The sequence below is a fragment of the Mycolicibacterium duvalii genome, from assembly GCF_010726645.1.
GTDB classification, from domain to species: Bacteria; Actinomycetota; Actinomycetes; order Mycobacteriales; family Mycobacteriaceae; genus Mycobacterium; species Mycobacterium duvalii.
This window is the reverse complement of sequence record NZ_AP022563.1, coordinates 4774161-4887580: the sequence shown is the minus strand read 5'-3', so window position 1 is coordinate 4887580 and position 113420 is coordinate 4774161. Positions and strand designations below refer to the sequence as shown.

Here is a 113420-nt window from a genome sequence, read left to right as displayed (position 1 = left end):
CACTCCGTAACCGATCTCGTCGGGCTCGGCGATGCGGCCCGAGGCGTTGGTCTGACCGATCATGTCGATGTCGAAGCCCTGGCGCTGAGCGTCGGCTTCCAGGCCGGGAGTGCGGATGGCACCGCACGCAATGCAGTTGACGCGTACGCCTTTTCGGGTCCACGCCGCCGCCATCGAACCGGTCAGGTTGTTCAGTGCCGCCTTGGCCGCTCCGTAGACCGCAGCCTGCGGCATGGCCAGCAGGCTGGCCCCCGACGAAATGTTGACGATAGCGCCCTTGCCCTGCGCGATCATCGGCTTGGCCGCGGCCCGCGACAGGTACCACGCGCTGGACAGGTTGAGCTCGAGCACCTGGTGGAACTCCTCGTCGGTCCATTTCATCAGCGACTTGGTCTCGCCGCCGCCGGCGTTGTTGAGCAGGACGTCGAGGTGTCCGAACTCGCCGAGGGCGGCGTCGACCAGCGCCTGACACTCGTCGGCCTCGGTCACGTCGGTCGGTGCCACCAGGGCGCGACGGCCGAGGGCTTCGATGTCGGCAGCAGTCGCCTTCAACGGCTCCTCCCGCCGGCCGGCCAGCACGATGTCCGCGCCGCGCTCAGCGAGCACCAGCGCCGACGCGCGCCCGATGCCGGTGCCGCCGCCGGTGATGACCGCGACCCGCCCTTCCATCGAAAACCTGTCGCTCACAGCGCCACTCCCGTCATCGCTACCCGTGTGCAGTACGACTGTACAGCATCGTGGGCCCTCGACAACCCCGCGTGGGTCGAGTACACCAATGGGCATGCCCCATCCGACCAACGACGTCTGGGAAGTGCTGTCCACGGCGCGCTCGATCCGGCGGTTCACCGACGAGCCGGTCGACGCCGAAACGCTCGACCGCTGCCTGCAGGCGGCCACCTGGGCTCCCAACGGCGCCAACGCGCAATTGTGGCGGTTCATCGTGCTCGACGGTGCACAACAGCGCGCCGCGGTGGCGCAGGCCGCCAAGATCGCACTGGAGTCCATCGAATCCATCTACGGCATGACACGCCCGGACCCCACCGACGACAGCCGGGCGGCCCGCAACAACCGCGCCACCTACGAACTGCACGATCGGGCCGGTGAGTTCACGTCGGTGTTGTTCGCGGCGTACAAGAACGAGTTCTCGTCGGAGTTCCTGCAGGGCGGCTCCATCTACCCGGCGCTGCAGAACTTCTACCTCGCCGCACGCGCCCAAGGCCTGGGGGCCTGCATCACGAGTTGGGCGTCCTACGGCGGCGAGCAGGCGCTGCGCGATGCGGTGGGCATTCCCGACGAATGGTTCCTGGCCGGGCACGTGGTGGTGGGCTGGCCGCGCGGACGGCACGGCCCGGTGCGCCGCCGGCCGCTGTCGGATGTGGTGTTCCGCAACCGCTGGGATCCGGAACGCGCGGACATCACCTATGGCCGCGGCGCACGGCCGCGCGGCGGGGGTTAGCGCGTCAGAGCACTCAACAGGGTGCGCGTTCGCTGCAGCGAGGCCGACCGCTGCGTCCGGTCCTGCCCCACCGCGACGGGCTGGGCCCACACATCGGTCGCGCCGGCGTCGATCAGCTCGGTGAGCTGCCGGGCCACCGCCGCCTCGTCGCCGACGATGGCGACGTCGGCGGCACGCTGCCCGCCACCGGCGCGAATGATGTTCGCGTAGTTGCTCATCCGCTCGTACCCGGATGCGGTCGCGGCGATCGCGGCCCGGGCATCCGCCGCGTCGTCGTGCACCGCCACCGGCAGGCCCGCGACGATGCGCGGCGCCGGTCTGCCGTGCCGCGCGCACGCGTCGCGCAGCGTCGGTCCGATGCGCCCGGCGATGACGGTCGCCGACGCCATCCACAGCACCACCCCGTCGGCGAATTCGCCGGCAGCCTCGAGCATCCGCGGAGACAACGCGGAGACCAGGACGGGCACCCGGTACTCGAGGGACACCATCCGGCCTCCGCTGTGGGCACTCCAGTACGTCCCGTCGACGTCCACGTCGGCGCCCGCCAGCAGCGCCGTGACGATCTGCAGGTACTCGCGGGTGCTGGCCGCCGGGTGGGCGTAGGACAGCCCCAGCACGTCGCTCACGATCGGTTCGTGCGAGGGACCCAGGCCGAGCGTCAGGCCGGGGCGTCCCATCGCGTTCGCCGCCGCGGCGACGCGGTTGGCCTGCAGCAGCGGATGACACGGGTAGGTCTGCAGCACTGCGGTGCCGAGCTCGATCGAAGTCGTGGCCCGACCGGCGATCGCCATCGCCACCAGCGGATCTCCCGCTACGCCACTGGCGTACCACAGCGAGGTGAACCCGTCGGCTTCGGCGCGTTGGGCCTGGGTGACGATCTTGTCGACGGTGGCGCCACCGCCGGTCAGTCCGATCCGCATGCGCTCATCGCATCACATGGGACTGCTGCGCGACCGGGTGGACGCCGAAAAGGTCACGGTACGAGGGCGGTTGGCGGTCCCCGTCGTCCTTGATGCCGTACCTGGCCGCCAGCTCGGCGCCGATCAGCGCCTGCCCGCTGAGTGCCATCACCTCCGGGTCGCAGAACAGCTCCCAGATCACGTGTCCGGTCAACTCCGGGGTTTCGGCGGTCTCGAGGATGTAGCCGAGCTTGTCCGGATTACTCGCGACGATCGCCCGGACCCGGTCGGTCAGCAGCGAACCCATCCAAATCGAGACCGCGGCGACACCGACATCGCGGAAGTCGTAGGCCATGTCGGCGGCCATCTTGTCGGCGCCGGCCTTCGGAACGCCGTAGGCGGGACCGAACGCGTAGTGCACCGCGCCGGAGGACGACGTGAACACCACCAGGCCCTTGCGGTGCGGCACCATCAGCGGCGCGGCGTAGACGGTGGCGACATAGCTGCTGCGCAGGCCGACATCCAGGGTGTCGATGACGTTGAGCGGCTCTTCCCAGAACTTGGTACGGCCCATCATCTCGTCGCGGATGATCGCGGCGTTGTTGACCAGGATGTCGAGGTGGCCGTGCTCCTCGCCGACCCGCTCGAAGAACGCGGCCACCTGCTCGTCGTCACCGTGGTCGACGCGCGCCGCGATCCCGTGGCCGCCGGCAGCGGTGACCGCAGCGGCGGTCTGATGAATCGTGCCGCCGTCGCCGTCCACGGTGCGGCCGGTCACGTAGACGGTGCATCCGTGCGCCCCGAGTGCATGCGCGATACCGGCGCCGGCGCCTCGACTGGCTCCGGTGACGACGGCAACGGCTCCGGTCATGCGGCCTCCTCGCTTCTGTCCCGGTGCATCGGGATTCACAGCACCGCACCTCCGTTCACCCCGATGACCTGGCCCGTCACGTATCCAGCGGCGTCCGAACACAGGAACGAGCACACCGCGGCCACATCGGAGGGGGCGCCGACGCGGCCCGCCGGGATGGCCTGCGTCAGATACTCGTCCGGCGGCAGCTTGCCCTCGGCCTGCTGTCTGCGCAGCATCGGGGTCTCGATCGCGAAGGGAGGCACGGAGTTCGCGGTGATGCCGTGGCGTGCGTAGTCGCGCGCCACGGTCTTCGTCATCGCGATCACGCCGCCCTTGGTTGCCGAGTAGTGCCCCTGACGCGGTGCGCCCTGCTGGCCTGCTGCCGACGAGATCGTCACAACGCGGCCCCATCCCGCGGCGACCATGTCCGACAGCGCTGCGCGGATGCTCAGGAACGTCCCCGACAGATTCACTGCGAGGTAGCGGTTCCACTCGTCGAGGGTGATCTTGTCGAAGCGGGTGAAGCCGCCGATCGCCGCGCTGGTGACCAGGATCTCGACGGGACCCAATTCCGTTCTTACGGCATCGAAGGCGCGCGCGACGGCGTCCTCGTCGGACACGTCGACCGCGAAGCCGACGGCGATGGCCCCGCGACTGCGCAGATCAGCCGCAACCCTGTCCGCCGCGTCCGCGTCGAGATCGAGGACGGCCACCCGGTGTCCGTCGCCGGTCAGGCCCGCGCAGATCGCCTCGCCCAGCCCCGACGCTCCGCCGGTCACCACCGCTACACGACTCACCACATCTCCTCACACGCTGTACGGATGTATAGCACAGCCTATATGCTCGCACGAACCAGCCGGCAAGGAGAGCACGTTGAGCGATCTGTACTACGACCCGTGGCACGTCGACATCGACATCGACCCCTATCCGACCTACCGCCGGTTGCGCGACGAGGCGCCCGTGTACCGCAACGACGAGCACGGCTTCTGGGGCTTGAGCCGGTACGCCGATGTGGATGCGGCGCTGAAGGATACGACGCGACTCAGTTCCGCCAAGGGTGACATCCTCGAGGTCGTCATGACGGATCCGGTGATGCCTCCCGGCATCTTCATCAACGAGGATCCCCCGCTGCACACCATCCACCGCGCGATCGTCGCCAGGGCATTCACGCCGAAGAAGATGCGGGCGATCGAGGACAAGATCCGCGCGTTCTGTGTCGCGTGTCTCGATCCGCTCGTCGGTGGCGACCGGTTCGACTTCGTCGAAGACCTGGGCGCCGAACTGCCCATGCGCACGATCGGCATGCTCGCCGGCATCCCCAACTCCGAACAGCCGGCGGTGCGCGAGCATGCCAACGAAGTGCTCCGCAATGAGGCCGGAAAGCCGATGGCGATCGCTAAGGACCGCTACTTCACCGGCGAGATGTTCGGCGAGTACATCGAATGGCGGGAGAACAACCCGTCCGACGACCTGATCACCGAGCTGTTGAACGTCGAGTTCGAGGACGAGACCGGCACGGTCCGCAAGCTGACCAAGCAGGAGCTCACCGTGTTCCTCGCGGTCGTCGCCGGAGCGGGCGTCGAGACCACCGGCCGCCTGTTCGGATGGATGGGCAAGGTGCTGGCAGAACACCCGGACCAGCGCAAGGAGCTGACCAGCACCCCTACGTTGATCCCGTCCGCGATCGAGGAGCTGCTGCGCTACGAACCGCCGGGTCCGCATGTCGCGCGCTACGTCGCCACCGGCGACGTCACGTTCCACGGGGTCGTCGTACCGGAGGGAAGCCCGCTGCTGTTGATGCTCGCCTCCGCCAACCGCGATGAACGGCAGTTCCAGAACGCCGACCGATTCGACATCCACCGCAAGCCGGGGGGTCACCTCACCTTCGGTCGCGGGGCCCACTTCTGCGTCGGCGCCCCATTGGCCCGGCTCGAGGGCCGCGTCGCGCTTGAGGAGGTGCTCAAGCGCTGGCCGGAGTGGGACATCGACATGAGCTGCGCCCGCCGATCGCGGACCTCGACCGTGCGCGGTTGGGACAGCATGCCCGCGGTGATCCGATGAAAGCATCCCGCGTCGCGGTGATCACCGGTGCCGCGCGGGAGCAGGGCCCAAGCTACGGAGCGCGCCACATCGCCGTGATGTCGCCGCCTCAGCGGCCGTGCAGGATGAAATCCGCTGCCCGCCAGGCCATCGCCATCACGGGACCGTTGAGGTTGCCGGCTACGATCGTCGGCATCACCGAGCAGTCCACCACCCGCAGACCCTCGACGCCCCGGACGCGCAGCTGGTTGTCGACCACATCGTGGTCGCTGGGCCCCATCGCGCACGTCCCGACGGCGTGGTAGCCGCAGTAGCCACCGTCCAACGCGGCGTCGACGAGTTCGTCGTCGCTGCGCACTCGCGGTCCGGGATAGGTCTCGCCGCTGATCCGCTCGGCAATCGGCGACTGCTCGAAGATCGACCGCATCCTGCGCAGCAGCTTGGCTGTGGTGTCGCGGTCGTAATCGGTGTTCAGATAGTTCGGATTGATACGCAGCGCGGCAGCAGGATCGGCCGAGGTGATCTCCAGGTAACCCTCCGACGTCGGGCGCAGGACCATGCCCAGGCAGGACAGCCCCGCCTCGCGCTGGATCGCCACGGGTTCGCCGACGTTGTAGGGCGGTAGCGTGTAGGGGCCCATCATCACCTGACTGTCGGGCCGCTCGGCGTCGGGCCGGGCCTTGACGAAGCCGACCACGTCGAACGACGGTGCGGCCAGCGGGCCCCTGCGGTTGGCCAGATACTTCATCCCGGTGGCTGCCTGGCCCACGGCGGTGGCCAGGTACCGGTTGTAGCCGAGGTCCTCCCTGAGACCGAACCGCAATGTCGCACAACGATGTTCGCGGAGGCCGCGGCCCACCCGGTCGTGCTCCACCCGCACCGCGACGCCGGCTGCCGAGAGCACCTCCCGTGGACCGATACCCGAGAGCTGCAACAGTTTCGGCGAATTCAGGCTGCCCATCGACACGATCACCTCACGCGCGTGCAGCTGTTCGACGCCACTGGGTGTGGTGACTTCGACACCCACGGCGCGCTGCCCCTCGAACAGCACAGTGCGCACGATCGCGCCGGTGCGCACCGTCAGGTTCGGCCGGCGCAGTGCGGGCTTGAGGAACGCCGTGGCGGCGCTGACGCGCCGGCCCTTCCGGATCGTCGAGGTCGCGTAACCGATGCGCTCACCGTCGGATTCGTTGATGTCCGCGACCCGCCACATACCGGTGCGGGTCGCTGCGTCGATCATCTCCTCGCACAGCGGGTCGGGGTCGCGGGGCACCGAGATGTGCAGAGGGCCGCCGGTGCCGCGCGTCGGGGACGGCCCGAACTCGTTGTTCTCGAAACTCTTGAAGATGGGCAGAATGTCGTCCCAGCCCCAGCCCTTGTTGCCGAGGCGTTCCAGCCCGTCGTAGTCGGCGCGGTTGCCGCGGTTGTAGATCAGACCGTTGATGGAGCTGGACCCGCCGAGGACCTTGCCCCGCATCCACTGCTCGACGTGCGGCGTCGGCCCGAACGGCGTGGTCTCGTAGTGCCACATGTACTTTTCGGTCTCGAAGACCTTGCCGGCGCCTTTGGGGATGTGGAACCACGGGCTGCGATCGGCGCCGCCGGCCTCGAGCAGCAAGACGCGGACGGCGGGGTCGGCCGACAGCCGGTTGGCCAGCACACAGCCGGCCGAGCCGGCCCCGGCGATGATGTAGTCGTAGCGCATCTTCCACCTCTCGCTCACGCTGTACAGACGTATAGTATGCGTGATGTCCGGCAGCCACCGGCATATGACCGTCACTTGTAGTCTGACCCGATGAAGTCGGGATGGATCGCGGTCGTCGCAATCGCCGTGTTGACGGTGGCCGGATGCGGACAGAATGCACAGCAGAACTCGCCGACTTCGGCGGCGCCGCCCCCTTCGACCGCGGCGACCACGAGTGCGTCGCCGCCCCCGGCCGCGCCGTCGGCGACCGGCTTCGCAGACCTCGTCGAACGGGTGGGTCCCAGCGTCGTCACCATCCAGCTCGACGGCGGCGTGGGCAGCGGAGTGGTCCTGCGTCCCGACATCATCGTCACCAACGCCCATGTCGTGGGACGCGCCCGCGAGGTCACGATCGGCTTCGCCGACGGCGTCAGCGCGACCGGACGAGTGCTCGCCACCGACGATGTGACGGATCTGGCGGTCGTGCGCTCCGAACGCGGTGACCTCCCGGTGCCCGAGTACCGCAGTGATCTGCCCCGCCCGGGCGAGATCGCGATCGCCATCGGCAGCCCTCTCGGGTTCGAGAACACCGCGACGGCCGGCATCATCTCCGGGCTCAACCGCAACATCCCGGATTCGGCAGTGGAAGGCTCGTCGCTGGTCGACCTCATCCAAACCGATGCCTCCATCTCGCCGGGGAACTCCGGTGGAGCGCTGCTCGATTCCGAAGGACGGGTGGTCGGCATCAACGAGGCCTACATCCCGCCGACCGCCGGCGCCGTGTCGCTGGGATTCGCGATTCCGACCTCGACCGTGCTGGACGTCACCGAGCAGTTGCTCACCGACGGGCGCGCCACGCACTCCTTCCTCGGCGTCTCGACCAGCCGCCTCACTCCGGCCATCCGGCAGGAGCTGCGGGTCCCGGTGGAGAACGGCGCGCTGGTTCGCGGGGTGGAGCGTGGCAGTCCCGCGGCAGCCGCCGGTGTGCGGCCCGGAGACGTCATCGTCGAGTTGGGCGGCGAGCGAGTGGAATCGGTGGAGGACCTACTCGGCGCGCTGCGCCGCACCGCGCCCGATTCACGGCAGCCGCTGGTGGTGATGCGCGGCGGCCAGCGGGTCACCCTGGACGTGACGATCGGGTCGCGCGGCGGATGAGGCTGCCCGTCGTGCCGCCGGTGGCGCCGATGCTGGCCAAACCGGTGGCCGAGGTGCCCGGCGACCCCGCCGAGTATCTCTACGAGCCCAAGTGGGACGGATTCCGGTCGATCCTGTTTCGCGACGGCGACGAGATCGAGTTGGGCAGCCGCAAGGAGCGGCCGATGACGCGGTACTTCCCGGAGTTGGTGGAGGCCGCCCGCGCCGAGTTGCCCGCGCGGTGCGTGATCGACGGCGAGATCGTGATCGCCACCGGTGACCGCTTGGACTTCGAGGCACTGCAGCTGCGGCTGCACCCGGCCGCGTCGCGGGTGCGCATGCTGGCCGCACAGACACCCGCGGCGTTCATCGCGTTCGACCTCCTCGCGCTCGGCGACACCGATTACACCGGCGCCCCGTTCGCCGAGCGTCGCGAGGCGTTGGTCCACGCCCTCGCCGGCGCGGGCACCACGATCCACGTCACCCCGGCCACGACCGACCCCGTCGTGGCCCACCGCTGGTTCACCGACTTCGAGGGCGCCGGACTCGACGGGGTCATCGCCAAGCGCAGGGATCTGACCTACCAGCCGGACAAGCGGGTGATGTTCAAGCTCAAGCACCAGCGCACCGCGGATTGCGTGGTCGCCGGTTACCGCCCGCACAAGTCGGGGCCGGACGCCGTGGGCTCGCTGCTGCTCGGCCTCTACGACGACGACGGGACGCTGGCGTCGGTCGGTGTCATCGGCGCGTTCCCGATGGCCCGCCGGCGCGAACTGGTCACCGAGCTGGCGCCATTGGTGACGACGTTCGATCAGCATCCGTGGGACTGGGCCGCACAGGCCGCCGCTGATCCCGAGTTGGCCCGCCGTTACGGCGGCGGGTCGCGGTGGAATGCGGGTAAGGACCTGTCGTTCGTGCCGCTGCGCCCCGAACGCGTGGTGGAGGTTCGCTATGACCACATGGAAGGACAGCGGTTCCGGCACACCGCGCAGTTCAACCGGTGGCGCCCGGACCGGGACCCGCGCTCGTGCACCTACGACCAGCTCGAGCGTCCGGTCACCTTTCGGCTCGACGACATCGTCGACGGCCTGAGTCGGCACTGATCACCGACTCTCGATATTGGGCGGGTCGGGGTCGCCGCGCAACAACTCGTCGGGATGGTGCACGCGGTTGATCCGCGGTGGTGACAGGCCGTCGGTCCACGCCAGACGTCCGCTGCGGACTGTCGCGGACATCCGCCCCAGAGTGAGCAACTTGTGGTCGGGCCCGCAGCCGAAGAACAGGGCATCGGCGTCGGTGCGACCGCCCTTGCCCCATTCGTCGTCGTGGTGGACCTCGCAGTGGTAGCCGGGCGCCGTACAGTTCGGTCGGGTGCAGCCGCCGTCGCGGGCGTAGCAGATCATCCGCTGATCCGTTGTGGCGATGCGCGTTTGCCTCCCGAGATACAGCGGACGTTCGGTGTGGCCGTCGAAGACGGCGAGATAGTGGATGGCGTCGCTGGCCATCCGGATGACGTCGCGCATCGGCAGCGCGGTGTCACCCCCGGTGCGGGCCGGCGACGGCATCGAGACGTTCGGGTCGTTGACTGCGTGCGCCGCCTGGTTCAGGTCGGCCAGCGTGGTGCGCACGATCACCGTCACGGGATGACCGCGATGGGAACCCATTTCGCCGGATGCGATGCCGAGTTTGAGACCGAGCTTGATTCCGTCGTGGCAGCGCTGCGCCACGCTGCGGAGGTCGGGCAACTCCGCGACGGATCCGTCGGGCAGATACCGCCCAGGGCGCACCGCCGCGGCGCACGCCTCGATGTAGCACCTGGTCTCCGGGTCGACGACTCCACTGATCCGCGACAGCCCGTCGCTGCGCTGGGGTCCCAATCGGACGCCCCGCTGCTGCGCGCGGTCGGCTTCGTCGAGGTGGCCGTCGGGGTTGAAGAGATCGTCGATGCGCTGACCGACCACCGTGACGATGTCGGCGTCGCTACGCTCGGCTTCCCGCACCAGGCTGGTCTCGACATCCGTACGATCGTCGGCCGACGTGGCCGACGGCAGCTTCTTCAGAACCTTCGTGATCGCCGTGACATGGTCGTCCCCGATGCGCCCCGACCGCACGGCGTCGGCCACCGCCGGCAGAAGCGGAGACAGCGGCGGACCCGAAAGCTGACGACGGCCACAGATATTGCCGGCCAACTTCATTCGCCGTTTGACTTCCCGGGGTGGGATGCGCAACCGCATGCTCAACCGGACCGGCAGCTCGGGCAGCATTCCGCTTTCGTCGGGAGGGTCGGCGACCTCGCCGAAAACCCGGTACATCAGGCCGCGATTGAGTCGCTCCTGTGTCTCGAGGCGTTCGGCCATCTCGACCCGAAAGCGATTCCCGACGCCGTCGGAGGACAACAGCTGCATCTCCTGATACGCAGCGTCAACCTGGTCCAGCAGGACGCCGAACCGTTCTTGTGCGCTTGCGGGAATCACCCCTCCAGAATATCGATCATTTGTTCGAACATTGCGCACCGAATTCCGAAGCTGTGGATGAATCGGAGCCTGGGGATGAACCCTCCTTGACCTCAACCATGCTTGAGGTTGCAGTCTGGGATCATGCGTAAGATATTCGACGATTTATGGGAGACGCGGGTCGACTCCCCGTTCCCCGGCTTGACCACTCACGCGTACCTGTGGACCACGCGCCGCGTGCTGTTCTACTCGCCGGCCACCGCGGCCGACTTCGACGAGCTGGACTCCCTCGGCGGCGTGGCTCACCAGTACCTGTCTCATCGGGACGAAGCCGGCCCGGTGCTCGGCCAGATCAAGAAACGTTTCGGGGCGCTACTTCATGCTCCTGCAGGCGATCTCGCGGACATCGCGAAGCACACCCCGGTCGACATCGGCGTCGACGGACGTCACACCGACGACAACGGCGTCGAGATCGTGCCGACACCCGGCCACTCCCCCGGCGCGGTCTGCTATCTGGTGTCCGGCGCCGAAGGCCGCTACCTGTTCACCGGGGACACCTTGTTCCGCGGCGCGGACGGGCGCTGGCACGCCGGCTACATCGACGGATTACACCGGCCCGCCGACGCCGAGACGATCGCCGACAGCCTCGACGTGCTGGCCCGCCTGGTCCCGGACTTCGTGATATCCAGTGCGTTCGGCGGGGATTCGGCCGTGCATCGAATCGAGGCGTGGCACGACATCCTCGCCGAGGCGAAGCAGGGTCTGCCTACTCGTAGCGCATCCAGCCGCGGTCACTGAGGTAGCGTCGCGCCAACGCCGCGGTGCCCGTGGCGAATCCGGTGCCGAACGTGAGCGCGGCGTCGGAGTCGGCGTGCGAGGCCACCCATGCGGTCAACATCAACCGCCGCCACATCACGAACGTCGGGATCATCGCCAGGTGTGCGGGGGGTATCGCCCGAACCTCCCGATAGCCGTGCAGCCAATCGGAGATCATCCGCTGTGCGTCCGGGGTGTCTTCGATGAAGGACACCACCGCGCCGAGATCAGCCAGGTACCAGGACCATCCGCTGTCGTCGAAGTCGATGACCGTCAGTCCCGACGGTCCGGTGGCGGCGACCATCAGGTTGGCCATCCGCAGATCGGCATGGATCAGCCCGAAGCGGTCCGGTGTCTGTCCGAACTCCGTCAGCGTCGCCGCCACCCGGCCGGCCGCCCGCTCGACCTCGACGGCGGCGTCGTCACCCGGACCGAAAGCAGCGCGCCAGTTTCCCCACCGCGCAGCGGGTCCCAGCGTCGCGTCCAGATCCCACCGGAACCGGGTGAAGAACGCCGGCGGTGACCACCGCTCGGCGTGGTCGTGCATCTGCGCGGTCAGCTGCCCGAGTTCGTCGTAGCCCACCGCGTCCGGCCGTTCCTCGGCGGTGCAGCCGTCGACGAACGTCATCGCATCGACTGCCAAGGTGCGGTCCCCGACGACGGCGGCCACCACATCGCTTCCGTCGGCCGCCGGAATCAGCGCCGGGGTGACGACGTCGGTGTCCTGCCGCAGCGCGGTCATCCACGCCAGCTCCGATCGGATCGCCGCGAGCCCGTGGTAGCCGGGCCGGTGCACCCGCAGCACCATCGGATCGCCGTCCTCGACCAGATAGGTCGCGTTCTCCGACAGACTGAGCAGCCGCACCGGCGTGTCCGGAGCGCGGTCGTAGGCGGCCAGCGCGGCGCGGGCATAGCTGTGGTGATCGGGCGGCATACCGGACATCCCCGTAAGTCTGACGCACCCGGCCGACGGTTAACCTGGCAGGCGTGACGAGCCCCGCCGGTGCGGGCCGGTTCGCACCGAGCCCGTCGGCCGACCTGCACATCGGCAATCTGCGCACCGCGGTGCTGGCATGGCTGTTCGCCCGCTCCACCGGACGGCGCTTCCTGATGCGGGTCGAAGACCTCGACGACCGCACCGACACCGACGTCGCCGATCGGCAGCTCGCCGACCTGGCCGCCCTGGGCGTCACCTGGGACGGCGAGGTAGAACGCCAGAGCGCGCAACGGCAACGCTACGACGACGTCGTCGATCAGCTGGCAGCGGATCACCAGTTGTTCGAATGTTATTGCAGCAGAAAGGACATCGCGTCGGCGCCGCGAGCACCGCACGCACCGGAGGGGGCCTACCCGGGCACGTGTCGCGACCTGACCGCCGCACAACGCGCGGCGCGGCGCGACGCGACGCGACGTCCGCCCGCGCTGCGGCTGCGCACCGCGGTCACCTCGTACACGGTGCACGACATCGTGCACGGCGACTACACCGGCGTGGTGGACGACTTCGTGGTGCGGCGCGGTGACGGGGTCCCCGCCTACAACCTCGCGGTGGTCGTCGATGATGCGGCATCCGGCATCGACCAGGTGGTGCGCGGCGACGACCTGCTCGCATCGTCGCCGCGGCAGGCTTATCTGGCGCACCTGCTCGGATACCCGCAGCCGGTGTACGCCCATGTGCCGCTGGTGCTCAACGCCGACGGTGCCCGGCTGGCCAAACGCGACGGCGCGGTAACGCTCGCCGAGATCGGCGTGACCGAGACGCTGGCGATGATCGCCGACTCGCTGGGCTACACCGCCCGCACCCTGCCCGAGATGCTCGGCGAGTTCGATCCGCTCACATTGCCGCGCTCGCCATGGATCTACCGCCCCGGGTGAGCAGAACCGTCCAGACCTGATCCGGTGACCACCGGTAATCCCTCCCTGGCCCAGTACTCGAAACCGCCGATGAGTTCGCGCACCCGTTCATATCCCATGTCGCTCAGCGTGAATGCGGCTTTGGTCGCGCCGTTACACCCCGGCCCCCAGCAGTACACGACGATGTCAGCGCTGCGATCGGGGAGCTCGCGGCGAGCGCGCTGCGCGAGTTCCCTCCCGGGGATGTGCAGGGCACCGGGCAGGTGGCCTTGGTTCCATGCGGCCCTCGACCGGGTGTCGACCACGACCGGCGAGACGTCAGCGCCCCGGATCTGGGCAAGGTCGGCGGGGTCGATCTCGTGGGCGAGCTTGGCGGCGAAGTACTGCCGGGCATCGACTGCGGTCATGTCTTCATCTCACCGCGACTCCGGCACACACGGAATGGGCGATCCACGGAGAATCAGCGGTGCGGCCGCAATTTCAGCGAAATATCGCCGTCAATGCCGGACTTTGAACGGCCGCGGGCGGTGTTCGGTGCGATCATCGACAGCATGAGCGACGACAACCGGCTGCCGCTGGATCGGACCGATGAGGCGATCCTGCAGGCAATCCAGGAAGACGGCCGGATCAGCACCGCCGATTTGGCCCGCACTGTGTCGCTGTCACCGAGCTCGACGGCCGATCGGGTGCGGCGCCTCGTCGATGCGGGCGTCATCACCGGTTACACCGCGACGGTCTCACCCGCCGCGCTCGGCTATTCGATCATGGCCTTCGTCCGATTGGCCTATCCGTCGGGAAACTACAAACCCCTGCACGATCTGCTGGACGTGACGCCCGAGGTTGTCGAAGCCCACCACGTGACGGGGGACGACTGTTTCATCATCAAGGTGCTGGCCCGCTCGATGTCGGACCTGGAGCGACTCACCGGCCGGCTCGCCACCCTGGGTCCCGTCACGACGAATGTCGTCTACTCCAGCCCGCTGACCAGACGCAGGCTCGAACCTGCTTGATCAACCCGAGGTGGCCCGCTGTGGGACAGTGTCAGCCATGGCATCGAGGTCGGCCGACGTCATCGTCGTCGGCGCCGGCATCTCCGGGTTGGTCGCGGCGCGCACCGTGCTACAGGCGGGCCTGACGCCGCTGGTGCTGGAGGCCGACACTCGGGTGGGCGGACGCATTCTGACCGAGGAAGTACTGCCCGGGCTGTCCGTGGAGCTGGGCGCGCAGTGGATCGGTGACACCCACCACCGGATGTTCGCGCTGGCTGCCGAATTGGGTGTGGACACCTACCCGCAGTACGACGACGGGGAAACCTCCTACGAGCTGGCCGGCGCCGGTGTGCTGCGCGAGAAGGCTTTTCATACGCGGTTCGCCGCCGAGCTCGCCGACCTGCAGCGAGTGCTGCGGCGCCTCGACGCGCTGGCCGCCGAGGTTCCGCCCGATGCCCCGTGGTCGGCGCCGCACGCCGCCGAGTGGGATGCCGTCACCGCGGGCGCCTGGTACGACGCACAAGGCTTGGCACCGGTGGCCAGGGAGCTGTTGGAGATCTGCACCGTCGGCATTCTGGCTGTGCCCACCGTCGAGGTGTCGTTGCTGCACCTGCTGTTCACGATCCAGACCTGCGGTGTCACTGCGGAGTTGTTCGCCGAATCCGAGGGCGGAGCGCAGACCACGCGGTTCACCGGCGGCACCGGGGAGATCCCGAACCGGTTGGCGGCCCAGCTTTCCGACCATCTCGTCCTCGACGCGCCGGTGCAGCTGATCGAGCACAGCGCCGAACACGTCACGGTGACGTGCCGGGGCGGGCTGGTGGCGCAGGGGCGCCGGGTGATCGTCGCGATCTCCCCGGCGCTGGCCGGGCGCATCATGTACGACCCGCCGCTGTCCGGTGACCGCGATCAGCTGACCCAGCGGGCGCCCAACGCGTCGGCGATGAAGGCGTTCTTCGTCTACGACGAACCGTTCTGGCGCGCAGAGGGTCTCAACGGCCAACTGATCTCCAGCGACGGGCCGGCACGGATGTCCAATGACACCTGCCTGCCCGGCGACGATCGCGGCGTGGTGCTGCTGTTCCTCGAGGGTGACCAGGCCCGCACCTACGGCCGGTGGCCGCGCGCCGACCGGCAGGCGGCGCTGACCGCCGAATTGGTCCGGCATTTCGGTCCGCGGGCAGGCAGGCCGGAGGCCTACGTCGACGGCGAGTGGACCGACCGGCAGTGGACCCGCGGCTGCTACAACGCCAACTTCGGCCCGCTGGTATGGACCACCTACGGCCACACACTGGCCGCACCCGTCGGCGCGATCCACTGGGCGTCCACCGACACCGCCATCCGCTGGAGCGCCTACATGGAAGGCGCGGTGGAAGCCGGCGAGCGGGCGGCACTGGCCGTCATCGACGAGGTGCTGAACTAGCCCGTCTCACAACGAGACCGTCAGCTCCGACATCCCGCGCAGAGTGACATTCGGTTTGTAGCCGGGTTCACCGGCCAGCATCGCGCCGGGGAAACGCCGCGTCAGCGCCGTCAGCGCCACCGTCGCCTCCAGCCGGGCCAACGGGGCGCCGAGGCAGAAGTGCGGGCCCTTGCCGAAGCCGAGGTGGCGGATCGACGGGCGGTCGGGATCGAACTCGTCGGGGCGCCCGAAGACCGCCGGGTCGCGGTGCGCCGCAGCCAGCAACAACAGCATGTTGTCGCCCGTGGGCACGTCGGCGCCACCGATCGTCATGTCCTCGGCGGCCACCCGGCCGATCAGCTGCACCGGCGGGTCGTAGCGCAGCGTCTCCTCGATCACCACCGCGGCGCGGCCGCTGTCGGTGGCCAGCGCCCGCCACTGGGCGGGGTCACGCAGCAGCGCCAAGGTGGCGTTGGCGATCAGGTTCACGGTGGTCTCGTGGCCGGCGACGAGCAGCAGGTTGCACGTCGCGACGATCTCGTCCTCGGTGAGTTGGTCACCGGCCTCTTCGACCGCGATCAGCGCCGACATCAGGTCCTCGCCGGGATGGCGCCGACGCTCGGCGATCAGCGTCCGCAGGTAGTCACGCAGCCACAGCCCGGCGGCGAGCCGCGCCTCGTGGCCGTCCCCGGCCGCGCCGGTGACCGTCAGGAAAGGATCCAGCGATTGCGCGAGAAGCCCCGAGGCCTCGCTGAACCGGGGCTCGTCCTCGAGCGGGACACCGAGCAGGCGGCAGATCACCGCGACCGGCAGCGGATAGGCCAGGCCGGAGATCACGTCGAAGGTGCCGTCGGCTCGCGCGAGCAGATCGTCGACCAGCGCGACGATGTCGGGCTCGAGGTTCTTCACGACCTTCGGGACGAATGCCTTGCTGACCAGGCCCCGCAGCCGGGTGTGGTCGGGCGGATCGAGGAAGAGGAACCCCGGGGTTCCGACCGGGCGGGCTTCATTGCCCTCGGCGATCAACCGCTGGGTGACCGTGGACTTGAGCCGATCGCTGGCCGACGCAGGATGGCGCAGCACCTGGTCACAGTCGGCGTAGGACGTGAAGACCGCGAGATTCAGTTCGGGCAGCCGCAGCGGACCGAACTCGCGGATCTGCCGGAAGATCGGGTACGGATCAGCGCGGTGGGCCGGGTCGAGCAGCGTCACCAACAACGACTGCGGATCCGCGGCGGTGGTCATGCAGTCATTGTGCACGCGGCGTCGCGTAGTACCGGCCGAGGACGTGCTCCCGCAGGTCATCGAACCGGCCGTCGGGGATGGCCGCCCGGATCCGGTCCACCAGCCGGATGACGAACCGCTCGTTGTGGATCGTGCACAACGTCGCGGACAGGATCTCCTTGGCCTTGAACAGGTGGTGCAGGTAAGCCCGGGTGTAGTGCGCACAGGTGTAGCAATCGCAGTCGGCGTCGATCGGGGTGAAGTCCCGGCGGTAGCGCGAGCCCGTGATGTTGAAGCGGCCGTCCGCGGAGTACACCGCCGCATTGCGCGCCACCCGCGACGGCGACACGCAGTCGAAGGTGTCCGCGCCGGCTTCGATGGCCGCGAACAGATCGTCGGGTTCGCTGATGCCCAGCAGGTGGCGCGGCTTGTCGACCGGCAACTCGTCGATGACCCAGCCGACGATCGTCGCGAGGTTCTGCTTCTCCAGCGCGCCTCCGATGCCGAAGCCGTCGAAGTCCAGCTCGGCCAGTCCGCGGGCGGCGTTGCGACGTAGATCCTCGTACTGGGCGCCCTGCACCACCCCGAACAGCGCCTGCGGCGGCCTGTCGGGTCGGAGCTCGCGCAGCCGTCGGTGTTCGGCCACGCAGCGCACCGCCCACCGGTGCGTGCGTTCGACCGACTGCTCCTGGTAGGCGCGGGTGTTGACCAGCGTGGTCAGTTCGTCGAACGCGAAGATGATGTCGGCGCCGAGTCGGTGCTGAATGCCGATCGACACCTCCGGGGTGAATCGGTGCGTCGAGCCGTTCAGGTGCGATCGGAACGTCACGCCGTCGTCGTCGACATGGGCGAGGCGTTGCTTGCCCTCGGCGATGATGTCGTCGGCCTGGACCCGCTCGGCGTCCATGGCGAGCACCTTCTTGAACCCGACACCCAGCGACATCACCTGGAACCCACCGCTGTCGGTGAATGTCGGTCCCGGCCAGTTCATGAACGCGCCGAGCCCGCCCGCCTCGTCGACGATGTCCGGCCCCGGCTGCAGATACAGGTGGTAGGCGTTGGCCAGCACGGCCTGGGCGCCGAGTTGTTTCATCGTCTCGGGCAGCACGGCCTTCACGGTGGCCTGGGTACCGACGGCGATGAAGGCCGGTGTGTGGATGTCTCCGTGCGGGGTGTGGATGATCCCGGTCCGGCCGTGCCGGCCCGGCAGTTCAGCCTCCACACGAAAGAATGGATCGCTGATATCCGGGGCCGTCACGTCGTAGATTCTGCACTGTGATCACCCGAGGGGTCCTGGCCGCATCAGCTGCCGTGGCCATGCTGGCCACCGCCGGCTGCTCGTCGTCGCCGCCTCCGGAGTACCAGCCCCCGCCCGGGGCGCTGGTGGCCGGCACCGCCCAGATCACGGTCAACGGCCGCGATGCCGGCACCACCGAGACGGTCGAGTGCACGCCGGCCGGCTCGCTGATGGACATGACCACCGGCACCGAGTCATCGGGGGTGTCGGTGCTGATCGACAACCAGGACGAGCTCACCGTGCGCGATGTCGGCATTCGTGATCTGGGCGGATTCACCGGCAGCTACAACCAGGGGCTCGGCGGCGAGGCGTCGGTGACGATGATCGACCGCACCTACGAGGTCACCGGCACCGCGTATGGCTTCGACACCGACAACCCCAGTTTCCGGACCACGGGAACATTCGAAATCAAGATCGCTTGTTGATCACGAATCCCGACGATTCACCACGTCCACGGCGAAAACGCGCAGCATACTGCTCTGGATGGCTCGTCGCCCCCGGCGAGTCACGCAACCAAAGGAGAACCGTGGTGAAGCGTTCCGTCCTCGTCGCCGTCGGCGGCGCAGCGATCTTCGTCGCCGGCCTGTCGGGTTGTTCCTCCGACAACAAGTCCGAAACAACCGGGGAGACCTCGGCGGTCGCCTCGGCCGAGGGCAAGAGCACCGTGACCATCGACGGTCAGGAACAGGAAGTGGCCGGTACCGTCACGTGCGCGACCATGGGCGGCAACATCAACATCGCGATGGGCGACCCCAGCGGTGGGATGGGCGCCGTACTCAGCGAGGGTGACCCGCCGTCGGTCGTCTCGGTCGCGCTGGGCAACGTCGACGGCATGAACCTCGGCTACGCGGCCAACGCCGGACAGGGCGAGGCCTCCGTCGAGAAGGACGGCAACACCTACAAGATCACCGGGACGGCCACCGGCATGGACATGGCCAACCCGATGCAGCCGGTGAACAAGCCGTTCGAGATCGAGGTGACCTGCCCCTGAGAAGGGTCTAGGAAGGAACGTAGCCGGCGGCCGACTTCCGCAACTGCCAGATCTGCGCGGGGCACAGCTCGTTGACGGCCTGATTGATCAGGTACGCGCCCTGGTAGTAATCGCTGGTGCGGAAGTCGGCCTTCACCTGGTCGACCAGTTCGGCGTAGGGCAGCTGGGCGGCCACCCGGTCGCAGATGCTGCGGCCGTAACCCAGTGCGGCGTCTGCGTTGGGGAAGTTGTAGCCGGGCCGGACGTGCACGTTGACCAGATAGGCGACCTCATCGGCGTGTACCGGCGGGGCGGCAACCAGTGCAGCCGACGACAGCAAACCCACCGAAAGCATTCCTACCAGCGACTTCATGAGATGTGACCCTACGCCGTGCGGCGCGACTTAGGCTACGACTCATGAAGTTGATCGCTGTGGCAGCACTGGTCGGTGGGCTGGTTGCTGCACCGCTGGCCGCGCTCGGCTCCGGGACCGCGTCGGCGTCGCCGGCCACGCCGTCGACATGTGACGGCGTGGGCTGCGTGCCCTACGTCAAACGCGGGGTGCAGGCCGGTGAACGCTGCAACCAGTCGATGCGCTTCAATTTCGGCCTGGATGCCTCGGGCGCGACGATGGTCTGCAACTCCAAGAGCATGTGGATCTCCTGGTCGCCGCTGATCGGTGTACGCACACTGCGCTCGGCCTGCACCGAACCGTCCACCGCCGCGCAGACGCCGGACGGTTACATGCTGTCGTGCATCAACGGGGTGTGGACCGCCGACAACTCCGCGACGTTCTACCGCTGAGGGTGCCCAACCGCGTTCAGACGCTACTCGGGGTGCGCTACCCGGTGGTGCAGGCGCCGATGACCTACATCGCCCGGGCGGAGCTGGCCGCGGCGGTGTCCGAGGGCGGCGGGCTCGGGATGGTCGAGACCCTCACCCCGCAGGGACGCGAGGACCTGCTTCGGGTCCGCGAGCTGACCGACCGACCAGTGGCAGCCAACCTGATGATCCAGGGCTGGAAGCGCGACCCGTCCATTGTCGACGTGCTCGCCTCGGCCGGCGTCCGGCATGTGTTCACCTCCGCGGGAGACCCGGCGCTGTTCACCGCACGCCTGCACGACGCCGGGATGACGGTCGTGCACGTGGTGGGCTCGTTGAAGGCGGCGCGCAAGGCCGCCGACGCCGGCGTCGACGCGCTGGTGGTCGAGGGGGTCGAGGGCGGCGGGTTCAAGTCGCCGCTCGGCGCGTCGACGATGGTGTTGCTGCCGCTGGTCGCCGAGCACGTGGACCTGCCGATCATCTGCGCCGGCGGGATGTGTGACGCCCGCACGTGTGCCGCGGCGGTCGTGCTGGGTGCCGAGGGCGTGCAGATGGGCACGCGCATGCTGGCCAGCGTGGAAGCCGCCGTGCACGCGAACTTCAAGGATGCGATCGTCGCCGCCGACGATGCGGGCACGGTGATGTTGAGCGTGCCGGGCAATCCGACGATGCGCGTGCTGCACACCGGTTTGGCGGCGACGCTTCGCGACCAGGGAGAGCAGGCACAGCTGCTGGGCCGCATCACCGACCTGTACTTCGGCGGCGACCTGGACGCCAGCGTCGCCAACACCGGGCAGGTGTCGGCGCGCATCACCGGTCTGGAGCCGGTGGCCGAGATCGTGCGGCGCACCTGGACCGGCGTCGAGGCAGCACTGGACGCGGCGCGCGGCCGGATCAACGGACCGGATCAAGCGCGCCTTCCGCTCACGGACCCGAAACTCCAGGCGCGTTGACACACGCCCGGTACGCCTCGTTACACATCTGGACGGCTTCGACCGGCACGTACCTCTCGCCGTAGATGCCCTGTTGTGCCGCATCCGAGAGGCACTGCTTGCGTCGATCTTCACAACTCGACGCCGGGGCCGGCTCCTGCAGGGGCAGATCGAGGAGCGAGTCCGGTCCCATCATCAGGGTCAATGGGTCGACAGCGCGCCCGTCGCCGGCACACGGCGTCGGCGACGGCTGGGCTGCGACAGGGCCGATCGAGATCAGTGCGATCGGACACAGCAGGACGGCGGCCAGCGCCAGTCGAGCGGCGGAACGAGTAGTCATGGCAGTGCCCCTTGCGGCGAGATCCACATCAGGTGTTCCGCCATTGCACTGGAACAGACCCCCGTGCGGTAGGGCATGAGGTCCCTAGTGTCAGACGCGGATGACGACCGGGCCGAGTGCCTCGTAGCGGCGCGCCTGCTCGGCAGCCAGCTCCGTTCCGGTCACGATCGCCTCGAAATCCGACACCGTCGCGAACCTGCAGAAGCTGCTCTCACCGAACTTCGACTGAGCTGCCACCAGGATCGGCCGGCGCGCCACCCGCACCGCGGTGCCCTTCACCGCCGCGACCGCGGGATCGGGTGTGGTGCACCCGTGCTCGGGGGTGATTCCGTTGGTGCCGAGGTAAGCCACGTCGATGACCAGACTGCCGAGCATGTCGAGAGCCCAATGGTCGACGGTGGCCAGGGTCCTGCCGCGCATGCGGCCGCCGAGCAGCAGCACCGTCACCGTGCGGCTGTGGGCGAGCGCCTCGGCCGCCAGCAGCGACGACGTCACCACCGTCAGGTCCTGCTCGGCGAGCCGCTCGGCGATCAGCCGCGGCGTGAAACCCTCGTCCAGATAGACGGTTTCGGCGCCGTGCAACAGGCCGGCCGCAGCTGCGGCGATGCGGTGCTTCTGGGCGAGGTCGACCTGGCTGCGGTATTCGACGCCGGACTCGAACGCGGCGGTCTCCAGCGGGACCGCCCCGCCGTGCACCCTTTTGAGCAGACGCCGACCCGCCAGCACCTTCAGGTCGCGGCGGATCGTCTCACTCGCGACGTCGAGTTCGGCCGCGAGTGAGGCGACGTCGACTCGCCCACGGGTACGGGCGAATTCGACGATCCGGCTCTGACGGGTGTCGGAGTCCACCGGGACCACGCTACTTGTCGCCCACCGTCAGGACGCCATCAGGATGGCCTTGATCTCCTCAGCTGTGGTGGCCTGCCGCAGCCGGGCCACCTCGTCGGGCTTGAGGAACACCTGCGCGATCCTGGTGAGCAGCGCCATGTGATCCTTGCCCGCCCCGGCGATGCCGACGACGAATTCGGCAGGCTTGCCGTTCCAGTCGATCGGCTCGGCGTAGCGCACGAAGGACAGGCCGGTGCGCCGGATGCAGTCCTTGGCCTCGTTGGTGCCGTGCGGAATGGCCAACCCGTTGCCCATGTAGGTCGACACCGACGATTCCCGCTCGTGCATCGCGTCGACGTAGGCCTGCTCCACCGCGCCGGCCGCGACCAGCAATGCCCCGGCCTCGTCGATCGCGTCGGCGGCGGTGCGCGCGGTGCCGCCGAGCACGACCGACGACGGTGGCAACACGTCGTCGGTCGTGGGCTCGGCGACCTCTTCGGCCGGCGCAATAGCAGGGGCGGCGTCGTCTGTGCCGTTGGTCCGCTTGAGCTGCTCGACGATCTCGTCGTAGCGCGGGCTGCCCATGAAGTCGTCGACCGAGACGTGGACCGCGGAACCGGTGCGCTGCCGGGCCCGCGCGGTCAGGTCGCGGTGCGAGACCACCAGGTCGTAGTTGTCGGTGAGGTTCGAGATCGCCGAGTTGGTGACCTTGACATCGCCGAAGCCGGCCTGCTGAATCTTTCTGCGCAGCACCGAAGCTCCCATCGCCGACGAGCCCATGCCGGCGTCGCAGGCGAACACGATGCTTTTGATCGGTCCGGCCGACTCGGCGACCAGGGTGCCGGCGACGCTGGATTTGCGGCCTTTCATGGCCTCCATCTCCGCGGTGGCCGCGGCCAGATCCGGCTCGTCACTGGCGCGGTCGGTCTTGAGCAACAGCGAGGCGACCGCGAAGGAGACCCCTGCTGCCCCGAGCACCGACAGCGTGACGCCGAGGAAGCTACCGCCGGCGGTCTGCGCGTAGACGGCGATGATCGAGCCCGGAGCGGCGGGGGCACGCAGGCCGGAGCCGAACAGCACGTTGATGAACACTCCCGTCATCCCGCCGAGGATGGTGGCGATGATCAGCTTCGGCTTCATCAGCACGTACGGGAAGTAGATCTCGTGGATGCCGCCGAAGAACTGGATGATGGCAGCGCCCGGCGCCGAGGCCCGCGCGACACCGCGGCCGAACACCATGTAGGCCAACAGAAGTCCCAGCCCGGGGCCGGGATTGGCTTCCAGCAGGAACAGGATCGACTTGCCGGTCTCCAGCGCCTGGGTGGTGCCCAGAGGAGTCAGCACGCCGTGGTTGATCGCATTGTTGAGGAACAGCACCTTGGCCGGTTCGATCAGGATCGACGTCAGCGGCAGCATGTTGTTCTCGACGAGGAAGTCCACCGCGTTGCCCGCGGCGCGGGTGAACGCGGACACGATCGGTCCGATGCCGAAGAAGCCGAAGATTGCCAGGATCATCCCGAGGATGCCGGCGGAGAAGTTGTCGACCAGCATCTCGAAGCCGGGACGGATCTTGCCCTCCCACAAGGCGTCCAGCTTCTTCATGCACCAGCCGCCGAGCGGACCCATGATCATCGCTCCGAGGAACATCGGCACGTCGGCACCGGTCACCACACCGACCGTCGCGATCGCGCCGACCACCGCGCCGCGGTTGCCGTGGATCATCCGGCCGCCGGTGTAGCCGATCAGGATCGGCAACAGGAACGTGATCATCGGGCCGACGATGCCGGCGCCGTCGTAGGCGCCCCATCCGCCGATCTTGGCCACCCAGCCGTCCGGGTCCTTCAGTTGCGAGAAGATCCCCTGCAGCCAGCCCTGCTCGATGAAGAGGGCGGTGATCAGCCCCCACGCGATGAACGCCGCGATGTTCGGCATCACCATGTTCGACAGCGCGGTGCCCAGCTTCTGGACGTGGACCCGCACTCCGGTCCGCGGGGCTGCGTCCTCGATCGTTGCGTGTGACATGGGGTCCTCCGATTCGCTGGGCGGGCCGGGAGGTGATGCCGGTCACAACCCGGGATACAGCAAGTACACCTCATAAACGGGCACCAAAGCAACCATTCGGTCAAAATCGGTCAGATTTTTTGGTGGTTTTATGCCCGGATGACCGCTACAGTGCTGAAGAGCACACTTGTCGAGAGGACTGCACGATGAAGGCTTTGCGCTTCTACGCCCCCGAAGACGTCCGGCTCGAGGACGTCGACGAACCGGTATGCGCCCCCGACGAGGTGAAGCTGCGCGTGCGTAACTGCTCCACCTGCGGCACCGACGTCAAGATCTTCCACAATGGCCACCAGAACCTGACTCCGCCGCGGACCATCGGTCACGAGATCGCCGGCGAGATCGTCGAGGTGGGCGCTGATGTGAACAGCACCTACGGCAGCAACTGGCAGGTCGGCGACCGGGTCCAGGTGATCGCCGCAGTGCCGTGCGGCGAGTGTCACGAGTGCCGCAAGGGCTGGATGGCAGTGTGCCAGAACCAGACCTCGATGGGTTACCAGTACGACGGCGGGTTCGCCGAGTACATGATCGTGCCGCGACAGGTGCTCAAAGTCGATGGGCTGAACCGGATCCCGGACAACGTGGGCTTCGACGAAGCGTCGGCGGCCGAGCCGTTCGCATGCGCGATCAACGCGCAGGAACTGCTCGGCATCGAGGAGGGTGACACCGTGGTGGTGTTCGGCGCCGGCCCGATCGGCTGCATGCACATCCGCATCGCCCGCGGGGTGCACAAGTGCGGGCCGGTGTATCTGGTCGACGTCAACGCCGCCCGGCTGCAGATGTCGGCCGACGCCGTCGCGCCCGACGAGATCATCAACGGCGCCGACGTCGACGTCGTCGAGAAGGTGATGGAGCTGACCGGCGGTCGCGGCGCCGACGTGGTGATCACCGCGACCGCCGCCAACGTGGCCCAGGAGCAGGCCATCGCGATGGCCGCCCGCAACGGCCGCATCTCGTTCTTCGGCGGACTGCCCAAGACCGACCCGACGATCACATGCGACTCGAACGTCGTGCACTACCGGCAGCTGCACATCCACGGCGCCAACGGATCCGCACCCGAGCACAACAAGCGGGCGCTGCAGTACATCTCGACCGGGCAGGTCCCGGTCAAGGACCTCATCACCCGCCACATCCCGCTCGACGACGTCCTCGACGCGTTCCGGATCGTCAAGAACGGCGAGGCGATCAAAGTGACGGTGGAACCGGCGCCGGCCGAGGTGGCGGCCTCGGTCTAGGAGGCGAACGCTCAGCTGTGACACCCGTATCTATTGACTATCGATAGATTTCTGGCGATAGTCGGTACATGATTGCTGTCCGCCGCGTGCTGCCGCTGCTGAAGCTGACCCTCGTCGCGCTGTTCGGCGTGCTGGTTCTGCTGCAGACCATGTCGCTGCCGGGCCAATTCGCGCACATGGCTGCAGAGTCACCCGAGCAGGCCCATCTGCGGTGGCCCCTGACCGCGGTGTCGGTATTCCTGGTGCTGTGCGTCGAGGTCGTGGTGGTGTGTACGTGGAAATTGCTCACGCTGGTGCGCAGTGACCGCATCTTCCGGCCGGTGTCTTTGGTGTGGGTGGACGTGATCATCGGTGCGATCGCCACCGGATGGACCGTCTTCCTCGCGCTCTTCCTCTACGTCGGATTCCGGGCGACCGATCCCGGCCTGCCTCTGCTGATGTTCCTGGCGCTCACCGGTGGTGCGGTGCTCGGGCTGGTGATGGTGGTGATGCGGGCACTGCTCCAGCAGGCCACCGCGCTGCGCACCGACTTGGACGCGGTCATCTAGGTGGCCATCGTCGTCCGTATCGACGTGCAGCTGGCCCGCCGGAAGATGAGCGTGGGCGAGTTCGCCGAGCGGGTCGGTCTCACGCCGGCCAACGTGGCAGTGCTCAAGAACGGGCGGGCCAAGGCGGTGCGCTTCGCCACGCTGGAAGCGATGTGCCGAGTGCTCGAATGCCAGCCCGGCGACCTGCTCGAGTACGTACCCGACTGAGTGGTCTAGCCTTTCGCGTCCTCGGCTGCGGCCAGCAGCTCATCACGGAACAACGGGTGCGCAATCGACGCCAGCGCGCGGCCCCGCTGCCGTACCGTCCTGCCCTCCAGCTCCGCGGCGCCGTACTCGGTGACGATGACGTCGACGTGGTGGCGCGGGGTGGTGATGATCGCGCCCGCCCCGAACCGCGGCACGATGCGGGACTGCAGGCGGCCGTCCTTCTCGAAGGTCGAAGGCAGGCAGATCAATGACCGGTCGGTCAGCTCCAGGCCGGCGCCCGCGACGAAGTCCTCGGCGCCGCCGATGCCGCTGAACTGGTCCCCGCCGATCGAGTCGGCCACCACCTGGCCGTTGATGTCGACCGCCAGTGCGCCGTTGATCGAGATCATCTTGTGGTTGGCGCCGATCACCTCCGGGGAGTTGACGATCTCAACGGGCAGGAACGCGACGTCGCGGTTGCCGTTCAACCACGCGTAGAGCTCGTCGGATCCCAGGGCGAACGTCGTGACGCTGACGCCATCGAAGCGTCCCTTGGCAGCGTTGGTGACCTTGCCCGCACGGTGCAGCTGCATGCAGCCGTCGGTGAACATCTCGCTGTGCAGCCCGTAGTCGCCGCCGTCGCCGTCGGCCAGCAGTGCGGCGATCTGACTCGGAATGGAGCCGATGCCCGTCTGCAGTGTCGCCCCGTGCGGGATGAAGCCGAGGGCGTGACGCGCGATCGCGGTGTCGGTGTCGGTGGGCGGCGGGGTGGGCAGGGCCAGCGGCGGATCGGTGGAGCGCACCAGGATGTCGATCTCGTCGACGTGCAGGGCGTGCCGATGCTCCCCGTGGCCGAAGGTGACCGGAAACGCCTCGGACGCCTCGACGATGAGGAGACGGTCGGGGTCGGCGCCGGCGCGGCGCAACTCGGTGACGGTGCCGCCGGCGTGCAGCGACAGCGAGCACCAGCCGTCGGCGTCGGGCGGCGTCGCGACCGTCGTCAGCACGCGCGGGGCTTGCTGTTCCATCAGCGGTCCGAACCGGCGAAAGTCGGCCGGGACGAAGTCGATCCCGGCGCCGGTCTCGCGCAGCGCGCGTTCCAGCGGACCGTAGAAACCCGACAGGTAGTGCACGCCGGGACGGCCGAACAGCTCGGTGCCCACCGCCAGCAGCGCGCCGTACACCCTCAGGTCGGTCCAGTCGGTGCGCTCCCCGAGCGCACGCAGGAAGGCCGGCGGCTGGCCCGGGCCCAGCGGCATCCCGAGGCTGTCGGAAGTGTCCAGCCGTGCCGCGGCCGCGTCGGCGCTCAGTTCCTCGGGCATGTCCTCACCCTGCCATGCCCATAGCAAAACCGCCCTTACCTGCGTAGACAGGAGGGCGGTGTTGGCGGTGGCGGAGGGATTTGAACCCTATTCAGCTACTTACCAGTACGGCCTAACTATGCCGACCTGGTAGTTCACATCGTCGCAGATCACTTGAGTTATCTGTAACTCACCGCAAAATGTGGGCACGCAGCACACGGCGTCGAAGGGGCTGCATGAACGACACTTCGCGGCAGGGCTCACCCGACCGGGACCGCCGGGTAGCGGATCGGCCAGCAACGCCGTAGGCGCGTATTCCCAAAGAATGCGGCCCCCGCTGACCGTTCCCGCTGTGCGCCCGACGCTGCCGCTCCCTCGCCAGTCCTACTTGCTTGGCCTTCTGCCAGCCATATTCGCGTAAGGACACTGTTTGCCCCGGTCAACGGCGCGCCTTCGCTTAAATTTGGGCAGAAGCTGCCACCATTCGGCCATGTCAGACCCCAGCCGCGCTCATCAGCGAGGTCGGTTCAGTGATGTTCAGATCGCCATCGGCTTATTCCTCCATTCCTATCCCAGCCCGATACTCATCGTCTTCGGGGTCCTCGCGCCCGCCCTTGGGGCGTTTTTCATGACACTGGGTCAGGACCGCGCAGATCGTGGTGACTGGGCCTACTTGTTGTCAGGGTTCGCGGCTATCGTCGTGGGCGGCCTCGTCTTGTGGGCTAAACAGCGCGCGTCCGAGGAGGTGGCAAATCTGGATATGAAGGTTGCTGACCGCTTCCGAATCACAATCAAAGACGCGCTGCAACCAGTCGCTGAGTTGATCGCAGACATGCCAGCGCAAACTCGCACGGTTCGCCGTGAATCGATCAAAACTGTGTCGACACAGGCTGTATCGGCTTTGAGACTACTGCTGAAGGACGTCTCACGGCTGAGGGCTACGGTTTACCAGATAAACGCGGACGGGGATATGGAGTGTGTTTGCTATCACGGCAGAGGCAATAGCGTTCAGCCGCAGCCATTCATTAGAACGACCCTGCGTGGCGAACGGGCACTTGAGTTCGTTCGCCGTGGAGGTGAGCCGCTGTTCATCCGCGATATCGACAAGGTGAACGAGGGAGACGTCGACTACCGGGGAACTCGCTCCGGTTACAAGACGTTCATTTCAGCCAGCATCCACAACGATGCCGACGGTTACGGGATGGTGACGATTGACGCGCCCAGGGCCGGAAGCTTGGTGGATACAGACAAGCAGCTAGTGGCGTTGGTCGCGGACCTCCTGGCTATCGCGTTCGCGATTGCCGAACACTAATGAGCAAGGTCTGATGCATAATCGTTATCTAGCGAAGGATTAGCAACATGAGTCACATACGTCACACCGGTACCATAGGTTTTGACCGTAGCAGGAGGGGTGCCCGCTGATGCCAGCTATTCGCATGGAGAAACAGCGGCACCGCGGCGCGCGTGACGTCTCGTCCCAGGCCGCAATTGACGCCATTTGGTCCGACGCCGAGGAAACCGTCCGCGAGGAAGTCCCCGCGCTGCGGCGGCGCTGGATCGAAAGCTGGTTGGAGTCCCGCGAGGCTCGCGGGAGCGACGCCTAAGTGATTGCCAACTGAACACGTTTAATGGCCTGCGTGGCGTGGCACTATCTCACCAGTGGGTCATGGAAGGACCTCGGGGGGATTTGTGACACAGCCTGAGCTGCGAAAACCGCAGGTAAAGAAGCGGTTGTCGGCAGCGCCTGCGAGCGGGAGTGTCGAAAATCAGGAGCCTGCGCGCGAGCGCAAGGTCGTCATCCTGGCTTTGCTGCAGCACGGTCCGCAGACCTCGATCAATCGCCAGACCGTGGAGCTGATTCGCAAAGCGCTGCAGCCCCTCGATCCTGCCACGAAAGACAGCACCACCTTAGACGTCTGGTTGGAGTCGCCGGGTGGCGACGGAGACTGCGCATACAAGATCGGGTTAATGTTGCGGAGTGTGGCTAGCCACATCCGGATTGTCGTCCCCGACTACGCGAAGTCTGCGGCCACACTGCTCAGCTTGGTTGGTGACGAGATTTACATGGCACCGGGCGCTGAGCTTGGGCCATTGGATGCGCAGATCGGGTACGAGCAAGAGGGCATCACCATCTCGGCGTTGGATCGAACGAGAAGTATCGATGACCTGGTGACAACCGCCATGGACATTGCGATAGGCGGTGGGGCCACGGTCCTTCAGGCTACTCAGCTAAGCCGATCTGAGTCGCTAACGGCGATGCTTGACTTCGCCGCCAAGTTTCTGCAGCCGGTGGTAGCGAAGCTCGATCCGACAATGCTGCATTGGTCGAACACCCTTCTCCGTGTGGCAGTTGAGTACGGCAGGCGATTGATGCTCACGCGGAATGACTGCCCGCCAGAGCTAGCGCGTACGGTTCCACGACAGTTGATGGAGGACTATCCGACGCACGGGTACGTCATCTCTATCGACCAAGCGAAAGAACTCGGGCTACCGGTAAAGCCGCTCGCGGAGTACGAGTTCGCTGAGCACGCTGAAAAACTTTATGTGAGTACATATTCCAAGGGGTTGAATCTCACAGATGTGATTCAACTTCCTCCGGACTCGGGTAGTAGCGTAAACGCCACAGGGGAAGACGAGGCTACCGATGAAATACAAGACAGTGATCCGACTGAACCACGCAACGACGGTGCATGAGCCCGAAGCGGACGAGTGCGAATCGTCACGTCAGCGCGCGTGGTCGGACGAGGATCTCCGGATTCGGTTTCGCCGACGATTGTTGCGCAACAGCTCAGTAGCCCCGTTTGGTACCGATGAAGAACGCGACGAGGAGATCCGCCGCATCTGGCGAGCCGCCAGCCGTTCAGGCCGCTAGTCTCCGTTTCGGGCCTACGGGAGCGAGACGGGGATCGCCTTGCGCTGATTCGCACGGGGTACACACCCCACCCCATAGTCGTTGCTAGAACGACGGTTTCGGTCGCAGTGTGTCGATACTGAAAATGTTTGGGCACACCTCGGCCAAGGTCACGCTGGACACCTACGCCGACCTGTTCGACACCGATCTCGACGCCGTCGGCATCACGCTAGATCAGTCGTATTCGCTGACAAGCGTGAGCAAAAAGGGGGTAAATCGTGGGCAGCTGATCGCACAGCAAATATAAAAATGCCCCCTAGCTGCGTAAACAACCAGGGGGCTATGGCGGTGGCGGAGGGATTTGAACCCTCGGACGGGGGTTACCCGTCACACGCTTTCGAGGCGTGCTCCTTAGGCCGCTCGGACACGCCACCGTGTGGCAGCTTACCGACCGACCCGCCGCGATCCCAAACCCGCGTGGTCCGCGAGCGTGAACCCACGACGGAAGACCCTCAGCGCTGCCGGGCGAAGAACTCCTCCAGCGGGCGGGCGCACTCGTCGGCCAGCACCCCGCCGCGCACCTGGGGCCGGTGGGTCAGCCGCCGGTCGCGTACCACGTCCCACAACGAGCCGACCGCGCCGGTCTTGGGCTCCCAGGCGCCGAACACCAAACGCCCGATGCGGGCCATCACCAGCGCGCCCGCGCACATCGTGCACGGCTCGACGGTCACCGCCAGAGTCGCGCCCTCCAAACGCCAGCCGTCGCCGAGCGCCACCGCCGCCGCGCGCAGCGCCAGGATCTCGGCATGGGCCGTCGGGTCCCCCGATGCCTCCCGGGCGTTGGCCGCCCTGGCCAGCTCGGTGCCGTCGGCGGCCACGACGACCGCTCCGATCGGCACGTCGCGCGGACCGGCCGAAGATGCCGCCTCCAGGGCGGCGCGGATCAGCGCCTCGTCGGCAGAACTCACCGGCCCAATCGGTCCAGGACCGCCGACAGCTCGTCGGCGAACCCCATCTCCCGCGCGATCCGACCCACCTGCTCGTCGGCGTAGAGGTCGGTTTCGGACAGGATGATCGACAGCACTGGTTCGGGCAGCCCGATGTCGGAGAGCACGCCGAGGTCGCCTTCTTCGAACGGGTCGGCGTCATCGAGGTCTTCGTCGTCGATGTCGGCGTCGAGGCGCTCGAGCACCTCGGCGGCGATGTCGTAGTCCAGCGCGGCCGTCGCGTCCGACAGCAGCAGCCGGGTGCCGCGCGGCGCGGGCCGGACGATCACGAAGAATTCGTCATCGACGTCGAGCAGACCGAAAACCGCGCCCGCGCTGCGCAACTCGCACAGCTCGGTCTCGGCAGCCTTGAGGCTGGTCAGCGCCGCCGGCCGCAACGGGCTGCACCGCCACTTGCCGTCCTCGCGGACGACCGCCACACCGAAGCCGTCAGGAGCATCCACCACCTGCTCCTGCGTCTGTGCACGCTGCGCTCCCATGGCAGCTAACCGTAGTCCTGGTTCAACGCGTTGACCAGCGCGTCCGTCCCTCCTGGCGGTCAGTCGGCCGGGCCGGTGTGTCAACCTGGAACCGTGGCGAAGACACCGGTATGCGTGCTCGGGCTGGGCCTGATCGGCGGCTCGCTGATGCGTGCCGCCCACCAGGCCGGCCGGCAGGTGTTCGGATACAACCGGTCGATCGAGGGCGTCGCGGCCGCCCGCGCCGATGGGTTCGACGCCACCGCCGGCCTCGATGACGCCCTGCGCCGTGCCGCCCAGACCGACGCACTGATCGTGCTGGCGGTGCCGGTTCCGGCTCTGCCGCAGATGTTGCGCCACGTCAGTGCCGTGGCCCCGCACTGTCCGCTGACCGACGTCACCAGCGTCAAGGGCGCGGTGCTCGACGAGGTCGCCGAGGCCGGGTTGCTCGAGCGGTTCGTCGGCGGCCATCCGATGGCCGGGACCGCGCACTCGGGCTGGGCCGCCGGCGAGGCCGGGCTGTTTCACCACGCGGCGTGGGTGGTCAGCGTCGACGACCACGTCGATCCGGCGGTCTGGACCGAGGTGATGGCGCTGGCCCTGGACTGCGGGGCGGTCGTGGTGCCGGCCCGCTCGGACGAACATGACGCCGCCGCAGCCACCATCTCGCACCTGCCGCACCTGCTCGCCGAAGCGCTGGCCGCCACCGCCGGTGAGGTGCCGCTCGCGTTCGCGCTGGCTGCCGGGTCCTTCCGGGACGGCACTCGGGTGGCGGCGACGGCGCCGGATCTCGTCCGCGCGATGTGTGAGGCCAACGCCGCACAGCTGCTGCCGGTACTCGATCACGCCCTTGGGTTGCTGACCGAGGCGCGCACGCACTTGACGGAGCACCAGTCGGTGGCCGACCTGGTCGAGGCGGGGCACGCCGCGCGGATCCGCTACGAGCGCTTCGCCCGGCCCGAGATCGTCACCGTGGTGATCGGCGAGGAGGGATGGCGCGACGAACTGGCCGCGGCGGGGCGCGCCGGCGGGGTGATCAGATCCGCGCTGCCAACCCGGGATAGTCGAGGATGAATCCGTCGGCGTCCACCGACAGCGTGGTCTCGGCGACCGGTGAGTGCAGTTTGATCCCGTCGGCGCCCGGCGTGTAGCTCATGTTGGCTACGTCCACTGACAGCTCGGGCAGTACCCGCACGTAGACGACCGGCAGGGTGACCGGCCCGCCGTCGAGGTGCAGGCCCAGCCGACGGATCGGCAACGAGTTGAAGAACGGGCTGAGCAGCACGTCGACGTCGAGTGCGCCGTCGAACGCCGACCGCCGGGTCTGGCCGGCATGCTCCTGCACCAGCCACATGTTCTCCTCGTCGCGGGCGATGGAGAGCTGCCGCTCGCGCTCGGCCAGCGTCACGGTCAGCGACAGGCGCTTGGTCGCGCCGTGCTCGTCGGTGACCAGGTCGTAGGACATGCTGAAGGCCGGGTGCGTCGAGGTCGCCGCGTTGACGATGCGACCGTAGGCCTTGATGCGGTTACCGGACAGCTGCACGCGAGCCGATTCCATTCGCGGCTCGTCATGGGCCCGCCAGGTCAGCACGGCTCGTTGCACCTCGCGTTCGCCAGAGCGATCGGCTTCACTCACCCCTATACCGTAGGCGACGCCGTCGGAGGCGTGCGGGGGGATACGCTGCTTGCCGAAGACCGGGCCTCCAGCTTCACCTCGTCACCGAGAAGCGGCTGCGGCATGCGGCGCAATCGATCCCATCGGCCGCTGCCCGGCACCGACAGCCAGACCGCGAAGGCCAGCACCGCGTCGAGGACCAGTGCCAGCACGGTGACCATCAGCGCCCCCACCAAGGCCAGATAGAACTCCCGGACTTTGATGCCGTCGATCAGATAGCGGCCCAGACCGCCGAGGCTGGCATACGCGGCCACCGTCGCGGTGGCGACGATCTGCAGGGTCGCGGTGCGCAGTCCGCCCAGGATGAGCGGCATCGCGTTGGGGGTCTCGACCCGCAGCAGAATGCGGCGTTCGGTCATGCCCATCGACCGCGCCGCGTCGACGACCGTCCGGTCGACGTTGGCGATGCCGGAATAGGTACCGGCCAGCAGCGGCGGGATGCCCAGCAGCATCAGCGCCACCGTGGGCGGGACCAGGCCCAGCCCCCACAGCAGTACACCGAGCAGCAGCACGCCGAGCGTCGGCAGCGCACGCAACGCGTTCACGCCGGTGACGACGAGGAAGGTGCCGCGACCGGTGTGCCCGATGACCATGCCCAGTGGCACGGCGATCAGCGCCGAGAAGAACACCGCGATGCCGGTGTACTGCAGATGCTCGACGGTGCGCGCCGCCAGGCCGGCCGGGCCGCCCCAGTTCGATGCGGTGAAGAGGTACGCCAGTGCCTCGTGCAGGAAGTTCACGCCGGTGCTCCCGCCTTGGCCGCGGCGGGCCGCTGGCCGCGGGTCCACGGCGTCAGCAGTTTGCCGACAGCCATGATCAGCGTGTCGATGACGATCGCCAGCACGAAGATCGCGATGATGCCGGCGACGATCTGGTCGCTCTTGTTGGCCTGGTAGCCCTCCGTGAACCAGGTGCCCAAGCCGCCGATACCGATGACCGACCCGACCGCGACCATCGAGATGTTGGTCACGGCGACCACCCGCAGACTGGCGACCAGCACCGGAAGCGCCAGTGGCAGTTCTACTTTCAGCATCCGCGTCAGGGGCCGGTAGCCGACGGCGGTGGCCGCGTCGAGCACGGCGGGCGACACCGCGTCCAGCGCTTCGGGTACCGCACGCACCAGCAGCGCGACCGTGTAGAGCGTGAGCGCCACGATCACGTTGGCCTCGTCGAGGATCCGGGTGGGGATGATCAACGGCAGCACCACGAACAGGGCCAGCGACGGGATCGTGAACACGATGCTGGCGGTCACCGTGGTCAGGCGGCGCAACGCGGTGGTGCGCTGCACGAGTGCCCCGAGTGGCACCGCGATCAACAGGCCCAGCACGATCGGGATCAGCGACAGCCGCAGGTGGATCAGCGTCAGCTCCCAGAGCGTGTCGAGGTGGGTGACCAGATACCGCATCGGCGCTACCTCTGGCCCGCCGCGCGCTGTTCGTCCAGCGCGGCGAGCACGTCGTCGGCTTTCACCCCGCCGAGCACCTGCCCGGCGGCGTCGACGGCCACGCCCAGCCCCGACGGCGAAGACAACGCCGCATCCAGCGCCAGCCGCAGCGTGCCGTCGGGCCGGAACAGTGAGCCCCCCGCGATCGTGCTGTCGTAGAGCGATCCGCCGTTGCGGTGCAACTCGACTCCGTCGGCGTCGATCCATGCGTACGGCGCGCCGTCGGGACGGGTCACCAGCACCCAGTCCCCCGCTCCGAGTGCCAGCGCATCGATCTCGGGCTCCCCGACATGCCGGATGTCGTGCAGCGGCAGACCTGTCGCGTGGTAGAACTGCAGCCCGCGGTAGCCGCGGTCGGCCCCGACGAACGCGGCGACGGCGTCGTTGGCCGGATTGGACAGCAGCCGGGCGGGTGCGTCGTACTGCTGCAGCACTCCGCCGCGGCCGAACACCGCCACCTTCTCCCCGAGCTTGAGAGCTTCGTCGATGTCGTGGGTGACGAAAACGATCGTCTTGTGCAACTCGTTCTGCAGACGCAGGATCTCGGTCTGCAGATCCTCCCGCACGACCGGGTCGACGGCACTGAACGGCTCGTCCATCAACAGGATGGGCGGGTCCGCGGCGAGCGCGCGGGCCACCCCGACGCGCTGCTGCTGACCGCCGGAGAGCTGAGCCGGATAGCGGTCGGCCAACTTCGGATCCAGCCCGACCCGCTCCATCACCGCGATCGCAGATCTTCGTGCGCTGCGCCGGGATTCACCGCGTAGCACCGGGACCGTGGCGACGTTGTCGACGACACGCAGATGCGGCATCAGCCCGGCGCTCTGGATCACGTAGCCGATGCCCAGACGCAGCTTCACAGCGTCGACCTTCGTGACGTCCTTCCCGTCGACCGTCAGCGTGCCCGAGGTCGGGTCGATCATCCGGTTGATCATCCGCATCGACGTGGTCTTACCGCAGCCCGACGGCCCCACGAACACCGTCAGCGTGCCCTGCGGGACCTCCAGCGACAGGTCGTCGACCGCCACGGTGCCGTCGGGGTATTTCTTGGTGACGTGCTCGAAATTGATCACGACTCACTTCCCCATCGGCTGGTCGAAACCGTTCTCGGCGATCCACGTCGCCGCGGCTTCGTCGGGATCCACACCCTGATTCCCCTCCACGGAGGTGTTCAGTTCGATCAGCGCTTCGGTGGTCAACTTGGCACTGACGGCATCCAGGACGGTCTTAAGTTCGTCGGACATCTTCTGCGACGCGACCAGCGGCACCACGTTCGCGGCCAGGAACACGTTCTCGGGGTCCTCCAGAACCACCAGCCGGCTCTGCTCGATGGCCGGAGAGGTACTGAAGATGTTGGCCGCGGTGACGGTTCCATTGGTCAGCGCCTTGACCGTCGCGGGGCCGCCACCGTCGCTGATCGCGATGAAGTTCGCCGGCGCGATGTCGAGGCCGTACTTCTCCTTCAGACCGACCAGACCGGTCTGTCGGGTCTGGAACTCCGACGGCGCACCGACTTTCACCTCCGGTGAATAGGCGGCGAGGTCCCCGATCGTCCGGAGGTTCCAGCGCTGCGCGGTCTCCTCCGACACGGCGAGGGTGTCCTTGTCTTCCGCGGGCGAGGGATAGAGGATCGACAGACTGCCCGGCAGGACCCGCAAAAGGTCCAGCAGCACCTCGTCGGGCGTGGTCGCGGTGCTGTCGGCGTCGAAGTACTGCAGCAGATTGCCGGTGTACTCCGGGATCAGGTCGATCGAATGATCCTGTACCGCAGGGATGTAGGTCTCCCGGCTGCCGATACCGAAGTTGCGCGAGATGGTGAAGCCGTTGACCTCCAAGGCCTGGGCGTAGATCTCGGCGAGAATCTTCGACTCGGTGAAGTCGGCGGAACCGATCCGGATCGATTTCAGGTCTCCGGAGATCTCCCCGCCACCGAGCGGGTTGGAGCTGCCGCAGGCGGCGAGCAGCATGGCGATGACCGCGAGGACGGTCGTGACAACGGCAGGCCGGGTGTGCCGGGACCGGTTCATCCGCCTGACCTTACGACACCAGCCCGGGTGGTTTCATTCAATGCGTTTTCGGGCAATGATTGAGTAATGACCAGCGATCCGTCCGCGTCGTCGCCGGAACCGACCTCCTTCGACGCCCCCGCCACTCCCCCGACGGGAAGTGCGCCCAAGCGCGAGTCGGCGGTACACCGGACCAGAGCCGCGGCGCTGTGGGCGTCGTTGACGCTGGGCTTCCTGATCCTGATCGTGCTGCTGATCTTCATCGCACAGAACACCGAGTCCGCGGAGTTCGCGTTCCTGGGCTGGCGCTGGAGCCTGCCACTGGGCGTCGCCATTCTGTTCGCGGCCGTCGCCGGTGGCCTGATCACCGTGGCCGTCGGCGCGGTGCGGATGTTCCAGCTGCGCCGGGCCGCCAAGAAGAATCTCCTGGCGCACTAGGAGCGCGGTGCGCCTGACCCGGACCCTGCTGGGCGCGGGACCGGTCGCCGGTGCACTGTTGGTGTTCGTTTCGCTGGTTTCCGCGTTAACCCGGCCCGGCTTCCAGCCGGCACGCCACGCCAATTCTCAGCTGGCGCTGGGCGATTGGGGCTGGCTTCAGACCACCAACTTCATCGTCAGCGGACTGCTGATCGTTGCCTACGCGGTCGGGGTGTGGCGCGCCCTCGGCTTTCGTCGCGCCGGCCGGGTGAGCGCGGTGGGCCTCGGCCTGTACGGGGTGCTGGCGGGAGTGGTGGCGGGACTCAGTCCTACCGACCCGATGGCCGGTTTCCCGCCGGGTGCCTCGATGCCCGCCGCACCAAGCACGTCGGCGCAGGTGCACAGCGCGGCGAGTGCGCTCGGGTTCGTCGCCGTGGCGTGCGCTTGCCTGGCGTTTGCCCGGCACTTCGCGACCGTGGGTCGGCCCGGGTGGCGGTGGTCGTCGCTCGCCGCCGCCGCAGTCGTCTTCGCCGTCTCGGCGTATTTGGGCGTCAGTGCCGCGGTCACCGCGGACTCGGTGAACTACCTGCCGGTGTGGTTCGGCGGCGGGGCGTTGTGGGTCTACCTCAGCGCGGTGGCGTGGCGGTTGCGGCGCGACCTGTCATGACAGCTGTTCCAGTCCTGCCGCGATCAGCGGGCCGATGGCCTCGCCGACCTTGTCCGAGTCGTCGGTGACTCCGGCCTCGCGGGCCCGGTAGGCGATCCCGGCGCCGATGATGGCCAGTTTGAAGTACGCCAGCGCCATGTAGAAGTCCCAGTGGTCGAGCGGTTGGCCGGCGGCCTTCGAGTACTTCTCGGCCAGTTGGTCGGCCGGCGGGATCAGCGGCGACGCCCAGGCCGCGTCGACGTGGACGAGGTTGAACGTCGGATGCCGGTACACGCACATCAGCGCGGCGTCGCTGAGCGGGTCGCCCAGCGTCGACATCTCCCAGTCCAGCACCGCGATGACCTTGGTCGGGTCGTCGTTGTCGAGGATGGTGTTGTCGATGCGGTAGTCGCCGTGCACGATCGACGTCCGGCTCTGCGGCGGCAGCGCGTCGCCGAGCAGCCTGTGCAGCTTCGTGACGTCGGCGTCGCACGGGTCGTCGGGACGCTTGACCAGCTCCCACTGTGAACCCCAGCGCCGGACCTGGCGTTCCAGGTAACCGCTCGGCTTACCGAAGTCGCTCAGGCCGACCTCGTCGGGGTCCACTGCGTGCAGGTCGGCGAGCACCGTGATCAGCGCGTCGACGCAGGCGTGGATCGTGGATTCGTCGCCGAGCGCCTGCAGCTGGTCGGTGTGCCGCACCACCCGGCCCTCGACGTACTCGACCATCTGGAACGGCGCGCCGAGCACCGAGTCGTCGTTGCGCATCGTCACCGCACGGGCGACCGGCACCGCGGTGTCGGTCAGCGCGGCCACCACCCGGTACTCCCGCGCCATGTCGTGCGCCGACGGGGTGAGACCGTGCAGAGGCGGCCGCCGCAGCACCCATTTCGACGCGTCGTCGGCCACCAGGAAGGTCAGGTTGGACCGGCCGCCGGCGATCAGCTCGGCACGCAGATCCCCGCTGCGCGGCACTCCGACCTCCCGCAGATGGCGGTCCAGCGCGGTCAGATCGAGCCCGTCGAGGTCAGTCACGGGTGACTTTCTACCACCGCTTGTTTCTGGGCAATAAGTCCCACACGTGTTCGACGGCGTTGACCCCTGCCACCGACAACCCGAACTGCCGCGAGTGCAGCAGCCGCGTCACCGACGCGTAGTCCACGTTGAACGACAGCAGCCGTTCGGTGCGCAGGATCTGGTGCAACAGCACGTTGATCACCCCGCCATGGCTGAACAGCGCGACGGTGTCGTCGTGGTCGGCGGCGCCGACCAGATCGTCGACCGCGGCGCGGACGCGGCCCAGAAACTCGGCTTCGTCGACGCCGCTGGGCAGGTGGCCGTCGATCAGCCGCTGCAGTTCGTCCGGCCGCTCGGCCGCGATCTGCTCGATCGGGATGTAGTGCGTCAGGTCGCGGTCGTACTCGGCGAGCCGATCGTCGACCTCGACCGCGAGACCGAGCGCGTCGGCGAGCGGCTGCGCCGTCTCCACGGCACGTATCTGCGGGCTGCTGACCAGGCGGGTGATCGGGAAGCGGGCCAGCGCGTCGGGCAGGCGCTTGGCCTGCTCGACGCCCTCGGCGGACAGGCTGGGATCGGACCCCTGCCCGGGCTCGCTGCGCAGCGGCAGCGCATGTCGGACCAGAAGCAATTGCACCGTGTCACCATAGGGCGCGTGGGTGGATATGCCGATTCGCTGTTCGATCTGACCGGACGGGTGGTGCTGGTCACCGGCGGTAGCCGCGGGCTGGGCCGGGAGATGGCGTTCGCGGCGGCGCGCTGCGGCGCCGACGTGGTGATCGCCAGCCGCAAGTACGACGCGTGCGTGGCCACCGCCGAGGAGATCACCGCCGAGACCGGGCGTGCCGCGCTGGCCCACCAGGTGCACGTCGGGCGGTGGGACGAACTCGACGGCCTGGTCGACGCCGCCTACGACCGGTTCGGCAAGGTCGACGTGCTGGTGAACAACGCCGGCATGTCGCCGCTGTACGACTCGCTGAGCTCGGTCACCGAGAAGCTGTTCGACTCGGTGCTGAACCTCAACCTCAAGGGGCCGTTCCGGTTGTCGGTGCTGGTCGGCGAACGCATGGTCGCCGACGGCGGCGGGGCGATCGTCAACGTCAGCACCCACGGGTCGCTGCGTCCCGATCCGTCGTTCATCCCGTACGCGGCGGCCAAGGCCGGCCTCAACGCCATGACCGAAGCGCTCGCGCTGGCCTACGGGCCGACCGTGCGGGTCAACACGCTGATGCCCGGGCCGTTTCTGACCGACATCAGCAAGGCGTGGACCTTCGACACCGACAAGGCCTTCGGCGGCAGCGCGTTGCAGCGCGCCGGGCAGCCGCGCGAGATCGTCGGCGCGGCACTGTTCCTGATGTCGGACGCGTCGAGCTTCACGTCCGGATCGATCGTGCGCGCCGACGGCGGCATCCCCTAGCCCGATACGTCCGCGGGGGTGTCAGGGGGTGACGATCGCGAAGTTGGGATCCGGCTTGTCCAGCACCGACACCAGCGCCGCCAGCACCCCGGCATCGCCGGTGATCTCCACGCCCGGAGAGCTGGTGTCACCGGCGGCCAGGGTCAGCAGGCGCAGCTTGTTCTCCAGCCGGACGGTCGCCTGCGCGGTCGCCTCGTCGGCAGGGGTGTTGCGATAGACCAGCACACCGTTGCGCAGCGTCAGCCGATAGTTCGCCGACGTATCCGAGAAGGTGATGTCGAACGCCAGGTCCAGGTCCCACGCGCGAGGCCCGTTGACGCTGATCGCCAGCACGTCGAACATCTGCTCCGGGCTCAGTTGGCCGACCATCGACGTCGAGTTGGCCTGCACCGGCGTGCCGAAGTTCCCGTCGCGCAGCTCGGTCGCGCCGCCGAGGAAGAAGTTGCGCCACGTCGCGGTCTCGGCACCGTAGGCCAGTTGCTCGAGGGTGTCGGCGTACAGCTGCCGCGCTCCGGCGTGGTTCTCGTCGGTGAAGATCGCATGGTCGAGTAGCGTTGCTGCCCAACGGAAGTCGCCGTCATCGAAGGCGTGCTGGGCGAGTTCGACCACCCGGTCGAGGCCGCCCATCGCCTCCACGTAGCGAGGGCCGATGGCCTCGGGCGGGTGCGGCCACAGCCGGGCCGGGTTGCCGTCGAACCAGCCCATGTAGCGCTGGTAGACCGCCTTGACGTTGTGGCTGACCGACCCGTAGTAGCCGCGGGCATGCCAGGCCTGCTCCAGCGCAGGCGGCATCGCGAAGTCCTCGGCGATCTCGATGCCGGTGTAGCCCTGGTTGAGTTGACGCAGCGTCTGGTCGTGCAGGTAGGCGTACAGGTCGCGTTGCAGGGACAGGAATTCCACGATGCGCTCGCGGCCCCAGGTCGGCCAGTGGTGGGACGCGAACACCACGTCGGCGCGGTCGGCGAAGGTGTCGATGGCCTCGGTCAGGTACCCGGCCCAACCGTGCGGATCGCGCACCAGCGCACCGCGCAACGTCAGCAGGTTGTGCAGGTTGTGGGTGGCATTCTCGGCCATGCACAACGCGCGGAAACGCGGGAAGTAGAAATGCATTTCGGCGGGGGCCTCGGTGCCGGGCGCCATCTGGAACGCGATCTCGATCCCGTCGATGGTGTGTTTCTCGCCGGTGGTGCGGATGTCGACGGTCGGGACGATGATCGCCACCTCCCCGGTCGACGGGGTCTGGCCGAGACCGCAGCCGACCTGGCCCTGGGGGCCGCGTTCGAGGACGGTGCCGTACATGTATGCGGCGCGTCGGGTCATCGCCGTGCCGGCGTAGACGTTCTCCTGCACCGCATGGGCGGTGAACCCCTCGGGGGCCAGCACCGCGACGCGGCCCGCGTCGACGTCGGCCTGCGTGGTGACGCCCAGCACACCGCCGAAATGGTCGACGTGGCTGTGGGTGTAGATCACCGCGCGCACCTCGCGGTCACCCCGGTGTTCGCGATAGAGCGCCAGCGCAGCAGCGGCCACCTCGGTGGACACCAGCGGATCGATCACGATGACGCCGGTGTCGCCCTCGACGAACGTGATGTTGGACAGGTCGAAGCCGCGGACCTGGTAGATCCCGGGGACCACCTCGTAGAGCCCCTGCTTGGCCACCAGCATCGACTGCCGCCACAGGCTGGGGTGCACCGTGGCCGGCGCGTCACCGGTCAGGAACGCATAGACGTCGTTGTCCCACACGACGCGGCCGTCTGCGGCGGTGATGACGCAGGGTTGCCGGGCCGCGATGAATCCGCGGTCGGCGTCGGCGAAGTCACGGGTGTCGTCGAACGGGAGCCTCGCGTGTTGCTCCCGGTGTGCGGCTTCGATCGTCGGTGTGGGCGGCTTGCTGTTCATATGTGCAGATTGCCACGCGAGCCGTCCGACCGGTGTTTGACTGACGCAATGGACATCCGCCGAGTAGTGACCGGGCACGACGCGTCCGGGAAATCCGTGTTTGCCAGCGACGAGAAGGTCAGTCCCCGAAAGCCCGCGCTGCTCAGCGGATACGAGTTCACGATGCTGTGGGGAGGCGACGAAGCGCCTCGCTTCCCCGATGACGGGTCGATGCCGAACTGGCACACCTACTTTCCGCCCGTCGGCGGCTTTCGTTTCTCGATGTTCACCATTCCGCCCCGAGGCTCGGAACCCCCGGATCTCGCGCAGCTCGACGCCGAGGAGACAGTGGCCGACGCCGAGGACAAGTTGCCCGGGCTGCTGTCCTACATGGAGCTCGAGGACCCGGGCATGCACACCACGGACACCATCGACTTCGAGGTGGTCCTGGAAGGCACGGTGGTCCTCGAACTCGACGACGGCGCCACGGTGACCCTGCATCCGGGGGACACCGTGGTGCAGAACGGCACCCGGCACCGGTGGCACAACGGCGGGGACACTCCGGCCCGGCTGGCACTGTTCGTGTGCGGCGCCCACCACGCCAACGTCGAGCGCGGCTAACCCCGCTCGGCGAGCCACCTCTCGGCGCGCCGCTTCGACGCGCGGGACAGCCACGCGTCCTGGATCAGTTCCTGCAGTTCGCTGACGTCGACCTCACCGAGGCGGCCGCCGCGCACCAACACCGACAGGTGACCGTCGAAATGCGGGGTCGTGAAGAACGGCGAGGCGGGATCCTGGGTCAGCGCCAGCTTGTCGGCCTCGGACTCGACCCAGATGACGATGACGTCGGTGTAGCGCTCCCCGGTGTCGGGATCGAACGCATCCGGGCGCGGTGTACGGAAGAACACGAACGACTTGCCCCCGACCTGATAGATCGGGTTGGCCGCCTTCGATCCCTCGACCCGGGTCACGTGCGGCAGGGACGACGCGATCCGGTGCACGTCCTCGACGGTCGCCGGCCGGTCAGCCACGGCGCTCGAGCCGGTGCAGCACGACGTCACGCAGCACCCCGGAATGCACTGTCGCGGTCATGTACGTGCAGTGCGGCTGGCGGCGCCGGTCGGTGGGGGACCCGGGGTTGAGCAGCCGGAGCCCCGTCCGCGCGGTGGTGTCCCACGGGATGTGACTGTGACCGAACACGAGCACATCGGTGTTGGGGTACTGGCGGGCCATTCGCGCCTCGCGGCCGGTCGCGGCGCCGGTCTCGTGGGTGACGGTGAACCGCACGCCGTCGAGGACGACGTCGGCGCGTTCGGGCAGCCGCCGGCGCAACTCGGCCCCGTCGTTGTTGCCCCAGCACGCCACCAAACGGTTGGCTCTGGTCTGCAACTGGTCGAGCAGCCCGGGATCCATCCAGTCCCCCGCGTGGAACACCACATCGGCGGCGTCGACCTCCGACCACACCCGGGCAGGCAGGTCTTTGGCGCGGTGGGGAACGTGCGTGTCGGCGATCAGCAGAAGGCGCACGGGTTCAGGATAGGGCGGCGGGCGAGCGCGGGCCTGCCCGGAGCAGCCCGTTGACCAGATCGAGAGTCGACGTGGTCGTTTGCACCAGCGCCCGGTGTTGCTCCGGCCCGAGGGAGCCGCATATCCAATCCCAGTGGGCGGCCACCATGTCACCCGGTGCGGGACGCGGTGCCAGCGCGGTACCGTCGACGCCCCGCCATCGCACCGTTTCCGGCGTCGGGGCACCGAGCAGCAGCTGACCCGCCTCGAAGCCCAGGGGCTGCGAAGTCAAGACGGCATGCTCGTCGCCGACCGCGTCGACGACGCCCCACCGGATCCGGCATTGCTGCAAAATCTTCAGCGCCGGACCGGCACCGGCAGGACGCCGGGCCAGGATCGGCACCCACGGATAGACCACGAACACCTGGAAGCTGTGATGGGCGAGCAGACGGTCGTCGGGCACGGCATCCAACAGGCCGGTGGGCTGGCCCTGCAACGCGCAACGCAAGCGTTGCGCCAGCCGGGCGCCGTCGACCCCGGACTGCAGCTCACCTCCCAGCCAGTACGCCTGCACCACGTCACTGCGCAGCGGTTCGGCCCCGCCGGCGGCCGCGGCGAGTTCCACCAGATACGGCCACGCGCCGTCGAACGCCCGCGCCCGGGTCACCCGGTCGGATCCGTCGTGCCGAAGCAGCAGCGCCGGGTCCGGCGGTCCGCAGTAGCCAAGCTCGTTGGGCGGGTAGGCAAAGGCGACGAACATCGCCCAGCCGTCACTCGACGCCGTCATCGCGGCCCGATCTCAGCAACTCCAGACCCGACATGGCCTTCTGCGCACCGGCCTGGTCTGTCTTGGCCACGGCGAAGCCCATGTGGATCAGGACCCAGTCACCCGGTGCGAATGTCAGCTCGGGCAACATACCCAGATTGACCCTGCGCGCCTCGCCGGCCACCTCCACCAACGCGAGCTGGCCCGCGTATCCGTCGAGCACCTCGACCACGCGCCCCGGGATTCCTAGACACATGGCGCGGCCCCCTTCAGCATCGCCACAGCGCGGCGGACGGCGCGTAGCGCCTCCGGCACGGCGGCCGCGACCGGGGCCGACAGGCCGATCCGTGCACTGATCTCGGCGACCTCGCACCCCACCACCACGGTGCGCGGTGGACTGCCTCCCAGGGCACGCAGACTGGCGAACACCGCGCCGGGGTCCATGGCGTGAGCGTCCAGACCCGTTGGTAAAAAGCCCGATTCGTGGTCAGCTTCGAATACCCGAAGCCGGCCGGGGCTTCCCTGATCGGGTATGGCGTCCACGAGCACCAGCGCATCCCAGCCGTCGAGTAGATCGTAGGCGAGGTGCATACCCCGAATTCCGTAATCCACACCTCGGACGCCGATGCCATCCAGACCGGCGCCGACGTGGCGCATCACCTCGGGGCCGAAGCCGTCGTCACCGAGAAAAATGTTGCCGATACCGGCCACCAGGATGGATGCCGACACGATGATCCGATGTTACTCGCGCTTGCCGACGAAGTGGCGCAGCCAATCGATCCAGGCATCCATCCCCTCGCCGGTGCTCGCGCACACCGGAAGAACCGTCACCGACGGATTCACCTCGCGGATGTTGGCGATGAAGCTGCCGAGGTCGACGCCCAGGTACGGAAGCAGATCGATCTTGTTGACGAGCACGAGTTCCACCGCCCGGAACATCACCGGGTACTTCAGCGGCTTGTCCTCCCCTTCGGTCACCGAGTAGACCATGGCCTTGGCATGTTCTCCGACGTCGAACTCGGCCGGACAGACCAGGTTGCCGACGTTCTCGATCACCACGAGGTGCAGACCCGGCAGGTCGAGACCCTGCAACGCACGAGCGACCATCGGCGCATCCAGATGGCATTCACCGCCGAAACCGTCGCCGGTGTTGAGCAACGAGATCTGGGCACCACGCCCGGCGAGCTTCGCCGCATCGAGGTCGGTGGCGATGTCGCCCTCGATGACGCCGACGGCGACCTCGCCGGCGAGCGCATCCAGGGTGGCAGCGAGCACCGTCGTCTTGCCGGCTCCCGGTGAGCTCATCAGATTCAGAGCGCGAATACCGTTTCTGTCCAATGCTTCCCGGTTACCGGCTGCATGCATGTCGTTCTCGGCGAAGATCGACTCCAGCACGTCGATACGCTGAACCGCCGACCGGTATCCACTGTGATCACCATGATCATGATCGTGCTGGTGGTAGTCGTGGCTGTGGGCGGCCGCGCCTTCGTCGTGGCGGTGAAATCGGCCCATGACAGTACCTTTCGCGTGGTGCCGGCGTACGCGCCGTTCTCAGCTGACATCCAGCGAGGTGACGAGGAATTCGTTGCCGTGCAGCACCTCCACATCGGCGCTTGCGCACACCGGACACAGCACCGACCACCGGGACACGATTTCCGACCGACGGCTGCAGTCTCGGCATCGGACCTCGGCCGGCACCCATTCGAGCTCGAGTTCGGCGTCGGGCATGCTCTCGTGATCACGAACCAGTGACCAGCAGAACGTGAGCGACTCCGGGACGACCTGGCGCAGCGCACCGATGCGGACCCGAACGACCTCGACATGGCGGCCGGCCGTGTGCGGGCGCACGACCCCCGCGATCGCTTCGCACAGGGCGAGTTCGTGCATTTCTCCATGCTGCCCCTAGACGCGGTTCGGCGCATGCGAAAAGTCCCTTCGATCTTCACAATCGGCGTCCTTCCGCGCTACGGTGGTGGCAGGTGTTCAGTCCACACCCGCCATCTGCCGAAGCGCAGGGAGGGCGATCCCAGCGTGCAAATGAATCCTGCGAATGTACGTCTCCGCGTTGACATCACCGGGGTCGTGCAAGGCGTCGGATTCCGTCCCGCCGTCGCACGGATCGCCGCCCGGCACGGCCTCGGGGGTGTCGTCTTCAACGATGCGGGCGCGGTGCACTGCGAGCTCGAGGGCCCGCCCGGCGCCGTGGCGGCCGCGGTCGACGAGATCCACCATTGCCCGCCCCCCATGGCGCGGATCGACTCGGTCGCTACCACCACCGGCACGCCGCTGGGCCAGCGGGACTTCCGCATCGTGGCCAGCCGGCCGGCTGACGAGGGCACCCGAACCCTGATTCCCCCCGATATCGCGGTCTGCGCCGACTGCCTTGCGGAGATGCGCACGCCCACCGACCGACGGTACGGGCACCCGTTCATCAGCTGTACCAACTGCGGACCGCGCTACACCGTGATCACCGGCCTGCCGTATGACCGGCCCGCCACGACCATGGCGGCGTTCCCGATGTGTGAGGCCTGCTCCGCGGAGTACCACGATCCGACCGACCGGCGCTATCACGCCCAGACCGTTGCCTGCCCAGACTGTGGACCGACGTTGGCATGGTCGGGCCCAGGAACCGGAACCGGTCCCCTGGCCGCGGCGGCGGCGGCGCTGGATGACGGCGCGGTGGTCGCGATCAAGGGCATCGGCGGGTACCACCTCGCGTGCCGCGCCGACCTCGGCGCCCCGGTCGATCGGCTGCGCAGGCGCAAGGACAGACCGGCCAAGCCGTTCGCGGTGATGGTCGCCGACCTCGACGCCGCCCGGCGCGTCGCTTACGTCGGTGACGCCGCGGCGGCGCAGTTGCGCTCACCGGCGGCGCCCATCGTGCTGGTGCCGCGGCGTGAACACGGGGTGCGCGACGCCGTGGCGCCCGGACTGCGCAGTCTGGGGCTGATGCTGGCGTACTCGCCGGTGCACCACCTGCTCTTCGACCGGTTGGGGCCGGTTCCGCTGGTCATGACGTCGGCCAACCAGGGCGGTTCGCCGATCGTCTTCCGCGACACCGACCTGGACTGGCTCGACGGGCTTGCCGACGGTGTCCTGACGCATGACCGGCGCATTCACGTGCCGTGCGAGGACTCGGTGGTGTTCGTCGCCGATGGCGGCACTGCCCCGATCCGCCGGTCACGCGGGTATGCCCCGCTGCCGGTGCGGGTGCCCGGAGTGCACACCGAGTCGGTGGTGCTGGCCACCGGCGGCGACCTTAAGACCACCTTCTGTCTCATGGGCCCCGACGGCCGTGCGCACATGTCCGCCCATCTGGGCGACATGGCCGACCCACGCACCCAGGTGTGTTTCGACGACGCACGCACGCATCTGTCGGCGATGACCGACCGGCAACCGGCGGTGATAGCCCATGACATGCACCCGACGTATGCCACCACCCACTGGGCGCGGCGCCAGCACGTCCAGACCGTCGCCGTCCAGCACCATCACGCACACGCTGTCGCGCTGCTCGCCGAACACGGGAAACTCGGGACCCCGGTGTTGGTGGCGGCATTCGACGGCACCGGGTACGGCACCGACGGAACCATTTGGGGCGGTGAGCTGCTCACGCTGACCGACCCCACGGAGTTCACCAGAGTCGGGCATCTCGCGCCGTTCGCACTGCCCGGCGGCGACGAGGCGGCGCGTCATCCGGCCCGCATCGCGTTGGATCTGCTGCACCGGGCGGGCATCGGCTGGGAGGCCGACCTGCCGCCGGTCACCGCAGTCGGCGCTGACGGCGTACACGTTCTGGAACAACAGATTCCGCGCGGGCTGGGCTGCATGACGACCACGAGCACCGGTCGGCTGTTCGATGCTGTCGCGAGCCTACTCGGGGTGTGCCAGACTGTGACCTACGAAGGACAGGCCGCCGTAGAACTCGAACATCTGGCGCGCGACGCGCGGGCGGCCCACGTGGAGTTCGACGTGCGGGCCGGTGTCATCGACCCGCTACCGGCGATCACCGGCCTGGTGGCTGGGTTGCGGGCCGGCCGCGCCGTGCCCGAGTTGGCTGCCGGTTTTCACGCCGGCCTGATCAGCGCCACCGCGACAGCGATCGGTCAGTGCGCCGCGACCACCGGCATCGGAACCGTAGGCCTGACCGGCGGCGTGTTCGTCAATCAGATACTGCTCGAGGGGCTCCGCAAGACACTGCTGCACAGCGGTTTCGACGTCCTCACTCATGCTGCGCTGCCGTGTACCGACGGAGGTATCGCACTGGGCCAGGCGGTGGTCGCCGCCTTGTGCCGGCGCTCGGCGGCACATCCGTCGTCAGAAGAAGGGAGGGCGGCATGTGCCTCGGCATCCCCGGCCAGGTGATCGACGTCTGGGACGACGCGGGCACCCTGATGTCGACCGTCGACTTCGGCGGCACCACCAAGACGGTGTGCCTGGCCTACCTGCCCGACCTGCAGATCGGTGAGTACGCCATCGTGCACGCCGGTTTCGCGATCACGCGTCTGGACGAGGAATCGGCGAACCGCACCCTGCAGGAATTCAAGAACCTCGGCGTATTGGACGAGGAGCTGGCCGGGACGGCCGGCCAACCGGCGACCGCCGGCCACGACAGCAAGGAGCCTGCGTGAAGTATCTCGACGAATTCCGTGACCCGCAGGCCGCACTGGCGTTGGTCGACCGGATCAAGCACCGCGCGTCGCGCCGCTGGACCGTGATGGAGGTATGTGGCGGCCAGACCCATTCCCTCATCCGCAACGGTATCGACCAGTTGCTCGACGGCGTGGTCGAGTTCATCCACGGACCCGGCTGCCCGGTGTGCGTCACCCCGCTGGAGATGATCGACCGCGCCCTGGAGATCGCCGCCCGCGACGACGTCATCTTCTGCTCATTCGGCGACATGCTCCGCGTCCCCGGCAGCACCCAGGACCTGTTCAGCGTCCGCGCCAGGGGTGGCGACGTGCGCGTCGTCTACTCCCCGCTCGACGCCGCCCGGGTGGCCGCCGACAACCCCGACAGGGAGGTCGTGTTCTTCGGCGTCGGTTTCGAGACCACCGCACCCGCCAATGCCATGGCCGTCGTACACGCGCAGCGACTGGGCCTGACCAACTTCTCGGTGCTGATCTCGCACGTGCTGGTACCGCCCGCGATGACGGCGATCCTGAGCTCGCCGACCAACCGGGTCGAGGGCTTTCTCGCCGCCGGACACGTCTGCACCATCATGGGAACGTCCGAGTACGGACCGCTGGTGGACCGGTTCGGTGTGCCGATCGTGGTGGCCGGGTTCGAGCCGCTGGATCTGCTCGAAGGCGTGCGTCAACTGGTGGAGCTGCTCGAGGACGGCACACCCGAGTTGCGCAATGCCTATCCGCGCGCGGTGCGCACCGAGGGCAACGTCGTCGCTCAGCGGACCCTCGCGGAAGTGTTCGCCGTGACCGACCGGCAATGGCGCGGGATCGGCATGATTCCGCAGTCGGGCTGGACGCTATCGCCGCGGTACGCGCAATTCGACGCCGAGAAGAGGTTCGGGGTCGGCAATCTGCAGGTGTCGGAGTCCACGGAGTGTCACGCCGGCGAGGTGCTGCAGGGGTTGCTCAAACCCAACCAGTGCCCGGCGTTCGGCACCGCCTGCACGCCCCGCACCCCGCTGGGCGCCACCATGGTGTCGGCTGAGGGCGCCTGCGCCGCCTACTACCAGTTCCGCCGGCTGGAAGCTCCGGTCCATGCCTGAGCCGCCGGTAGCCATCGATCCCGCCGACTGGGTGTGCCCGCTGCCGCTGCGCGAGACCGGGCGTATCGTGCTCGGCCACGGTGGCGGTGGCGTGCTGACCGAGGAACTGATCGAGAACCTGTTCCTGCCGGCGTTCGGGACCGGAGCCCGTCCCGCGCGGGACTCGGCGGTGCTGGACGTCCCGGCCGGACGCATCGCGCTCACCACGGATTCCTATGTGGTGCAACCGCTTTTCTTCCCGGGCGGTAACATCGGCGACCTGGCCGTGCACGGCACGATCAACGACCTGGCATGCAGCGGGGCCATGCCGATAGGTCTCACGGCCGGGTTCATTCTCGAAGAAGGACTCGAGCTCGACGTGCTCGGCGCCGTCGCCCAGACGATGGGCAAGGCCGCGGCCGACGCCGGTGTCGACATCGTCACCGGCGACACCAAGGTGGTCGGAAAGGGTGGTGCCGAACAGCTTTTCATCAACACCGCCGGTGTGGGAGTGGTGCCGGCAGGGGTCGAGATCGGCCCGGAGCGGGCCCGTCCTGGTGATCACGTCATCGTTTCGGGCAACATCGGCGAGCACGGCGTCGCCATTCTGAGTGTGCGCGAGGGCATCGATTTCGGCACTGTGGTGACCACCGACAGTGCCCCGTTGCACCACCTCGTAGCTGCGATGCTGGCGGCGGTACCGGACACCGCTGCGGTGCACACGCTGCGCGACCCCACCCGGGGCGGCCTGGTGGCAGCGGCGGTGGAGATCGCTCGTTCGGCAGCAGTGGGCATCGAACTCGACGAAGCACGCATCCCGGTGCCCGGGACGGTGTCCTCGGCGTGCTCATTTCTGGGTCTGGACCCGCTGCAGGTGGCCAATGAAGGCAAGATGGTGGCGGTGGTCGACCCGGCGCACAGTGCGGCGGTGCTCGACGCGATGCGTGCTCGCCCCGAGGGCGCCGGTGCCACCATCATCGGCCGGGTGGTGGCCGAGCATCCCGGCATGGTGGTGGGCAGGACCGCGTTCGGTACCAGACGCGTGATGGAACGCGAACTAGGCGAACAACTTCCACGGATCTGTTGATGTGTGACGTGGCCGCCGAGCAGCATCTCGTCCGACAGACGTCGGAGAGCGAACCGCTCCGGCCACCATGGCACGCGGGTCGTGGGTCGGAGGCAAACCAGCGGTTCCACTCTGCCCAAGCGGTGGCCGACGCGGTCCTCTACGAGGGTTATCTGCTGTACCCGTACCGGCGTTCTTCGCAGAAGAACCGGGTGCGTTGGCAGTTCGGTGTGCTGGCGCCGCGGCAGTGGCTGCATCCGTCGGCGCGGGAGGACGATTCGCTGAGCGGGTCCGCGGACGGCTGGTATCAGCAGACGGAGTGCCTGCTGGAGGCGCCCCGGGACGCCGAGGTGCACGTGCGACTGCGGTTCCTGCAGACGGTGCGTCGCACGGTGGAACAGGCCGGCGCCGACGGAGGATTCGTGCCCGTCGACCGGCTGACCGTCGACGACCGCGACTACCTGACGTTCGATGAGGCAATACCCCGCGAATTCGACATCACGACCACCCTCAGGGCGCTGATGCAGGGCCCGGTTGTGCGCCACATCGACGTGCCCGGCGGCGAGAGCGTCGAGGAACTGGTCCGCGGCGCCGGCCGGATCGTGCGTAGCTCGGGTCCACTGTCGGCCGTGCTGGCCCTGTCCGTGGCCGCCGCGACGGCCCCCTTTCCCGTGTGGAAGCTGCGCGTTCGGACCGAGAACCACGACCAGTCCACCGTCCCCGGCGTGTCGCGGTCCGAGGCGCTGCGCGCGTCGCTGATTTCGACCCACACCGTGATCGGCCTGACCGGTGGCGCTTTCCTGTCCCGGATCGACCCACCGGAGTGGGCCGCGCCCGCGGCGAAGGCCTGCCGCAACGTGCACACCTTTCCGGTCCTCGCCGGTGATCCGGCTCGGCGGGACGTGATGCTGTCCGCCCCGATCGTGATGTACGACCATCCGCAGGTCAGCCCGGAGAGTCCGGGGGACCTGTTCGACGCCACCGAGATCGACGAGATCCTGTCGCTGCGCACGGGCACACTGACCGACGACGAGAAGCGGGAGGCGCGGGCCACCGATCCGCGCGCCGCGGCCATCATCGACCGCGTCGAGCAGCTACCGCCCGAGGTGATGGACCGCCTGCACGGCGCGATCCGGGGACTCCAGCCGCGGCAGCCGACAGCACCCGAGACCGTGATCGTCGATGGTGCCCGCATCGGGGCGGGAAGCCGCGTACGGCTACGCCCCCGCCGGCGGGGTGCCGACGCCCACGACATCTTCCTGACCGGCCGGACGGCGCGGGTGGAGAAAGTGCTCACCGACATCGACGGCGAGCGGCGGATCGCCGTGACCGTCGATGACGACCCCGGAGCCGACCTGCACCAGTGGTACGGCCGCTACTACTACTTCGACGTCGACGAGGTCACCCCGATCTACGACCTCATCGCGCCGAAGTACGACCCGCTGCGCGACCGCCTCGGAGGTCGCCCGCAGACCTGACCGCCTATCACTGAAGGGACCGACCATGACCGCGACACAGCCCCCGCGCCAAGGTTTCGACGAAATGCACATCCTCTGGATCTCGGAGGGGATGAGTTGCGACGGCGACACGGTGTCCATCACCGCGTCCAGCCAGCCGGCGATCGAAGATGTGATCAACGGTCTCATTCCTGGTCTGCCCACAGTCCATCTACACAACAAGGTGCTCTCGCCGACCGTCGGCGGCGAAGAGTTCCTGGCGCCGTTCCGCGCGGCCGCCAGGGGCGAACTCGAGCCGTTCATCCTCGTCATCGAGGGCTCCATCCCGAACGAGAACATCAACGGCGACGGCTATTGGACCTCGTTCGGCAACGACCCGGACACCGGTGAGCCGCTGACGCTGAACTGGTGGCTCGACCGTCTCGCCCCGAACGCCTGGGCGGTGGTGGCCATCGGCACCTGTGCCACTTACGGCGGCATCCATGCCATGGCGGGTAATCCGACCGGCTGCATGGGGCTGGCCGACTATCTCGGCTGGGACTTCAGATCACGCGGCGCACTGCCCATCGTCAACGTGCCCGGCTGCCCGGTGCAACCGGAGAACTTCATGGAGACATTGACCTGGGTGCTCTACCACGCGGCGGGCTCGGCACCACCACCACCGCTGGACAGCCAGTTGCGGCCGCAGTGGCTGTTCGGCAAGACCGTGCACGAAGGGTGTGACCGGGCCGGCTACTACGAGCAGGGCGACTTCGGCCACGACTACAACTCCCCCAAGTGCCAGGTACACATCGGATGCTGGGGCCCGGTGGTCAATTGCAATGTGCCCAAACGGGGTTGGATGAACGGTGTGGGCGGCTGTCCCAATGTAGGCGGCATCTGTATCGCCTGCACCATGCCCGGGTTTCCGGACAAGTTCATGCCGTTCATGGACCAACCTCCCGGCGGCAGTTTGTCGTCGATGATCGTGCGGCCGTACGGCGCGTTCATCCGCAGAATGCGCGGCATCACCAACAGCAGCGCCAACAAGGAACCCAAGTGGCGCCACAACAAGGACGCGCTCACCACCGGATACAACCCACGCTGGCGTCCGTGAGGCCGCTGTCCATCACCACCCACCCGGAAGGACCCTGACATGACGGCCACCGAACGTCCACGCACGCAACGCAAACCGCCTGAGACCATCGAGATGTCGTGGGATCCGATCACCCGGATCATCGGCAACCTGGGTGTGTACACGAAGATCGACTTCGCCAATCGCGAAGTCGTCGAGTGCCACAGCACCTCGTCACTGTTTCGCGGCTACTCGGTGTTCATGAAAGGCAAGGATCCGCGCGACGCCGGCTTCATCACCAGTCGCATCTGCGGGATCTGCGGAGACAACCACACGACCTGCTCGGTCTATGCGCAGAACATGGCCTACGGCATCAAGAACCCGCCGATGGCCGAGTGGATCGTCAATCTCGGTGAAGCGGCCGAATACCTGTTCGACCACACCATCTTTCAGGACAACCTGGTCTTCATCGACTTCTGCGAGGCCATGGTCAAAGACACCAATCCCGGTGTGTTGGCCAAGGCCGAGAACGCCGAGGCCCCAGGCGCCGGCATGCACGGCTACCGCACGATCGCCGACATCATGCGGGCTTTCAACCCCTTCGAGGGGCAGATCTACAAGGAGGCGCTGCGGGTCAGCCGGATCACGCGAGAGATGTTCTGCCTGATGGAAGGTCGCCACGTGCACCCCTCCACGGTGTATCCGGGCGGGGTCGGCACCATGCCCGAACCGAGCTTGTTCACCGACTACATGTCCCGGCTCATCGACATCATCGACTTCGTCAAGGAGGCGGTCGCACTCAACGACGACGTGTTCGACTTCTGGTACCAGGCACTGCCGGGTTACGAGGAGGTCGGTCGTCGCCGGGTCCTGCTCGGCTGCTGGGGAGCCTTCCAGGACCCCGACGTCGTCGACTACAAGTACGAGAACATGACGAACTGGGGCCGGTCGATGTACGTCACTCCCGGGATCGTGGTGGACGGCAAGCTGCTCACCACCGATCTCGTCGACATCAACCTGGGTATGCGGATCTTGCTGGGCAGTTCCTACTACCACGATTGGGTCAACGAGGATCCGTTCGTCACCAAGGATCCGCTCGGCAACTCCGTGGACATGCGCCACCCCTGGAACCAGACCACACTGCCGGACCCGGGCAAGCGCGACTTCGACGACAAGTACAGCTGGGTGATGAGTCCCCGGTGGTTCGACAAGACCAGCGGGGAGCACCTCGCACTGGACACCGGCGGAGGTCCCTTCGCGCGGCTCTATGCCACGGCGCTGGCCGGCTTGGTTGACACGCCCTACGTCAAGTCGACCGGACACAGCGTGCAGATCTCCCTGCCCAAGAGTCGCAAGCTGCCCGAGATGACGTTGGAGTGGTCGCCGCCGGAGTGGTCCAACGCTATCGAGCGCGACCGGGCGCGGGTCTATTTCATCGCTTATGCGGCCGCTATGGCGCTGTACTTTCTCGAACGCGCCATGGAACGGATGCGTGGCGGAGACACCCGTGTGTTCACGAACTTCGACGTGCCCGATGAGGCGATCGGGTGTGGATTCCACGAAGCCGTGCGCGGCGTGCTGAGCCACCACATGGTGATCAAGGACGGCAAGATCGCCAACTACCACCCATATCCGCCCACGCCGTGGAACGGCAGCCCGCGGGACATCTACGGCACCCCGGGCCCCTACGAAGACGCGGTGCAGGACATGCCGATCTTCGAGGAGAACGGACCGGACGATTTCCGGGGTGTGGACATCATGCGGGCCGTGCGGAGCTTCGACCCGTGCCTGCCGTGCGGTGTGCACATGTACGTCGGTGGTGGACGGACGATCGAGAAGATCCATTCCCCGGCGGGGTGGAACGGTCATGGCTGAGGTGGATCAGAGGCCACCACGCCTGTCCGACGACGACGTCGGCGCGCAGCTGCACCGGCTCGACGAACTGCTCGCCGGACTGGAGGAGACGCCGGGCCCGGCAGGTGAGCTCGCCATGGACGCGGTCGCCGCACTGGCGCGCATCTACGGCGAGGCACTGGCCCGGGCGCTGAGCTGTGTCACCGGTACGCCGCACCTCGCGGATGCGTTCCTGCGCGACGAGTTGCTGCGGCACCTCCTGGTGCTGCACGACATCCACCCCGAACCGGCCGAGGTCCGGGTCGGCCGCGTCGTGACCGAGATGGCCGGCTCAGTACGTGAACATGGTGGCGAGATAGCGCTGGCCGGTGTCCACGACGGCGTCGCCACCGTCCGGCTGTCCGTGGGTGGGTGCGGCTCATCGGCGGCGGGCATCGCCGACGCCGTCAAGGAGGCCGTCCTCGCGGTCGCTCCGGAGTTATCGGACGTGGCGGTGGTGTCGGCGAAGAGGCGAGACACCGCGTTCATCCCCCTCGACCTGCTCACCAGGCCACCGTCGGCGTCCGGAGCGCACCCGTGACCAGCTCAGCGCTGAAAGCCGCCGGGACGTCGTCACCGCTGCGACGCGCGATCCGACGACCGGAGCGGACTGGCCGTCAGGACCTGAGCTGTCAGCTGTGCGGGGCCGGCGTCGCCGATCTGCACCGGCATCTCTTTGACGATCACAGCGGCGAGCTGCTGTGCGCCTGTCATCCGTGCACGGTGTTGTTCGACCGGGATGCCGCCGGCGGAGAGCACTACCGGCTCATACCCGACCGGCGCGTGCGCCTCGACGCATTCGCCGCACAGGGACTGGGCATCCCGGTGGGGCTTGCGTACTTCGTGGTGCAGCGCGACGGCGCCGTGGTCGCGAACTATCCGAGCCCGCTCGGCGCCACCACCTATGAGGTGGAGCCCGCGCAGTGGCGAGCGGTGATCGACCAGTGCGCTGACGTCGCCACCGTGTCCCCGCTCGTCGAGGCGGTGTTGATCAACACCGCACGGGGCGCACGCGAGCATTGGATCGTGCCCCTCGACGACTGTTACCGACTGGTGGCGATCATTCGCCAACACTGGCGGGGGCTGTCCGGCGGTAGCACGGTGTGGCCGGCCATCGAGGAATTCTTCGCTGAGCTGGAGACGGGCAACCGTCACTTCGGGATCTGAGACCACAGCACGGAAAGGACCTGACAATGGGCGAGATCCGCGTCGGCAAGCCCGACATCCAACCGGACTCCACGGCACACATCCGACGCGTCCATCAAGGCAACGCGGGCCGTCACGACAGTGCGCCCGGACACCACGGCGACGGCACCGCGGACGCGCGCCGGTCCACCGGCATCCAGCCGGAGAAGCACAACGCCATCCTGCCGATCATGCCGAACCTACCGCCGGGATGACGGCTGCCGGAATCCAGCAAACCTACGGAGGAAACGGTGAATCTTCTCAGGCCCACACTCATCGCTGTCGGGATCGCAGGCATCGCGTGGTTCGGGTGGCGCGAGTATCCCGCGCTGAGGCGCTACCTGAAGCTGTCCCGGATGTGACCCGAACGGATCGACGGCTCGGTGCAGAAGCGCGCCCGAAGGGATTCGAACCCCTAACCTTCTGATCCGTAGTCAGATGCTCTATCCGTTGAGCTACGGGCGCTTCGGTACTGCATATTCACTTGTTGACGCCGGCGAGCCGGCAGTTCAACCGCGGAGGCGAGAGGATTTGAACCTCCGGTCCCCGGTAAGAGGACAACTCATTAGCAGTGAGTCCCATTCGGCCGCTCTGGCACGCCTCCCGACGTTTACCGCCGCTGCGACAGAGTACACAGGGCCCGCCGCGGGAAGCAAAGCAGATGCCGAGCCGCCCTAAACTGTTCGGGTGTCCGTGCGTCTGCGCCCCGAACTGGCCGATCTCCCCGCCTACACGCCGGGGCGAACGGTGCCCGGCGCCATCAAGATCGCCAGCAACGAGACCGTGCACGGTCCGCTGCCCAGCGTGCGCGCGGCGATCGAGCGAGCCATCGACAGCCTCAACCGCTACCCGGACAACGGTTATGTCGAGCTCAAGGAGCGCCTGGCCAAGCACGTCAACTTCGCGCCCGAGCACATCTCGGTCGGGTGCGGGTCGGTCAGCCTGTGCCAGCAGCTGATCCAGATCACCTCGACCGTCGGCGACGAGGTGCTGTTCGGGTGGCGCAGCTTCGAGATCTACCCGCTGCAGGTCCGCACCGCCGGAGCGACACCGGTGCAGGTCGCGCTGACCGACCACACCTTCGACCTGGACGCAATGGCGGCCGCGATCACCGACCGCACCCGACTGATCTTCGTGTGCAATCCGAACAACCCGACCAGCACGGTCGTCGACCCCGACGCGTTGGCGCGGTTCGTCGCCGCGGTTCCGCCACACATCATGGTGGTGCTCGACGAGGCCTATATCGAGTACGTCCGCGACGGGATGGTGCCCGACAGCTTCGGGCTGGTCCGCGCGCACCGCAATGTCGTTGTGCTGCGCACGTTTTCGAAGGCCTACGGGTTGGCCGGCCTGCGCGTCGGCTATGCGGTGGCTGATCCCGAGATCGTCACCGCGCTGTCGAAGGTCTACGTCCCGTTCACCGCGACCAGCCTGTCGCAGGCTGCCGCGATCGCCTGCCTGGACGCCGCCGACGAGCTGCTCGAGCGCACCGACGCCGTCGTCGCCGAACGCGGCCGGGTCTCGGCGGCGCTGCGCGACGCGGGCTACCAACTGCCGCCGTCCCAGGCCAACTTCGTCTGGCTGCCGCTGGTCGGGCGGGCCCAGCAGTTCGCCGCCGACGCGGCCAACAGCCGCATCATCGTGCGCCCGTACGGCGAGGACGGCGTGCGCGTGACCGTGGCCTCCCCCGCCGAGAACGACGCCTTCCTCGAGTTCGCCGAACGGTGGATAGGAGAAGCCTGAGCAGGTCCGTCACCTGTACGTCTGTCTCGAACCCGGGTGGCGCGCTTATCGTGGCGGGATGAGAACGCACGCACGGGTCACCGCGGCGACGCTGATCGGCCTGACCATCACGCTCGGGCTGACCACCGCGTGCACGCGAACCACCGAGGGCGTCGTCGCGCAGACCACCCAGCCAGGCCCGGCCCTGACGTCGGCGCCGGGCATGCCCGGTGTGCCGGGGGGCCCGCAGGCACCGAGCATCCCGGGACTGCCCGATTTCACGATCCCTAACCTGCCGCTGCCGACCCGCGACACCGATGCTCCCGACGTGCCTGCGCCGGCCAACTCGCTGACCATGGAATGCGGGGAGTTCAACGACCTCGACGAGGACACCAAGCGTGCGGTGGTCGAAAAGATCATGGAGGAGAACGGCACCCCGTTCGGCTCCGACGGGTCGTTCATCGAGCAGATCCTGGCCGACACCGGCTGCCAGCTGATGCCGACCGCGACGGTCAGTGAGGTCCTGTCGGGATCACTGCCCGGGTGAGTCGCTAGCCTTTCGATCATGAGCACGTACGAATCGGTGACCGTCGACATCGCCGACCACATCGCCGAGGTCACGCTGATGGGTCCCGGCAAGGGCAACGCGATGGGTCCGGCGTTCTGGGCTGAGATGCCGGTGCTGTTCGCCGAACTCGACGCCAACCCCGACGTGCGGGCGATCGTGCTCGCCGGTTCGGGCAAGAATTTCAGCTACGGCCTGGACCTGGCCGCGATGGGCAACACGCTGGGCTCGATGATGACCGAGGCGTCGTCGTCCAAGCCGCGCGCCGAGTTCCACCAGCGGCTCAAGACCATGCAGCAGGCGATCACCGCGGTCGCGGACTGCCGCACGCCGACCATCGCGTCGGTGCACGGATGGTGCATCGGCGGCGGTGTGGATCTCATCTCCGCGGTGGACATCCGCTACGCCAGCGCCGACGCGAAGTTCTCGGTGCGTGAGGTCAAGCTCGCCATCGTCGCCGACGTCGGCTCGCTGGCCCGGTTGCCCTTCATCCTCACCGACGGGCACCTGCGGGAGCTGGCTTTGACCGGCAAGGACATCGACGCCTCCCGCGCCGAGAAGATCGGCCTGGTCAACGACGTCTTCGCGGATCCGGACGCGTCGCTGGCCGCCGCGCGCGCCACCGCGGCCGAGATCGCCGCCAACCCGCCGCACACGGTGCACGGCATCAAAGACGTGCTCGACGAGCAGCGCACCGCGGCGGTGGCCGCGAGCCTGCGGTACGTCGCGGCATGGAACTCGGCGTTCCTGCCGTCGAAGGACCTGACCGAGGGCATCCAGGCGATGTTCGAGAAGCGTCCGCCGAACTTCACCGGCGAGTAGCCGTCGGGAGTGCGGTGGCGGAGGGATTTGAACCCCCGGACGGTGTTAGCCGTCTCTCGCTTTCAAGGCGAGTGCATTAGGCCGCTCTGCCACGCCACCGCGGGACAGTCTAGACGCGGCCCAGCTTGGCGGTCTGGCCCCCGGCGGTCAGTCCCGCGCTGATGCGCCGGCAGTTCTCCCCCATCGCCACCACCTGCGGCCGGGACAGGCGCGCCAGGAAGTGCGCACGCACTCCGGCGCCGTAGGTCTGCATCGCCGTGGTCAACGCCTCCCGGCCCTCGGGCGTGATGCTGGCGAGCACGCCGCGGCCGTCGTCCGGGCTGGCGCCGCGCACCACCAGCTTCTGTACCTCCAGCCGGTGGATCTGGCGCGTGACCCGGCTCGGCAGCGACAACAACGCCTCGGCCAGGTCCCCCATCCGCGCCGAACCCGTCGCCGACTTGGCCAGCAGGTCGAGCAACCGCACATCGTTGAGTGTGAGCCCGTGCTCGTCGACCAGCGACCGATTCATCGTGGCGTAGAGCCGCAGCGCCGCGTCGAGAAAGTTCTGCCACGCCTTCTCTTCGGCGATATCCAGTCCGGGCGTGTCACTCGCTGTACGCCCCGCAATAGTCCCCGCCATGTTCCTACCCCCTCGCTACCTGCTCAATAGTAGGACTGCAGGGCATTGCTGGTGGTGGAAAGCGCCGGTGTTTCCGCAGCGTAGTAGCGTTTGACGGATGCACGCGATCGTGGCCGAGAACGGTCGGCTCAGCTGGCAGGCGGTACCGGACGTCACCCCCGGCCCCGGGGAGGTGCTGATCAAGGTCGACGCGGCCGGCGTCAACCGCGCCGACCTGTTGCAGGCCGCCGGAAAGTATCCGCCCCCACCGGGTGCCAGCGACATCATCGGTCTCGAGGTCTCCGGAACGATCACCGCAGTCGGCGACGGAGTCACCGACTGGTCGACGGGCCGAGGCGTGTGTGCACTGCTGGCCGGTGGGGGCTACGCCGAATACGTATGCGTGCCTGCGGGTCAGGTCCTCGACATCCCCGACGGGGTCGCGCCGGCCCATGCTGCCGGGCTTCCCGAGGTGGCCTGCACGGTGTGGTCGAACCTGGTGATGACCGCCGGGATGCGGGCACCGCAGCTGGTCCTGTTACACGGCGGCGCAAGCGGAATCGGCACCCACGCCATCCAGATCGCGCGAGCGCTCGGCTGCCGGGTCGCCGTCACCGCAGGATCCCGCAACAAACTGGACCTGTGCGCCGAACTCGGCGCCGAGATCACCGTCGACTACCACAACGAGGACTTCGTGGAGGTGGTCCGCGCCGCCGGCGGCGCTGACGTGATCCTCGACATCATCGGGGCGGCATACCTCGACCGCAACGTCGACGCCCTGGCCGATGACGGTCGCCTGGTGATCATCGGGATGCAGGGCGGTGCGAAAGCCGAACTGAACATCGCCAAACTCCTTGCCAAACGGGGCGGCGTGTTCGCGACGGCGCTGCGGGCGCGCCCGGTCGACGGCGCCGCCGGCAAGAGCGCGATCGTCGCCCAGGTGCGCGACCAGGTGTGGCCGCTCATCGCCGACGGTCAGGTGCGCCCGGTCATCGGCGCGGAGTTCCCGATCGCCGAGGCGCAGGCCGCTCACGAACTGCTGGACTCCGGTGACGTGTCCGGGAAAGTCATTCTGCGCGTGGGTGACTGAAGCAGAGTGCTCAGCCCAGCGACGCCAGCGCCCGAACCAGTTGGTCGACCTCGGCCGTGGTGCTGTAGTGCGCCAGTCCGATCGTGACCGCGCCACCGATGTCGTTGACGCCGATCAGGTCCAGCACGCGGGAATTCGCATGGGCGATCGCCAGGATGCCGTTGTCGGCGAGCCGCTGCACCACCCGTTCGGCGGGCACGTTGTTCATCACGAAGCTGACCACCGGGACCCGGACCTCGGGATCGCCGAGCACCATCACCGTGGGCAGTGACCGCAGCGATGTCAGCAGATAGTCGAACAGGCCGCTCAGGTATCCACTGGCCGAGCGCATCGAGATCTCGAGCCGCTCCCTTCGCGTACCCTGAGCTGAATCATCCAGGGCCGCAAGGTATTCGACGCTGGCGACCACGCCGCCCAGCAGACCGAACTGGTGTGCCCCCACCTCCAACCGGGCGGGACCGGTCGCCGACGGGTCCAGCGAAATCGACCCGAGCGCGTCGAGCAGCGACGGATCCCGGAACGCGAGCGCGCCGATGGGCGGCCCGCCCCAGGCCAGCATGTTCACCGCGACCACGTCGGCGTCGACGTCGTCGATGTCGAACAACCGGTACGGAGCGGCCGCCGAATGGTCGACGATGACCAGACCACCGACCTCGTGCACCAGTTTGGTCACCTCGCGCAGGTCGGTGACCGTCCCCAAAGTCGAGGACGCAGAGGTGATCGCGACCAGACGGGTGGGCCGGGTGACCAGGTCCTCCCACTGCCAGGTCGGCAGCTCCCCGGTTTCGATGTCCACCTCGGCCCACTTGACCTTCGCGCCGAAGCGGTTGGCCGCGCGCAACCACGGCGCGATGTTGGCTTCGTCGTCGAGCCGGGTGACGACCAGCTCGTACCCGAGCCCGACCCGGGTGGAGGCGGCGTCGGCCAGCGCGGTCAGCAGCAGCGCCCGGTCGGCGCCCAGGACGACCCCGGCGGGGTCGGCGTTCACCAGATCGGCAACGGCCTGGCGCGCGGCGGCCAGCACCGCGGCGCTGCGCCGGGACCCGGGGTGCGGACTGTCGACGGTGGGCATCGAGCCGCGGAACGCCGTCGACACCGCACGCGCCACCGTGTCGGGCAGCAACATGCCGTTCTGCGCGTCCAGATGCACCCAGCCATCGCCCAATGACGGGTGCAAACCCCGCACCCGGGCGACGTCGTATGCCATGGCAGCCCACCTTAGTGCGTCGAGGAACCCCGTTGACCCTCCCGACGGCCGGGAAATCAGCGGATACCCGACCTCGCTGTCGGTGCCCGCTGTACCCATCAACGGGCCATCTGCGCAGCCATACTAGTCGAGGTACCTGAGCACATCGGGCGCTACATATCGGATCGTTGCTGGTCGCGGTGTTGACAGGTGTCCTAGCAGTTGATCACCGAGCCACGCGGATTCGCTCGGTTGCGGACCGTGGCCGCGGCGACGTCGAGACCGGGGGCGGCGGGCGGGCCGTGGTGGAAAAATCGTCGCGCTGAGAGAAGATCAACCTGACCAACGGCAGGCCGCGGTCGGGTCGACCGCAACGAGCACGGGACGCTGAGGCACTCTAGGACGATGACGAGCAACACCGACGACGACAACATCGAGATCATCGGCGGCGATCAGGACGGCACCGAGGACGAGCGCGGCGCCGACGGCCGGTCCCTGACCGACCTCGTCGAACAGCCGGCCAAAGTGATGCGCATCGGCACGATGATCAAGCAGCTGCTGGAGGAGGTGCGCGCGGCACCGCTCGACGAAGCCAGCCGAGGTCGTCTGCGCGACATCCACCGCACCAGCATCAGCGAGCTCGAAGACGGTCTGGCTCCGGAGCTGCGCGAGGAACTCGAGCGGCTCACGCTGCCGTTCACCGAAGACGCCGTGCCGTCCGATGCCGAACTGCGGATCGCGCAGGCGCAGTTGGTGGGCTGGCTGGAGGGCCTGTTCCACGGCATTCAGACCGCGTTGTTCGCACAGCAGATGGCGGCCCGCCAGCAGCTGGAACAAATGCGTCAGGGTGCGCTGCCGCCGGGCCCGGGGATGCCGGGCCAGCGGGGCACACCGGGCCACCCCGGCACCGGCCAGTACTTGTGAGACCCGGCGTGGCCGCTGATCCCGAACCCTTCATCCAAACGCGTAACGCCTGGGTCGAGTTTCCGATCTTCGACGCCAAGACCCGGTCGCTGAAGAAGGCGTTTCTGGGCAAGGCCGGCGGGGCCATCGGTCGCAACGAGTCCAACGTCGTGGTCATCGAGGCGCTGCGTGACATCACCATGTCGCTGAAGATGGGGGACCGGGTCGGACTCGTCGGGCACAACGGCGCCGGGAAATCCACGCTGTTGCGGCTGCTGTCGGGTATCTACGAGCCGACCCGCGGGGTGGCCACGGTACAGGGCCGCGTCGCCCCGGTGTTCGACCTCGGCGTCGGGATGGACCCGGAGATCTCCGGCTTCGAGAACATCATCATCCGTGGCCTGTTTCTCGGCCAGACCCGCAAGCAGATGCTGGCCAAGGTCGACGAGATCGCCGAGTTCACCGAGCTCGGCGACTACCTGTCGATGCCGCTGCGCACCTACTCGACCGGCATGCGGGTGCGGCTCGCCATGGGCGTGGTCACCAGCATCGACCCCGAGATCCTCCTGCTCGACGAGGGCATCGGTGCGGTCGACGCGGAGTTCCTCAAGAAGGCGCAGAGCCGGCTGGCCGAACTGGTGCAGCGTTCCGGCATCCTGGTGTTCGCAAGTCACTCCAATGAATTCCTCGCGCGGCTGTGCAACACCGCGATGTGGATCGACCACGGCACGGTGAAGATGGAGGGCGGTATCGAGGAGGTCGTGCGCGCCTACGAAGGCGAGGACGCCGCCCGTCATGTGCACGAGGTGCTCGAGGAGAACGCGCGTGACCGGTCCTGAGAAGGTCTGCACGGTCGTCGTCACCCACCGCCGTCCCGACGAACTGGCCAAGTCGCTGGATGCGATCACCGCGCAGAGCAGACGGCCCGACCATCTGATCGTCGTCGACAACGACTTCTCCGATGACGGGGACCCCCGGGTCCGTGATCTGGTGACCGGTCAACCCATGCCCACCACCTACCTGGGGTCACGCCGGAACCTGGGCGGCGCAGGCGGTTTCGCGCTGGGGATACTGCACGCGCTGGCCCTCGGCGCCGACTGGGTGTGGCTTGCCGACGACGACGGGCGCCCGCAGGATCCCGAGGTGCTGGCCACCCTGATCGCCTGCGCTCAGCGCCACGATCTTGCTGAGGTGTCGCCGATGATCTGTGATCTCGCCGATCCCGAGCGGCTGGCGTTCCCGCTCCGGCGGGGGCTGGTGTGGCGGCGCCGGGTCAGTGAGTTGCGCACCGACGCAACGCTTCCCGACTTCATGCCCGGTATTTCGCACCTGTTCAACGGAGCGCTGTTCCGCGCCGCCACGCTGGAGGCGGTCGGCGTGCCAGACCTGCGGTTGTTCATGCGCGGCGACGAGACCGAGATCCACCGCCGCCTCCTGCGCAGCGGCTTGCCGTTCGGGACCTGTCTGAACGCGGTGTATCTGCACCCCCAGGGCAGCGACGAGTTCCGGCCCATCCTGGGCGGGCGCATGCACACGCAGTATCCGGACAACGAGGCCAAACGGTTCTACACCTACCGCAACCGCGGGTATCTGCAGTCCCAACCCGGCATGCGCAAGCTGATCCCCCAGGAGTGGCTGCGCTTCGGCTGGTACTTCCTGATCACCCGGCGTGATCCGGCCGGCCTGCGGGAGTGGATCAGGTTGCGGCGGTTGGGCCGACGGGAGAGGTTCGGGGCTAGATGACCATCATGGACGCCGCGGCGCAGTCGAGGACCTTCACCCGCGCATGGGGTGATCTGGTCGAGGGCTACCGCAAACGGGAGCTGTGGCTGCACCTGGGTTGGCAGGACATCAAGCAGCGCTACCGGCGCTCGGTGCTCGGTCCGTTCTGGATCACCATCGCCACCGGCACCACCGCGGTCGCGATGGGCGGGCTGTACTCGATGCTGTTCAAACTCGAGCTCTCCGAGCATCTTCCGTACGTGACACTCGGTCTGATCGTCTGGAACCTGATCAACGCGTCGATACTGGAAGGCGCCGACGTCTTCGTCGCCAACGAGGGACTGATCAAACAGCTGCCGACGCCTCTTTCGGTGCACGTCTATCGGCTGGTGTGGCGGCAGATGCTGTTGTTCGCGCACAACATCATCATTTTCGTGATCATCGCGATCATCTTTCCCAAACCGTGGCATTGGACCGATCTCAGTTTCATTCCGGCGCTGGTGCTCATCGCGGCCAACTGTGTCTGGGTTGCTCTGTGTTTCGGCATTCTGGCCACGCGTTACCGCGACATCAGCCCGCTACTGGCCAGCCTGGTGCAGCTGCTGTTCTTCATGACGCCGATCATCTGGAACGAGTCGACGCTTCAGGCGCAGGGTGCGGGCGGCTGGGCCAAGATCGTCGAGCTCAACCCGCTGCTGCACTACCTCGACATCGTGCGCGCCCCGCTGCTGGGCGCCGACCAGGAGTTACGGCACTGGGTTGTCGTCCTGGCGCTCACCGTGATCGGCTGGACGTTCGCTGCGCTGGCGATGCGCCAGTACCGCGCGCGGGTCCCCTACTGGGTGTGACGGGTCAGCTGCTCAGTTCGGTGGCGTCGGGCTCGGGTCCGAACACGAAACGTCGGCCCGTCATGCTCTGCGGAGTGATCCGGACGAACCGTGATTTGGCGGTGGCGACCCACGGATACAACCCGGCCCGGTTGGCCTCCGCGGTTTCCGTCGCGCCGGACAGCAGCCGGGCTTTGCCGCGGACCACCACGCTCCACCCCTCGACGACGTTGTGGTCGTCGGCCTCGAACACCACATGCTCGTTGAGCACCGCGGTCAGCAACTTGGTGCCCTCCGCACTGCGGAAGAGCAGGGTCTTGCCCTGCACGACGAAGTTGACCGGAAAGATCTCGGTCCAATTGTCCACGGTCGTCACGAGCCTGCCCAGCGACACCCCGGCCAGCCGTTCCCAGCACTGGCCCTCGGTCAGCTCGGTTACCGGGGCCTCGGATGTGGTCGCGTCCATAACTTCCATGGTGTTCGCCCATAGGTGCTGTTCGTAGGGTCCAATGGCACTTTCCGGCACCCGGCGGCGTCAGCGACGCGGCAGCGGTGACTGGGCCACCGCGTTGATGCGGTTCCAAGCGTTGATCGTCACGGCCATCGCGACCACCTGCGCCAGTTCACGATCCGAGAACTCGGCGGCGGCCTGACGGTAGATCTCGTCGGAGACCCCGCCGTGGCCCAGCACCGTGACGGCCTCGGTGAGCGCGAGCGCCGCCCGCTCCCGTGCACTGAAGATGTCCCCGGCTTCGTCCCACGCCGCCAGGACATCGAGCTTCTGTTCGCTGACCCCGAGCTTGCGCGCGTCGCGGGTGTGCATGTCGAGGCAGAATGCGCAGCGGTTGAGCTGTGATGCGCGAATCTTGATGAGCTCCCCCAGTTCCGGATCGACGACTTTGGCAGCGGCGGTGGACAGCGTCATCATCGCGTCGTAGAGCTCGGGCGACGCCTTGTAGATCTTGAGTCGGGGTGGGGCCATCGTCTGTGTCATGCCCGCAACGCTAACGGTGCAGTGTCCCACTTAAGTGGTTTAATCAGCGCGTGACTTCGTGGGCCAATTCCAGCAGCCTCGATCTGCACCTGGAGGTCGGAGCAGATCTTGCGCCAGGCACCCGCGGCGCCAAGAACACCCTGATCACCGCGCTGCGCGACGCCGTCCGTTCGGGCCGGTTGCCGTCCGGCGCGCGGCTGCCGCCGTCGCGGGCACTGGCCGCGGATCTCGGTCTGGCTCGCAACACCGTCGCCGACGCCTACGCCGAGCTCGTCGCCGAGGGGTGGCTGGGCGCGCGGCAGGGTGCGGGCACCTGGGTGATCAGCGCGCCCCGCCCCATGGCACCCGCACGCCCCCGCGGCGTTCGCGGCGCGCCCGCCCACAATCTGATGCCCGGGTCCCCGGATGTGGCCGAGTTCCCGCGCAGTCAGTGGGTCGCATGTACGCGCCGCGCCCTGTCCCGTGCACCGAATGACGCTCTGCGGATGGGTGATCCGCGGGGACGGCCCGAGTTGCGAGAAGCCCTCGCCGAGTACCTGGCGCGGGCCCGGGGCGTGCGCACCTCCGCGGAATCGATCGTCATCTGCGCCGGCGTCCGACACGCGATTGAGCTGCTTGCCCGAGTGCTGGGTGGTCGGATGGCGCTGGAAGCCTACGGACTGCATCTTTTTCGTGACGCGATCGCGGCGTGCGGGGTCGACACGGTGCCGATCGGGGTCGATGACCACGGGGCCTGCGTCGAGCAACTCGACGCGCTGGACGTCGCCGCGGTGCTGCTGACCCCGGCGCATCACAATCCGCTGGGGATGGCGCTGCACTCATCGCGCCGCGCGGCTGTGGTCGAATGGGCGCAACGCACCGGCGGTTTCATTCTCGACGACGACTACGACGGGGAGTTCCGGTACGACCGCCAGCCGGTCGGTGCGCTGCAGGCGCTGTGCCCGGCACGGGTGGCGTATCTGGGTTCGACGAGCAAGAGTTTGTCGCAGGCACTGAGGTTGGGGTGGATGGCGCTGCCCGGCGAACTGGTCGACGCGGTGGTGGACGCCGCTGGCGGGCAACAGTATTACGTCGATGCGATCAGTCAGCTGACGTTGGCCGAGTTCCTCCGCAGCGGCTCCTACGACCGCCACATTCGCCGCATGAGATTGCGTTACCGGCGCCGACGCGACCTCCTCGTCGCCGCTCTGGAGCCGTTCCGGGTGTCGGTGAGCGGTCTGGCCGCGGGCGTGAACGCTGTGGTGACGCTACCGGCGGGGGCAGAGGCAGAGGTGCTGCGACGAGCCCGGGGCGCGGGCATCGCCGTCATGGGACTGTCGCTGATGCGCCATCCCGACGCCGATGCCGCGCTGGGAAATCCAGATGGCTTGATCGTCGGTTTCGCGGCGCCGGCAGAGCACGCCTTCGCCCCCGCGGTGACCGCGCTGTGCGCCGTCCTGCGCGACAGCGGCTTGTAGCCATGAGAAAAGGGGCGCCTCGGTGAGGCGCCCCTTCTCCGGTGTTCTGCGGGCTCGGATTACTTGACGTCGACGAAGTAGGTGCGCCCGGCGGGGACCTGGATGCGGTCATCGCCTTGGGCGTCCCACACCCACTCGGTGAACTCCGGGCCGGGGCGCACCGAGACCACGGTGGCCTCGCCCAGCGGGGTGCTGCCCTGACGGTTGACGATGACGCGGTTGCCCTCGGCCTCGAGCGCGCTGATGGTGGCCCCGGCGTCCCCGGAGCCCGACGGCGCGGCGGCAGCCGGGGCGGCCAATCCGAGCACGGCGATCGACAGTCCGGCGGCGGCGGTGGCGGCGATGGTGAAATTCTTCATTGCTCTATCCCTCGTTCGGGTCTCAAGCCGTGGAGCGAATCACGCGGTTTCGACATCTGGTGCGATCGTGATCGATCTGACCTGTTAAACCGGCAGGTCAGCGCTTTCATTCCACTGGCAGCAATTGGTTGCCGGTTGGCGGGATCTTGATTTTTTTGAGGCGCCGTGGTGTCGGTGGGCGGTGGCATAATCGAACACATGTTCGATATGCCGGGGGTGGGTGTAGTCGGGTCGCTGGATGCGGCCGGGCTGATCGACGCCGCCGGTGACTTCGCGCGGGCGGAGAACATGGCCGCGGCCCGCAAGCTGGCGGTGTTGGCCGAGTTGTTCGATCGGCGCACCGGGTTGGCCAGCGCGGCCGAGCGCAGCAGCTGGTGGCTGGATCCCGATGCCGCGGTGGCCGCCGAGTTGGCCGCCGCGATGGGGATCAGCCAGTCGCTGGCGTTGGTGCAGACCCACCGCGCGGTGGCGCTGCGCGACCGGCTGCCCAAGGTGGCGGCCCTGTTCGCCCAGGGCCTGATCAGTGACCTGCTGGTGCGCACCATCGTCTATCGCACCGAGTTGATCACCGACCCGAGTGCGATGGCCGCAGTCGACGACGCGGTGGCCCGTCAGGTCGGGTTCTGGGGGGCGTTGTCGCGCACCAAAACCGAGCAGGCCATCGACGCCACGGTCATCACCCATGATCCAGCCGCGCTGCGCGCGGCCAAGGACCACACCCCCGACCGCGCTGTGCAGTTCGGCAGCCCGTCTGATCCGGTGGGATTGGTCAGCATGTGGGCGCGCATGCACCCCGGCGACGCCGCAGCACTGCACGAACGCATCAACACCATCGCCCACACCGTCTGCGAGGCCGACCCCCGCACACTCGAGCAGCGCCGCAACGACGCCCTGGCCGCGATCGGCTACGGCCTCGACGCCCTGACCTGCAGCTGCGGCCTGCCCGACTGTACCGCCGCCGGCCACCCCCGCCCGGCACCCAACACCACCATCTACGTCATCACCGACACCACCACCCCTGAGCCCGCAACCGAGGCCGAGGCTGAGGCTGAGGGCGAGGGCGAGGGCGAGGGCGAGGGCGAGGGCGAGGGCGAGGGCGAGGGCGAGGCTAAGGCCGATGCCGATGCCGACGGGGATGAGGCTGGGCAGGCTGATCCCGACGTCGTGCCTGAGCCCGCACCAGCACCCGCACCGGCGCCCGCGTCGGTCGCCGCGCCTACGTCGAAGCCGGCGTTCCTGTTCGGCAAGGGCGTGCTCGCGCCCGCGGCGCTGCATCCGCTGCGCGACAACGCCCGCATCCGCGAGATCGTCCACCCCGGCGACAGCCCCGCCGAACCCCGCTACCTGCCCTCACGCGCGCTGGCCGAGTTCATCCGCTGCCGCGACCTGACTTGCCGCTTCCCCCACTGCGACATCGCAGCCACCCGCGCCGACATCGACCACACCGTGCCCTACCCCTGCGGACCCACCCACGCCTCAAACCTCAAATGCCTGTGCCGCTTTCACCATCTTCTGAAAACCTTCTGGACCGGCCCCGACGGCTGGTACGACCGCCAACACCCCGACGGCACCGTCGAATGGACCAGCCCCACCGGACACACCTACCTCACCAAACCCGGCAGCGCCCTGCTCTTCCCCACCCTGTGCACACCCACCGGCACCCTCTGGAGCAACGGCCCACCACCGACCCCCACCCCCGACCAGCGACGCGGCGCCATGATGCCCCGGCGCCGACTCACCCGCGCCCAAGCCCACACCCGCTACCTCACCGTCCTACGCAGACTCAACGGCGAAGGCCTCACCAAACCCGGCAACACACCGCCGTTCTGAGCGGCCCCGTAAGCTGCCCGGGTGGCCGAGCCCCCGATCTCACCGCAGTTGAGCCTCACCACCCAGGTCTGGCGCTTCCTGGTCACCGGCGGGCTGGCAGCCGTCGTCGATTTCGGCCTCTACGTGGCATTGCTGGCGGCCGGACTGCACGTCAACGTGGCCAAGACGCTCAGCTTCATCGCGGGCACCACCACCGCCTACCTGATCAACCGACGATGGACCTTCCAGGCTCCCCCGAGCACCAGAAGGTTCGTCGCGGTGGTGATCCTGTACGGCATCACCTATGCCGTCCAGGTCGGCATCAACTACCTCTTCTACATGGAATTCGAGGATCAGCCCTGGCGGGTGCCGGTGGCGTTCGTGATCGCACAGGGCACGGCGACGGTGATCAACTTCCTCGTGCAGCGCACGGTGATCTTCCGGCTCCGCTGAACGGCGGGCGGTTACCGGTACCCTCTGTGACGATGTTTGGCACCGAAGTTCCGACGACCCCGCGACGGCTCAGCGGATGGGGTCGCACCGCGCCGACCGTGGCGCAGGTGCTCGCGACGCCAGACCCCGAGGTCATCGTCAAGGCGGTCAGCCAAGCCGCCGACTCGCCCGACCGCGGTGTGCTCGCCCGGGGGCTGGGTCGCTCCTACGGCGACAACGCGCAGAACGGCGGCGGCCTGGTCGTGGACATGACCGCGCTCAACCGCATCCACACCATCAACTCCGACGACGCGCTGGTCGACGTGGATGCCGGCGTCAATCTCGACCAGCTGATGCGGGCCGCGTTGCCACTGGGGCTGTGGGTGCCCGTGCTGCCCGGTACCCGGCAGGTCACCGTCGGAGGTGCCATCGCCTGCGACATCCACGGCAAGAACCACCACAGCGCCGGCAGCTTCGGCAACCACGTGCGCGCCCTGGACCTGCTGACCGCCGACGGGCAGGTCCGCCACCTGACCCCCACCGGGGACGACAGCGAATTGTTCTGGGCCACCGTCGGCGGCAACGGACTGACCGGCATCATCCTGCGTGCCACCATCGCGATGACACCCACCGAGACCGCGTACTTCATCGCCGACGGGGACGTCACCAACAGCCTCGACGAAACCATCGCGTTCCACAGCGACGGCACCGAGGACAACTACACCTATTCCAGCGCCTGGTTCGACGCGATCAGCGCTCCGCCGAAGCTGGGCCGGGCGGTCATCTCCCGCGGCTCGCTGGCCACCGTCGACCAGCTGCCCCGCAAGCTTCAGAAGGCGCCATTGAAATTCGATGCCCCGCAATACTTCACGGCGCCCGACGTGTTTCCCAACGGGCTGGGCAACAAGTACACCTTCGGCACGATGACCGAGCTGTGGTACCGCATGGGCAAGACCTACCGCGGTAAGACGCAGAACCTGACGCAGTTCTACCACCCCCTCGACATGGTCGGGGAGTGGAACCGCGCCTACGGCAAAGTCGGTTTCGCGCAGTACCAGTTCGTCGTACCGACCGAGGCCGTCGACGAGTTCAAGCGCATCATGGTCGACATCCAGCGCTCCGGATTCCCGTCATTTCTCAACGTGTTCAAGCTGTTCGGTCCCGGCAACGAGGCACCGCTGAGTTTCCCGATCCCCGGGTGGAACGTCTGCGTCGACTTCCAGATCACGCCCGGACTCAACACCTTCCTCAACGGTCTCGACAAGAGGGTGCTCGAGTTCGGTGGACGGCTGTACACCGCCAAGGATTCCCGCACCACCGCGGAGAACTTCCACGCCATGTATCCGCGCATCGACGAGTGGATCTCGGTGCGGCGCAGCGTCGATCCCGATGGGGTCTTCGCCTCCGACATGGCCCGACGACTGGAGCTGCTCTAAATGGTCTTCGACGCAACAGGCAACCCGCAGACGATCCTGCTGCTCGGCGGTACGTCCGAGATCGGACTGGCGATCTGTGAGCGCTACCTGCGCGACGCCAGGGCCCGTGTCGTGCTGGCCTGTATGCCCGGCGATCCGCTGCGCGACGCGGCCAAGCAGCAACTGGAGGCGGCCGGCGCCAAAGAGGTCGAGGTGATCGACTTCGACGCCGTCGCCACCGACACCCACCCGGCGGTCATCGCGCAGGCTTGGGCCAGCGGAGATGTCGACGTCGCGATCGTCGCGTTCGGCCTGCTCGGCGACGCCGAAGAGCTCTGGCAGGACCAGCGCAAGGCTGTGCAGATCGCCGAGATCAACTACACCGCAGCGGTTTCGATCGGGGTACTGCTCGGCGAGAAGATGCGCGCGCAGGGCTCCGGACAGATCATCGCGATGAGTTCGGCTGCCGGAGAACGGGTCCGGCGATCCAACTTCGTCTACGGTTCCACCAAGGCCGGGCTGGACGGCTTCTACCTCGGACTCGGCGAAGCGCTGCGCGAGTTCGGGGTCCGGGTGCTGGTCATCCGGCCGGGGCAGGTGCGCACCAGAATGAGCGCCCACGTCAAGGAAGCACCGCTGACGGTGGACAAGGAGTATGTCGCCGAGCTGGCCGTGACATCGGCCGCGAAGGGCAAGGAGCTGGTCTGGGCGCCGGGCGCCTTCCGCTACGTGATGATGGTGCTGCGCCACATCCCGCGGCCGATCTTCCGCAAGCTGCCCATCTGATGCGCAGCGCCCTGGCCGCGCCGGTGAAAGTGGCCGGCCAGATGGTCGTCGCGGCTGCCGTGGCGGTGGCCGTCGCGGTGGTCAGCCTGCTCGCGATCGCACAGGTCGACTGGCCGGCCTACAACTCGTCGAATCAGCTGCACGCGCTGACCACCGTCGGTCAGGTGGGCGCTCTGGCCGGGCTGTTCGCCAGCGGGCTGCTGTGGCGGCGCGGCCGCCGGACCCTGGCCCGGATGGGCGCGCTGCTGTTCTTGGCGGCGTTCTCCGTCGTCACCCTGGCCATGCCGCTCGGCGCCACCCGGCTCTATCTGTTCGGCATCTCGGTCGACCAGCAGTTCCGCACCGAATACCTGACGCGGCTGACGGATTCGCCCGCCCTGAACGACATGACCTACATCGGGCTGCCGCCGTTCTACCCGCCGGGATGGTTCTGGCTCGGCGGTCGGCTGGCCGCGCTGACCGGCACGCCGGCCTGGGAGATGTTCAAGCCGTGGTCGATCATCTCGATCACGATCGCCATCGTGGTGGCTCTGGTGTTGTGGGCGGCCATGATCCGCTTCGAGTTCGCCTTGGTGGTGTCGGCGGCCACCGCCGCGGCCGCGCTGGCGTACTCCCCCGCCGAGCCGTACGCGGCGATCATCGCGGTGCTGCTGCCCCCAGTGTTCGTCCTGGCGTGGTCGGGGCTGCGCGGCAAGACCCGCAACGGCGGCTGGGCCGCCGTCGTCGGTACCGGCATCTTCCTCGGCGTCGCCGCGCTGTTCTACACCCTGCTGCTGGCCTACGCCGCACTGACGCTGACGGTGATGGCAGTGCTGGTGGCCGGGTCGCGCCGGCACTGGGAACCGCTGCTGCGGCTGGCTGCCATCGCGGCAATCTCGGGCCTGATCGCGTTGATCGGTTGGGGACCCTTCCTGCTGGCCGCTTCCCGCGGCACCCCCGCAGAGACCGGAACCGCCCAGCACTACCTGCCCAAGGACGGCGCCGAGCTCTCGTTCCCGATGCTGCAGTTCACCCTGCTCGGTGCGCTGTGCATGCTCGGCACGCTGTGGCTGGTCGTCTATGCGCGCACCTCCACCCGCGCGGGTGCGCTGGCCGTCGCAGTGCTGACGGTCTACCTGTGGTCGCTGCTGTCGATGCTGACCACGCTGGTCGGCACCACGCTGCTGTCCTTCCGCCTGCAGCCCATGCTCACCATCCTGCTCGCCGCCGCCGGCGCGTTCGGCTTCCTGGAAGTCACCCGCGCGGCAGCGGCACGCGTCCAACCGGGCAACGCCCACCGTGTCGTCGCCGTGGCCACCACCATCGGTGCGCTGGGGGCGGTGACGTTCAGCCAGGACATTCCGGACGTGCTCCGCTCCGACATCGCCGTCGCCTACAGCGACACCGATGGCTACGGCGACCGCGCCGACCGTCGGCCGCCCGGCGCGGTGCAGTACTACGGGGAGGTCGACGAACGCATTCGGGAAGTGACCGACCGGCCCCGCAACGAGACGGTGGTGCTCACCGCCGACTACAGCTTCCTGTCCTACTACCCGTACTACGGCTTCCAGGGGCTGACCTCGCACTACGCGAACCCTCTGGCGCAGTTCGAGGAGCGGGCCGCCGCGATCGAGCGGTGGGCCGAACTCACCGATGCCGAGGCGTTCGTCGAGGCTCTCGACACCCTGCCCTGGGAACCGCCGACGGTGTTCCTGATGCGCCGCGGCGCCAACGACACCTACACGCTGCGGCTGGCCGAGGACGTCTACCCGAACCAGCCCAATGTGCGGCGCTACCACGTGTCGTTCGACGAGGCGCTGTTCGACGACGAGTACTTCGACGTGTCCACGGTCGGCCCGTTCGTGCTGGCCATCCGCAAGCCAATTACCATCTAGCCCCGTGGTCCGACAGCCTCGCTCGGCGGAGCCGATGCCGCGAACAGGCACCAACCACCGCACCGTACGGCTGATCGCGATCGTCACGGGCCTGCTCGGCGCCTTGCTGGCGATCGCCACCCCGCTGCTGCCCGTCACCCAGACCACCGCGCAGCTCAACTGGCCCCAGGGCGGCGAGCTGGCAAGTGTCGACGCCCCGCTGATCGGCTATGTCGCCACCGACCTGACCGTCACCGTGCCGTGCAGCGCGGCGGCGGGTCTGGACCGGCCCGGCCGCACCGTGCTGCTCTCGACGGTGCCCAAGCAGGCGCCCAAGGCGATCGACCGCGGCCTGCTCATCGAACGCGTCAACGACGACCTGCTCGTCATCGTGCGCAACACCCCGGTGGTCAGCGCGCCGCTGGACCTGGTGCTCGGACCCGACTGTCAAGAGCTGACGTTCACCGCGCACGCCGACAAGGTGACCGGCGAGTTCGTCGGCCTGACCCAGGGCCAGGCCGACGCCACCACCGAGAACCCGGACGAGCCGCTGCGCGGCGAACGCGGCGGCTATGACTTCCGCCCGCAGATCGTCGGCGTGTTCACCGACCTGTCCGGCCCGGCGCCCCCGGGCCTGGAGTTCTCGGCCACCGTCGACTCGCGGTACAGCACATCGCCGACCGTGCTGAAGCTGCTGGCGATGATCATCGGCGTCGCGATGACGGTGACCTCGCTGGTCGCGCTGCACATGCTCGACCGCGCCGACGGCCGCCGGCACAAGCGGTTCCTGCCGTCCCGCTGGTGGTCGCTGTCGCCGCTGGACGGCCTGGTCACCGCGGTACTGGTGTGGTGGCACTTCGTCGGCGCCAACACCGCCGACGACGGCTACATCCTCACCATGGCGCGGGTGTCGGAGAACGCCGGCTACATGGCCAACTACTACCGCTGGTTCGGCACCCCGGAAGCCCCGTTCGGGTGGTACTACGACCTGCTGGCCCTGTGGGCGCACGTGTCCACCGCCAGCGTGTGGATGCGGTTGCCCACTCTTCTGATGGCTCTGGCGTGCTGGTGGCTGATCAGCCGCGAGGTCATTCCCCGGCTGGGCTCGGCGGTCAAGCACAGCCGCGCCGCCGCGTGGACGGCGGCCGGCCTGTTCCTGGCGTTCTGGGTGCCGCTGAACAACGGCCTGCGACCCGAGCCGATCATCGCGCTGGGCATCCTGCTGACCTGGTGCTCGGTCGAACGGGGTGTGGCCACCAGCCGGTTGCTCCCCGTCGCGGTGGCGATCATCATCGGTGCGCTCACGCTGTTCTCCGGACCCACCGGCGTTGCCGCGATCGGGGCTCTGCTGGTGGCCATCGGTCCGCTGAAAACGATTGTCAGCGCCCATGTCTCGCGATTCGGCTACTGGGCGTTGCTGGCTCCGATCGCCGCGGCCGGCACCGTCACCCTGTTCTTGATCTTCCGGGACCAGACACTGGCCAGCGAGCTGCAGGCCAGCAGCTTCAAGTCGGCCGTCGGCCCCAGCCTGGCCTGGTTCGACGAACACATCCGCTACTCCCGGCTGTTCACCACCACCCCCGACGGCTCCGTCGCCCGCCGGTTCGCGGTGCTGACGCTGCTGCTCGCGCTGGCCGTCGCGGTCGCGATGTCGCTGCGCAAGGGCCGGATCCCCGGCACCGCGCTGGGGCCGAGCCGGCGCATCATCGGCATCACCATCATCTCGTTCCTGGCGATGATGTTCACCCCGACGAAGTGGACCCACCACTTCGGGGTGTTCGCCGGGCTGGCCGGCTCGCTGGGTGCGCTGGCCGCCGTCGCCGTCTCGGCGGCCGCGATGCGTTCGCGGCGTAACCGCACGGTCTTCGCCGGAGCAGTGCTGTTCGTCACCGCGCTGTCCTTCGCGACGGTCAACGGCTGGTGGTACGTCTCCAACTTCGGGGTGCCCTGGTCCAACGCGTTCCCCGAGTGGCACTTCGGCTTCACCACCATCCTGCTGGGCCTTTCGGTGCTGACCCTGCTGGTGGCCGCGTGGTTGCACTTCACCGGCCGTGGCGACCCTCCGACCAACGGCGGGCGCCGGTGGCGGTCGGTGGCGCAGGCCCCGTTGGCAATCGTCACCTGGGCGCTGGTCGCCTTCCAGGTGGTGTCGCTGACCGTGGCGATGATCGGGCAGTACCCGGCCTGGACCGTGGGCCGCTCGAACCTGCAGGCCCTGACCGGCAAGACCTGCGGCATGGCCGAGGACGTGCTGGTCGAGCAGGACCCGACCGCGGGTCTGCTGTCGCCGATCGGGGCGACGGTCGGTGACGCGCTGGGCGCCGAGACCGCAGAAGGCTTTCGCCCCAACGGCATTCCGTCCGACATCTCCGCCGACCCGGTGATGGACCAGTCGGGCGCGACCAACTTCGCCGACAGCGACAACGACAGCGGGACGGGCACGGGCGGCGAAACCGGCACCGAAGGCGGCACCACCGTCGCAGCCGGCGTCAACGGCTCCCGTGCGCGGCTGCCCTACGGCCTGGATCCCGCGCGGACCCCGGTCCTGGGCAGCTGGCGCGCCGGTACCCAACAGCCGGCGTCGCTGCGCTCGGCCTGGTATCGGCTCCCCGACGACTGGCGCGACCGCGACCGCTCCGACTCGCTGCTGGTGATCGCCGCGGCCGGACGCTTCGATTCCAGCGAGGTCGTCGTGCAGTACGCCGGCCCCGACGGCGAACCGGCGGGCACCGTCGAGTTCGGCGACGTCGGCGCGGCGCCGGCCTGGCGCAACCTGCGAGCCCCGCTGACCGCCATCCCGGCCGACGCCACCCAGATCCGGGTCGTCGCCAGTGACGACGACCTCGATCCGCAGCACTGGATCGCCGTCACCCCACCGCGCATCCCGAGCCTGCGCACGCTGCAGGACGTGGTCGGCTCGACCGATCCGGTGCTGCTCGACTGGCTGGTCGGCTTGGCGTTCCCGTGCCAGCGGCCGTTCGACCACCGCAACGGCGTCATCGAGGTGCCCAAGTGGCGCATCCTGCCCGACCGCTTCGGGGCCGAAGCCAACTCGCCGGTGATGGACTACCTCGGCGGCGGCCCGCTGGGCATCACCGAACTGCTGCTGCGTGCCACCTCGGTGCCCACCTACCTCAAGCACGACTGGTTCCGGGACTGGGGAGCGCTGCAGCAGCTCACGCCGTACTACCCGGACGCCGAACCGGCCCGGTTGGATCTCGGTTCGGCAACGCGCAGCGGCCTGTGGAGCCCGGCGCCGCTGCGGCTGAGCTGACGGCGTCTACCATCGAGCCTCGTGCCCGCCCCGACCGCCCGTCTTGTCGCGTTCGTCGCCGGGCTGCTCGGAATTGTGCTGTGCGCGTTGACGCCGCTGCTGCCCGTCACCCAGACCACCGCGACCATCCCATGGCCGCAGGCCGTCGACGATGACGGATTCGTCGAGGACATCACCGCCCCGCTGGTGTCCGGGGCGCCGCGCTCCCTGAGCCTGACCATTCCCTGCCGGGCCGTCGCGAGCATGCCCGCCGACGGCGGGGTGGTGCTCTCGACGATCCCGGCCGGCGGCATCGACGCCGGCCGCAACGGACTGTTCGTCCGGGCCAACGACGACGTCGTCTACGTCGCGTTCCGCGACACGGTGGCCGCGGTGGCGCCGCGCGCCGAGGTGGACGCCGGTGCGTGCAGCGAGCTGCGAATCTGGGCCGACGTCGCCGCTGTCGGCGCCGACTTCGTCGGCATCCCGGGCGCCACCGGCACACTGAGCGTCGACAAGCGACCGCAGGTGGCCGGTGTCTTCACCGACCTGGAGGTCGGCACGGACGCCGGGCTGGCCGGCCGGATCGAGGTGGACACCCGCTTCATCACCTCGCCGACCCCGCTGAAGACCGTCGTGATGGTGCTCGGCGTGCTGTGCGTGCTCGCATCGATCGTCGCGCTGGCGCTGCTCGACCGCGCCGGGGGCCGACGCCCGCCGACGCGGTGGCGCCGGGTCGGGCTGTCGACCTGGCTGGCCGACGCCGGCGTCGTCGGTGCTCTGCTGGTGTGGCACGTGGTGGGCGCGCAGTCGTCCGACGACGGCTACAACCTGACGATCGCGCGGGTGTCGTCGGAGGCCGGCTACCTGACCAACTACTTCCGGTACTTCGGCGCGTCGGAAGCGCCGTTCGACTGGTATCAGAGCGTGCTGGCCCAGCTGGCGGCGGTGAGCACGGCCGGCGTGTGGATGCGGCTGCCCGCCACCCTCGCAGCCATCGGGACGTGGCTGGTCATCAGCCGATGCGTGTTGCCGCGGCTGGGCCGCCGGATCGCCGACAACAAGATCGCCGTGTGGACCGGCGCCGCGGTGTTCCTGGCGGCCTGGCTGCCGTTCAACAACGGGCTGCGGCCCGAACCACTGATCGCGTTCGGCACCGTCGCGGTCTGGATGCTCGTGGAACGAACAATCGGTACCCGGCGGTTGTGGCCCGCCGCGGTGGCGGTTGTGGTCGCGATGTTCTCGATCACGCTCGCTCCGCAGGGTCTGATCGCGCTGGCACCGCTGCTGGTCGGGGCCCGGGCGATCACCCGGGTGATCTCCGCGCGCCGGGCCGTGGCCGGCGTGGGCGCCACGGTGACGCCGCTGGTGGCGGCCGCGTCCCTGGTGTTCGTGATCGTGTTCCGTGACCAGACGCTGGCCACGGTCGCCGAATCGGTACGCATCAAGTACGTCGTCGGGCCGACTCTGCCGTGGTATCAGGAGTTCCTGCGCTATTACTTCCTCACCGTCGAGGACAGTGTGGACGGGTCCCTGTCGCGGCGCTTCTCGGTGCTGATCCTGCTGCTGTGCCTGTTCGGCCTGATCATGGTGCTGCTGCGGCGCGGCAAGGTGCCCGGCGCCGTCGGCGCGCCGCTGTGGCGGCTGACCGGTACCACCGCGGTGGGGCTGCTGCTGCTCACGCTGACGCCGACCAAGTGGGCGGTTCAGTTCGGCGCTTTCGCCGGCCTGGCCGGCGCGCTCGGCGCGGTCACCGCGTTCGCGTTCGCCCGGGTGGGACTGCACTCCCGACGCAACCTGGCGCTGTATGTCACCGCGCTGCTGTTCGTGCTGGCCTGGTCCACCTCGGGAATCAACGGCTGGTTCTATGTCGCCAACTACGGGGTGCCGTGGTTCGACAAGCAGCCGGTGATCTTCGGCTACCCGGTGACCACGATCTTCCTGGTGCTGGCCATTGTCGGCGGCCTGCTGGCCGGCTGGCTGCACTTCCGGATGGACTACGCCGGGCACACCCAGGTCGCCGACACCGGCCGGAACCGGGCGCTGGCCTCGACGCCGCTGCTGATCGTCGCGACCATCATGGTGGTGCTCGAGCTCGGCTCGATGGTCAAGGCCACCGTGGGCCGCTACCCGGTCTACACCACCGGTGCGGCCAACCTGGCCGCGTTGACCTCCGGACTGCAGGGCACCAGCTGCGGGATGGCCGACCACGTCCTCGTCGAGCCCGATACCAACGCCGGCATGCTGGAGCCGGTCCCCGGCCAGCGGTTCGGCGAGTACGGTCCCCTCGGCGGCGAGGACCCGATCGGGTTCACCCCCAACGGGGTCAGCGACACTCTCGAACCGGCCGAGCCGGTGGCCGCCAACCCCGGCACCGTGAACTCCGACGGCCCGGTCGACAAACCCAACATCGGCGTCGGTTTCGCCGCCGGCACCGGCGGCGGCTACGGCCCCGAGGGGGTGAACGGGTCGCGGGTGTTCCTGCCGTTCGGCCTGGACCCCGACCGCACCCCGGTGATGGGCAGCTTCGACGAGAACACCCTGGCCGCCGAGGCCACCTCGGCGTGGTATCAGCTGCCGCCCCGCACCCCGGACCGGCCGTTGGTGACCGTCGCCGCCGCGGGGGCGATCTGGTACTACGAGGAGGACGGCTCGTTCAACTACGGCCAGTCGCTGAAGCTGCAGTGGGGGGTGCACCGCCCGGACGGCTCCTACCAGGCGCTGGGCCAGGTGCAGCCGATCGACATCTTTCAGCAGAAGGCGTGGCGCAACCTGCGCTTCCCGCTGTCGTGGGCGCCGCCGGAGGCCAACGTGGTGCGCATCGTCGCCGACGACCCGAACCTGTCCGAGGACCAGTGGTTCGCGTTCACCCCGCCGCGGGTGCCGGTGCTGCAGACCGCCGGCGAGTACCTCGGGTCGCAGACCCCGGTGCTGATGGACATCGCGACCGCGTCGAACTTCCCGTGCCAGCGGCCGGCTTCCCAGCACCTCGGCGTCGCCGAGCTGCCCGAGTACCGGATCCTGCCGAACTTCAAGCAGGTGGTGGCCTCGTCGAACCAGTGGCAGTCCGCCGAGGACGGCGGCCCGTTCCTGTTCATCCAGGCGTTGCTGCGCACCGCGACGATCCCGACCTATCTGCGCGGCGACTGGTACCGCGACTGGGGTTCGATCGAGCGCTATCTGCGGGTGGTGCCCGCTGACGAGGCGCCGAACGCGGCGATCGAGGAAGGAACGACGCGAGTGTTCGGCTGGAGTCGCGGCGGACCGATCAGGGCGCTGCCGTGAGTAGGGACGTCAAGACGGCGCGGTGGGTCGCCACGATCGCCGGCCTGCTCGGGTTCCTGCTGGCCGTCGCGACGCCGCTGCTGCCCGTCACGCAGACCACCGCGACGCTGAACTGGCCGCAGGGCGGGCAGCTCGACAACGTCACCGCGCCGCTGATCAGCCAGGCGCCGGTGAGCCTGACCGCGACGATCCCGTGCTCCGCGGTCGCCGACATGCCCGCCGACGGCGGGCTGCTGCTGGGCACCGCGCCCGCCGAGGGCCGCGACGCGGCGCTGAACGCGATGCTGGTCAACGTCACCGACGAACGCGTCGACGTGATCGTGCGCAACGTCGTGGTGGCCAGCGTCGACCGCGAGCGGATGGGCGGTTGCTCGACCATCGAGATCACCTCGAACCTGGACGGCACCTACGCCGACTTCGTCGGCCTGACCCAGACCTCCGGTGAGGACGCCGGTGCGCCGCAACGCACCGGCTACTCCGACCCGAACCTGCGGCCGGCCATCGTCGGCGTGTTCACCGACCTCGTCGGGCCGGCCCCGCCGGGTCTGTCGCTGTCGGCGACCATCGACACCCGTTTCACCACCCAGCCGACCCCGCTGAAGCTGGCCGCGATCCTGCTGGCGATCGTCTGCACCGCGGTGGCGCTGCTGGCGCTGTGGCGGCTGGACCGCCTCGACGGCAGGCGGATGCGACGGCTGATCCCGACCCGCTGGCGGACCGCCAGCCCGGTCGACGGGGTGGTCGTGGGCGGGTTCGCGCTCTGGTATGTCATCGGCGCCAACTCCTCCGACGACGGCTACATCCTGGGCATGGCCCGGGTGGCCGAACATGCCGGCTACATGTCGAACTACTTCCGCTGGTTCGGCAGCCCGGAGGACCCGTTCGGCTGGTACTACAACCTGCTGGCGTTGATGACCCAGGTCAGCACCGCCAGCATCTGGATCCGGCTGCCAGATCTGGTGTGCTCGCTGATCTGCTGGCTGCTGCTGTCCCGCGAGGTCCTGCCCCGGCTCGGGCCCGCGGTGCTGGCCAGCCGTCCCGCCCTGTGGGCAGCCGGGCTGGTCCTGCTGGGCGCGTGGATGCCGTTCAACAACGGGCTGCGCCCGGAGGGCCAGATCGCCACCGGCGCGCTGATCACCTATGTGCTGATCGAACGTGCGATCAGCTCGGGCCGGCTGACCCCCGCCGCCTTCGCGATCATCACCGCCGCGTTCACCCTCGGTATCCAGCCGACCGGCCTGATCGCGGTCGCGGCCCTGGTGGCCGGCGGCCGGCCCATCCTGCGCATCCTGATGCGCCGCCGGCAATGGGTGGGTACCTGGCCTCTGCTGGCACCGCTGCTGGCCGCGGGCACCGTGATCCTGGCGGTGGTGTTCGCCGATCAGACGTTGGCAACGGTGCTGGAAGCCACCAGGATTCGCACCGCGATCGGCCCCAGCCAGGAGTGGTACACCGAGAACCTGCGCTACTACTACCTGGTCCTGCCGACCGTCGACGGCGCCATCTCGCGCCGTTTCGCGTTCCTGTTCACCGCGATGTGCCTGTTCCCGTCGCTGTTCATGATGCTGCGACGCAAGCGCGTGCCCGGCGTGGCGCGTGGTCCGGCCTGGCGGCTGATGGGCGTCATCTTCGCCACCATCTTCTTCCTGATGTTCACGCCGACCAAGTGGATCCACCATTTCGGGTTGTTCGCCGCGGTCGGTGCGGCGATGGCCGCGCTGGCCACGGTGCTGCTGTCACCGGCGGTGCTGCGCTCCGCGCGCAACCGGATGGTGTTCCTGGCGTTGGTGTTCTTCGTGCTGGCCTTGTGTTTCGCCTCCACCAACGGGTGGTGGTACGTCTCCAACTTCGGTGTGCCGTTCAACAATTCGGTGCCGCAGCTGGGCGGCGTCACGGTCAGCGGGGTGTTCTTCGCACTCTTCGCGCTCACCGCGTTGTGGGCGTTCTGGTTGCACGTCTTTCCCGGACGCCGATCCCGGGTGGTCGACAAACTCACCGCCGCCCCGATCCCGATCGCCGCGGGATTCATGGTGACGGTGTTCGTGGCGTCGATGGCGGTGGGGGTCGTCCGCCAGTACCCGACGTACTCCAACGGCTGGGCCAACATTCGCGCCTTCGCGGGCGGCTGCGGACTGGCCGACGACGTGCTCGTCGAACCCGACTCGAACGACGGCTTCCTGCAGGCGCTCCCGGGTCAGCCGTCGGGTCCGTTGGGCCCGCTGGGCGGGGCGAACCCGATGGGCTTCTCCCCCAACGGCGTTCCCGAGCGGATCATCGCCGAGGCGATCCGGCTCAACAATCCGCAGCCCGGCACCGACTACGACTGGAACCGTCCGGTCGAGCTGTCACGACCGGGGATCAACGGCTCCACCGTGCCGCTGCCGTACGGCCTGGACCCCACCCGGGTGCCCGTCGCGGGGACCTATTCCGAAGGGGCGCAGCAGGAGAGCAAGCTGGCCTCGTCGTGGTACGAACTGCCGCCGGCCGACGATGCGCACCCGCTGCTGGTCATCACCGCGGCGGGAACCATCGCCGGACGCAGCGTCGCCGAAGGATTCACCTCCGGGCAGACCGTGGAACTGGAGTATGCGACCGCCGGGCCGGACGGTGCGCCGATGCCCGCGGGGCGGGTCAGCCCGTACGACATCGGCCCCACCCCGTCGTGGCGCAACCTGCGCTACCCCCGCGCGCAGATTCCCGCCGACGCGGTCGCGGTCCGGGTGATCGCCGAGGACCTCGATCTCGGGCAGGGCGACTGGGTCGCGGTGACGCCGCCACGGGTGCCCGAACTGCGCTCGGTCCAGGAGTACGTGGGCTCCGAGGAACCGGTGCTGATGGACTGGGCGGTCGGTCTGGCGTTCCCGTGCCAGCAGCCGATGCTGCACGCCAACGGGGTCACCGAGATCCCGAAGTTCCGGATCTCGCCGGACTACTACGCCAAACTGCAGAGCACCGACACCTGGCAGGACGGCCTCAACGGCGGGTTGCTGGGCATCACCGATCTGCTGCTGCGGGCTTCGGTGATGTCGACCTATCTGTCCCAGGACTGGGGCCAGGATTGGGGCTCGCTGCGCCGCTTCGACACCATCGTCGACGCGGAATCCGCCGAGATCGAGTTGGGCGAGGCCACCCGCTCCGGGCTGTACTCGCCCGGTCCGATCCGGATCCAGCCATGACCGTGGGTTAGGGTCACCTCCGAGACGAAGGAGTGATTCGCCCGTGGGCGCCCGCCGATTTGCTGTTGTCCTGGCCCTGTTGTGGGGGGCTCTGCTCGCGGCGCCGCCGGCGGCCGCCCAGCCGGGCACCGAGACCGCCGATCCCGAACCGGTGACCGTGGCGATCCATCCGCTCGAGCCCTTCGTCATGGAGACCAGCGGCGGGGAGCTGACCGGGTTCAGCATCGATCTGTGGAACGAGATCTCCAACCGCCTGGACGTGCCGACCGAGTTCCTGCGCACCGACAACGTCGCCGGCCAGCTGTCCGCGGTGGCCGACAACCGCGCCGACGTGGCGATCGGTGCCATCTCGCTGACCGCCGATCGCGAGCAGCGCTTCGACTTCTCCCAACCGACGCTCGACGGCGGGCTGCAGATCATCGTGCCCGTGCACGATACCCGGCCCGCGGTGCCCGGTCTGGGCGGGTACCTCGATCTGCTGTTCTCCCGCACCATGTTGATCTGGCTCAGCGCGGCCGTGGTCGTCAGTGTGATTCCGGCACACGTGTTCTGGCTGCTCGAGCGCCGCGTCGCCAAGCCGGTGGTGTCACGGTCCTACTTCCCCGGCATCTTCCAGTCGTTCAGCTGGGGCATCGGCTCGCTGGTCGGGAAGAACAGCACCACCGCGACGACGACGATCACCCGGTCACTGGCGATCCTGTGGGGATTCGCGGGCATCGTGTTCATCTCGTTCTACTCGGCCAACCTCAGCGCCACGCTGACGGTGGCCAAGCTGGACGCCAAGATCACCGGTCCGGCCGACCTCTACGAGAAATCGGTGGCCACCGTGACCGACACCACCGCGGCGACGTTCCTGCGCAGCATGGGCATCGACGCCACCGAGACCGACACCATCGAGGACTCCTACCACCTGCTGCGCGAAGAAGGCTACGACGCGGTGGTGTTCGACTCCCCCGTGCTGCGCTACTACGTGGCCCATCGGGGCGAAGGCGTCGCGGTGCTGGCCGGGCCGGTCTTCCAGGAGGAGAACCAGGGCTTCGTGTTCAACATCGACAGCCCGCTGCGCAAACCGATCAACCAGGCGCTGATCCGGATGCGCGAGGACGGCACCTACAACATCATCAAGGAGAAGTGGTTCGGCGACGACGTCGCCGCCACCGCCGGCGACACGAACTGACCGCGCCCGCAGTCAGCCGTCGTTGGCGCCCGGATTCGCGTTCTCCTGCAGGATGTCGTCGTGACAGTCGACCTGGCTCTTGCCGGTCTGCTCCATGCACACCAGTACCGGGGTGTCACCGTTCGAGACGGGCGCGGCGCTGGGATGGGCGATCTGCCCGGGATACAGCGACCACAACGGCTCGCCCGACGAGGCCAGGCGCGCGCAATAGGCCGGCTGGCCGCCCTCGGTCAGGCCCGCGGCGCCCAGCGTGGCGCAGTCCGCGCCGACCACCACCACCGGTAGCGCGACCCCACCCGGCGTCGACGGGGCCGCCTCGCTGCGGCCCTGCCGCCGCTCGTACTGCGCCAGGAACACCACCGCGGCGATCGCGGTCAGCGCCAGCACCGCGGCGGCCGAGATCACCAGCCAGCGGCGTGATCTCGGCGCCGCCGACCGGGTCCGGGAGTGCCGGGGGCCGGTCTCGGCGACGGCATACCGGGTGGCATCGGGATCGGCGGTGATCGCGCTGCGGTTGGCCAGCGCGCGGGCGAAGTCCACACAGCGGTCGAACCGGTCAGCGGGCACCTTGGCCAGGGCCTTGGCGAACACCGTTCCCAGCGAGGACAACTCGGGGCGATGGTCGGAGATCGACGGCGGCTTGGCGGTCAGGTGCCGGCTGATCACGATGGCCGGGTTGTCGTGCTTGAACGGCGGCGCACCGGTCAGCAGCTGAAACGCCGTGGCCGCCAGCGCGTACTGGTCGGCTCGACCGTCGATGTGCTCGTCGGCGGTCAACTGTTCGGGCGCGGAGTAAGCCACCGTGCCGACGGTCATGTCGGTCCCGGTCAGGGCACTGACCTCACCGAGGCGGCGCGCAATCCCGAAGTCGGCCAGCATGATCCGCTCGTTCTCGGTTTCCGGATCGGCGATCAGGATGTTGGCCGGCTTGACGTCGCGATGCAACAGGCCGCGTTGGTGGGCATAGTCGAGCGCCTCGGCCACGGCGGTGACGATCCGGATCACCAACTCCGGCGGCATCCCACCGGGGTACCGCTCGGCGAGCAGTTGCGCCGCGTCGGTGCCCTCGACGTGGTCCATCGAGATCCACAGTCGCCCGTCGAACTCACCACGGTCGTGCACGGCGACGATGTGGGGGTGCCACAGCGTGGCGGCGATCTCGGCCTCCCGGTGGAACCGCTGCCGGTACTCGTCGTCGGCGCAGACGGCGGCCGAAAGCACTTTGAGCGCGTCGTAGCGCGGCAACCTCGGGTGCTTGGCCAGATACACCTCACCCATGCCCCCCGACCCCAGCAGCCGGGCGATCGTGTATCCCGAGATCACCTCGCCGTCACTCAGCGGCATGTCACGACCGCTCACGGAATCGCTGCCGGAAACCGCGCGCCTCGACCGGGACGGGGCGCGCCTCCTGCCGGATCAGTGCGCGCAGGTCCACCCCGTCGATCACCTTGTTGGCCAGCCCGACCAGGTCCATCCGGGCGATCACCGCGTCGAAGGTCTCGGCGGTGATCCGGTCACGCACCAACCGGTCCACGTCGAGTTCCTCGACGACCACCGCGACGGCCAGCGACACCAGTGCCCTGGCTTCGTGACGGCCCCGGGTGAACAGACCCCCGACCACAGGCAGCGCCTCGCACGTCCGGTACGCAGCGACCAGCGCGGACTGCGGTGCGCCGGGATCGTCGTCCATGTCCTCAGGTGGGGGCGCCGAGATAGGGGAACTCGGAGAGCATTCCGGCCGGGGCGCCGTGGCCTGCGAACCCCTTCTGCCCGTGGGTCAGGAACTTCGAGCGATAGTCGGCGACGTCGTCGGTCAGCGTGCGGCCGTTGGGGTACCTGACCGGCTTGGCCGGGTTGTAGGTGAGCATGTCGGGCAGCGTGCCTTCGGCTTCGATCGCCGCGACCGCTTCCTCGCGGCTGTAACCGCCGGTGCGGGCCATCAACTCGATCAGGTGCGCCATCCACCGCGCGCGGTCCCGGTTCGGCTCGCCGGCGCTGTACTCCGCGAGGTCGTCCTCGGTCGAGAAGAACCCGCTGACCCATGGGTGGCCGACCCGGTCGGCGTGCACCCACCGGCCGTCGCGCAGCAGGCTGCAGCGGGCCCAGACCCGGACATCGGGCGCCGCGCCGAGGTAGGCGGTCGGCAGCTCCACAGCCATCGCGAGGACGTTGGTGTCGGCGAAGAACGCATCGGCGCGGGCGCCGGTGAACAGCGAGTACGAACCGGATTGCCACATCCGCGGGTGTTCGTCGAACGACACCTCGACGTCGCCGAAGATCCGGGATCCCGCCGCGGCGTCCACCCGGGCGTCGGCCTGCAACGCCAGGTAGACGTCGACGCGCTGCCTCGGCGCCGCCGGACTACCGGTGACCTCGGTGAACACGAAATTGAACGCGATGTCGTTGCGCAGGTCACCGTCGTTGTCGATCGCGATGCGATAGACCGCGCCGGGACACATCGGGCCGGCGTGCGGGTTGGCGGTGAGGATCAGCGCGGTGCGCGTGGGGTCCTTCGGGGACGGAAAGACGTACAGATCGCACAGGTCCAGCCGCGGGTCACCCAGCGGCGCACCTCGTCGCAGCCCGGTGAAATCAGTCGACACGAGCTTCATCCAACCGCACCCCGGCGCCTAGATCGGAGTCAGGCCGTGTTTACGCTGCACGCGGCTGATCTGCTTGTCGCGCAGCAGGTGCAGCGACTTGCGCAGCAGCAGCCGGGTTTCGTGGGGCTCGATGACGCCGTCGATGAAGCCACGCTCGGCGGCCACCCACGGCACCGCCATCGTGGCGTTGTAGCCCTCGATGAAGTCGGCCTTGATCTTCTGCACCTCGGGCGCAGTCGGATCGGGGAACCGCTTGACCAGCAGCTGCGCGGCGCCCTCGGCGCCGATCACCGCGATGCGGGCGGTCGGCCACGCGAAGTTGAAGTCGGCGGTCAGCTGCTTGGAGCCCATCACCGCATACGCCCCGCCGTAGGACTTGCGGATGGTGATGGTGATCTTCGGGATGTCGGCCTCGACGACGGCGTTGAGGAAGCGGCCGCCGCGCTTGATGATGCCGCCCTTCTCCTGCTGAACGCCGGGCAGGAAGCCGGGCGTGTCGACCACGAACACCAGCGGGGTGTTGAACGAGTCGCAGAACCGCACGAAGCGGGCCGCCTTGTCCGAGGCCTCGTTGTCGATCGCACCCGACATGAACATCGGCTGGTTGGCGATCACCCCGACCGGGCGGCCGTCGACGCGGGCGAACGCGGTGATGATGGCCGGACCGGACTGCTCGCCGACCGGGAACACGTCCCCGTCGTCGAAGATCCGCAGCAGGATCTCCATCATGTCGTAGGCCTGGTTGTCGGAGTCCGGCACGATCGAGTCCAACTCGAGGTCGTGCGGCGTGATCTCCGGCTCCAGGCCCGGGTTGACGATCGGCGGGTCGTCGAACGTATTCGCCGGCAGGAAGCTCAGATAGTCGCGCACGTACTGGAACGCCGCGGCCTCGGACTCGACGACCTGGTGGATGTTGCCGTATCGGGCCTGCGCATCGGCGCCGCCGAGTTCGTCGAGGGTGACGTCCTCACCGGTGACGTCCTTGATCACGTCGGGGCCGGTGACGAACATGTAGCCCTGGTCGCGCACCGCGACGATCAGGTCGGTCTGGATCGGTGAGTACACCGCACCGCCGGCGCACTTGCCGAAGATCAGCGAGATCTCGGGCACCAGGCCGCGCAGCAGCTCGTGGCGACGGCCCAGCTCGGCATACCAGGCCAGCGAGGTCGCGGTGTCCTGGATGCGCGCGCCGGCGGAGTCGTTGATGCCGATGATCGGGCAGCCGACCATCGCGACCCACTCCATCAGGCGTGCGACCTTGCGGCCGAACATCTCCCCGACCGACCCCTGGAACACCGTCTGGTCGTGGCTGAACACCCCGACGGGTCGGCCGTTGATGGTGCCGTGGCCGGTGACCACACCGTCCCCGAACAGCGCATCCGGATCACCGGGCGTCTTGGCCAGCGCCCCGATCTCGAGGAAGCTGCCCGGGTCGAGCAGGGAGTAGATCCGGTCCCGGGCGCTGGGGATGCCCTTCTTGGCGCGCTTGGCGACCGCCTTCTCGCCGCCCGGCTCCTTGGCCTGTTCGAGCTTCTCGCGAAGCTCGGCGAGCAACTCGGCGGTGGTCTTCGTCGTCACTTACCTTCAGCTCCGTCCGAATTGCTCCTCGCGTGCGCGTCGATCTCGTTGACGGCCGCGCTCATGTGTGCACCGACCTTTGCAATGTACGGCTCATCGATGGCCTGGATGTGTTCACCCCCGATCGGCACCACCTCGAGGTCGCTGACGAACTCACCCCAGCCGCCGTCGGGCTGACGGATGCCGTAGCGCGGCTCGAAGAAGACGGCGTCGTCGTGGTAACGGTCGGCCATGTACAGCGTGACGTGCCCGTCGTACGGCTGGATTTCCGCGGTCTCGAGCAGACGGTTGTCCAGGTAGGACGTGCGCTGGTGCTCGATGATGCCGCCCGGGATGTCGACGCCGCTCTGCTTGACCGCGTCGAGGATGAACTTCACCTGCCCCTCGTCGTCGAGCGCCTCGAGCTCCTCGTACGGGATCGGCGGCACCTCGACGTTGAAGGTGCGCTGAGCGAACAGCGCGTAGCGGTCCCACCTCGCCCGGGTTTCCTCCTTGGTCTGCGGGATCTCCTCACCGGGACGCACCGTGTCGATCAGTCCGACGAAACGCACGTCGCACCCATTGGCTTTGAGCCCGAGGGCGCAGGCGTAGGCCAGCGCCCCGCCCAGCGACCAGCCGGCCAGGATGTAGGGGCCCGTGCCCTGGATCTCCATCAGCTTGGGCACATACTGCGCGGCCCGCTCCTCGATGGATCCCTCGACGCGCTCGATGCCGTAGACCGGCGTGTCCGGCGGCAACCGCTTCAGCAGCGGCTCGTAGACCACCGTCGACCCGCCCGCCGGATGGAACACGAACACCGGGACGCTGTCCGAACCATCCTTGGGCGCTCGCAGGGTGCGGACGAACCCGTCGACCACGCCGGCGTCCATCAGCTCGCGCACCTCGGTCGCGAGCTGTTCGATGGTGCGGGCGGCGGTGACCTGTTCGGCGGTGATGGTGCCGTCGGCCCGCTCCGAGAGCCGCTCGGCCATCTTCTCGGCGACGTCGCCGGAGATCGACGGCAACTCGTTGAAGATGCCGCCGGGCGACTTACCGGTCACGATCGCCCACGTCGCGAACGTGACACGTTCGGCGGCGTCGCGGGGCGGCACGTCGGCGCCGAGCGCCTCGGTGACCGCCTCCTGGGTCAGCACCTTCGCCGCCGTTGCGGCAGCCGAGGACGTGTCCTGGCCGTTGGGGCCCGACGGGTCGGTCGGCGGAGCCGGGATCGACGGGCCGCTCGGGTCGGTCGGCGGAGCCGGGATCTGCGCCTCCACCGCGTCGGTGGCGATCGTCTCGGGCTTCTCCGCGGCGATCGGGTGCCCAGCCTCGGCCAGCTTGGCCTCCAGCTCGGCGACCGTGCTGGCGCCGCCCATCAGCTCGGCCTGCTCGGCGGCGATCTCCTCGGCGCTCTTGCCCTTCTGCGACTCGGCGATCTCGCCGACCTCGTCGCGGTGCTCGACCGCGTAGGCGATCAGCTTCTCCACGGCGTAGAGGTTCGCGTCGCGCACCGCGGTGAGCTGAATCGGGGGCAGGTCGAAGTCGTACTCGACCCGGTTCTTGATCCGCACCGCCATCAGCGAATCCAGACCGAGCTCGATCAGCGGCACCTCCCAGGGCAGGTCCTCGGGGGCGTAGCCCATCGCCGCGCCGACGATCGCTCCGAGCCGGTCGGCGATCGTCTCGCCCGAGTTCGGGGACCACTTCGCGAAGCCGGCCGCCAGACCCGCGCCTGCGGTGAGGTTGTCGTGCAGGATGTCGGCATCCTCGTCCGCGGGTTCCTCGGGAGCCGGGGCGGCGGTGACCGTCTCGGCGATCGTGCCGGCGCCCACCGCCGTCGGCAGCGCGGTCTGCGCACCGGCGCGGGTCACGATCGCGTCGTAGACCAAGGTGAAGGACTCCTCGATCCGGGCGTGCACCTGAACACTCGCCCCGCCCGGATGCCGGGTCAGCGTCGTGACCAGACGCGCGTCGTCGGCCGGCACCGCGCGCTGCTCGGAGGCGGTCAGGGTGGCATCCGGAAGCACCGCTGCGGCAGCGGCTTTCACCAGCGCCGCCAGATCGGTCGCGCCGCGCGGGCTGTACTCCCACACGTGCCGGCCGTCCGGGGTGGCGACATGGTTGCCCGGCGTCACCGTCGAGCTGTCCCCGGTGAACCGGGCCTCCAGCCAGTGCGGCTTGCGCTTGAAGCGGGTCGGCGGGATGTCGGCGAAGTCCAGCGCCCCGGCCAGCCCGCGGGAACGGCGCGGGAACAACGTGCGGAAATCCAGATCATGGCCGTGCACGAACAGGTGCGCCATCGCCGTGGTCATCGAATCGACCTCGTCCTGCTTGCGCGCCAGGGTCGGAATCAGTTGCGCGTCATGCAGTCCCGCGTCGGCGGTGGTCAGCCCGACCTGCATCAGCGCAACCGGGTTGGGCGCCAGTTCCAGGAAGGTGGTGTGGCCATTGTCGACGGCGTTGCGGATGCCGTGCGTGAAATAGACGCTGTGGCGCAACCCCTTCTTCCAGTAGTCGACGTCGTGGATGGCGTCCGACCCGGCACGGATCAGGCTGCCTTCGTGGACGGTCGAGTAGTACGGCACCTGCACCGGATGCGCCTCGATGCCCTGCAGTTCGGCGGCCAGCTCACCCAGCAGCGGATCCATCTGCGAGGTGTGGCTGGCGCCCTTGGTCTGGAACTTGCGCGCGAACCGGCCCTCGGCCTCCGCCCGCTCGATGATCGCATCGATCTGGTCGGGCGGGCCGCCGATGACGGTCTGCGTCGGAGCGGCGTACACGCACGGCTCGAGGTTCTTGAACTCCCCGAACACCGTCTCGATCTCGTCGGGTGAGTACTCCACCAGCGCCATCAGCCGGATGTACTCACCGAACAACATCGCTTCGCCCTCACCCATCAGGTGCGCACGCGAGCAGATGGTGCGGGTGGCGTCCTCCAGCGACAGACCGCCGGAGAAGTACGCGGCTGCGGCCTCGCCGAGCGACTGCCCGATCAGCGCACCGGGCTTGGCGCCGTGCGCCTTGAGCACCTCACCGAGCGCGACCTGGATCGCGAAGATGACCAGCTGCACCTTCTCGATGGGGAGCTCGGTGGTCTCGTCGGTGTAGTCGACCGCGTCGTCGAGGATGAGCTCGAGGATCGAATGCCCGCGCTCGTCCTGAATGAGGCTGTCCACCTTGTTGATCCACTCGGCGAACGTCTCGTCGCGCAGGTACAGGCTCTTGGCCATCTTGCGGTGCTGAGCACCGAAACCGGCCAGCACCCACACCGGCCCGTTGGTCACCGGCCCGTCGGCGGCCAGCACGCTCGGGTGCGGCTTGCCGTCGGCCAGCGCGCGCAGCCCGGCGACGGCTTCGTCATGGTCGTGGGCCAGCACTACCGCCCGGGACCGACCGTGGTTGCGCCTCGACAGCGAGCGGCCGATCGCCTCCAGCGACGACTCGCGCCCGGCCGGGCTGTCGATCCAGTCGGCCAGCTCCGCGGCGGTGGCCCGCTTGCGCGACGTCAGGAAGCCGGAAACCGCCAGCGGGACCAAGGGTTTGGACGGGTTCTCGGCCTCGGCAGCGGCGAGCTCCTCGCGTGCGACCTCCAGCAGCCGCAGCGCCTCGTCGGTCAGGCCGGGCAACTCCGGTTCCTCGTCGGCGGTCCGTCCGTAGAACTCGTCGTCGCCGCGCTCGTCATCGTCATCGTCTGACAAGAACTCGCCGTACTCGTCCATCCGCACCCCGCCGACGTAGACGGCCTTGGCCTCGTCGTTGGCCGGGGTGACGACTGCGACGTCCGGCTCGGGGATCGGCTCGACCAGGTCGGTGGGCAGCACCTCACGCAGCACCAGATGCGCGTTCGCGCCGCCGAAGCCGAACCCGGAGACCCCTGCGATCGCGTGGCCGCTGTAGCGCGGCCAGTCGGTGACGGTATCGGCGACCTTGAGATGCTCGGCGTCGAAGTCGATGTACGGGTTGGGCCCGGCGAAGTTGATCGACGGTGGAATCTTGTTGTTCTGCAACGACAACGCCACCTTGGCCAGGCTGGCGGCGCCGGCCGCGGACTCGAGGTGCCCGAGGTTGGACTTCACCGCACCCAGCAGGGCCGGTGCGTCGGCGCTGCGGCCGCGGCCGATGACCCGGCCCAGCGCGTCGGCCTCGATCGGGTCGCCCAGGATGGTGCCGGTGCCGTGTGCCTCGACGTAGTCCACGGAGCGGGGGTTGATGCCGGCGTCCTTGTAGGCCTTGCGCAGCACGGCTTCCTGCGCGTCGGGGTTGGGCGCGAGCAGACCGTTGGACCGGCCGTCGTGGTTGACCGCGCCGCCGGCGATCACGGCCAGGATGTCGTCGCCGTCGCGGCGCGCGTCGGCCAGCCGCTTGAGCACCAGCATGCCCCCGCCCTCGGACCGGGCGTAGCCGTCGGCGTCCGACGAGAACGACTTGATCCGGCCGTCGGGCGCCAGGACACCGCCGACCTCGTCGAATCCGACGGTGACCAACGGGGTGACCAGCGCGTTGACACCACCTGCGAGCACCACGTCGGCGTCGCCGGCGCGCAGCGCTTTGACGCCTTCGTGCACGGCCACCAGCGACGACGAGCAGGCGGTGTCGATGGCCATCGACGGGCCGCGGAAGTCGTAGAAGTAGGACACCCGATTGGCGATGATCGAACTCGCGGTACCGGTGATCGCGTACGGGTGCGCGGTCGACGGGTCGGCCACCCCGAGGAAGCTGTAGTCGTTGGTGGAACTGCCGACATAGACGCCGACGTTCTCACCGCGCAGGCTCGACGCCGGAATCCGGGCGTTTTCCAACGCTTCCCACGTCAGCTCCAACGCCATCCGCTGCTGCGGATCGATGTTGTCGGCCTCCATCTTCGACAGCGCGAAGAACTCGGCGTCGAAACCTTTGATGTCGGAGAGGTAGCCGCCGCGGGTGCGCGCCTTGGCGACCCGCTCGGCGACCCGCGGCTCGGAGAGGAACTCCGACCAGCGTCCCTCGGGCAGGTCGGTGATCGCGTCGCGGCCCTCCAGCAGCGCCGCCCACATCTCGTCGGGAGTGTTCATGTCGCCCGGGAAGCGGGTCCCCACACCGACGATGGCGATGTTGAGCCGGCCCTCGTCGCCGTCGCGCGACCAGTCCTCGGCGTCGAGTTCCGCGGTGTCGGGTTCGGGTTCGCCTTCGACGATGACCGTGGCCAGCGCTTCGATCGTCGGGTGCCGGAACGCCACGGTGGCGGTCAGGGTGACCCCGGTGAGGTCCTCGATGTCGCTGGCCATCGCGACCGCGTCGCGCGACGACAACCCGAGCTCCACCATCGGCGCGGTTTCACTGACCGAGTCCGGTGACTGACCCGTCGCGTTGCCGATCCAGTTGCGCAGCCACTCCCGCATTTCCGCGACAGTGAGGTCGGGCCCGTTCACCGGCGCCGCGGGCGATACCGAATCTTGTTGTGGATCAGTCATGTTCACATAACCTCACGATCGGCGGCCAGGGCAGCCGCCGTTGCCGTTGATGTAGTTGACAGCGTCAGTCCGACTCGTCGGGGAATGCGTTGGCGATCTTGCCGCTGCGCAGACTCCCGTCGAGATAGGCCGACCGGCATGCGCGCCGGCCGATCTTGCCGCTGGACGTGCGCGGGATCGCACCGGCCGCGGTCAGCAGCACATCGCGCACCGTCACGCCGTGGCGTACCGCGATCGCCGCACGAATGTCGTCGGCGATCGGGGCCATGTCGAGTTTGTGGGCACCGGGAGCCCGCTCGCCGACGATCACCAACTGCTCGGAAGTGTCGTCGGGGTCGCGCTTGAGACCGGCGTGCGCATCGTCGAAGACCTCGTCGGGCAGCTGGTTGGCCGGCACCGAGAACGCGGCCACGAAACCGGTCCGCAGCGCCTTGGTGGCCTCCTGTGCGGAGTACTCCAGGTCCTGCGGATAGTGGTTGCGGCCGTCGATGATGACCAGATCCTTGACGCGTCCGGTGATGTAGAGCTCGCCGTCGTGGTACGCGCCCAGGTCACCGGTCCGCACCCAGGTGGCGTCGTCCGGGGCGCCCTGGGCGTGCGACGGGTCGGTGCGCGACTTGAGGATGTTCTGGAACGTGGCGATCGTTTCCTCCGGCTTGTTCCAGTAGCCGGTGCCCATGTTCTGCCCGCTGATCCAGATCTCGCCGATCTGGCCGTCGGGCAGCTCGGTGGCGGTGTCGTTGTCGACGATCACGGCCCACTCGGCCACGCCGACCTTGCCGGCCCCGGCCTGCGGCACCGCCTTCGGCGAGTCGTCGGGCACCGGCACGAAGCGGTGGTTGTTGAGCTCGTCGCGGTCGACGGAGGTGATCGTCGGTGGCTGGTCCATCGGCGTCGTGGACACGAACAGGGTGGCCTCGGCCAGGCCGTAGGACGGCTTGATGGCCACCTCGCGGAAGCCGTACGGACTGAAGGCCTCGTTGAAGCGGCGCACCGTGGCCGCCGAGATCGGCTCGCTGCCGTTGAGGATGCCCTTGACGTTGGACAGATCCAGCGGCGGCTCGCCGTCCTTGGGCACACCGCGCGCGGCGGCATGGTCGAACGCGAAGTTCGGGGCCACGGAGATGGTGCCGCCGGTGTCGCCTTCCTGGCGGGCCATCGCCCGGATCCAGCGACCGGGGCGGCGCACGAACGCCGCGGGCGTCATGAACTCCACATAGTGGCCGATCATCGGCGACAACAGCACCGTGATCAGGCCCATGTCGTGGAAGAACGGCAACCAGGACACGCCGCGGTCGCCCTCTTCACCTTCGAGGGCCTCGATCACCTGCACGACGTTGGTGGCCAGGTTCAGGTGGGTGATCTGCACGCCCGTCGGGATGCGGGTCGACCCCGAGGTGTACTGCAGGTATGCGACGGTGTCGTGGGCGACGTCGACGGGCTCCCAGGTGGCGCCGACCTCGTCGGGCACCGCGTCGACGGCGATGACGCGCGGGCGCTGGTTGGCCGGCCGGGTGCGGAAGAACTTGCGCACGCCTTCGGCGGCCGCCGTGGTGGTCAGGATGGCCGACGGGGTGCAGTTGTCCAGGACCGCGTGCAACCGGCCGACATGCCCGGGCTCGGACGGATCGAACAGCGGCACCGCGATCCGGCCGGAGTACAGGGTGCCGAAGAACGCGACCAGGTACTCCAGGTTCTGCGGGCACAGGATGGCGACGCGGTCGCCGGGCTGGGTGACCTGCTGCAGCCGGGCACCGACCGCGCGGTTGCGGGTGCCGAAGTCGGCCCAGTTGAGGTCACGGGCCACCCCGTCACGTTCGGTGGAGAAGTCCAGGAAGCGGTAGGCCAGCTTGTCGCCACGCACCTTCGCCCATCGCTCGACGTGTTTGACCAGGCTCCCGTTGTCGGGGAATTTGATCAATCCGTCCTTGATGAACGGGTTGTGGAAGGCCATCTTCTCTCCAATCAAGCAGGACGGTATCCCGCGGAAATCCCTGCGTAATCTTCATCCCGAACGCGAAGATCGTACCGGGGAGTAGGCCCCCCACCCCATCAGCCGCCGGCCGCCGCTCTTAGATTTTCCTTAATCTGGTGGTAATGCTAAGCGACCTGCGCGGGCGTGCCAAATTACGGCTCGTTCGTGTCGGTCACGGGTCAGCCATGTTTTGGCTGCGGCGCGTTATCGACGAGACCCTGCGCCCAGTTCAGCGTCCACTGAGTGGCCGAGAGCCCGTCGACAGACCAGAACTGCGGCGTGGCGTACATCGCATGCACCGGCTGGCCCGCACCGCCGGAGAGCACCTCCAGTGTCTTGGGCAGCGCCGTGATGTTGAAGGCCGACTCCGGCGCCGCGCAGATCAGGTCGCCGCGTGCGCAGATCTCATAGGTGCGGTTGTCGAGCGCGCCGAAGCCGCCCGGGCGGGGGCCGGACATCGTCAGCCCCAGCGCCGACAATGTCGGCACCTCGTGCAGGGTGATCTCGGCGCCCTGCCCCGGCGGGTTGGGGCCCACGTCCTGGCCGACGCCGGGCTCCCGCCGGCCGTCGGCGATCAGCACCGCCCCCAGCACCAGGTCCTGGTCGACGGGTCCGCGTCCATTGCCGATGTCGCTGGCGATGTCACCGGCGATCACCGCCCCCTGCGAGAAGCCGACCAGCACGTAGCTGGTCAGCGGGCAGCGGTTGTTCATGTCCGTCATCGCGGCGACGGCCGCCCGCGTGCCCTCGGCCCGGCTGTCGTTGTACGACATCTGCTGGTCGGCCGACAGCGGATTGTGGAACTGTGCGGTGTAGGGGACGGTGAACACTTCCAGGCGGTCACTGCCGAACTGCCCGCGGATCGGGTTGGTGACGTTGAGCAGCAGCGCGGCCGGGAACTGCACCGGGTTGAACGGGTCGAGCGACACCGAGGACTCCCAGGTCCCGGGGATCGACACCAATTGGACGTCCGGGCAGCTCGCGTCCTGGAAGTCCGGCCGCGGCTTGGAGGTCGGCGGCACCGCGGTCGGCGGCACGGCCGACGGGGGCACCGCGGTCGGCGGTGCGTCGGGCCGGCGCAGCACGACGATCACGATGGCCACGATGAGCACCACCACCAGCCCCACGGCGCCGGCGGCGGTGAGCGCGAGCAAGCGGTGGCGTTTTCGCCGGTTGGTCTTCGGCATGAAAGTCAGGCGCTCCTGTTAGCAGAGTCGGTCGGTCGCGATGCGAATGTAGTCGGCCGTCGTGTTCTGGAACGCGGGGTCGTCCGGGTCGCTGGCCACCATCGGCGCGATGAAGTCCCACACGGCCTGGTCAGGCTGCTTGGCCGCGCGAGCCTGGCACACGTAGGAACCGATGCTCAGCGCGGTCAGGTCACTGGCCGGTTCGATGCCGGCCGCGTGCAGGGCGTCGAGGTAGTCCTGCTGGCGCGGCGTGACCACCAGGGCGTTGGAGTTCGCGTCGGCGTCTGCGGGGCCGGGCGGCCGCGCAGGCGATTCGCCGTGCACCGGAGCGGGTTCCCGCTCGGAGGTCAGCCCCGACATCATGTCGTCGCTGAACGCGCACCCGGTGAGCCAGGCGGCCGGCAGAGCGACGAGCGCGGACAGTCCTGCCATCCCTGCGATCGTCGACCGTGACCCGTGCTGCACGCAGTCCAACCTACCGGCCGGTTGCTGAGGATCGGCTGAGTAACCCCGGCGCTCAGCGCAGAACCGCAGCCAGCTCCCCTGACATCGCGGCCAGCTGCCCACTCCAGGAACCCCAGTCGTGGTTGCCCGAGTTCGGGAAGTCGAAGTGCCCGTTACCGCCGCCGGTGGCGCGGTAGTGCTGGTAGAACGTGCGGTTGCTGCCCTGCGCCTGGTCGCAGTAACCGATCATGGCCGCGGGGTCGGTGCACGTGGTGGCCGACGGGCTGTACACCCACAACCGGGTGTTGTTGTTCACCAGCAGCTGCACGTGCACGTCGGGGTCGTGCCACTTCCACCGGCCCAGCTGCGGCAGCCCCCACATGTTGCGGGTGTCGACACCGCCGAAGCGGGCCAGCCCTGCGGTGATCGCGCCGTTCATCGCGGTGGCCGACGGGGTGAGGAAGCCCGACAGCGAGCCGGCGTAGCGGTAGCGGTTGGGGTGGAAGGCCGCCATGGTCAGCGCCCCGGTGCCGCCCTGGGCCGCGCCCACGATGCCGTGCCCGCCCGGAGCCAGGCCCTTGTTGGCGGCCAGCCAGTTGGGCAGCTCGTCGGCCAGGAAGGTCTCCCACTGCTTGCTGCCGTCCTGCTCCCAGTTCGTGTACATGCTCCACGCCCCACCGGCCGGCGCGACCACCGAGACGCCGGACCCGGCCAGCGTGTTCATCGCGTTGCCCGCGGTCACCCAGTTGCTGACGTCCGGGGCGGCGTTGAACGCGTCGAGCAGCACCACTGCGTGCGGACCGCCGCCCTGGAAGGCGACGGGAATGTCGCGGCCCATCGCCGGGGACGGCACCATCAGGAACTCGACCCCCTGGGCGTGCGCGGGCGGTGTTCCCGGGGCTCCCGGGAGCACTCCCGCCGACCAGAGTGCGAGGACCGCCACCGCGGCCAGGACCGAACGCATCACCGCACGCATCACATTCACCTTCGTCTCGACCGGGTCCACCGCAAAGTAGTGAATCACACCACTGCGACGGCCCGGGTGTGAAAAGAGCGACGGCGGCGCCCCGGGTGGGGCACCGCCGTCGTCGGGGTCGAGACCTAACCGCCCGAGGAGACCGGCTCGGCGGGGGCAGCGCCCTCAGCCGGTGCCGCCGGTGCCGACGGCTGCGGAACCGCGCCGAGCACGCGCTGGATGTCCGGCTTCATCTGCTGCAGCTGCTGTCCCCAGTAGGGCCAGTCGTGCGTGCCGCCCGCCGGGAAGTTGAAGACACCGTTGCGGCCGCCCGCCGCGATGTACTCCTCCTGGAAGGTCTTGTTGGTGCGCAGCGTGAGGCTCTCCAGGAACTTCGCGGGCAAGTTGTCGCCCGCGACCGTGCCGTTGACCTCGGCCGGCTTGCCGTTGCCCGCGTAGACCCAGATGCGGGTGTTGTTGGCGACCAGCTTGCCGATGTTGACCATCGGGTCGTTGCGTTTCCAGGCGCTGTTCGGGTCCTCGGTGCGGCCCCACATGTCGTTGGCGTCGTAGCCGCCCGCATCACCCATCGACAGGTTGACCAGCATCGGCCACCAGCCCTCGGAGAGGTTCAGGTAACCCGACAGCGATCCGGCGTACTGGAACTGCTGTGGGTAGTAGATCGCCAGCGTCAGCGCCGCCGAACCGGCCATCGACAGACCCACGGCCGCGTTGCGGTTCGGGTCGACGCCCTTGTTCGCAGCCAGGTAAGCGGGCAGCTCCTGGGTCAGGAACGTCTCCCACTTGTAGGTCGAGCAACCGTTGTTGCCGCAGGCCGGCTTGTACCAGTCGCTGTAGAAGCTGGACTGGCCGCCGACCGGCATGATCGTCGCGAGCCCGGAATCGAGGTACCACTCGAACGCCGCGGTGTTGATGTCCCAGCCGTTGAAGTCGTCCTGTGCGCGCAGGCCGTCGAGCAGGTAGAGGCCCGGTGCGTTGGCCCCACCGCTCTGGAACTGCACCTTGATGTCGCGGCCCATCCCGGCCGACGGCACCATCAGGTACTCGACCGGCAGACCGGGCCGGGAGAACGCCCCGGCCGTCGCCGAGCCGCCGACCGTACCGATCAGAGCCGGCAAGACGGCCGCCACCAGGGCCGCCACCGTGAACCGGCGCCACGAGACCTTCGCTGCCCCGCGCAGCCTTCCAACCAACTTCATGCGTGTGTCAATCCAATCTGTCGTCAAGCAGCAGCAGGCCATCGGTGCTCGAAATGCTCCCGGCCGCAGTCTTGCCCGTTAGTCAACCACACCGTTGTGGCGATCTCTTCGCGCCGCGATCGGCTCGCGGCGCCCGTCACATGCCTTATCTGATCGACATGGCTCAAGTGTTACGTCGAGCATTACGAAAGCAGAAAACCCGCCCCGGCAACAAATCGGCACGGGCGTGCCTGAAATTCTCACGGGCCCGTGGCGGGGAGTCCCGTGTAGGTCGGGTTGACCGGTTCGGGCACCGGCAGACCGCATCGTCGGAGTTCGTACAGCGGCACCCGGTCGATGCGGTAGCTGGTGAATTCCGCCGCGTTGAGCAGGTTCGACAGGAACCTGCGCGGGCCCATCGGCGCCCGCCGCGCTTCCAGCATCTCTTGGGTCTGCGGACATTTCAGCGCCGCCTCGGCCTGACGGATCCAGTCCTCGTCGAGATACTGCGGGATGTACGGCCGCTCCTTGAGGAACGGCCCCTCGGCGACCGCCCAGTCCGGAAAAAGGTTCTTGTCGTGGCCGATCCGGCCGTCGGTGAGGCGTTCGGTGTGTGCCGCCAGCGGATTGGCCAGGCCGATCTGGTCGATTACGCGCACGTCCAGTCCGACGTTCATGCCCATCATGCCGAGATTGGTGAAGAACACCGTCTGCGGGCCGCGGTAGTCGGGGGTGCGCAGTTCCGGCGGAGGGGGGATGGCGGGCACCACGTCCCACATGTCGTAGTTGCCGGCGGGCAGCCACAACGCGCCGTCAGGGGTGTTGTCGATGGCGGTCAGCACCGCGCGCATGCGCGGATAGTCGAGGTAGTCGGCCGCGGTCAACGGATGCGCGTGCCCGGTGGCCTGGGCGTAGAACCGACGTTCGTCGACGATGCCGCTGTAGGTGACCCGGGTGGCGTCGGGACCCATGCCCGGCGAGTTCGCGGCCCACAGCGCCCATCCGGCGACCGCGACCCACAGCAACGCGGCGGCGCCGGTGTACAGGTAGCCGGCGCCGCGGGCCATCCGCGACTTGTCCGGCAGCATCAGGGGCACCAGCGACACCGGGGCCAGCAGGCAGAACAACGGCGTCAACAGCACCCGGCCGTGCATGAAGTCACCGCCTTGGCGGACCCAGTACACGGCCTGCAGCAGACCGCTGACGAGCATGAAAACGACGACGGCGGTGGGGTTCTGCACGATCCGGGCCCAGCGTCCGGTGCCCTCGGGGGCACGGCGGTTCACCCAGGCCGGTCGCCCGCGCAGCAACATCACCATCAGCGCCAGCCCGATCAGCAGCACCGCCGGCGCCCACAGCAGGTAAGGCTGGTTGAAGTTGGCCAGATAGGCCAGTCCCTGGTTCCACTTGGCACCCGAGGCGTCCTTGGCCACCGCGGTCCCCGGGACCAGTAGCCCGTAGTAACCCATCCGGAAGATCTGGTAGGCCACCGGGAGCAGGCCGCCGGCGACGATGAGCACGACGCGACGGCGCCAATCGGGTGCGGCCACCAGCATCATCACCAGAGCCGCACCCCCGACGAGCGCGAGTTCCGGACGCACCAGCACGGAGAACCCGGCGACGAAAGCCAGGGCGGTGTCGAAGCTGCGGCCGCCGCCGGGCGTGCGGGTCCGGCCGCGCAGCGCTTGCGACCAGCGCACCATCATCCACCACAACAACCCGAGATAGGCCAGCACCAAACCGTTTTCCAGGCCTGACGTGGCGAAGTCACGCGCCGGCGGCACCGCGATGTAGACCAGCGCTCCGGCGGGCAGCAGCACTGCGCGGCGACCGGCCAGGCTCGGTGCGTAGAGCCGGGCGGTCCCGAGCATGACGAGCACCATTCCGGCCACCGAGAGCACCAGAGCGAGCACCAGCACCACGTACTCCAGCCGGGCCGACCCGGCGACGAGGCTGGCCAGGTACACCAGATATGACCACGCCGTCGACGTGTTGGCCTCGACACGCTCGCCGGCGTTGAAGACCGGACCGTTGCCGGCCAACAGGTTCCGGATGGTCCGCAGCACGATCAGGCCGTCGTCGGCGATCCACCGGCGCTGCCAGGCCCCCCACCCGAACAGCACGGCCACCGTGAGCACGGACAGCCACAGGCTCAGCCGCACCGAGGCGGTGTAGGGGAAGGTCGGCCCGTGCCGCAGGAATCGGTCCACCGGCGAACCGACGGGCGCCGCACCGGATCGGCGGCCCGCTGTCGAAGTGGCCGATTGGCGGTCAGCTAAGGAAAATTGCGCCACCGAGGGTTCCGATCCACGCGACCGCGAGCATCTGCAGCACCCGGTCTTTCAACGCGATCTCTTCCGGCTCACCGGCCATGCCGCCGTCGACGTCGACGGCGTAGCGCAGGATGGCGACGACGAACGGCACCATCGACACCACGAACCACGAGGTGTCGCCCATCGCGTCCCGTTCGAAGGCCCACAGGCCGTAGCAGAGCACCAGCGCGGTCGCCGACAGCGTCCACACGAAGCGCAGGTAGGAACTGGTGTAGGCCTCCAGCGACCTGCGGATCTTGGCACCGGTCCGCTCGGCCAGCTGCAGTTCTGCGTACCGCTTACCGGCCGCCATGAACAGCGAACCGAACGCCATCATCAACAGGAACCATTGCGACAGAGGCACATCGGCGGCCACACCGCCGGCGATGGCGCGGATCAGGAAGCCCGACGACACGATGCAGATGTCGATCACCGGTTGGTGCTTGAGCCCGAAGCAGTAGGCCAGCTGGATCGCGATGTAGACGGCCATCACCAACGCCAGGTTCGGTGTGACCATCCACGAGATCACCAGCGACGCAGCGCCGAGCGCCACCGCCAGGCTGTAGGCCAGCCATTCGGGCACCACTCCGGCGGCGATGGGGCGGAACCGTTTCGTGGGGTGCGCGCGGTCGGCCTCGACGTCTCGGGCGTCGTTGACGAGATATACACACGATGCCGCGAGGCTGAACACCGCGAACGCGAGCAGCACCCGGATCAGGACTTCGCGGTAGTCGTAGGCGTAGCGGTCGTCGCCGAGGGCGGCCACCGGGGCGGCGAAGACCAGGACGTTCTTGACCCACTGACGGGGGCGCAGCGCCTTGACGATTCCGGCGGCCAGGCTCTTCGGCGGCCCGACGGTGGTCCCGCTGTCCTGGCCGACCTGCGATGTGCTCATCGGGACCCTCCTTCAACCGTGCCGGCCCGCCGCGCGACCCGGTCCACGGACTTTCCGACGACGGCGCCGACCACGATCCCGGCGAGCACGTCGCTGGGATAGTGCACTCCGAGCACCAGACGCGACAACGCCATGGGCGGCACCAGCAGCGCCTGCAGCGGCAAACCGGTGGGCCGCGCCAGCAGCATCGCAGCAGCCGTCGTCGACGTGGCGTGTGCCGACGGGAAGCTCAGCCGGCTGGGGGTGCCCACGTTGACCGCGATCGCCGGGTGGCTGGGCCGCGGTCGGCGCACCACGCGTTTGATCACCACCGCGGCGGCGTGTGCGAGGAACGCGCCGACCCCGGCGGCCAGATACTCGCGGCGCCGGGCCGGGGCCACCGCGGCGCCCAGCCCCGAGACCACGAGCCAGCCGAGGCTGTGCTCGCCGAAGTGCGACAGACCGCGTGCCACGGGCAGGATCGCGGGCTGTTTGGCCAGCGCCGACTGCACGGCCACCAGCACGGCGTCCTCGCCGTGCGGGTGCTCATCCATGAGCGGGTTCCGGCGCGGGGTTGAGCACGTCCTCCCACTTCTGGGTGCTGGTCAGCATCGGCAGTGCCGCCCGGTACTGCTTGCGCAGCTTGTCGAATCGGCGCACCAGCAGTGCCTGGCGTTTGAGTGACTCGCGCAGCAGGTCGGCCATCATGTCCCGGTCGCGCTGCCGATAGACCACTCCGCGTCCGTCGGCCGTGGTCACGGTGACGCCGTCGACCTTGCACAACGTGAACCAGCGGGCGTCCTGGGTGGCCACGTTCAGCTCGGGCCGGCGGTGATGCTCGGGATCGTGCGGCTTGAGCTGGTGGATGACACCGCGGGACAGGCGCCACAGAATCGCCGGCGGGTTGGTCGGGATCTTGACCGGTCGGCGCCTGCGGTCACTCGGCGGGGGCAGCGCGGTGGCGCCGGGCAGCACCACCGCGTCGGGGAACTCCTCACGCATCGCGCGCACCTGCGGCAGCGCCGACTCCAGGATGGAGAACAGGTTCTCCGGCCCGGCCAGGAAGTCGTCCATCGCCTTGTTCTGGATGGCGACGGTCGAATACTCAAGGCAGAGAAGGTGTTTCATCGTCGCCTTGAAGTGGCTGGCGACCAGGCCGCGGATGTTGCCGTCCCAGTGCAGGGCCGCGACGATCAAGCGGTTGCGCAGATGGAAGTAGGCCTGCCAGTCGATCGCATCGTCTTTGTCGCTCCAGGCCATGTGCCAGATCGCCGCTCCGGGCAGGGTGACGGTCGGGTAGCCGTGCTCGCCCGCGCGCAAGCCGTACTCGGCGTCGTCCCATTTGATGAACAACGGCAGCGGCTGGCCCAGTTCCTCGGCCACGCGGCGCGGGATCATGCACATCCACCAGCCGTTGTAGTCGACGTCGATGCGCCGGTGCAGCAGCTGGCTGCGCGGCTCGTCCTCGTCGGCCAGCGGATATTTGGCGAAGTTGTGGTCGTACTCGGTGTTCAGCGCGTTGGTCCACATGAAGTTGGCCTGATCGACCATCTCACCCATGACGTGCAGGTGTGACGGCTCCTGCAGGTTGAGCATCTGACCGCCGACCAGCATGGGGCTCTTGGCGAAGCGGTTGAGCGCCAACGCCCGCAGGATCGAGTCGGGCTCGATGCGGATGTCGTCGTCCATGAACAGGATCTGTTCGCAGTCGGTGTTCTTCAGTGCTTCGTACATCACCCGGCTGTAGCCGCCGGAGCCACCGAGGTTGGGCTGGTTGTGGATGGACAGCCGGTCCCCGAGTGCTGCGGCCGCGGCCGCGAAGTCGGGATGGTCCTTGGCTTTCCTGGTGCCCTGATCGGAGACCACGACGGCACCGATCACCGCGTCGACCAGCGGGTCGGAGGTCAGCGCCGCCAGCGCGTTGACACAGTCGGCGGGCCGGTTGAACGTCGGGATACCGACGGTGACGTTGGCCCGGCCCGGCGCCGGCACCGGTGCGTACCACCCGGCCGCACGCAGCGTCGACGCGGAGTCCGTGGTGACGTCGAACCACACCCAGCCGCCGTCCTCGAACGGCGTCAGGTCGATCTCGAACTCGACCACCCCGGGCTCCTCGGAGCCCGCGGCGCTGACGACCGGCGCACCGCCGACGGTGATCCGCGCCCCGGTCGATTTCGAGCGGTAGACGTCCACACGCGCGCTGCCGGTCAATTCGACCCGCAGCACCACCGTGTCCAGCGACGACCAGCGGCGCCAGTAACTGGCCGGGAACGCGTTGAAGTAGGTGGCGAACGACACCTCGGAGTCGGCGCCGATCTCCAGCGTGGTGCGCGACGGCGCGTGCGCCCGCCGCGCGTTGGTGTCGGACTCCTCGATGTAGAGCTTGCGGACGTCGAGCGGCTCACCGGGCCGGGGCAGGATCACGCGCGCCAGCAGGCTCGCCGCGCGCGACTGCCCGGCGGCCAGGGCACCGGACGGGATGTCACTCATTGTCGGTTGCTTTCTGTCTCGGGATCGCTCAGCGGTGCCCCGTCGCGCAGGTGCGGCGCGAGCGTGTTGTCGTACATGTTCAGCGCGCTGGCGATCGCCATGTGCATGTCCAGATACTGGTAGGTGCCCAGCCGACCGCCGAACAGCACGCGCGACGATGCGGTCTCGGCCTTGGCGCGCTCCCGGTAGGCGGTCAGTATCGCGCGGTCGGCATCGGTGTTGATCGGATAGTAAGGCTCGTCGTCGTTCTCGGCGAACCGCGAGTACTCGCGCATGATCACCGTCTTGTCGGCCGGGTAATCACGCTCCGGATGGAAGTGCCGGAATTCGTGGATGCGGGTGAAGGGCACGTCGGCGTCGTTGTAGTTCATGACGGGGGTGCCCTGAAAATCCCCGGTGTCGAGCACCTCGAGCTCGAAGTCCAGCGTGCGCCAGCCGAGGCGGCCCTCGCAGTAGTCGAAGTACCGGTCCAGCGGCCCGGTGTAGACGACGGGCGCCTCCGGGGACGCGGCACGCAGTTCGTCGCGGACGTCGAACCAGTCGGTGCCCAGCCGGACCTCGATGCGCTCGTCGGCGGCCATGTTCTCCAGCCACCGGGTGTAGCCGTCGACGGGCAGACCCTCGTAGGTGTCGTTGAAGTACCGGTTGTCGAACGTGTAACGCACCGGCAAGCGGGTGATGTTGCTGGCCGGCAACTGCTTGGGATCGGTCTGCCACTGCTTGGCGGTGTAGTGCTTGACGAACGCCTCGTAGAGGGGGCGGCCGATCAGCGAGATCGCCTTCTCCTCCAGGTTCTGGGCGTCGGCGGTCTCGATTTCGCTGGCCTGCTCCTTGATCAGCGCCCTGGCCTCGTCGGGGGTGTAGTACCGGCCGAAGAACTGGCTGACCAGCCCGAGACCCATCGGGAACTGGTAGGCCTGCCCGTTGTGCAGCGCGAACACCCGATGCTGGTAGCCGGTGAAGTCGGTGAACTGCCGCACGTAGTCCCACACCCGGGTGTTGCTGGTGTGGAAGAGGTGGGCGCCGTACTTGTGCACCTCGATACCGGTGCGGGGCTCGGCCTCGGAGTACGCGTTGCCGCCGATGTGGTCACGACGATCGACGACGAGTACCCGCTTGCCCAGCTGGGTGGCCACCCGTTCGGCAATCGTCAGACCGAAGAACCCGGAACCGACGACGAACAGGTCGAACGCACCAGCGGTGGGGCGGGGATCAGGAGAGATCATCGGCAGCAAGGGTATCGGACGGCGCCGGCGCGGCCCGATTCGGCGCAACGGCGCAGGTCGCGATTCGCTCACGATTCCATATCGCCACTCTAGTCACAGCTGTCACGTCAGTAACATCGATCGCGTACCGAGTATCACGCGTCCCACCTGCATTAAGTCGAAATGTAGTCCATGTATTGAGGAGACTTCCGTGCCGAACCGACGTCGACGCCGGCTCTCGACAGCCTTGAGCACAGTCGCCGCTCTGGCAGTCGCGGGTCCAGTTGCTGTTGCAGCCGTGTCCGAGTTGTCCACCGGACCCCAGCACCGCGAGTTCGTGCAGGCCGCCACGATCACCGATCTTCCGGGCGAGTTGATGTCCGCCCTGTCGCAGGGACTCTCGCAGTTCGGGATCAACCTCCCGCCGCTGCCGACGGGACTGTTGACCGGGACCGGCTCCGCCTCGCCGACCACACTGACCCCGGGCCTGGGGACCGGGCTGGGCACCGGGCTGACCACCCCGACCCTCACCGACCCGGCCCTGGCCAGCCCCGGTTTGACCAACCCCGCGCTGACCGACCCGGCGTTGACCAGCCCCGCAGGGCTGACTCCGGGCCTGGCGACGCCCGGGCTGACCGACCCGGGTCTGGGGACCCCCGCGCTGACCGACCCGGGCCTGGCGACACCGGGCCTGACCGATCCCGGCCTGGGCACCGCCGCCCTGACCGATCCGGCCCTGGCGACGCCGGGACTGGCCACCCCGGGCTTGAGCACTCCACCGGCGCTGACCGATCCGGTCCTGGGCGCCGCGCCGATCTCCACCTCGGGTCTGCCGCTCACCGGCGAGGTGCCGATCTCTGCGCCGGTCGGACTCGACCCGGCGCTGGGCAGCTACCCGATCCTCGGCGACCCGTCCCTGGCGGCCACCCAGCCGGTGGCCTCCAGTAGCGGCGGCCTCCTCGGCGACCTGACCAGCGCGGCCAACCAGCTGGGCGCCGGCGAAGCCATCGACCTGCTCAAGGGCATCGTGATGCCGGCGATCATGTCGGCGGTCAAGCCGCCCGCGCCGGTACCGCCGGCAGCGCCGATCTCGACCGCCGCCGGGGAGGCACCGCTGGGTGCCGCGGAAGCGGCGCCCGCGGCCGACGGGGCCGTCGAGCCCGGCGCCTGATCCCTCCCTCAGGACGGCACCGCAGATGCACTTCGCTCTGCGGTGCCGTTGCCGTGTGAAATTGCTTGCCCGCAACGCCGTGTCGCAACACAAGCATCAATTGGCACATACGTAACATCGGGCCGTGCTGTGTCGGCGCCCCGCACCATCGATCCTGTTCACCGCAATCGCGGCGACGGTGATGCTGCTGCCGTGGGCGATCAACGGTCTCCCCGGTGACGACGGCCGGCAACCTCCGACGCTGGGCGCCCCGCAGATGGTCGAGCAGCCGTTGCCCGACCTGGGTGGCGGCGAGACGATCCGCGAGCTGCACCAGGACGTCCCGTTCTCGATGGTGGCGCTCACGGCCGACGATCTCACCGGGACCACCGCGCGGATTCGGGCCCGGCAGGACGACGGTTCCTGGGGGCCGTGGTACGACGCCGAGCCGATGGAGGGGGTGGGCGCCGACCTTCCCGGTCCGCGCGGCACCGAACCGGTATTCATCGGCCGCACCACGGCCGTGCAGATCTCGGTGACCCGGCCCGCGACAGCGCCGGCCACGGGGCCCCGGCCCGGAGACAGCGATCTCCCCGACGACCGCCCCGAGCTCGGCTACGTTCCGGCCAACGTCGAGCAGCCCTTCGGCGAGAACCTCAACGCCGTGCTGATCAGTCCGCCGGAGGCCCCGGCCGACCTGCTTCCGCTGCCCAACGCGGCCACGCCCCCCGGCCAGCCGCCGCACATCATCAATCGTCCGGGGTGGGGCGCCGACGAGTCGATGCGTTGCGGAGAACCCCGCTACGACAGCAGGATCCAGGCCGGCGTGGTCCATCACACCGCCGGCAGCAACGACTACAGCCCCCAGGATTCGGCGGCGATCGTGCGGTCGATCTACGAGTACCACACCCGCACACTGGGCTGGTGCGACATCGCCTACAACGCGCTGGTCGACAAGTACGGGCAGGTCTTCGAAGGCCGCGCCGGTGGCATGACGCGGCCCGTCGAAGGCGCGCACACCGGTGGCTTCAACCACAACACGTGGGGGGTGGCGATGCTCGGCAATTTCGATGTCGAGCCGCCGACACCCATCCAGTTGCGAACCACCGCAAGGCTTCTCGGTTGGGTGCTGGGCCAATCCGGCGTCGATCCGCTGGCCGCGGTCACGCTGCCGTCCGAGGGCGGGTCGTTCACCAAGTTCCCGTTCGGGGCCGCGACGACGCTGCCTACCATCTTCACCCACCGCGACGTCGGCAACACCGAGTGCCCGGGCAACGCGGCCTACGCGCAGATGCAGTTGATCCGCGACATCGCCGCGCGTTTCAACGACCCCCCGGGGCCGGAGCAACTGGCCGAATCGCTGCGCGGCGGGGCGATTTTCGCCAAGTGGGACTCTTTGGGCGGCATGAACAGCTTCCTGGGCCGGCCCACCTCCCCGGAGGCTTCCGGTGCGGGCTCCACCCGCTACGTCACCTTCGAACACGGCGCCGTCTACTGGTCGCCGGAAAGCGGTGCCGAACCGGTGACCGGTGAGCTCTACAAGGCGTGGGGCTCGCTGGGTTTCGAGCGGGGAGCACTGGGTCTGCCGACCAGCGCCGAGATCGCCGAACCGCTGTGGATCGTGCAGAACTTCCAGCACGGCACCCTGAACTTCGACCGCGAGAAGGGGACGGTGACCCGCGTGATCGACGGTGTGCCCGTCGAGTTGCCGCCCGCCCCGGCCGATATGACGCCGGTCCAGCTCGAGCGCTTCACGCCGCCCGTCAACCCCGTCTGACGGAGCTACGCCGAGTCGCGCCAGTACCGTTCGAGAACCGCAGCGACGCCGTCCTCGGCGTTGGTGACCGTCACCTCGTCGGCGGCGGCCAACGCATCGGGATGGGCGTTGCCCATCGCGACACCGATCCCCGCCCAGGACAGCATCGGCACATCGTTGGGCATGTCACCGAAGGTGATCACGTTGGCCGCCGAGATGCCCAGCGGTGTGGCCACCTCGGCGATGCCGGTGGCCTTGCTGATGCCCAGCGGCACGATCTCGATCAGACCGTTGTTGGTCGAGTAGGTGATGTCGCCGGCGTTGCCGACGTGACCGGCCAGCACCGCAGCCATCTCGTCGCTGCGGGCCCCTGCCTTACGGATGAGCAGCTTGACCGCCGGCGCGCTGAGCAGATCCTCCAGTGAGACCTCGGTGTTGTCCGGGTTCAGCCAGGCGTGCTCGTAGCCCGGTGAGCTGACGAACTGCGGGGTGGCCGCGTCGTGGGCGCTGCGCCCGACCCGCTCCACCGCCAGGCCCGCGCCGGGGATCAGGCGGGTCGCGATGTCGGCCAGTTCGGCGAGCGCCTCCGCGGACAGGGTGCGCGCCGAGACGATGCGGTCGGTGCCCGGGTCGTAGACCACCGCCCCGTTGGCGCAGACCGCCATCGGTGCGAATCCCAGCTGGTCGACCACCGGCGCGACCCACCGCGGCGGCCGCCCGGTGGCGAGCACGAACTGTGCCCCCGCATCGACGAGGGCCTTGACGGCCGCGCGGGTGCGCGGCGTCACGCGCTCGTCGTCGTCGAGCAGCGTGCCGTCCACATCGGTCGCGACCAGCTCTGGCGTCATGACCGGTCGGTCCGGTTGCGCGCCCGCCGGGCGCGTTCGGCCGCATCGAGGAGCTCGGCCTCCTCCGGCGTCGGGGCGGCACCGCCCAGCCGGCGCGGAACCCAGAACGCACCGGGCGGGTGGTGGTGCTCCGCCTGGGCGGAGTGCAGCAATTCGGTCATGTCCCTCCGCAGCATCGCCAACAGCTCCTCGACCGTACCCCGCGGTGCGATGGGCGCACCGACCGCGACGGTGACGTCAAAACGCCTACGTCCCAGTGCCCGAGGATGGTCCTTGGTCCAGATCCGCTGGGCACCCCACACGATCAGCGGCACCACGGGCGTTTGGGCCTCCAGCGCCATGCGGGCCGCCCCGGTCTTGAAGTCCTTGAGCTCGAAGCTGCGGCTGATGGTGGCCTCCGGGTAGACGCCGACCAACTCCCCGCTGCGCAGGGCACCCACCGCATCGGCGTAGGCGCCGGCGCCGGCCTGCCGATCGACCGGGATCGTGCCGGTGTGCTTGATCAGCCAGCGCACCACGCGCACGTCGTTCATCTCGGCCTTGAGCATGAACCGCAGCCGGCGGCGACGCCGAGCCACGGCCAGACCGGCGGGCACGAAGTCGACGTAGCCGGTGTGGTTGATGGCCACCACCGCCCCACCGGAGGCCGGGACGTGCTCCAGTCCGCGGAAGCGGATGTTCGTCCCGGTGGCGGTGACCGCCAGCGCTGCCGTGGCCTCCAGAGCGCGGTAGACCGGCTCCATGGTCTACCCCGGCGCTCCACCTGATTCGCGGCCTCCGGCACGACGGGCGGCCTTCGCAGCGGCCTCCTCGGCGTCCATCCGGCCGGCCTCGGCCAGCGTCGGCGCTCCCCCGCCGAGCCGATGGGGCACCCAGAACTCGCCGGCCGGGTGGGGCCCGTAGTCCTCCTGCACCCGCTCGAGCAGATGCTGCATGCGGGAGTGCAGCAGCGCGGTCAGCTCGGGTGCGGGCAACGTCGGCTCGATCGGTTTGCCCACGGCGACGTGGATGGGCACCTTGGGCCGCCACAGCTTCTTCGGATGTCCCTTGGTCCAGATCCGCTGCGCTCCCCACACGATGTGCGGGACGATCGGCACACCGGCGGCGATGGCCATCCGCGCCGCCCCGGACTTGAACTCCTTGATCTCGAAGCTGCGGCTGATCGTCGCCTCGGGGTAGACGCCGACGAACTCCCCGGCGGCCAGCATCCGGC

Annotated in this window: 108 protein-coding genes and 4 tRNA genes (2 of these 112 cut by a window edge); 53 read left to right on the top strand and 59 right to left on the bottom strand. The window is 68.4% G+C overall.

What is annotated here, in order from left to right; all coding sequences use genetic code 11:
* A protein-coding gene (locus G6N31_RS23135; protein WP_098002161.1) for an SDR family NAD(P)-dependent oxidoreductase crosses the window boundary here: on the bottom strand, positions 1–687 show its 5' portion. 84 nt of this gene lie to the left of the window's left edge; only the first 687 of its 771 coding nucleotides appear in the window; the start codon lies at positions 685–687; its stop codon lies beyond the left edge, outside the window.
* A 94-nt stretch (positions 688–781) separates the two neighbouring features.
* On the opposite strand from G6N31_RS23135, the gene G6N31_RS23130 reads away from it, so the two are divergent.
* Positions 782–1456 carry a nitroreductase family protein gene (locus G6N31_RS23130; RefSeq protein WP_098002246.1) on the top strand — a complete coding sequence of 225 codons (675 nt, stop codon included), beginning with the start codon at positions 782–784 and terminating at the stop codon, positions 1454–1456.
* Here G6N31_RS23130 and G6N31_RS23125 read toward each other — a convergent pair.
* Genes G6N31_RS23125 through G6N31_RS23115 form a run of 3 tightly spaced genes read right to left on the bottom strand, consistent with a single transcriptional unit; the run spans position 1453 to position 4005 of the window.
* Positions 1453–2376: a TIGR03564 family F420-dependent LLM class oxidoreductase gene (locus G6N31_RS23125; protein ID WP_098002162.1), complete on the bottom strand. Its 924-nt coding sequence runs from the start codon at positions 2374–2376 to the stop codon at positions 1453–1455. The genes G6N31_RS23130 and G6N31_RS23125 overlap by 4 nt on opposite strands.
* Positions 2377–2380: 4 nt before the next feature.
* Positions 2381–3226 carry an SDR family NAD(P)-dependent oxidoreductase gene (locus tag G6N31_RS23120; protein WP_098002163.1) on the bottom strand — a complete coding sequence of 282 codons (846 nt, stop codon included), beginning with the start codon at positions 3224–3226 and terminating at the stop codon, positions 2381–2383.
* A gap of 35 nt (positions 3227–3261) precedes the next feature.
* Positions 3262–4005: an SDR family NAD(P)-dependent oxidoreductase gene (locus tag G6N31_RS23115; protein WP_098002247.1), complete on the bottom strand. Its 744-nt coding sequence runs from the start codon at positions 4003–4005 to the stop codon at positions 3262–3264.
* A gap of 76 nt (positions 4006–4081) precedes the next feature.
* Here G6N31_RS23115 and G6N31_RS23110 point away from each other — a divergent pair, with 76 nt between their 5' ends.
* Complete coding sequence (locus G6N31_RS23110; protein ID WP_098002164.1) at positions 4082–5269, top strand: cytochrome P450; 1188 nt, start codon at positions 4082–4084, stop codon at positions 5267–5269.
* An 88-nt stretch (positions 5270–5357) separates the two neighbouring features.
* On the opposite strand, the gene G6N31_RS23105 is transcribed toward G6N31_RS23110, so the two are convergent.
* Entirely contained in the window at positions 5358–6953 is a 1596-nt protein-coding gene (locus tag G6N31_RS23105) for a GMC family oxidoreductase (protein WP_098002165.1), read from the bottom strand.
* 90 nt (positions 6954–7043) lie between these two features.
* Between G6N31_RS23105 and G6N31_RS23100 the strand changes: the two genes are divergently transcribed.
* Together G6N31_RS23100 and G6N31_RS23095 are read left to right on the top strand one after the other, a co-directional pair.
* The gene (locus tag G6N31_RS23100) at positions 7044–8087 is read left to right on the top strand and encodes a S1C family serine protease (protein WP_098002166.1); all 1044 of its coding nucleotides are present in this window, start codon (positions 7044–7046) and stop codon (positions 8085–8087) included.
* Complete coding sequence (locus G6N31_RS23095) at positions 8084–9169, top strand: ATP-dependent DNA ligase (protein WP_098002167.1); 1086 nt, start codon at positions 8084–8086, stop codon at positions 9167–9169. Before G6N31_RS23100 ends, G6N31_RS23095 begins: the two co-directional genes overlap by 4 nt.
* Here the strand turns inward: G6N31_RS23095 and G6N31_RS23090 are convergent, their stop codons facing one another.
* Positions 9170–10471: a DUF222 domain-containing protein gene (locus G6N31_RS23090; protein ID WP_098002248.1), complete on the bottom strand. Its 1302-nt coding sequence runs from the start codon at positions 10469–10471 to the stop codon at positions 9170–9172. It lies immediately after the preceding gene.
* A 192-nt stretch (positions 10472–10663) separates the two neighbouring features.
* Between G6N31_RS23090 and G6N31_RS23085 the strand changes: the two genes are divergently transcribed.
* Entirely contained in the window at positions 10664–11317 is a 654-nt protein-coding gene (locus G6N31_RS23085; protein WP_098002168.1) for an MBL fold metallo-hydrolase, read from the top strand.
* Here G6N31_RS23085 and G6N31_RS23080 read toward each other — a convergent pair.
* Entirely contained in the window at positions 11286–12278 is a 993-nt protein-coding gene (locus tag G6N31_RS23080; protein WP_098002169.1) for a phosphotransferase enzyme family protein, read from the bottom strand. The two genes, G6N31_RS23085 and G6N31_RS23080, sit on opposite strands and share 32 nt — an antisense overlap.
* Before the next feature lie 44 nt (positions 12279–12322).
* On the opposite strand from G6N31_RS23080, the gene gluQRS reads away from it, so the two are divergent.
* Entirely contained in the window at positions 12323–13207 is an 885-nt protein-coding gene (gluQRS, locus tag G6N31_RS23075) for a tRNA glutamyl-Q(34) synthetase GluQRS (protein WP_098002170.1), read from the top strand.
* Here the strand turns inward: gluQRS and G6N31_RS23070 are convergent.
* The gene (locus G6N31_RS23070; RefSeq protein ID WP_098002171.1) at positions 13192–13593 is read right to left on the bottom strand and encodes a rhodanese-like domain-containing protein; all 402 of its coding nucleotides are present in this window, start codon (positions 13591–13593) and stop codon (positions 13192–13194) included. The two genes, gluQRS and G6N31_RS23070, sit on opposite strands and share 16 nt — an antisense overlap.
* On the opposite strand from G6N31_RS23070, the gene G6N31_RS23065 reads away from it, so the two are divergent.
* The gene (locus G6N31_RS23065; protein WP_234815192.1) at positions 13546–14196 is read left to right on the top strand and encodes an Lrp/AsnC family transcriptional regulator; all 651 of its coding nucleotides are present in this window, start codon (positions 13546–13548) and stop codon (positions 14194–14196) included. The two genes, G6N31_RS23070 and G6N31_RS23065, sit on opposite strands and share 48 nt — an antisense overlap.
* A 37-nt stretch (positions 14197–14233) precedes the next feature.
* Complete coding sequence (locus G6N31_RS23060; RefSeq protein WP_098002172.1) at positions 14234–15598, top strand: flavin monoamine oxidase family protein; 1365 nt, start codon at positions 14234–14236, stop codon at positions 15596–15598.
* A gap of 6 nt (positions 15599–15604) precedes the next feature.
* On the opposite strand, the gene G6N31_RS23055 is transcribed toward G6N31_RS23060, so the two are convergent.
* Positions 15605–16822 carry a cytochrome P450 gene (locus G6N31_RS23055; protein WP_098002173.1) on the bottom strand — a complete coding sequence of 406 codons (1218 nt, stop codon included), beginning with the start codon at positions 16820–16822 and terminating at the stop codon, positions 15605–15607.
* A gap of 4 nt (positions 16823–16826) precedes the next feature.
* Positions 16827–18023, bottom strand: a complete 1197-nt coding sequence (tgt, locus tag G6N31_RS23050; RefSeq protein ID WP_098002174.1) for a tRNA guanosine(34) transglycosylase Tgt — start codon at positions 18021–18023, stop codon at positions 16827–16829.
* Between the two features lie 53 nt (positions 18024–18076).
* On the opposite strand from tgt, the gene G6N31_RS23045 reads away from it, so the two are divergent.
* Entirely contained in the window at positions 18077–18523 is a 447-nt protein-coding gene (locus tag G6N31_RS23045; RefSeq protein ID WP_098002175.1) for a lipoprotein LpqH, read from the top strand.
* 104 nt (positions 18524–18627) lie between these two features.
* Positions 18628–19089, top strand: coding sequence for a lipoprotein LpqH (locus G6N31_RS23040; RefSeq protein ID WP_098002250.1), 462 nt, complete (start codon positions 18628–18630; stop codon positions 19087–19089).
* A gap of 7 nt (positions 19090–19096) precedes the next feature.
* On the opposite strand, the gene G6N31_RS23035 is transcribed toward G6N31_RS23040, so the two are convergent.
* Complete coding sequence (locus G6N31_RS23035) at positions 19097–19441, bottom strand: DUF732 domain-containing protein (protein WP_098002176.1); 345 nt, start codon at positions 19439–19441, stop codon at positions 19097–19099.
* A gap of 44 nt (positions 19442–19485) precedes the next feature.
* On the opposite strand from G6N31_RS23035, the gene G6N31_RS23030 reads away from it, so the two are divergent.
* Positions 19486–19872 (top strand): hypothetical protein, encoded by a 387-nt coding sequence (locus G6N31_RS23030; protein WP_098002177.1) that lies wholly within the window; start codon positions 19486–19488, stop codon positions 19870–19872.
* A gap of 2 nt (positions 19873–19874) precedes the next feature.
* Positions 19875–20843 carry an NAD(P)H-dependent flavin oxidoreductase gene (locus tag G6N31_RS23025; protein ID WP_098002178.1) on the top strand — a complete coding sequence of 323 codons (969 nt, stop codon included), beginning with the start codon at positions 19875–19877 and terminating at the stop codon, positions 20841–20843.
* Here G6N31_RS23025 and G6N31_RS23020 read toward each other — a convergent pair.
* The 3 genes from G6N31_RS23020 to G6N31_RS23010 form a co-directional block, all read right to left on the bottom strand.
* Positions 20815–21162, bottom strand: a complete 348-nt coding sequence (locus tag G6N31_RS23020) for a hypothetical protein (protein WP_098002179.1) — start codon at positions 21160–21162, stop codon at positions 20815–20817. The genes G6N31_RS23025 and G6N31_RS23020 overlap by 29 nt on opposite strands.
* 90 nt (positions 21163–21252) lie before the next feature.
* Positions 21253–22011, bottom strand: coding sequence for a DeoR/GlpR family DNA-binding transcription regulator (locus G6N31_RS23015; protein WP_098002251.1), 759 nt, complete (start codon positions 22009–22011; stop codon positions 21253–21255).
* Between the two features lie 27 nt (positions 22012–22038).
* Positions 22039–24012, bottom strand: a complete 1974-nt coding sequence (locus G6N31_RS23010; protein WP_098002180.1) for a PTS mannitol transporter subunit IICBA — start codon at positions 24010–24012, stop codon at positions 22039–22041.
* 185 nt (positions 24013–24197) lie between these two features.
* On the opposite strand from G6N31_RS23010, the gene G6N31_RS23005 reads away from it, so the two are divergent.
* From G6N31_RS23005 to G6N31_RS22995, 3 genes are all read left to right on the top strand, one after another.
* Entirely contained in the window at positions 24198–25283 is a 1086-nt protein-coding gene (locus tag G6N31_RS23005) for a zinc-dependent dehydrogenase (RefSeq protein WP_098002181.1), read from the top strand.
* Between the two features lie 68 nt (positions 25284–25351).
* Complete coding sequence (locus G6N31_RS23000) at positions 25352–25831, top strand: DUF2975 domain-containing protein (protein WP_098002182.1); 480 nt, start codon at positions 25352–25354, stop codon at positions 25829–25831.
* On the top strand, positions 25832–26038 hold the full coding sequence (locus G6N31_RS22995) for a helix-turn-helix domain-containing protein (protein WP_098002183.1): 207 nt from the start codon (positions 25832–25834) through the stop codon (positions 26036–26038).
* Positions 26039–26043: 5 nt separating this feature from the next.
* Here the strand turns inward: G6N31_RS22995 and G6N31_RS22990 are convergent, their stop codons facing one another.
* Positions 26044–27339, bottom strand: a complete 1296-nt coding sequence (locus G6N31_RS22990) for an acetyl-CoA hydrolase/transferase family protein (protein WP_098002184.1) — start codon at positions 27337–27339, stop codon at positions 26044–26046.
* 469 nt (positions 27340–27808) lie between these two features.
* Here G6N31_RS22990 and G6N31_RS22985 point away from each other — a divergent pair, with 469 nt between their 5' ends.
* The 3 genes from G6N31_RS22985 to G6N31_RS27090 all read left to right on the top strand — a co-directional run bounded on the left by G6N31_RS22985 (position 27809) and on the right by G6N31_RS27090 (position 30476).
* On the top strand, positions 27809–28630 hold the full coding sequence (locus tag G6N31_RS22985) for a GAF domain-containing protein (protein WP_098002185.1): 822 nt from the start codon (positions 27809–27811) through the stop codon (positions 28628–28630).
* 377 nt (positions 28631–29007) lie between these two features.
* Positions 29008–30012 (top strand): SDH family Clp fold serine proteinase, encoded by a 1005-nt coding sequence (locus G6N31_RS22980; protein WP_163722333.1) that lies wholly within the window; start codon positions 29008–29010, stop codon positions 30010–30012.
* Between the two features lie 287 nt (positions 30013–30299).
* Positions 30300–30476, top strand: a complete 177-nt coding sequence (locus G6N31_RS27090) for a hypothetical protein (RefSeq protein ID WP_179964228.1) — start codon at positions 30300–30302, stop codon at positions 30474–30476.
* A gap of 36 nt (positions 30477–30512) precedes the next feature.
* Here G6N31_RS27090 and G6N31_RS22975 read toward each other — a convergent pair.
* From G6N31_RS22975 to G6N31_RS22965, 3 genes are all read right to left on the bottom strand, one after another.
* A tRNA-Ser gene (locus tag G6N31_RS22975) sits at positions 30513–30603 on the bottom strand.
* A gap of 78 nt (positions 30604–30681) precedes the next feature.
* Positions 30682–31137, bottom strand: a complete 456-nt coding sequence (locus G6N31_RS22970) for a nucleoside deaminase (RefSeq protein WP_098002188.1) — start codon at positions 31135–31137, stop codon at positions 30682–30684.
* Positions 31134–31655, bottom strand: a complete 522-nt coding sequence (locus G6N31_RS22965) for a tRNA adenosine deaminase-associated protein (RefSeq protein WP_098002189.1) — start codon at positions 31653–31655, stop codon at positions 31134–31136. Before G6N31_RS22965 ends, G6N31_RS22970 begins: the two co-directional genes overlap by 4 nt.
* A gap of 147 nt (positions 31656–31802) precedes the next feature.
* Between G6N31_RS22965 and G6N31_RS22960 the strand changes: the two genes are divergently transcribed.
* Positions 31803–32708, top strand: a complete 906-nt coding sequence (locus G6N31_RS22960) for a prephenate dehydrogenase (protein WP_234815196.1) — start codon at positions 31803–31805, stop codon at positions 32706–32708.
* Here G6N31_RS22960 and G6N31_RS22955 read toward each other — a convergent pair.
* From G6N31_RS22955 to G6N31_RS22935, 5 genes are read right to left on the bottom strand one after another with little or no spacing between them, the layout of a single operon-like run.
* Positions 32671–33270 carry a putative glycolipid-binding domain-containing protein gene (locus G6N31_RS22955; RefSeq protein ID WP_098002191.1) on the bottom strand — a complete coding sequence of 200 codons (600 nt, stop codon included), beginning with the start codon at positions 33268–33270 and terminating at the stop codon, positions 32671–32673. The two genes, G6N31_RS22960 and G6N31_RS22955, sit on opposite strands and share 38 nt — an antisense overlap.
* Before the next feature lie 2 nt (positions 33271–33272).
* Positions 33273–34049, bottom strand: coding sequence for an ABC transporter permease (locus G6N31_RS22950; protein WP_098002252.1), 777 nt, complete (start codon positions 34047–34049; stop codon positions 33273–33275).
* Complete coding sequence (locus G6N31_RS22945) at positions 34046–34714, bottom strand: ABC transporter permease (RefSeq protein WP_098002192.1); 669 nt, start codon at positions 34712–34714, stop codon at positions 34046–34048. The genes G6N31_RS22950 and G6N31_RS22945 overlap by 4 nt, the downstream gene beginning before the upstream one ends.
* Before the next feature lie 5 nt (positions 34715–34719).
* The gene (locus tag G6N31_RS22940; protein ID WP_098002193.1) at positions 34720–35826 is read right to left on the bottom strand and encodes an ABC transporter ATP-binding protein; all 1107 of its coding nucleotides are present in this window, start codon (positions 35824–35826) and stop codon (positions 34720–34722) included.
* A gap of 3 nt (positions 35827–35829) precedes the next feature.
* Positions 35830–36780, bottom strand: coding sequence for an ABC transporter substrate-binding protein (locus G6N31_RS22935; protein WP_098002194.1), 951 nt, complete (start codon positions 36778–36780; stop codon positions 35830–35832).
* Between the two features lie 66 nt (positions 36781–36846).
* On the opposite strand from G6N31_RS22935, the gene G6N31_RS22930 reads away from it, so the two are divergent.
* Together G6N31_RS22930 and G6N31_RS22925 are read left to right on the top strand one after the other, a co-directional pair.
* Positions 36847–37197 (top strand): LapA family protein, encoded by a 351-nt coding sequence (locus tag G6N31_RS22930; protein WP_098002195.1) that lies wholly within the window; start codon positions 36847–36849, stop codon positions 37195–37197.
* Between the two features lie 7 nt (positions 37198–37204).
* Positions 37205–37843, top strand: coding sequence for a DUF998 domain-containing protein (locus G6N31_RS22925; protein ID WP_163722331.1), 639 nt, complete (start codon positions 37205–37207; stop codon positions 37841–37843).
* Here the strand turns inward: G6N31_RS22925 and G6N31_RS22920 are convergent.
* Together G6N31_RS22920 and G6N31_RS22915 are read right to left on the bottom strand one after the other, a co-directional pair.
* On the bottom strand, positions 37838–38857 hold the full coding sequence (locus G6N31_RS22920) for a phosphotransferase family protein (RefSeq protein ID WP_098002197.1): 1020 nt from the start codon (positions 38855–38857) through the stop codon (positions 37838–37840). The two genes, G6N31_RS22925 and G6N31_RS22920, sit on opposite strands and share 6 nt — an antisense overlap.
* A gap of 10 nt (positions 38858–38867) precedes the next feature.
* Positions 38868–39476: a histidine phosphatase family protein gene (locus tag G6N31_RS22915; protein ID WP_098002198.1), complete on the bottom strand. Its 609-nt coding sequence runs from the start codon at positions 39474–39476 to the stop codon at positions 38868–38870.
* On the opposite strand from G6N31_RS22915, the gene G6N31_RS22910 reads away from it, so the two are divergent.
* Complete coding sequence (locus G6N31_RS22910) at positions 39453–40256, top strand: SDR family NAD(P)-dependent oxidoreductase (protein ID WP_098002253.1); 804 nt, start codon at positions 39453–39455, stop codon at positions 40254–40256. The two genes, G6N31_RS22915 and G6N31_RS22910, sit on opposite strands and share 24 nt — an antisense overlap.
* A 21-nt stretch (positions 40257–40277) precedes the next feature.
* Here G6N31_RS22910 and G6N31_RS22905 read toward each other — a convergent pair whose 3' ends face one another.
* Positions 40278–42155, bottom strand: a complete 1878-nt coding sequence (locus G6N31_RS22905; RefSeq protein ID WP_098002199.1) for an alkyl/aryl-sulfatase — start codon at positions 42153–42155, stop codon at positions 40278–40280.
* 48 nt (positions 42156–42203) lie between these two features.
* On the opposite strand from G6N31_RS22905, the gene G6N31_RS22900 reads away from it, so the two are divergent.
* Complete coding sequence (locus tag G6N31_RS22900) at positions 42204–42755, top strand: cupin domain-containing protein (protein WP_098002200.1); 552 nt, start codon at positions 42204–42206, stop codon at positions 42753–42755.
* Here G6N31_RS22900 and G6N31_RS22895 read toward each other — a convergent pair.
* The 7 genes from G6N31_RS22895 to G6N31_RS22865 are packed head-to-tail and all read right to left on the bottom strand — an operon-like array spanning position 42752 to position 46293.
* The gene (locus G6N31_RS22895) at positions 42752–43165 is read right to left on the bottom strand and encodes an MmcQ/YjbR family DNA-binding protein (protein WP_098002201.1); all 414 of its coding nucleotides are present in this window, start codon (positions 43163–43165) and stop codon (positions 42752–42754) included. The two genes, G6N31_RS22900 and G6N31_RS22895, sit on opposite strands and share 4 nt — an antisense overlap.
* On the bottom strand, positions 43158–43661 hold the full coding sequence (locus G6N31_RS22890; RefSeq protein WP_098002202.1) for a metallophosphoesterase family protein: 504 nt from the start codon (positions 43659–43661) through the stop codon (positions 43158–43160). Before G6N31_RS22890 ends, G6N31_RS22895 begins: the two co-directional genes overlap by 8 nt.
* Before the next feature lie 4 nt (positions 43662–43665).
* The gene (locus G6N31_RS22885) at positions 43666–44427 is read right to left on the bottom strand and encodes a DUF6390 family protein (protein WP_098002203.1); all 762 of its coding nucleotides are present in this window, start codon (positions 44425–44427) and stop codon (positions 43666–43668) included.
* The gene (locus G6N31_RS22880) at positions 44411–44662 is read right to left on the bottom strand and encodes a HypC/HybG/HupF family hydrogenase formation chaperone (protein WP_098002204.1); all 252 of its coding nucleotides are present in this window, start codon (positions 44660–44662) and stop codon (positions 44411–44413) included. Before G6N31_RS22880 ends, G6N31_RS22885 begins: the two co-directional genes overlap by 17 nt.
* Complete coding sequence (locus G6N31_RS22875) at positions 44653–45135, bottom strand: hydrogenase maturation protease (RefSeq protein ID WP_098002205.1); 483 nt, start codon at positions 45133–45135, stop codon at positions 44653–44655. The genes G6N31_RS22880 and G6N31_RS22875 overlap by 10 nt, the downstream gene beginning before the upstream one ends.
* A 12-nt stretch (positions 45136–45147) precedes the next feature.
* Positions 45148–45918, bottom strand: coding sequence for a hydrogenase nickel incorporation protein HypB (gene hypB, locus G6N31_RS22870; protein ID WP_098002206.1), 771 nt, complete (start codon positions 45916–45918; stop codon positions 45148–45150).
* A 39-nt stretch (positions 45919–45957) separates the two neighbouring features.
* Positions 45958–46293 (bottom strand): hydrogenase maturation nickel metallochaperone HypA, encoded by a 336-nt coding sequence (locus G6N31_RS22865; protein ID WP_098002207.1) that lies wholly within the window; start codon positions 46291–46293, stop codon positions 45958–45960.
* A 195-nt stretch (positions 46294–46488) separates the two neighbouring features.
* On the opposite strand from G6N31_RS22865, the gene hypF reads away from it, so the two are divergent.
* The 10 genes from hypF to G6N31_RS22815 all read left to right on the top strand — a co-directional run bounded on the left by hypF (position 46489) and on the right by G6N31_RS22815 (position 56983).
* The gene (gene hypF, locus G6N31_RS22860) at positions 46489–48768 is read left to right on the top strand and encodes a carbamoyltransferase HypF (RefSeq protein ID WP_342355824.1); all 2280 of its coding nucleotides are present in this window, start codon (positions 46489–46491) and stop codon (positions 48766–48768) included.
* Positions 48741–49034, top strand: coding sequence for a HypC/HybG/HupF family hydrogenase formation chaperone (locus G6N31_RS22855; protein WP_098002209.1), 294 nt, complete (start codon positions 48741–48743; stop codon positions 49032–49034). Before hypF ends, G6N31_RS22855 begins: the two co-directional genes overlap by 28 nt.
* Positions 49031–50134, top strand: coding sequence for a hydrogenase formation protein HypD (gene hypD, locus G6N31_RS22850; protein ID WP_098002210.1), 1104 nt, complete (start codon positions 49031–49033; stop codon positions 50132–50134). Before G6N31_RS22855 ends, hypD begins: the two co-directional genes overlap by 4 nt.
* On the top strand, positions 50127–51200 hold the full coding sequence (gene hypE / locus G6N31_RS22845; protein WP_098002211.1) for a hydrogenase expression/formation protein HypE: 1074 nt from the start codon (positions 50127–50129) through the stop codon (positions 51198–51200). Before hypD ends, hypE begins: the two co-directional genes overlap by 8 nt.
* Positions 51201–51322: 122 nt before the next feature.
* Positions 51323–52657, top strand: coding sequence for a hypothetical protein (locus G6N31_RS22840; RefSeq protein WP_179964227.1), 1335 nt, complete (start codon positions 51323–51325; stop codon positions 52655–52657).
* Between the two features lie 25 nt (positions 52658–52682).
* On the top strand, positions 52683–53732 hold the full coding sequence (locus G6N31_RS22835; RefSeq protein WP_098002212.1) for an NADH-quinone oxidoreductase subunit B family protein: 1050 nt from the start codon (positions 52683–52685) through the stop codon (positions 53730–53732).
* A 39-nt stretch (positions 53733–53771) separates the two neighbouring features.
* The gene (locus tag G6N31_RS22830; RefSeq protein ID WP_098002213.1) at positions 53772–55565 is read left to right on the top strand and encodes a nickel-dependent hydrogenase large subunit; all 1794 of its coding nucleotides are present in this window, start codon (positions 53772–53774) and stop codon (positions 55563–55565) included.
* Positions 55558–56124 (top strand): NifU-related iron-sulfur-binding protein, encoded by a 567-nt coding sequence (locus G6N31_RS22825; RefSeq protein ID WP_098002214.1) that lies wholly within the window; start codon positions 55558–55560, stop codon positions 56122–56124. Before G6N31_RS22830 ends, G6N31_RS22825 begins: the two co-directional genes overlap by 8 nt.
* Complete coding sequence (locus G6N31_RS22820; protein WP_197747146.1) at positions 56121–56750, top strand: DUF5947 family protein; 630 nt, start codon at positions 56121–56123, stop codon at positions 56748–56750. The genes G6N31_RS22825 and G6N31_RS22820 overlap by 4 nt, the downstream gene beginning before the upstream one ends.
* A gap of 26 nt (positions 56751–56776) precedes the next feature.
* Positions 56777–56983 carry a hypothetical protein gene (locus tag G6N31_RS22815; protein ID WP_098002215.1) on the top strand — a complete coding sequence of 69 codons (207 nt, stop codon included), beginning with the start codon at positions 56777–56779 and terminating at the stop codon, positions 56981–56983.
* Positions 56984–57160: 177 nt separating this feature from the next.
* On the opposite strand, the gene G6N31_RS22810 is transcribed toward G6N31_RS22815, so the two are convergent.
* Together G6N31_RS22810 and G6N31_RS22805 are read right to left on the bottom strand one after the other, a co-directional pair.
* Positions 57161–57233: transfer RNA gene (locus tag G6N31_RS22810), tRNA-Arg, on the bottom strand.
* Between the two features lie 51 nt (positions 57234–57284).
* Positions 57285–57372 (bottom strand) — tRNA-Ser (locus G6N31_RS22805).
* An 83-nt stretch (positions 57373–57455) separates the two neighbouring features.
* On the opposite strand from G6N31_RS22805, the gene hisC reads away from it, so the two are divergent.
* From hisC to G6N31_RS22790, 3 genes are read left to right on the top strand one after another with little or no spacing between them, the layout of a single operon-like run.
* Positions 57456–58511 carry a histidinol-phosphate transaminase gene (gene hisC / locus G6N31_RS22800; protein WP_098002216.1) on the top strand — a complete coding sequence of 352 codons (1056 nt, stop codon included), beginning with the start codon at positions 57456–57458 and terminating at the stop codon, positions 58509–58511.
* A gap of 58 nt (positions 58512–58569) precedes the next feature.
* Complete coding sequence (locus G6N31_RS22795; protein WP_098002217.1) at positions 58570–59037, top strand: hypothetical protein; 468 nt, start codon at positions 58570–58572, stop codon at positions 59035–59037.
* Between the two features lie 15 nt (positions 59038–59052).
* Complete coding sequence (locus tag G6N31_RS22790) at positions 59053–59877, top strand: crotonase/enoyl-CoA hydratase family protein (protein ID WP_098002218.1); 825 nt, start codon at positions 59053–59055, stop codon at positions 59875–59877.
* 12 nt (positions 59878–59889) lie between these two features.
* On the opposite strand, the gene G6N31_RS22785 is transcribed toward G6N31_RS22790, so the two are convergent.
* Positions 59890–59976, bottom strand: a tRNA-Ser gene (locus G6N31_RS22785).
* Between the two features lie 10 nt (positions 59977–59986).
* Complete coding sequence (locus G6N31_RS22780) at positions 59987–60499, bottom strand: MarR family winged helix-turn-helix transcriptional regulator (protein ID WP_098002219.1); 513 nt, start codon at positions 60497–60499, stop codon at positions 59987–59989.
* Positions 60500–60596: 97 nt separating this feature from the next.
* On the opposite strand from G6N31_RS22780, the gene G6N31_RS22775 reads away from it, so the two are divergent.
* Complete coding sequence (locus G6N31_RS22775; protein ID WP_098002220.1) at positions 60597–61568, top strand: NAD(P)H-quinone oxidoreductase; 972 nt, start codon at positions 60597–60599, stop codon at positions 61566–61568.
* Between the two features lie 10 nt (positions 61569–61578).
* Here the strand turns inward: G6N31_RS22775 and G6N31_RS22770 are convergent, their stop codons facing one another.
* Positions 61579–62775, bottom strand: a complete 1197-nt coding sequence (locus tag G6N31_RS22770) for a cysteine desulfurase-like protein (protein ID WP_098002221.1) — start codon at positions 62773–62775, stop codon at positions 61579–61581.
* A 384-nt stretch (positions 62776–63159) separates the two neighbouring features.
* Between G6N31_RS22770 and G6N31_RS22765 the strand changes: the two genes are divergently transcribed.
* Genes G6N31_RS22765 through wzm form a run of 4 tightly spaced genes read left to right on the top strand, consistent with a single transcriptional unit; the run spans position 63160 to position 66227 of the window.
* On the top strand, positions 63160–63678 hold the full coding sequence (locus G6N31_RS22765) for a bacterial proteasome activator family protein (RefSeq protein WP_098002222.1): 519 nt from the start codon (positions 63160–63162) through the stop codon (positions 63676–63678).
* A gap of 8 nt (positions 63679–63686) precedes the next feature.
* Positions 63687–64496 (top strand): galactan export ABC transporter ATP-binding subunit Wzt/RfbE, encoded by an 810-nt coding sequence (gene wzt / locus G6N31_RS22760; RefSeq protein WP_098002223.1) that lies wholly within the window; start codon positions 63687–63689, stop codon positions 64494–64496.
* Positions 64483–65400 carry a galactofuranosyltransferase GlfT1 gene (gene glfT1, locus G6N31_RS22755; protein WP_234815193.1) on the top strand — a complete coding sequence of 306 codons (918 nt, stop codon included), beginning with the start codon at positions 64483–64485 and terminating at the stop codon, positions 65398–65400. Before wzt ends, glfT1 begins: the two co-directional genes overlap by 14 nt.
* Positions 65397–66227 carry a galactan export ABC transporter permease subunit Wzm/RfbD gene (wzm, locus tag G6N31_RS22750; RefSeq protein ID WP_098002224.1) on the top strand — a complete coding sequence of 277 codons (831 nt, stop codon included), beginning with the start codon at positions 65397–65399 and terminating at the stop codon, positions 66225–66227. The genes glfT1 and wzm overlap by 4 nt, the downstream gene beginning before the upstream one ends.
* Before the next feature lie 4 nt (positions 66228–66231).
* On the opposite strand, the gene G6N31_RS22745 is transcribed toward wzm, so the two are convergent.
* Both G6N31_RS22745 and G6N31_RS22740 read right to left on the bottom strand, forming a co-directional pair.
* On the bottom strand, positions 66232–66672 hold the full coding sequence (locus G6N31_RS22745) for a pyridoxamine 5'-phosphate oxidase family protein (protein WP_098002225.1): 441 nt from the start codon (positions 66670–66672) through the stop codon (positions 66232–66234).
* 69 nt (positions 66673–66741) lie between these two features.
* Positions 66742–67200 carry a carboxymuconolactone decarboxylase family protein gene (locus G6N31_RS22740; protein ID WP_098002226.1) on the bottom strand — a complete coding sequence of 153 codons (459 nt, stop codon included), beginning with the start codon at positions 67198–67200 and terminating at the stop codon, positions 66742–66744.
* Positions 67201–67250: 50 nt separating this feature from the next.
* Here G6N31_RS22740 and pdxR point away from each other — a divergent pair, with 50 nt between their 5' ends.
* Positions 67251–68657, top strand: a complete 1407-nt coding sequence (gene pdxR, locus G6N31_RS22735; protein WP_098002227.1) for a MocR-like pyridoxine biosynthesis transcription factor PdxR — start codon at positions 67251–67253, stop codon at positions 68655–68657.
* A 59-nt stretch (positions 68658–68716) separates the two neighbouring features.
* On the opposite strand, the gene G6N31_RS22730 is transcribed toward pdxR, so the two are convergent.
* The gene (locus G6N31_RS22730) at positions 68717–69016 is read right to left on the bottom strand and encodes a hypothetical protein (protein WP_163722329.1); all 300 of its coding nucleotides are present in this window, start codon (positions 69014–69016) and stop codon (positions 68717–68719) included.
* 198 nt (positions 69017–69214) lie between these two features.
* Here G6N31_RS22730 and G6N31_RS22725 point away from each other — a divergent pair, with 198 nt between their 5' ends.
* From G6N31_RS22725 to G6N31_RS22685, 9 genes are read left to right on the top strand one after another with little or no spacing between them, the layout of a single operon-like run.
* Positions 69215–70846 (top strand): HNH endonuclease signature motif containing protein, encoded by a 1632-nt coding sequence (locus G6N31_RS22725; protein WP_163722327.1) that lies wholly within the window; start codon positions 69215–69217, stop codon positions 70844–70846.
* Between the two features lie 36 nt (positions 70847–70882).
* On the top strand, positions 70883–71278 hold the full coding sequence (locus G6N31_RS22720; protein ID WP_098005261.1) for a GtrA family protein: 396 nt from the start codon (positions 70883–70885) through the stop codon (positions 71276–71278).
* 32 nt (positions 71279–71310) lie between these two features.
* The gene (dprE1, locus tag G6N31_RS22715; RefSeq protein ID WP_098005262.1) at positions 71311–72693 is read left to right on the top strand and encodes a decaprenylphosphoryl-beta-D-ribose oxidase; all 1383 of its coding nucleotides are present in this window, start codon (positions 71311–71313) and stop codon (positions 72691–72693) included.
* Positions 72694–73458 carry a decaprenylphospho-beta-D-erythro-pentofuranosid-2-ulose 2-reductase gene (gene dprE2, locus G6N31_RS22710; protein ID WP_098005235.1) on the top strand — a complete coding sequence of 255 codons (765 nt, stop codon included), beginning with the start codon at positions 72694–72696 and terminating at the stop codon, positions 73456–73458.
* Positions 73458–75332: a galactan 5-O-arabinofuranosyltransferase gene (locus G6N31_RS22705; RefSeq protein WP_098005236.1), complete on the top strand. Its 1875-nt coding sequence runs from the start codon at positions 73458–73460 to the stop codon at positions 75330–75332. Before dprE2 ends, G6N31_RS22705 begins: the two co-directional genes overlap by 1 nt.
* A gap of 34 nt (positions 75333–75366) precedes the next feature.
* The gene (locus G6N31_RS22700) at positions 75367–78585 is read left to right on the top strand and encodes an arabinosyltransferase domain-containing protein (protein ID WP_098005237.1); all 3219 of its coding nucleotides are present in this window, start codon (positions 75367–75369) and stop codon (positions 78583–78585) included.
* A gap of 21 nt (positions 78586–78606) precedes the next feature.
* The gene (locus G6N31_RS22695) at positions 78607–81849 is read left to right on the top strand and encodes an arabinosyltransferase domain-containing protein (protein ID WP_098005238.1); all 3243 of its coding nucleotides are present in this window, start codon (positions 78607–78609) and stop codon (positions 81847–81849) included.
* A complete protein-coding gene (locus G6N31_RS22690; protein WP_163722325.1) occupies positions 81846–85025 on the top strand; it encodes an arabinosyltransferase domain-containing protein in 3180 nt (1059 codons plus the stop codon). The genes G6N31_RS22695 and G6N31_RS22690 overlap by 4 nt, the downstream gene beginning before the upstream one ends.
* Positions 85026–85068: 43 nt before the next feature.
* Entirely contained in the window at positions 85069–86202 is a 1134-nt protein-coding gene (locus G6N31_RS22685; RefSeq protein ID WP_098005240.1) for a transporter substrate-binding domain-containing protein, read from the top strand.
* Between the two features lie 12 nt (positions 86203–86214).
* On the opposite strand, the gene G6N31_RS22680 is transcribed toward G6N31_RS22685, so the two are convergent.
* From G6N31_RS22680 to glf, 15 genes are all read right to left on the bottom strand, one after another.
* Positions 86215–87546, bottom strand: a complete 1332-nt coding sequence (locus G6N31_RS22680) for a serine/threonine-protein kinase (protein WP_098005241.1) — start codon at positions 87544–87546, stop codon at positions 86215–86217.
* Position 87547: 1 nt separating this feature from the next.
* Positions 87548–87892 carry a hypothetical protein gene (locus tag G6N31_RS22675; RefSeq protein WP_098005242.1) on the bottom strand — a complete coding sequence of 115 codons (345 nt, stop codon included), beginning with the start codon at positions 87890–87892 and terminating at the stop codon, positions 87548–87550.
* A gap of 4 nt (positions 87893–87896) precedes the next feature.
* On the bottom strand, positions 87897–88805 hold the full coding sequence (locus tag G6N31_RS22670; protein WP_098005263.1) for a DUF4331 family protein: 909 nt from the start codon (positions 88803–88805) through the stop codon (positions 87897–87899).
* 27 nt (positions 88806–88832) lie between these two features.
* A complete protein-coding gene (locus G6N31_RS22665; RefSeq protein WP_098005243.1) occupies positions 88833–90383 on the bottom strand; it encodes an acyl-CoA carboxylase subunit beta in 1551 nt (516 codons plus the stop codon).
* Entirely contained in the window at positions 90380–95812 is a 5433-nt protein-coding gene (gene pks13, locus G6N31_RS22660; protein WP_098005244.1) for a polyketide synthase Pks13, read from the bottom strand. The genes G6N31_RS22665 and pks13 overlap by 4 nt, the downstream gene beginning before the upstream one ends.
* Before the next feature lie 64 nt (positions 95813–95876).
* Positions 95877–97766: a long-chain-fatty-acid--AMP ligase FadD32 gene (gene fadD32 / locus G6N31_RS22655; RefSeq protein WP_098005245.1), complete on the bottom strand. Its 1890-nt coding sequence runs from the start codon at positions 97764–97766 to the stop codon at positions 95877–95879.
* A 200-nt stretch (positions 97767–97966) separates the two neighbouring features.
* On the bottom strand, positions 97967–98974 hold the full coding sequence (gene culp6, locus G6N31_RS22650; RefSeq protein WP_098005246.1) for a carboxylesterase Culp6: 1008 nt from the start codon (positions 98972–98974) through the stop codon (positions 97967–97969).
* Positions 98975–98992: 18 nt separating this feature from the next.
* Positions 98993–99406, bottom strand: a complete 414-nt coding sequence (locus G6N31_RS22645) for a DUF732 domain-containing protein (protein WP_179964226.1) — start codon at positions 99404–99406, stop codon at positions 98993–98995.
* 85 nt (positions 99407–99491) lie between these two features.
* Positions 99492–100394, bottom strand: coding sequence for an alpha/beta hydrolase-fold protein (locus G6N31_RS22640; RefSeq protein ID WP_098005265.1), 903 nt, complete (start codon positions 100392–100394; stop codon positions 99492–99494).
* A 125-nt stretch (positions 100395–100519) separates the two neighbouring features.
* Entirely contained in the window at positions 100520–101593 is a 1074-nt protein-coding gene (locus tag G6N31_RS22635) for an esterase family protein (RefSeq protein WP_098005247.1), read from the bottom strand.
* A gap of 239 nt (positions 101594–101832) precedes the next feature.
* Positions 101833–103782 carry a terminal beta-(1->2)-arabinofuranosyltransferase gene (gene aftB, locus G6N31_RS22630; RefSeq protein ID WP_234815448.1) on the bottom strand — a complete coding sequence of 650 codons (1950 nt, stop codon included), beginning with the start codon at positions 103780–103782 and terminating at the stop codon, positions 101833–101835.
* Between the two features lie 61 nt (positions 103783–103843).
* Entirely contained in the window at positions 103844–104779 is a 936-nt protein-coding gene (locus tag G6N31_RS22625; protein ID WP_098005248.1) for a decaprenyl-phosphate phosphoribosyltransferase, read from the bottom strand.
* Positions 104776–105312 carry a phosphatase PAP2 family protein gene (locus G6N31_RS22620; RefSeq protein ID WP_098005249.1) on the bottom strand — a complete coding sequence of 179 codons (537 nt, stop codon included), beginning with the start codon at positions 105310–105312 and terminating at the stop codon, positions 104776–104778. The genes G6N31_RS22625 and G6N31_RS22620 overlap by 4 nt, the downstream gene beginning before the upstream one ends.
* Entirely contained in the window at positions 105305–107248 is a 1944-nt protein-coding gene (locus tag G6N31_RS22615) for a glycosyltransferase (RefSeq protein WP_098005250.1), read from the bottom strand. The genes G6N31_RS22620 and G6N31_RS22615 overlap by 8 nt, the downstream gene beginning before the upstream one ends.
* A complete protein-coding gene (gene glf, locus G6N31_RS22610; protein ID WP_098005251.1) occupies positions 107245–108474 on the bottom strand; it encodes a UDP-galactopyranose mutase in 1230 nt (409 codons plus the stop codon). Before glf ends, G6N31_RS22615 begins: the two co-directional genes overlap by 4 nt.
* Positions 108475–108664: 190 nt before the next feature.
* Between glf and G6N31_RS22605 the strand changes: the two genes are divergently transcribed.
* Positions 108665–109624, top strand: a complete 960-nt coding sequence (locus tag G6N31_RS22605) for a hypothetical protein (protein WP_098005252.1) — start codon at positions 108665–108667, stop codon at positions 109622–109624.
* A 124-nt stretch (positions 109625–109748) separates the two neighbouring features.
* Complete coding sequence (locus G6N31_RS22600) at positions 109749–111380, top strand: N-acetylmuramoyl-L-alanine amidase (RefSeq protein WP_098005253.1); 1632 nt, start codon at positions 109749–109751, stop codon at positions 111378–111380.
* Between the two features lie 5 nt (positions 111381–111385).
* Here G6N31_RS22600 and G6N31_RS22595 read toward each other — a convergent pair whose 3' ends face one another.
* The 3 genes in view from G6N31_RS22595 to G6N31_RS22585 are tightly spaced (at most 3 nt apart) and all read right to left on the bottom strand, a layout consistent with a single transcriptional unit that may run on beyond the window.
* Positions 111386–112207: an HAD family hydrolase gene (locus G6N31_RS22595; RefSeq protein WP_098005254.1), complete on the bottom strand. Its 822-nt coding sequence runs from the start codon at positions 112205–112207 to the stop codon at positions 111386–111388.
* A complete protein-coding gene (locus G6N31_RS22590; RefSeq protein ID WP_098005255.1) occupies positions 112204–112950 on the bottom strand; it encodes a lysophospholipid acyltransferase family protein in 747 nt (248 codons plus the stop codon). Before G6N31_RS22590 ends, G6N31_RS22595 begins: the two co-directional genes overlap by 4 nt.
* Before the next feature lie 3 nt (positions 112951–112953).
* A protein-coding gene (locus G6N31_RS22585; protein ID WP_098005256.1) for a lysophospholipid acyltransferase family protein crosses the window boundary here: on the bottom strand, positions 112954–113420 show its 3' portion. It continues 310 nt past the right edge of the window; 467 of the gene's 777 nt are visible here — the last part of the coding sequence; its start codon lies beyond the right edge, outside the window; it ends in the stop codon at positions 112954–112956.

What these genes read in the sequence shown, in the direction of transcription:
- G6N31_RS23130 (WP_098002246.1), top strand. Translation starts at nt 782, where the DNA reads ATGCCCCATCCGACCAACGACGTCTGGGAAGTGCTGTCCACGGCGCGC.
- G6N31_RS23125 (WP_098002162.1), bottom strand. Translation starts at nt 2,376, where the DNA reads ATGCGGATCGGACTGACCGGCGGTGGCGCCACCGTCGACAAGATCGTC.
- G6N31_RS23120 (WP_098002163.1), bottom strand. Translation starts at nt 3,226, where the DNA reads ATGACCGGAGCCGTTGCCGTCGTCACCGGAGCCAGTCGAGGCGCCGGC.
- G6N31_RS23105 (WP_098002165.1), bottom strand. Translation starts at nt 6,953, where the DNA reads ATGCGCTACGACTACATCATCGCCGGGGCCGGCTCGGCCGGCTGTGTG.
- G6N31_RS23100 (WP_098002166.1), top strand. Translation starts at nt 7,044, where the DNA reads ATGAAGTCGGGATGGATCGCGGTCGTCGCAATCGCCGTGTTGACGGTG.
- G6N31_RS23095 (WP_098002167.1), top strand. Translation starts at nt 8,084, where the DNA reads ATGAGGCTGCCCGTCGTGCCGCCGGTGGCGCCGATGCTGGCCAAACCG.
- G6N31_RS23090 (WP_098002248.1), bottom strand. Translation starts at nt 10,471, where the DNA reads ATGCAGCTGTTGTCCTCCGACGGCGTCGGGAATCGCTTTCGGGTCGAG.
- G6N31_RS23085 (WP_098002168.1), top strand. Translation starts at nt 10,664, where the DNA reads ATGCGTAAGATATTCGACGATTTATGGGAGACGCGGGTCGACTCCCCG.
- G6N31_RS23080 (WP_098002169.1), bottom strand. Translation starts at nt 12,278, where the DNA reads ATGTCCGGTATGCCGCCCGATCACCACAGCTATGCCCGCGCCGCGCTG.
- G6N31_RS23070 (WP_098002171.1), bottom strand. Translation starts at nt 13,593, where the DNA reads ATGACCGCAGTCGATGCCCGGCAGTACTTCGCCGCCAAGCTCGCCCAC.
- G6N31_RS23060 (WP_098002172.1), top strand. Translation starts at nt 14,234, where the DNA reads ATGGCATCGAGGTCGGCCGACGTCATCGTCGTCGGCGCCGGCATCTCC.
- G6N31_RS23055 (WP_098002173.1), bottom strand. Translation starts at nt 16,822, where the DNA reads ATGACCACCGCCGCGGATCCGCAGTCGTTGTTGGTGACGCTGCTCGAC.
- G6N31_RS23035 (WP_098002176.1), bottom strand. Translation starts at nt 19,441, where the DNA reads ATGAAGTCGCTGGTAGGAATGCTTTCGGTGGGTTTGCTGTCGTCGGCT.
- G6N31_RS23030 (WP_098002177.1), top strand. Translation starts at nt 19,486, where the DNA reads ATGAAGTTGATCGCTGTGGCAGCACTGGTCGGTGGGCTGGTTGCTGCA.
- G6N31_RS23020 (WP_098002179.1), bottom strand. Translation starts at nt 21,162, where the DNA reads ATGACTACTCGTTCCGCCGCTCGACTGGCGCTGGCCGCCGTCCTGCTG.
- G6N31_RS23010 (WP_098002180.1), bottom strand. Translation starts at nt 24,012, where the DNA reads ATGTCACACGCAACGATCGAGGACGCAGCCCCGCGGACCGGAGTGCGG.
- G6N31_RS23005 (WP_098002181.1), top strand. Translation starts at nt 24,198, where the DNA reads ATGAAGGCTTTGCGCTTCTACGCCCCCGAAGACGTCCGGCTCGAGGAC.
- G6N31_RS23000 (WP_098002182.1), top strand. Translation starts at nt 25,352, where the DNA reads ATGATTGCTGTCCGCCGCGTGCTGCCGCTGCTGAAGCTGACCCTCGTC.
- G6N31_RS22990 (WP_098002184.1), bottom strand. Translation starts at nt 27,339, where the DNA reads ATGCCCGAGGAACTGAGCGCCGACGCGGCCGCGGCACGGCTGGACACT.
- G6N31_RS22985 (WP_098002185.1), top strand. Translation starts at nt 27,809, where the DNA reads ATGTCAGACCCCAGCCGCGCTCATCAGCGAGGTCGGTTCAGTGATGTT.
- G6N31_RS22965 (WP_098002189.1), bottom strand. Translation starts at nt 31,655, where the DNA reads ATGGGAGCGCAGCGTGCACAGACGCAGGAGCAGGTGGTGGATGCTCCT.
- G6N31_RS22960 (WP_234815196.1), top strand. Translation starts at nt 31,803, where the DNA reads ATGCGTGCCGCCCACCAGGCCGGCCGGCAGGTGTTCGGATACAACCGG.
- G6N31_RS22945 (WP_098002192.1), bottom strand. Translation starts at nt 34,714, where the DNA reads ATGCGGTATCTGGTCACCCACCTCGACACGCTCTGGGAGCTGACGCTG.
- G6N31_RS22935 (WP_098002194.1), bottom strand. Translation starts at nt 36,780, where the DNA reads ATGAACCGGTCCCGGCACACCCGGCCTGCCGTTGTCACGACCGTCCTC.
- G6N31_RS22930 (WP_098002195.1), top strand. Translation starts at nt 36,847, where the DNA reads ATGACCAGCGATCCGTCCGCGTCGTCGCCGGAACCGACCTCCTTCGAC.
- G6N31_RS22910 (WP_098002253.1), top strand. Translation starts at nt 39,453, where the DNA reads ATGTCGGACCAGAAGCAATTGCACCGTGTCACCATAGGGCGCGTGGGT.
- G6N31_RS22905 (WP_098002199.1), bottom strand. Translation starts at nt 42,155, where the DNA reads ATGAACAGCAAGCCGCCCACACCGACGATCGAAGCCGCACACCGGGAG.
- G6N31_RS22900 (WP_098002200.1), top strand. Translation starts at nt 42,204, where the DNA reads ATGGACATCCGCCGAGTAGTGACCGGGCACGACGCGTCCGGGAAATCC.
- G6N31_RS22885 (WP_098002203.1), bottom strand. Translation starts at nt 44,427, where the DNA reads ATGACGGCGTCGAGTGACGGCTGGGCGATGTTCGTCGCCTTTGCCTAC.
- G6N31_RS22880 (WP_098002204.1), bottom strand. Translation starts at nt 44,662, where the DNA reads ATGTGTCTAGGAATCCCGGGGCGCGTGGTCGAGGTGCTCGACGGATAC.
- hypB (WP_098002206.1), bottom strand. Translation starts at nt 45,918, where the DNA reads ATGGGCCGATTTCACCGCCACGACGAAGGCGCGGCCGCCCACAGCCAC.
- G6N31_RS22865 (WP_098002207.1), bottom strand. Translation starts at nt 46,293, where the DNA reads ATGCACGAACTCGCCCTGTGCGAAGCGATCGCGGGGGTCGTGCGCCCG.
- G6N31_RS22855 (WP_098002209.1), top strand. Translation starts at nt 48,741, where the DNA reads ATGTGCCTCGGCATCCCCGGCCAGGTGATCGACGTCTGGGACGACGCG.
- hypE (WP_098002211.1), top strand. Translation starts at nt 50,127, where the DNA reads ATGCCTGAGCCGCCGGTAGCCATCGATCCCGCCGACTGGGTGTGCCCG.
- G6N31_RS22835 (WP_098002212.1), top strand. Translation starts at nt 52,683, where the DNA reads ATGACCGCGACACAGCCCCCGCGCCAAGGTTTCGACGAAATGCACATC.
- G6N31_RS22830 (WP_098002213.1), top strand. Translation starts at nt 53,772, where the DNA reads ATGACGGCCACCGAACGTCCACGCACGCAACGCAAACCGCCTGAGACC.
- G6N31_RS22825 (WP_098002214.1), top strand. Translation starts at nt 55,558, where the DNA reads ATGGCTGAGGTGGATCAGAGGCCACCACGCCTGTCCGACGACGACGTC.
- G6N31_RS22815 (WP_098002215.1), top strand. Translation starts at nt 56,777, where the DNA reads ATGGGCGAGATCCGCGTCGGCAAGCCCGACATCCAACCGGACTCCACG.
- G6N31_RS22795 (WP_098002217.1), top strand. Translation starts at nt 58,570, where the DNA reads ATGAGAACGCACGCACGGGTCACCGCGGCGACGCTGATCGGCCTGACC.
- G6N31_RS22780 (WP_098002219.1), bottom strand. Translation starts at nt 60,499, where the DNA reads ATGGCGGGGACTATTGCGGGGCGTACAGCGAGTGACACGCCCGGACTG.
- G6N31_RS22775 (WP_098002220.1), top strand. Translation starts at nt 60,597, where the DNA reads ATGCACGCGATCGTGGCCGAGAACGGTCGGCTCAGCTGGCAGGCGGTA.
- G6N31_RS22770 (WP_098002221.1), bottom strand. Translation starts at nt 62,775, where the DNA reads ATGGCATACGACGTCGCCCGGGTGCGGGGTTTGCACCCGTCATTGGGC.
- G6N31_RS22765 (WP_098002222.1), top strand. Translation starts at nt 63,160, where the DNA reads ATGACGAGCAACACCGACGACGACAACATCGAGATCATCGGCGGCGAT.
- wzm (WP_098002224.1), top strand. Translation starts at nt 65,397, where the DNA reads ATGACCATCATGGACGCCGCGGCGCAGTCGAGGACCTTCACCCGCGCA.
- G6N31_RS22745 (WP_098002225.1), bottom strand. Translation starts at nt 66,672, where the DNA reads ATGGACGCGACCACATCCGAGGCCCCGGTAACCGAGCTGACCGAGGGC.
- G6N31_RS22740 (WP_098002226.1), bottom strand. Translation starts at nt 67,200, where the DNA reads ATGACACAGACGATGGCCCCACCCCGACTCAAGATCTACAAGGCGTCG.
- G6N31_RS22730 (WP_163722329.1), bottom strand. Translation starts at nt 69,016, where the DNA reads ATGAAGAATTTCACCATCGCCGCCACCGCCGCCGCCGGACTGTCGATC.
- G6N31_RS22725 (WP_163722327.1), top strand. Translation starts at nt 69,215, where the DNA reads ATGTTCGATATGCCGGGGGTGGGTGTAGTCGGGTCGCTGGATGCGGCC.
- dprE1 (WP_098005262.1), top strand. Translation starts at nt 71,311, where the DNA reads ATGTTTGGCACCGAAGTTCCGACGACCCCGCGACGGCTCAGCGGATGG.
- dprE2 (WP_098005235.1), top strand. Translation starts at nt 72,694, where the DNA reads ATGGTCTTCGACGCAACAGGCAACCCGCAGACGATCCTGCTGCTCGGC.
- G6N31_RS22705 (WP_098005236.1), top strand. Translation starts at nt 73,458, where the DNA reads ATGCGCAGCGCCCTGGCCGCGCCGGTGAAAGTGGCCGGCCAGATGGTC.
- G6N31_RS22700 (WP_098005237.1), top strand. Translation starts at nt 75,367, where the DNA reads ATGCCGCGAACAGGCACCAACCACCGCACCGTACGGCTGATCGCGATC.
- G6N31_RS22680 (WP_098005241.1), bottom strand. Translation starts at nt 87,546, where the DNA reads ATGCCGCTGAGTGACGGCGAGGTGATCTCGGGATACACGATCGCCCGG.
- G6N31_RS22675 (WP_098005242.1), bottom strand. Translation starts at nt 87,892, where the DNA reads ATGGACGACGATCCCGGCGCACCGCAGTCCGCGCTGGTCGCTGCGTAC.
- pks13 (WP_098005244.1), bottom strand. Translation starts at nt 95,812, where the DNA reads ATGACTGATCCACAACAAGATTCGGTATCGCCCGCGGCGCCGGTGAAC.
- fadD32 (WP_098005245.1), bottom strand. Translation starts at nt 97,766, where the DNA reads ATGGCCTTCCACAACCCGTTCATCAAGGACGGATTGATCAAATTCCCC.
- culp6 (WP_098005246.1), bottom strand. Translation starts at nt 98,974, where the DNA reads ATGCCGAAGACCAACCGGCGAAAACGCCACCGCTTGCTCGCGCTCACC.
- G6N31_RS22645 (WP_179964226.1), bottom strand. Translation starts at nt 99,406, where the DNA reads ATGGCAGGACTGTCCGCGCTCGTCGCTCTGCCGGCCGCCTGGCTCACC.
- G6N31_RS22640 (WP_098005265.1), bottom strand. Translation starts at nt 100,394, where the DNA reads ATGCGTGCGGTGATGCGTTCGGTCCTGGCCGCGGTGGCGGTCCTCGCA.
- G6N31_RS22635 (WP_098005247.1), bottom strand. Translation starts at nt 101,593, where the DNA reads ATGAAGTTGGTTGGAAGGCTGCGCGGGGCAGCGAAGGTCTCGTGGCGC.
- G6N31_RS22625 (WP_098005248.1), bottom strand. Translation starts at nt 104,779, where the DNA reads ATGAGCACATCGCAGGTCGGCCAGGACAGCGGGACCACCGTCGGGCCG.
- G6N31_RS22620 (WP_098005249.1), bottom strand. Translation starts at nt 105,312, where the DNA reads ATGGATGAGCACCCGCACGGCGAGGACGCCGTGCTGGTGGCCGTGCAG.
- G6N31_RS22615 (WP_098005250.1), bottom strand. Translation starts at nt 107,248, where the DNA reads ATGAGTGACATCCCGTCCGGTGCCCTGGCCGCCGGGCAGTCGCGCGCG.
- glf (WP_098005251.1), bottom strand. Translation starts at nt 108,474, where the DNA reads ATGATCTCTCCTGATCCCCGCCCCACCGCTGGTGCGTTCGACCTGTTC.
- G6N31_RS22595 (WP_098005254.1), bottom strand. Translation starts at nt 112,207, where the DNA reads ATGACGCCAGAGCTGGTCGCGACCGATGTGGACGGCACGCTGCTCGAC.
- G6N31_RS22590 (WP_098005255.1), bottom strand. Translation starts at nt 112,950, where the DNA reads ATGGAGCCGGTCTACCGCGCTCTGGAGGCCACGGCAGCGCTGGCGGTC.